Source organism: Denitratisoma sp. DHT3 (genome assembly GCF_007833355.1).
In the GTDB taxonomy this organism is placed as follows: domain Bacteria; phylum Pseudomonadota; class Gammaproteobacteria; order Burkholderiales; family Rhodocyclaceae; genus Denitratisoma.
Genome location: NZ_CP020914.1, coordinates 1,256,369 through 1,369,831, shown reverse-complemented (window position 1 = coordinate 1,369,831; position 113,463 = coordinate 1,256,369). Strand labels below are relative to the sequence as shown.

The 113,463-nt window shown below is 65.3% G+C and carries 104 protein-coding genes, 3 tRNA genes, 2 pseudogenes and 1 riboswitch (2 of these 110 only partly in view); of the genes and pseudogenes, 75 read left to right on the top strand and 34 right to left on the bottom strand.

Going from position 1 to position 113,463, the window contains the following annotated elements; all coding sequences use genetic code 11:
- The 25 genes from pstS to B9N43_RS06080 form a co-directional block, all read left to right on the top strand.
- Positions 1–44 carry the final stretch of a phosphate ABC transporter substrate-binding protein PstS gene (pstS, locus tag B9N43_RS06200; protein ID WP_145841441.1) on the top strand. It extends 988 nt beyond the left edge of the window, so 44 of the gene's 1,032 nt are visible here — the last part of the coding sequence; the start codon falls outside the window, past its left edge; the stop codon is at positions 42–44.
- A gap of 70 nt (positions 45–114) precedes the next feature.
- Positions 115–1,074 (top strand): phosphate ABC transporter permease PstC, encoded by a 960-nt coding sequence (pstC, locus tag B9N43_RS06195; RefSeq protein WP_222428824.1) that lies wholly within the window; start codon positions 115–117, stop codon positions 1,072–1,074.
- On the top strand, positions 1,071–1,919 hold the full coding sequence (gene pstA, locus B9N43_RS06190; RefSeq protein ID WP_145841439.1) for a phosphate ABC transporter permease PstA: 849 nt from the start codon (positions 1,071–1,073) through the stop codon (positions 1,917–1,919). Before pstC ends, pstA begins: the two co-directional genes overlap by 4 nt.
- Positions 1,916–2,704: a phosphate ABC transporter ATP-binding protein PstB gene (gene pstB / locus B9N43_RS06185; RefSeq protein WP_145841438.1), complete on the top strand. Its 789-nt coding sequence runs from the start codon at positions 1,916–1,918 to the stop codon at positions 2,702–2,704. Before pstA ends, pstB begins: the two co-directional genes overlap by 4 nt.
- 24 nt (positions 2,705–2,728) lie before the next feature.
- Positions 2,729–3,451 (top strand): phosphate signaling complex protein PhoU, encoded by a 723-nt coding sequence (gene phoU, locus B9N43_RS06180; protein ID WP_186454001.1) that lies wholly within the window; start codon positions 2,729–2,731, stop codon positions 3,449–3,451.
- Positions 3,452–3,457: 6 nt separating this feature from the next.
- Positions 3,458–4,159 (top strand): phosphate regulon transcriptional regulator PhoB, encoded by a 702-nt coding sequence (phoB, locus tag B9N43_RS06175; protein WP_145841437.1) that lies wholly within the window; start codon positions 3,458–3,460, stop codon positions 4,157–4,159.
- On the top strand, positions 4,156–5,445 hold the full coding sequence (phoR, locus tag B9N43_RS06170; RefSeq protein ID WP_145841436.1) for a phosphate regulon sensor histidine kinase PhoR: 1,290 nt from the start codon (positions 4,156–4,158) through the stop codon (positions 5,443–5,445). The genes phoB and phoR overlap by 4 nt, the downstream gene beginning before the upstream one ends.
- Positions 5,446–5,548: 103 nt before the next feature.
- Positions 5,549–6,295 carry a triose-phosphate isomerase gene (tpiA, locus tag B9N43_RS06165; RefSeq protein WP_145841435.1) on the top strand — a complete coding sequence of 249 codons (747 nt, stop codon included), beginning with the start codon at positions 5,549–5,551 and terminating at the stop codon, positions 6,293–6,295.
- Between the two features lie 18 nt (positions 6,296–6,313).
- Positions 6,314–6,664 (top strand): preprotein translocase subunit SecG, encoded by a 351-nt coding sequence (secG, locus tag B9N43_RS06160; protein WP_186454000.1) that lies wholly within the window; start codon positions 6,314–6,316, stop codon positions 6,662–6,664.
- A gap of 110 nt (positions 6,665–6,774) precedes the next feature.
- A tRNA-Leu gene (locus tag B9N43_RS06155) sits at positions 6,775–6,859 on the top strand.
- A 69-nt stretch (positions 6,860–6,928) separates the two neighbouring features.
- Entirely contained in the window at positions 6,929–7,303 is a 375-nt protein-coding gene (gene ndhC / locus B9N43_RS06150; RefSeq protein WP_145843464.1) for an NADH-quinone oxidoreductase subunit A, read from the top strand.
- Positions 7,304–7,306: 3 nt separating this feature from the next.
- Positions 7,307–7,783 (top strand): NuoB/complex I 20 kDa subunit family protein, encoded by a 477-nt coding sequence (locus B9N43_RS06145; protein ID WP_145841433.1) that lies wholly within the window; start codon positions 7,307–7,309, stop codon positions 7,781–7,783.
- 16 nt (positions 7,784–7,799) lie between these two features.
- Positions 7,800–8,390: an NADH-quinone oxidoreductase subunit C gene (locus B9N43_RS06140; RefSeq protein ID WP_145841432.1), complete on the top strand. Its 591-nt coding sequence runs from the start codon at positions 7,800–7,802 to the stop codon at positions 8,388–8,390.
- Positions 8,383–9,636: an NADH-quinone oxidoreductase subunit D gene (locus B9N43_RS06135; protein WP_145841431.1), complete on the top strand. Its 1,254-nt coding sequence runs from the start codon at positions 8,383–8,385 to the stop codon at positions 9,634–9,636. Before B9N43_RS06140 ends, B9N43_RS06135 begins: the two co-directional genes overlap by 8 nt.
- 2 nt (positions 9,637–9,638) lie before the next feature.
- Complete coding sequence (gene nuoE / locus B9N43_RS06130; RefSeq protein WP_145841430.1) at positions 9,639–10,112, top strand: NADH-quinone oxidoreductase subunit NuoE; 474 nt, start codon at positions 9,639–9,641, stop codon at positions 10,110–10,112.
- Entirely contained in the window at positions 10,113–11,459 is a 1,347-nt protein-coding gene (gene nuoF, locus B9N43_RS06125) for an NADH-quinone oxidoreductase subunit NuoF (RefSeq protein WP_145841429.1), read from the top strand.
- A complete protein-coding gene (gene nuoG / locus B9N43_RS06120; RefSeq protein WP_145841428.1) occupies positions 11,453–13,804 on the top strand; it encodes an NADH-quinone oxidoreductase subunit NuoG in 2,352 nt (783 codons plus the stop codon). The genes nuoF and nuoG overlap by 7 nt, the downstream gene beginning before the upstream one ends.
- The gene (nuoH, locus tag B9N43_RS06115) at positions 13,804–14,862 is read left to right on the top strand and encodes an NADH-quinone oxidoreductase subunit NuoH (RefSeq protein ID WP_145841427.1); all 1,059 of its coding nucleotides are present in this window, start codon (positions 13,804–13,806) and stop codon (positions 14,860–14,862) included. Before nuoG ends, nuoH begins: the two co-directional genes overlap by 1 nt.
- Before the next feature lie 4 nt (positions 14,863–14,866).
- Entirely contained in the window at positions 14,867–15,352 is a 486-nt protein-coding gene (nuoI, locus tag B9N43_RS06110) for an NADH-quinone oxidoreductase subunit NuoI (protein WP_145841426.1), read from the top strand.
- A 6-nt stretch (positions 15,353–15,358) separates the two neighbouring features.
- Complete coding sequence (locus tag B9N43_RS06105; RefSeq protein ID WP_145841425.1) at positions 15,359–15,976, top strand: NADH-quinone oxidoreductase subunit J; 618 nt, start codon at positions 15,359–15,361, stop codon at positions 15,974–15,976.
- A 1-nt stretch (position 15,977) separates the two neighbouring features.
- Positions 15,978–16,295, top strand: coding sequence for an NADH-quinone oxidoreductase subunit NuoK (gene nuoK / locus B9N43_RS06100; protein WP_145841424.1), 318 nt, complete (start codon positions 15,978–15,980; stop codon positions 16,293–16,295).
- Between the two features lie 9 nt (positions 16,296–16,304).
- Positions 16,305–18,320, top strand: a complete 2,016-nt coding sequence (gene nuoL / locus B9N43_RS06095) for an NADH-quinone oxidoreductase subunit L (RefSeq protein ID WP_145841423.1) — start codon at positions 16,305–16,307, stop codon at positions 18,318–18,320.
- Between the two features lie 16 nt (positions 18,321–18,336).
- Entirely contained in the window at positions 18,337–19,812 is a 1,476-nt protein-coding gene (locus B9N43_RS06090) for an NADH-quinone oxidoreductase subunit M (protein WP_145841422.1), read from the top strand.
- 17 nt (positions 19,813–19,829) lie between these two features.
- Positions 19,830–21,305, top strand: coding sequence for an NADH-quinone oxidoreductase subunit NuoN (gene nuoN, locus B9N43_RS06085; RefSeq protein WP_145841421.1), 1,476 nt, complete (start codon positions 19,830–19,832; stop codon positions 21,303–21,305).
- A gap of 72 nt (positions 21,306–21,377) precedes the next feature.
- Positions 21,378–21,953, top strand: a complete 576-nt coding sequence (locus B9N43_RS06080) for an NUDIX domain-containing protein (protein WP_145841420.1) — start codon at positions 21,378–21,380, stop codon at positions 21,951–21,953.
- Here the strand turns inward: B9N43_RS06080 and cobA are convergent.
- Positions 21,950–22,687 (bottom strand): annotated as a pseudogene (cobA, locus tag B9N43_RS06075) (uroporphyrinogen-III C-methyltransferase); the annotation flags it as partial. The gene B9N43_RS06080 and the pseudogene cobA sit on opposite strands and share 4 nt — an antisense overlap.
- 186 nt (positions 22,688–22,873) lie before the next feature.
- On the opposite strand from cobA, the gene B9N43_RS06070 reads away from it, so the two are divergent.
- The gene (locus B9N43_RS06070; RefSeq protein WP_261379401.1) at positions 22,874–23,707 is read left to right on the top strand and encodes an HDOD domain-containing protein; all 834 of its coding nucleotides are present in this window, start codon (positions 22,874–22,876) and stop codon (positions 23,705–23,707) included.
- Positions 23,704–24,594, top strand: a complete 891-nt coding sequence (locus B9N43_RS06065; protein ID WP_145841418.1) for an MBL fold metallo-hydrolase — start codon at positions 23,704–23,706, stop codon at positions 24,592–24,594. The genes B9N43_RS06070 and B9N43_RS06065 overlap by 4 nt, the downstream gene beginning before the upstream one ends.
- Positions 24,595–24,656: 62 nt before the next feature.
- On the opposite strand, the gene B9N43_RS06060 is transcribed toward B9N43_RS06065, so the two are convergent.
- The 6 genes from B9N43_RS06060 to B9N43_RS06035 all read right to left on the bottom strand — a co-directional run bounded on the left by B9N43_RS06060 (position 24,657) and on the right by B9N43_RS06035 (position 31,454).
- On the bottom strand, positions 24,657–25,829 hold the full coding sequence (locus B9N43_RS06060; RefSeq protein WP_145841417.1) for a sensor domain-containing diguanylate cyclase: 1,173 nt from the start codon (positions 25,827–25,829) through the stop codon (positions 24,657–24,659).
- Between the two features lie 82 nt (positions 25,830–25,911).
- A complete protein-coding gene (locus tag B9N43_RS06055) occupies positions 25,912–27,468 on the bottom strand; it encodes an MBL fold metallo-hydrolase (protein WP_145841416.1) in 1,557 nt (518 codons plus the stop codon).
- A 66-nt stretch (positions 27,469–27,534) separates the two neighbouring features.
- Complete coding sequence (gene folE2 / locus B9N43_RS06050) at positions 27,535–28,338, bottom strand: GTP cyclohydrolase FolE2 (protein WP_145841415.1); 804 nt, start codon at positions 28,336–28,338, stop codon at positions 27,535–27,537.
- 121 nt (positions 28,339–28,459) lie between these two features.
- Complete coding sequence (gene dxs, locus B9N43_RS06045; RefSeq protein ID WP_222428822.1) at positions 28,460–30,322, bottom strand: 1-deoxy-D-xylulose-5-phosphate synthase; 1,863 nt, start codon at positions 30,320–30,322, stop codon at positions 28,460–28,462.
- On the bottom strand, positions 30,322–31,200 hold the full coding sequence (locus tag B9N43_RS06040) for a polyprenyl synthetase family protein (RefSeq protein WP_145841413.1): 879 nt from the start codon (positions 31,198–31,200) through the stop codon (positions 30,322–30,324). The genes dxs and B9N43_RS06040 overlap by 1 nt, the downstream gene beginning before the upstream one ends.
- 5 nt (positions 31,201–31,205) lie before the next feature.
- Positions 31,206–31,454: an exodeoxyribonuclease VII small subunit gene (locus B9N43_RS06035; protein ID WP_145841412.1), complete on the bottom strand. Its 249-nt coding sequence runs from the start codon at positions 31,452–31,454 to the stop codon at positions 31,206–31,208.
- 141 nt (positions 31,455–31,595) lie between these two features.
- Between B9N43_RS06035 and B9N43_RS06030 the strand changes: the two genes are divergently transcribed.
- The 3 genes from B9N43_RS06030 to B9N43_RS06020 are packed head-to-tail and all read left to right on the top strand — an operon-like array spanning position 31,596 to position 33,999.
- On the top strand, positions 31,596–32,702 hold the full coding sequence (locus B9N43_RS06030) for an aromatic ring-hydroxylating oxygenase subunit alpha (RefSeq protein WP_145841411.1): 1,107 nt from the start codon (positions 31,596–31,598) through the stop codon (positions 32,700–32,702).
- 49 nt (positions 32,703–32,751) lie between these two features.
- Positions 32,752–33,609: a DMT family transporter gene (locus B9N43_RS06025; RefSeq protein WP_145841410.1), complete on the top strand. Its 858-nt coding sequence runs from the start codon at positions 32,752–32,754 to the stop codon at positions 33,607–33,609.
- 45 nt (positions 33,610–33,654) lie between these two features.
- Positions 33,655–33,999 (top strand): STAS/SEC14 domain-containing protein, encoded by a 345-nt coding sequence (locus tag B9N43_RS06020; protein WP_145841409.1) that lies wholly within the window; start codon positions 33,655–33,657, stop codon positions 33,997–33,999.
- Here B9N43_RS06020 and queG read toward each other — a convergent pair.
- A complete protein-coding gene (gene queG / locus B9N43_RS06015) occupies positions 33,996–35,081 on the bottom strand; it encodes a tRNA epoxyqueuosine(34) reductase QueG (RefSeq protein WP_261379399.1) in 1,086 nt (361 codons plus the stop codon). The two genes, B9N43_RS06020 and queG, sit on opposite strands and share 4 nt — an antisense overlap.
- Here queG and tsaE point away from each other — a divergent pair.
- The 7 genes from tsaE (at position 35,064) to ispH (ending at position 42,560) form a co-directional block, all read left to right on the top strand.
- Positions 35,064–35,606: a tRNA (adenosine(37)-N6)-threonylcarbamoyltransferase complex ATPase subunit type 1 TsaE gene (gene tsaE / locus B9N43_RS06010; protein ID WP_145841407.1), complete on the top strand. Its 543-nt coding sequence runs from the start codon at positions 35,064–35,066 to the stop codon at positions 35,604–35,606. The genes queG and tsaE overlap by 18 nt on opposite strands.
- Complete coding sequence (locus B9N43_RS06005) at positions 35,528–36,874, top strand: N-acetylmuramoyl-L-alanine amidase (RefSeq protein WP_145841406.1); 1,347 nt, start codon at positions 35,528–35,530, stop codon at positions 36,872–36,874. The genes tsaE and B9N43_RS06005 overlap by 79 nt, the downstream gene beginning before the upstream one ends.
- Positions 36,875–36,960: 86 nt before the next feature.
- Entirely contained in the window at positions 36,961–37,896 is a 936-nt protein-coding gene (locus tag B9N43_RS06000) for a bifunctional riboflavin kinase/FAD synthetase (protein ID WP_145841405.1), read from the top strand.
- Positions 37,889–40,690 carry an isoleucine--tRNA ligase gene (gene ileS, locus B9N43_RS05995; RefSeq protein WP_145841404.1) on the top strand — a complete coding sequence of 934 codons (2,802 nt, stop codon included), beginning with the start codon at positions 37,889–37,891 and terminating at the stop codon, positions 40,688–40,690. The genes B9N43_RS06000 and ileS overlap by 8 nt, the downstream gene beginning before the upstream one ends.
- Positions 40,683–41,192, top strand: coding sequence for a signal peptidase II (lspA, locus tag B9N43_RS05990; RefSeq protein ID WP_261379398.1), 510 nt, complete (start codon positions 40,683–40,685; stop codon positions 41,190–41,192). Before ileS ends, lspA begins: the two co-directional genes overlap by 8 nt.
- A complete protein-coding gene (locus B9N43_RS05985; RefSeq protein ID WP_145841402.1) occupies positions 41,185–41,625 on the top strand; it encodes a peptidylprolyl isomerase in 441 nt (146 codons plus the stop codon). The genes lspA and B9N43_RS05985 overlap by 8 nt, the downstream gene beginning before the upstream one ends.
- Positions 41,625–42,560, top strand: coding sequence for a 4-hydroxy-3-methylbut-2-enyl diphosphate reductase (gene ispH, locus B9N43_RS05980; protein ID WP_145841401.1), 936 nt, complete (start codon positions 41,625–41,627; stop codon positions 42,558–42,560). The genes B9N43_RS05985 and ispH overlap by 1 nt, the downstream gene beginning before the upstream one ends.
- Positions 42,561–42,765: 205 nt before the next feature.
- Here ispH and B9N43_RS05975 read toward each other — a convergent pair whose 3' ends face one another.
- The 6 genes from B9N43_RS05975 to B9N43_RS05950 form a co-directional block, all read right to left on the bottom strand.
- On the bottom strand, positions 42,766–43,431 hold the full coding sequence (locus tag B9N43_RS05975) for an energy transducer TonB (RefSeq protein ID WP_145841400.1): 666 nt from the start codon (positions 43,429–43,431) through the stop codon (positions 42,766–42,768).
- A 13-nt stretch (positions 43,432–43,444) separates the two neighbouring features.
- Positions 43,445–48,046: a pilus assembly protein gene (locus B9N43_RS05970; protein ID WP_145841399.1), complete on the bottom strand. Its 4,602-nt coding sequence runs from the start codon at positions 48,044–48,046 to the stop codon at positions 43,445–43,447.
- Positions 48,047–48,553: 507 nt separating this feature from the next.
- Positions 48,554–49,672 carry a PilW family protein gene (locus B9N43_RS05965; protein ID WP_145841398.1) on the bottom strand — a complete coding sequence of 373 codons (1,119 nt, stop codon included), beginning with the start codon at positions 49,670–49,672 and terminating at the stop codon, positions 48,554–48,556.
- 7 nt (positions 49,673–49,679) lie between these two features.
- Positions 49,680–50,159 carry a type IV pilus modification protein PilV gene (gene pilV, locus B9N43_RS05960; RefSeq protein WP_145841397.1) on the bottom strand — a complete coding sequence of 160 codons (480 nt, stop codon included), beginning with the start codon at positions 50,157–50,159 and terminating at the stop codon, positions 49,680–49,682.
- Positions 50,149–50,724 carry a Tfp pilus assembly protein FimT/FimU gene (locus B9N43_RS05955; RefSeq protein ID WP_145843462.1) on the bottom strand — a complete coding sequence of 192 codons (576 nt, stop codon included), beginning with the start codon at positions 50,722–50,724 and terminating at the stop codon, positions 50,149–50,151. The genes pilV and B9N43_RS05955 overlap by 11 nt, the downstream gene beginning before the upstream one ends.
- Before the next feature lie 18 nt (positions 50,725–50,742).
- Positions 50,743–51,186 (bottom strand): type IV pilin protein, encoded by a 444-nt coding sequence (locus B9N43_RS05950; RefSeq protein ID WP_145841396.1) that lies wholly within the window; start codon positions 51,184–51,186, stop codon positions 50,743–50,745.
- Between the two features lie 152 nt (positions 51,187–51,338).
- On the opposite strand from B9N43_RS05950, the gene B9N43_RS05945 reads away from it, so the two are divergent.
- From B9N43_RS05945 to ccoS, 3 genes are all read left to right on the top strand, one after another.
- Positions 51,339–51,414, top strand: a tRNA-Thr gene (locus B9N43_RS05945).
- An 84-nt stretch (positions 51,415–51,498) separates the two neighbouring features.
- Positions 51,499–53,961 (top strand): heavy metal translocating P-type ATPase, encoded by a 2,463-nt coding sequence (locus B9N43_RS05940; RefSeq protein WP_145841395.1) that lies wholly within the window; start codon positions 51,499–51,501, stop codon positions 53,959–53,961.
- Positions 53,961–54,158 carry a cbb3-type cytochrome oxidase assembly protein CcoS gene (ccoS, locus tag B9N43_RS05935; RefSeq protein ID WP_145841394.1) on the top strand — a complete coding sequence of 66 codons (198 nt, stop codon included), beginning with the start codon at positions 53,961–53,963 and terminating at the stop codon, positions 54,156–54,158. The genes B9N43_RS05940 and ccoS overlap by 1 nt, the downstream gene beginning before the upstream one ends.
- Before the next feature lie 309 nt (positions 54,159–54,467).
- On the opposite strand, the gene B9N43_RS17530 is transcribed toward ccoS, so the two are convergent.
- Complete coding sequence (locus B9N43_RS17530) at positions 54,468–54,956, bottom strand: methyl-accepting chemotaxis protein (protein WP_261379439.1); 489 nt, start codon at positions 54,954–54,956, stop codon at positions 54,468–54,470.
- Between the two features lie 379 nt (positions 54,957–55,335).
- Positions 55,336–56,166 (bottom strand): annotated as a pseudogene (locus tag B9N43_RS17525) (HAMP domain-containing protein); the annotation flags it as partial.
- A 300-nt stretch (positions 56,167–56,466) separates the two neighbouring features.
- On the opposite strand from B9N43_RS17525, the gene ccoN reads away from it, so the two are divergent.
- The 6 genes from ccoN to B9N43_RS05895 all read left to right on the top strand — a co-directional run bounded on the left by ccoN (position 56,467) and on the right by B9N43_RS05895 (position 61,722).
- Positions 56,467–57,891 carry a cytochrome-c oxidase, cbb3-type subunit I gene (gene ccoN, locus B9N43_RS05920; RefSeq protein WP_145841392.1) on the top strand — a complete coding sequence of 475 codons (1,425 nt, stop codon included), beginning with the start codon at positions 56,467–56,469 and terminating at the stop codon, positions 57,889–57,891.
- A gap of 22 nt (positions 57,892–57,913) precedes the next feature.
- A complete protein-coding gene (ccoO, locus tag B9N43_RS05915; protein WP_409994732.1) occupies positions 57,914–58,522 on the top strand; it encodes a cytochrome-c oxidase, cbb3-type subunit II in 609 nt (202 codons plus the stop codon).
- A 4-nt stretch (positions 58,523–58,526) separates the two neighbouring features.
- On the top strand, positions 58,527–58,712 hold the full coding sequence (locus tag B9N43_RS05910) for a cbb3-type cytochrome oxidase subunit 3 (protein ID WP_145841390.1): 186 nt from the start codon (positions 58,527–58,529) through the stop codon (positions 58,710–58,712).
- Between the two features lie 63 nt (positions 58,713–58,775).
- A complete protein-coding gene (ccoP, locus tag B9N43_RS05905) occupies positions 58,776–59,690 on the top strand; it encodes a cytochrome-c oxidase, cbb3-type subunit III (RefSeq protein ID WP_315904560.1) in 915 nt (304 codons plus the stop codon).
- 80 nt (positions 59,691–59,770) lie between these two features.
- A complete protein-coding gene (gene ccoG, locus B9N43_RS05900; RefSeq protein ID WP_145841388.1) occupies positions 59,771–61,189 on the top strand; it encodes a cytochrome c oxidase accessory protein CcoG in 1,419 nt (472 codons plus the stop codon).
- Complete coding sequence (locus B9N43_RS05895; protein ID WP_145841387.1) at positions 61,186–61,722, top strand: FixH family protein; 537 nt, start codon at positions 61,186–61,188, stop codon at positions 61,720–61,722. The genes ccoG and B9N43_RS05895 overlap by 4 nt, the downstream gene beginning before the upstream one ends.
- A gap of 35 nt (positions 61,723–61,757) precedes the next feature.
- Here the strand turns inward: B9N43_RS05895 and B9N43_RS05890 are convergent, their stop codons facing one another.
- Genes B9N43_RS05890 through B9N43_RS05870 form a run of 5 tightly spaced genes read right to left on the bottom strand, consistent with a single transcriptional unit; the run spans position 61,758 to position 65,341 of the window.
- Positions 61,758–62,765 (bottom strand): serine/threonine protein kinase, encoded by a 1,008-nt coding sequence (locus tag B9N43_RS05890; RefSeq protein ID WP_145841386.1) that lies wholly within the window; start codon positions 62,763–62,765, stop codon positions 61,758–61,760.
- Positions 62,766–62,821: 56 nt separating this feature from the next.
- The gene (locus B9N43_RS05885; RefSeq protein ID WP_145841385.1) at positions 62,822–63,283 is read right to left on the bottom strand and encodes a VOC family protein; all 462 of its coding nucleotides are present in this window, start codon (positions 63,281–63,283) and stop codon (positions 62,822–62,824) included.
- 43 nt (positions 63,284–63,326) lie between these two features.
- Entirely contained in the window at positions 63,327–63,848 is a 522-nt protein-coding gene (locus tag B9N43_RS05880) for a carboxymuconolactone decarboxylase family protein (RefSeq protein WP_145841384.1), read from the bottom strand.
- Between the two features lie 12 nt (positions 63,849–63,860).
- Positions 63,861–64,310, bottom strand: a complete 450-nt coding sequence (locus tag B9N43_RS05875) for a carboxymuconolactone decarboxylase family protein (RefSeq protein WP_145841383.1) — start codon at positions 64,308–64,310, stop codon at positions 63,861–63,863.
- Positions 64,307–65,341 (bottom strand): zinc-dependent alcohol dehydrogenase, encoded by a 1,035-nt coding sequence (locus B9N43_RS05870; protein ID WP_186453996.1) that lies wholly within the window; start codon positions 65,339–65,341, stop codon positions 64,307–64,309. Before B9N43_RS05870 ends, B9N43_RS05875 begins: the two co-directional genes overlap by 4 nt.
- Positions 65,342–65,480: 139 nt before the next feature.
- Here B9N43_RS05870 and B9N43_RS05865 point away from each other — a divergent pair, with 139 nt between their 5' ends.
- From B9N43_RS05865 to B9N43_RS05835, 7 genes are all read left to right on the top strand, one after another.
- Entirely contained in the window at positions 65,481–66,749 is a 1,269-nt protein-coding gene (locus B9N43_RS05865; RefSeq protein ID WP_145841381.1) for an alkyl sulfatase dimerization domain-containing protein, read from the top strand.
- 20 nt (positions 66,750–66,769) lie between these two features.
- On the top strand, positions 66,770–67,528 hold the full coding sequence (locus B9N43_RS05860; protein WP_145841380.1) for an SDR family NAD(P)-dependent oxidoreductase: 759 nt from the start codon (positions 66,770–66,772) through the stop codon (positions 67,526–67,528).
- A gap of 3 nt (positions 67,529–67,531) precedes the next feature.
- A complete protein-coding gene (locus B9N43_RS05855; protein ID WP_145841379.1) occupies positions 67,532–68,221 on the top strand; it encodes a TetR/AcrR family transcriptional regulator in 690 nt (229 codons plus the stop codon).
- 31 nt (positions 68,222–68,252) lie between these two features.
- Entirely contained in the window at positions 68,253–69,530 is a 1,278-nt protein-coding gene (locus B9N43_RS05850) for a sulfotransferase family protein (RefSeq protein ID WP_145841378.1), read from the top strand.
- A 218-nt stretch (positions 69,531–69,748) separates the two neighbouring features.
- Positions 69,749–69,825: transfer RNA gene (locus B9N43_RS05845), tRNA-Met, on the top strand.
- Positions 69,826–70,172: 347 nt separating this feature from the next.
- A complete protein-coding gene (locus B9N43_RS05840; protein WP_145841377.1) occupies positions 70,173–70,958 on the top strand; it encodes an SDR family NAD(P)-dependent oxidoreductase in 786 nt (261 codons plus the stop codon).
- A gap of 16 nt (positions 70,959–70,974) precedes the next feature.
- Positions 70,975–72,093, top strand: coding sequence for a phosphotransferase family protein (locus B9N43_RS05835; RefSeq protein WP_145841376.1), 1,119 nt, complete (start codon positions 70,975–70,977; stop codon positions 72,091–72,093).
- 162 nt (positions 72,094–72,255) lie between these two features.
- Here the strand turns inward: B9N43_RS05835 and B9N43_RS05830 are convergent, their stop codons facing one another.
- Entirely contained in the window at positions 72,256–74,694 is a 2,439-nt protein-coding gene (locus B9N43_RS05830; RefSeq protein WP_145841375.1) for a TonB-dependent receptor, read from the bottom strand.
- A 373-nt stretch (positions 74,695–75,067) separates the two neighbouring features.
- Between B9N43_RS05830 and B9N43_RS05825 the strand changes: the two genes are divergently transcribed.
- Both B9N43_RS05825 and B9N43_RS05820 read left to right on the top strand, forming a co-directional pair.
- The gene (locus B9N43_RS05825; RefSeq protein WP_222428821.1) at positions 75,068–76,558 is read left to right on the top strand and encodes an aldehyde dehydrogenase family protein; all 1,491 of its coding nucleotides are present in this window, start codon (positions 75,068–75,070) and stop codon (positions 76,556–76,558) included.
- A gap of 49 nt (positions 76,559–76,607) precedes the next feature.
- The gene (locus B9N43_RS05820; protein WP_145841373.1) at positions 76,608–76,979 is read left to right on the top strand and encodes a hypothetical protein; all 372 of its coding nucleotides are present in this window, start codon (positions 76,608–76,610) and stop codon (positions 76,977–76,979) included.
- Positions 76,980–77,033: 54 nt separating this feature from the next.
- Here the strand turns inward: B9N43_RS05820 and B9N43_RS05815 are convergent, their stop codons facing one another.
- The gene (locus B9N43_RS05815; protein WP_186453995.1) at positions 77,034–77,624 is read right to left on the bottom strand and encodes a TetR/AcrR family transcriptional regulator; all 591 of its coding nucleotides are present in this window, start codon (positions 77,622–77,624) and stop codon (positions 77,034–77,036) included.
- Between the two features lie 246 nt (positions 77,625–77,870).
- On the opposite strand from B9N43_RS05815, the gene B9N43_RS05810 reads away from it, so the two are divergent.
- From B9N43_RS05810 to B9N43_RS05800, 3 genes are all read left to right on the top strand, one after another.
- Positions 77,871–78,575: a TetR/AcrR family transcriptional regulator gene (locus B9N43_RS05810; protein ID WP_186453994.1), complete on the top strand. Its 705-nt coding sequence runs from the start codon at positions 77,871–77,873 to the stop codon at positions 78,573–78,575.
- Positions 78,576–78,650: 75 nt separating this feature from the next.
- Positions 78,651–79,349 (top strand): TetR/AcrR family transcriptional regulator, encoded by a 699-nt coding sequence (locus tag B9N43_RS05805; protein WP_145841370.1) that lies wholly within the window; start codon positions 78,651–78,653, stop codon positions 79,347–79,349.
- Between the two features lie 490 nt (positions 79,350–79,839).
- Entirely contained in the window at positions 79,840–81,165 is a 1,326-nt protein-coding gene (locus B9N43_RS05800) for a hemolysin family protein (protein ID WP_145841369.1), read from the top strand.
- Between the two features lie 23 nt (positions 81,166–81,188).
- Here B9N43_RS05800 and B9N43_RS05795 read toward each other — a convergent pair whose 3' ends face one another.
- The 5 genes from B9N43_RS05795 to B9N43_RS05775 all read right to left on the bottom strand — a co-directional run bounded on the left by B9N43_RS05795 (position 81,189) and on the right by B9N43_RS05775 (position 85,858).
- The gene (locus B9N43_RS05795; RefSeq protein WP_145841368.1) at positions 81,189–81,683 is read right to left on the bottom strand and encodes a carboxymuconolactone decarboxylase family protein; all 495 of its coding nucleotides are present in this window, start codon (positions 81,681–81,683) and stop codon (positions 81,189–81,191) included.
- Between the two features lie 13 nt (positions 81,684–81,696).
- Entirely contained in the window at positions 81,697–82,122 is a 426-nt protein-coding gene (locus B9N43_RS05790; protein ID WP_145841367.1) for a YbaN family protein, read from the bottom strand.
- Complete coding sequence (locus tag B9N43_RS05785) at positions 82,115–84,802, bottom strand: cation-translocating P-type ATPase (RefSeq protein ID WP_145841366.1); 2,688 nt, start codon at positions 84,800–84,802, stop codon at positions 82,115–82,117. Before B9N43_RS05785 ends, B9N43_RS05790 begins: the two co-directional genes overlap by 8 nt.
- 107 nt (positions 84,803–84,909) lie before the next feature.
- On the bottom strand, positions 84,910–85,389 hold the full coding sequence (locus B9N43_RS05780; RefSeq protein WP_222428820.1) for a hypothetical protein: 480 nt from the start codon (positions 85,387–85,389) through the stop codon (positions 84,910–84,912).
- Between the two features lie 10 nt (positions 85,390–85,399).
- A complete protein-coding gene (locus B9N43_RS05775) occupies positions 85,400–85,858 on the bottom strand; it encodes a hypothetical protein (RefSeq protein WP_145841365.1) in 459 nt (152 codons plus the stop codon).
- Between the two features lie 207 nt (positions 85,859–86,065).
- On the opposite strand from B9N43_RS05775, the gene B9N43_RS05770 reads away from it, so the two are divergent.
- Positions 86,066–86,623: a hypothetical protein gene (locus B9N43_RS05770; protein ID WP_145841364.1), complete on the top strand. Its 558-nt coding sequence runs from the start codon at positions 86,066–86,068 to the stop codon at positions 86,621–86,623.
- Positions 86,624–86,663: 40 nt separating this feature from the next.
- Here the strand turns inward: B9N43_RS05770 and queF are convergent, their stop codons facing one another.
- Positions 86,664–87,080 (bottom strand): preQ(1) synthase, encoded by a 417-nt coding sequence (gene queF / locus B9N43_RS05765; protein WP_145841363.1) that lies wholly within the window; start codon positions 87,078–87,080, stop codon positions 86,664–86,666.
- 97 nt (positions 87,081–87,177) lie between these two features.
- Between queF and smc the strand changes: the two genes are divergently transcribed.
- From smc to galU, 4 genes are read left to right on the top strand one after another with little or no spacing between them, the layout of a single operon-like run.
- A complete protein-coding gene (gene smc, locus B9N43_RS05760; protein WP_145843460.1) occupies positions 87,178–90,681 on the top strand; it encodes a chromosome segregation protein SMC in 3,504 nt (1,167 codons plus the stop codon).
- Between the two features lie 53 nt (positions 90,682–90,734).
- Complete coding sequence (locus tag B9N43_RS05755; RefSeq protein ID WP_145841362.1) at positions 90,735–91,967, top strand: cell division protein ZipA C-terminal FtsZ-binding domain-containing protein; 1,233 nt, start codon at positions 90,735–90,737, stop codon at positions 91,965–91,967.
- Positions 91,968–94,019, top strand: coding sequence for an NAD-dependent DNA ligase LigA (ligA, locus tag B9N43_RS05750; protein WP_145841361.1), 2,052 nt, complete (start codon positions 91,968–91,970; stop codon positions 94,017–94,019).
- Positions 94,016–94,879 (top strand): UTP--glucose-1-phosphate uridylyltransferase GalU, encoded by an 864-nt coding sequence (gene galU / locus B9N43_RS05745; RefSeq protein WP_145841360.1) that lies wholly within the window; start codon positions 94,016–94,018, stop codon positions 94,877–94,879. The genes ligA and galU overlap by 4 nt, the downstream gene beginning before the upstream one ends.
- Before the next feature lie 52 nt (positions 94,880–94,931).
- Here galU and B9N43_RS05740 read toward each other — a convergent pair whose 3' ends face one another.
- A complete protein-coding gene (locus tag B9N43_RS05740; protein ID WP_145841359.1) occupies positions 94,932–96,146 on the bottom strand; it encodes an HD-GYP domain-containing protein in 1,215 nt (404 codons plus the stop codon).
- A 162-nt stretch (positions 96,147–96,308) separates the two neighbouring features.
- Positions 96,309–98,129, bottom strand: coding sequence for a translational GTPase TypA (gene typA / locus B9N43_RS05735; RefSeq protein ID WP_145841358.1), 1,821 nt, complete (start codon positions 98,127–98,129; stop codon positions 96,309–96,311).
- A 105-nt stretch (positions 98,130–98,234) separates the two neighbouring features.
- On the opposite strand from typA, the gene B9N43_RS05730 reads away from it, so the two are divergent.
- Positions 98,235–98,987: an S-methyl-5'-thioinosine phosphorylase gene (locus tag B9N43_RS05730; protein ID WP_145841357.1), complete on the top strand. Its 753-nt coding sequence runs from the start codon at positions 98,235–98,237 to the stop codon at positions 98,985–98,987.
- A 98-nt stretch (positions 98,988–99,085) separates the two neighbouring features.
- Here B9N43_RS05730 and gcvP read toward each other — a convergent pair whose 3' ends face one another.
- The 3 genes from gcvP to gcvT are packed head-to-tail and all read right to left on the bottom strand — an operon-like array spanning position 99,086 to position 103,546.
- A complete protein-coding gene (gcvP, locus tag B9N43_RS05725) occupies positions 99,086–101,980 on the bottom strand; it encodes an aminomethyl-transferring glycine dehydrogenase (RefSeq protein WP_145841356.1) in 2,895 nt (964 codons plus the stop codon).
- Positions 101,981–102,009: 29 nt separating this feature from the next.
- A complete protein-coding gene (gene gcvH / locus B9N43_RS05720; protein ID WP_145841355.1) occupies positions 102,010–102,393 on the bottom strand; it encodes a glycine cleavage system protein GcvH in 384 nt (127 codons plus the stop codon).
- Positions 102,394–102,442: 49 nt separating this feature from the next.
- Positions 102,443–103,546: a glycine cleavage system aminomethyltransferase GcvT gene (gene gcvT / locus B9N43_RS05715; protein ID WP_145841354.1), complete on the bottom strand. Its 1,104-nt coding sequence runs from the start codon at positions 103,544–103,546 to the stop codon at positions 102,443–102,445.
- Positions 103,547–103,676: 130 nt separating this feature from the next.
- A riboswitch (glycine riboswitch) is annotated at positions 103,677–103,773 on the bottom strand.
- Between the two features lie 54 nt (positions 103,774–103,827).
- On the opposite strand from gcvT, the gene B9N43_RS05710 reads away from it, so the two are divergent.
- The 11 genes from B9N43_RS05710 to infB all read left to right on the top strand — a co-directional run.
- Positions 103,828–104,691 carry an alpha/beta fold hydrolase gene (locus B9N43_RS05710; protein ID WP_145841353.1) on the top strand — a complete coding sequence of 288 codons (864 nt, stop codon included), beginning with the start codon at positions 103,828–103,830 and terminating at the stop codon, positions 104,689–104,691.
- Positions 104,688–105,521, top strand: coding sequence for a 3',5'-nucleoside bisphosphate phosphatase (locus tag B9N43_RS05705; protein ID WP_145841352.1), 834 nt, complete (start codon positions 104,688–104,690; stop codon positions 105,519–105,521). The genes B9N43_RS05710 and B9N43_RS05705 overlap by 4 nt, the downstream gene beginning before the upstream one ends.
- 74 nt (positions 105,522–105,595) lie before the next feature.
- Entirely contained in the window at positions 105,596–106,222 is a 627-nt protein-coding gene (locus B9N43_RS05700) for an L-threonylcarbamoyladenylate synthase (RefSeq protein WP_145841351.1), read from the top strand.
- Positions 106,223–106,238: 16 nt separating this feature from the next.
- Entirely contained in the window at positions 106,239–106,886 is a 648-nt protein-coding gene (locus B9N43_RS05695) for a site-2 protease family protein (protein ID WP_145841350.1), read from the top strand.
- Between the two features lies 1 nt (position 106,887).
- Positions 106,888–108,090 (top strand): tryptophan--tRNA ligase, encoded by a 1,203-nt coding sequence (locus tag B9N43_RS05690; protein WP_145841349.1) that lies wholly within the window; start codon positions 106,888–106,890, stop codon positions 108,088–108,090.
- Positions 108,091–108,096: 6 nt separating this feature from the next.
- Complete coding sequence (locus tag B9N43_RS05685) at positions 108,097–108,927, top strand: segregation and condensation protein A (RefSeq protein ID WP_261379396.1); 831 nt, start codon at positions 108,097–108,099, stop codon at positions 108,925–108,927.
- Positions 108,905–109,522 carry an SMC-Scp complex subunit ScpB gene (gene scpB / locus B9N43_RS05680; protein ID WP_145841347.1) on the top strand — a complete coding sequence of 206 codons (618 nt, stop codon included), beginning with the start codon at positions 108,905–108,907 and terminating at the stop codon, positions 109,520–109,522. Before B9N43_RS05685 ends, scpB begins: the two co-directional genes overlap by 23 nt.
- A 181-nt stretch (positions 109,523–109,703) precedes the next feature.
- Positions 109,704–110,453, top strand: a complete 750-nt coding sequence (gene rluB, locus B9N43_RS05675) for a 23S rRNA pseudouridine(2605) synthase RluB (RefSeq protein WP_261379438.1) — start codon at positions 109,704–109,706, stop codon at positions 110,451–110,453.
- A gap of 129 nt (positions 110,454–110,582) precedes the next feature.
- Entirely contained in the window at positions 110,583–111,011 is a 429-nt protein-coding gene (gene rimP / locus B9N43_RS05670) for a ribosome maturation factor RimP (RefSeq protein ID WP_145841345.1), read from the top strand.
- A gap of 25 nt (positions 111,012–111,036) precedes the next feature.
- A complete protein-coding gene (nusA, locus tag B9N43_RS05665; protein WP_145841344.1) occupies positions 111,037–112,518 on the top strand; it encodes a transcription termination factor NusA in 1,482 nt (493 codons plus the stop codon).
- A 15-nt stretch (positions 112,519–112,533) separates the two neighbouring features.
- Positions 112,534–113,463, top strand: partial view of a translation initiation factor IF-2 gene (infB, locus tag B9N43_RS05660; protein ID WP_145841343.1) — the 5' end (the start) only. 1,872 nt of this gene lie beyond the right edge of the window; the window shows 930 of its 2,802 coding nt (coding positions 1–930); the start codon lies at positions 112,534–112,536; its stop codon lies off the right edge, out of view.

Here is a 113,463-nt window from a genome sequence, read left to right as displayed (position 1 = left end):
GCGTCAAGGACGGCGCCGGCAAGGCCGTGTATGGCGGGAAGTAGTCGGTAAACTGGGAGACCGTGCCGCGCCTTCGCGGCGCGGCTTTTTGCTTGCCGGATCGAGGACCTCGCATTGAGCAATGGCGCATCCCCGCCTGTTCGCCGCCGCATCGGCGACTGGGCCTTCTTCAACCTGACCCGGCTGTTCGCCCTGGGTACCCTGCTGTTGCTGGCGGGGATCATCGTTTCCCTGATCCATGGCGCGATGCCGGCGCTGGAGCGTTTCGGCTTCGCCTTCCTGTGGACCGGGGACTGGAATCCGCCGATGGAACGTTTCGGCGCCCTGATCCCGATCTACGGCACGCTCGCCACTTCGGCGGTGGCCCTGGTGATCGCTGTGCCGGTGAGCTTCGGCATCGCCCTGTTCCTGACCGAACTGGCGCCGCCCTGGCTGCGCCGCCCGCTGGGCATCGCCATCGAATTGCTGGCCGGCATCCCCAGCATCGTCTACGGCATGTGGGGCCTGCTGGTGTTCGCGCCGCTGTTTTCAACGCACGTGCAGCCGCTGCTGGCGGCCACGCTGGGCCGTCTGCCGGTCGTCGGCACCCTGTTCTCGGGCGCGCCGCTGGGCATCGGCATCCTCAGCGCGGGGGTGATCCTGGCGGTGATGACCATTCCCTTCATCGCCTCGGTGATGCGCGACGTGTTCGAGGTGACGCCGGTGATGCTGAAGGAGTCGGCCTACGGCCTGGGCTGCACCACCTGGGAAGTGGTGTGGAACGTGGTGCTGCCCTATACCAAGGTCGGCGTGGTGGGCGGCATCATGCTGGGCCTGGGGCGCGCGCTGGGCGAGACCATGGCCGTCACCTTCCTGATCGGCAACATGAATTTCTTCAACGGCTTTTCCCTGTTCCTGCCCGGCAACAGCATCGCCTCGGCCCTGGCCAACGAGTTCGCCGAGGCGGAATCGCCCGTGTATACGGCCTCGCTGATCGAACTCGGGTTGATCCTGTTCCTGATCACCCTGGTGGTACTGGCCTTGTCCAAGTTGCTGCTGCTGAAACTTTCGGCCCAGGAAGGAACCAAGTCATGAGGCCGTCCCTGGCGGCTTCGCGCCGGCTGAAGAACTACCTGGCCCTGGGCATTTCGATGCTGGCCATGGCCTTCGGCCTGTTCTGGCTGATCTGGATTCTCGCCACCACCCTGGAACTGGGCCTGGCGGGCCTGTCACCGCAGGTGTTCTACCAGATGACGCCGCCGCCGGGCTCGGCGGAGGGCGGCCTGGCCAACGCCATCATGGGCAGTCTGATGATGGTGGGGCTGGCCACCGCGATCGGCACGCCGGCCGGCATCCTCGCCGGCATCTATCTGGCGGAATATGGCCAGCACACCTTGCTCGGCAGCGTCACCCGCTTCGTGAACGACCTCCTGCTCTCGGCGCCGTCGATCATCGTCGGCCTGTTCATCTACGAGATCTACGTGGCGCGGATAGGCAGGTTTTCCGGCATGGCCGGCGTGCTGGCCCTGGCGCTGATCGTGATTCCGGTGGTGATCCGCACCACCGAGAACATGCTGCGCCTGGTGCCCAACGCCATGCGCGAGGCGGCCTTCGCCCTGGGGGCGCCCAAGTGGGTGGTGATCGGCCGGGTGACGCTGCGCGCTTCGCTGGCCGGGGTGATGACCGGAATCATGCTGGCCGTGGCCCGCATCGCCGGCGAGACCGCGCCGCTGCTGTTCACCGCCTTGTCCAACCAGTTCTGGAGCATGAGTCTGAACGATCCGCTGGCCAGCCTGCCGGTCACAATCTTCAAGTTCGCCATGAGTCCCTTCGAGGACTGGCAGCGGCTGGCCTGGGCCGGCGTCTTCCTGATCACCCTCGGCGTGCTCTGCCTCAACATCCTGGCGCGGGTGGTCTTCCGCGAAAAACACAAGTCATGAGCGATATCCCACGGACCGACGACCAGCCCCTGGAAACCCTGATCGCCCTGCGCGATTTCAATTTCTACTACGGCAAGTACCACGCCTTGCGCAACATCAACCTGGAGATATCCAAGCGCCGGGTCACCGCCTTCATCGGCCCCTCCGGCTGCGGCAAATCCACCCTGCTGCGCACCATGAACCGGATGTACGACCTCTACCCGGAGCAGCGGGCCGAGGGCGAGCTGCTGCTGGACGGCAGGAACATCCTGGCGCGCGGCGTGGACATCAACACCCTGCGCGCCAAGGTCGGCATGGTGTTTCAGAAGCCGACGCCTTTCCCGATGTCGATCTACGACAACATCGCCTTCGGCGTTCGGCTCCACGAGCGTCTCAACCGGGTGGAGATGGACGAGCGGGTGGAGTGGTCGCTGCGCAAGGCGGCGCTCTGGGGCGAGGTGAAGGACAAGCTGAACCAGAGCGGCATGAGCCTTTCCGGCGGCCAGCAGCAGCGCTTGTGCATCGCCCGCGGCATCGCGGTGAAACCCCAGGTGCTGCTGCTCGACGAACCGACCTCGGCGCTGGACCCGATCTCCACGATGCGCATCGAGGAGCTGGTGAGCGAGCTGAAGGACGAGTTCACCATCGTCATCGTCACCCACAACATGCAGCAGGCGGCGCGCGTCTCGGACTTCACCGCCTACATGTACCTGGGGGAGCTGATCGAGTTCGGCCGCACCGACGACATCTTCATCAAGCCTCGGGACAAGCGTACCGAGGATTACATCACCGGCCGCTTCGGCTGATGACATCAGGAGCGAGGAGCTGACATGCCCAATATCGCGAGCGACCATATCTCCCGCCAGTTCGACGCCGAGCTGGACGGCCTGCGTTCCCGCGTGACCCGGATGGGCGGGCTGGTGGAAAACCAGATCGCGCAGGCCATCGCCGCCTTCCTGAGCGGCGACCTGGACGCGATGGAGCAGGTGATCGCCGACGACCATCGCATCAACGGAATGGAAGTGAGCATCGACGACGAGTGCGCCCACATCATCGCCCGGCGCCAGCCGGCGGCCGGCGATCTGCGCCTGGTGATGGCGGTCAGCAAGATCGTCACCGACCTGGAGCGGATCGGCGACGAGGCGGCGAAGATCGCCCGCACCGCGCGCGAAATCTATCAGCGCGACCGGCTGCAGGTGCCGCGCCTGGCCGACGTGCGCAAGCTGGGCGATCTGGGGGTGACGATGCTGCGCGACGTGCTCAACGCCTTCGTTCGCCTCGATGTGGTGGAGGCGGCCCGCATCATCCGCTCCGACGCGCAGCTGGACGACAACTTCCGCGGCATCCTGCGCCAGCTGATCACCTACATGATGGAAGACCCGCGCACCATCAGCTCGGCGCTGGACATCACGTTCATCGCCAAGGCCATCGAGCGCATCGGCGACCATTCCAAGAACATCGCCGAGAACGTGATCTACGTGGTCAAGGGCAAGGACGTGCGCCACATCGCCATCGACATCATGGAACGCGAAGCCCTGGGCGGGGAGGGCTGATCCGTCATGGCCGCGCTGGTGTCGGTGATCGAGGACGACCCCGCGATCCGGGAGCTGCTGCGCTACGCCCTGGTGCAGGGCGGTTTCGAGGTGAGCCTGGCGGCGTCGGCCGAGGAGGGCCTCGCCGCCGCGCGCCAGGTGCTGCCCGACGTGTTCCTGGTCGATCTGATGCTGCCGGGAATGTCGGGCATCGGTTTCGCCCGGCAGGTCCGCCAGGACCCGCGCACGCGCGAGGTGCCTCTGATCATGGTCACCGCCCGCGCCGAGGAGGCCGACCGGGTGGCCGGGCTGGAGATCGGCGCCGACGACTACGTCACCAAGCCGTTCAGCGCCAAGGAACTGGTGGCCCGCATTCGCGCCGTGCTGCGGCGGCGCGCGCCGCGGCACGGGGGGCAGATCATCGATTACGGCCCCTTGCGGCTCGATCCCGGCGCCCACCAGGTGTCCTGCAATGGCGCGCCGCTGGAGCTGGGGCCGACCGAATTCAAATTGCTGCACTACCTGCTGTCGCAGCCGGGGCGGGTGTTCAGCCGCCAGCAACTGCTTGACGGCGTCTGGGGCGATCATCGTTTCATCGAGGAGCGCACCGTGGACGTCTATGTGCGGCGCCTGCGCGCCTGCCTGGGCGCCGAGGCCGAGGATCTGGTGGAAACCGTGCGCGGCGTCGGCTATCGGCTGGCGGCGCTGAATCCCGCGGCGCGCGGATGAAGGTCTTTGGGGGATTCCTGTTGCGCCTGCTGCTGCTGGCTTTGGCAGGGCTGGCGTTGGGCTGGTGGCTCGGCCCGGTCACGGCGCTGGCGCTGATGTGCGGCGTGCTGCTGATCGATCAGGCGCTGCATCTGTGGCACCTGCGGCGCCTGCGGCGCTGGCTGTGGGCTACCGACACCAGCCGTCTGCCCGAGGAGACGGGGCTGTGGGGCGATATCTTCGTGGACCTGTACCGGATGCAAAAGCGCCATGCACGGGACCGGGATCAACTGGCGGCGGCGCTGAACCATTTTCGCGAGGCGGCCAGCGCCCTGCCCGAAGGCGTGATGCTGCTGGACGGCGAAGGCCGCATCGAGTGGCTGAACGCGATGGCCCAGCGCCAGTTCGACCTCGACCCGCAACGCGACCAGGGCACCTTGGTCACCCATCTGATTCGCCAGCCCGACTTTGCCGAATACGTGAAGACGAAGGAGCGACGCGAGCCCCTGATGCTGCGCATGGGGACGAGTCCGGCGCGGGACCTGGCCTTGCAACTGTTTCCCTTCGACGGCGGGTGTCTGCTGTATTCGCGCGATGTGACCCAGTTGCAGCGGGTGGAGACGGTGCGCCGCGATTTCATCGCCAACGTGTCCCACGAGTTGCGCACGCCGCTGACCGTGATCCTCGGTTTTCTGGAACCCCTCACGGAGGACGAGGCTCTGGCGGCGGAAAGCCGTGTCCAGTACCTGGCGATGATTCAGGACCAGGCCCGGCGCATGAGCCGCCTGGTGGAGGATTTGCTGACGCTCTCGAAACTGGAGGCACAGGCCGATCCGCTGCAGGAGGAGGTGGTCGACATGCCGGCGCTGCTGAATGCCCTGCTCGACGAAGGACGGGCGCTTTCCGGCGGGCGCCACGAGTTCGCGGCGGAAATCGACGATCTGGCGCTGATGGGCAGCGCCAGTGAGCTGCGCAGCGCTTTCGGCAACCTGATCAGCAACGCGGTGCGCTATACGCCGGAGGGCGGACGCATTGCGTTGCGTTGGGGGCGCCAGGGGGCGGGCGCGCTGTTCGAGGTCAGCGACAACGGCATCGGCATCGCCGCCGAGCATGTTCCGCGCCTGACCGAGCGCTTCTACCGGGTGGACAAGGGACGCTCGGCCCGGACCGGCGGTACCGGCCTCGGGCTGGCCATCGTCAAATACGTGCTGCTGCGCCATCAGGCGCGGCTCGAAATACGGTCGGAACTGGGGCGGGGCAGTTGCTTCCAGGTGGTGTTCCCACCCGGCCGGGCGCTGGCGGCTTGAATCGGCGCGCTTGCGGCACATTCTCGGCGCATCCTCGAATTGACCTTGGACAGGGCGAGGCGATAAACTGCCAACCCTTTAAATTTCCTGTATTTCCAACGCCATGCGGACAAAATTCGTTGCCGGAAACTGGAAGATGCATGGCAGCCTGGCCGTGAATCTGGGGCTGCTCCATGCGGTACGCGATGGCGCCGCCGGGTTGGCGGCGCAGGTGGCCGTCTGCGTGCCCTATCCCTATCTGGCCCAGGCGCGTTCGGTGCTTGCCGGCAGCAAGGTGGCCTGGGGCGCCCAGGACGTTTCCGAGCACGCGCAGGGCGCATACACCGGCGAGGTGAGCGGCGCCATGTTGCAGGATTTCGGCTGCGGCTACGCGATCGTCGGCCATTCGGAGCGCCGATCCTATTACGGCGATACCGACGCCGTGGTGGCGGCCAAATACCAGGCGGCCCAGGCGGTCGGTTTGACGCCGATCCTCTGCGTGGGCGAGACGTTGGCCGAACGCGAGGCGGGCATCACCGCCGAGGTGGTGACCCGGCAGCTGGAGGCGGTGCTGGACCGTTGTGGCGTGGCGTCCCTGGCGCGCGCGGTGGTGGCTTACGAACCGGTCTGGGCGATCGGCACCGGCAAGACCGCGACGCCGGCGCAGGCTCAGGAGGTCCATGCCCTGATTCGCGTCCGGGTGGCCAGCGATAGCGCCGCGGTGGCCGAGGGCCTGCGGATTCTGTACGGCGGCAGCGTCAAGCCGGGCAATGCGAAGGAACTGTTTTCCCAGCCGGATATCGACGGCGGGTTGATTGGTGGCGCGGCCCTGGTGGCCTCGGATTTTCTGGCCATTTGCGCGGCCGGCTAACTTTTTAGGATTGGCATCATGGATTTTCTGTATTCGACCGCATTGACGGTGCACTTGCTGGTGGGGGCGGCGCTGATCGGCCTGGTGTTGCTGCAGCATGGCAAGGGCGCCGACATGGGAGCGGCATTCGGCAGCGGCGCTTCGGGCAGCTTGTTCGGCGCTTCCGGTTCGGCCAATTTCCTCTCGCGCGTCACGGCCGTTCTGGCGGCGGTGTTCTTCCTGACCAGCCTGGGACTGACCTATCTGGCGACGACGAAACCCAAGGCGGCGGCCAGCGTGATGGATCGCGCCGCGCCGACCCCGGCTCCGACGGCACCCGCCGTGCCGAGCGTGCCCGACGGCTCCAAGGCCAAGGACGTGCCCAAATAGCGTGGTGGTTTCAGGGCCTGGCGGACGAAAAAACTCGCACGCCAAGCCCAACGGCGGGCACTTCTGGTGGTATTATGCGCGCCGCTCATAAGGCACTCGGTGCCTGCCGGGCCGACGTGGTGAAATTGGTAGACACGCTATCTTGAGGGGGTAGTGGCGCGAGCCGTGCGAGTTCGAGTCTCGCCGTCGGCACCAAGCAAACGGTGGGGGCGTTGCCCCTGTGGGGTTGGAAGTCGAAAATTCGTGGCGCAGGCCATGCACGCTATGCTGGAAAACTACTTTCCCATCTTCGTCTTCGTTCTGGTGGGCCTGGTCTTCGGCTTTCTGCCAATCATCCTGGGCCGTGTTCTCGGCCCTTATCGCCCCGATAGCGAGAAAATCTCCGCCTACGAATGCGGCTTCGAGCCCTTCGAGGATGCGCGCATGCAGTTCGACGTGCGCTACTACCTGATTGCGATCATCTTCATCCTGTTCGATCTGGAAATCGCCTTCCTGGTTCCCTGGGCGGCGATCTTTCGCGAGATCGCCGATACGCCGGCGGTCCGGATGTTCGGTTTTGTCGAGATGCTGGTGTTTCTGGGCATTCTGGTGGTCGGCTACGTGTATGCCTGGGCCAAGGGCGCTCTCGACTGGGAATGAATCATGAGTATTGAGGGTATCTTGCAAGAAGGGTTCGTCACCACCACGCTGGACAAGGTGATCAACTGGACCCGCACCGGCTCCATCTGGCCCATGACTTTCGGTCTGGCGTGCTGCGCGGTGGAAATGATTCACGTGGGTTGCTCCCGCTACGACCTGGATCGTTTCGGTTCCTTCTTTCGTCCCAGCCCCCGTCAGTCCGATCTGATGATCGTGGCGGGGACCTTGACCAACAAGATGGCGCCGGCGCTGCGCAAGGTCTATGACCAGATGCCGGAGCCCCGCTGGGTGATGTCGATGGGGTCCTGCGCCAATGGCGGCGGCTATTACCACTATTCCTACTCGGTGGTGCGCGGCTGCGATCGAATCGTACCGGTGGATATCTATGTTCCCGGCTGTCCGCCAACCGCCGAGGCGCTGCTCTACAGCTTCATCCAGTTGCAGAACAAGGTGAAGCGCACCAATACCATCGCCCGTTGATTCCGGAATTCGACTCATGAGCGCCAAGCTGGAAAAGCTTTGTCAAAATCTCAAGCAGGTCCTTGGGGATCGTGTGGGCGAGCCCGTGCTGGCTTGCGGTGAGGTGACCGTCGAAGTGGCGGTCGGTGATTATCTGGATGTCGCACGGCAGTTGCGCGACCATGCCGATTTCCGCTTCGAACAGCTGATCGACCTCTGCGGGGTGGATTACTCGACCTACAGCGGCTGGACCGGCCGGCGCTACGCGGTGGTCGTGCATCTCAATTCGGTGGCGCTGAATCAGCAGCTGCGGATGCGGACCTTTGCCGAAAGCGAGGAGTTCCCGGTGGTGCCGTCGGTGAATGAGGTCTGGAACAGCGCCAACTGGTTCGAGCGCGAGGCCTTCGATCTCTACGGCGTGCATTTCGATGGTCATGCCGATCTGCGCCGCATCCTGACCGACTATGGTTTCGTGGGGCATCCTTTCCGCAAGGACTTCCCCGTTTCCGGATATGTGGAAATGCGCTACGACCCGGAGCAGCGGCGCGTGATTTACGAGCCCGTGTCCATCGAGCCGCGGGAAGTGACGCCGCGCATCGTGCGCGAAGGGGGCTACGGCCGTGGCTGATATCCGCAATTACACTCTGAACCTGGGGCCGCAGCATCCGGCCGCCCACGGCGTGCTGCGCCTGATCCTGGAGCTGGACGGCGAAGTGATCGTGCGCGCCGACCCGCACATCGGTCTGCTCCATCGGGCGACCGAGAAGCTGGCCGAGACCCGCACCTGGATCCAGTCGGTGCCCTACATGGACCGTCTCGACTACGTGTCGATGATGTGCAACGAGCACGCCTACTGCATGGCGATCGAGAAGCTGCTGGGCATCCAGGTGCCCGAGCGCGCCCAGTACATCCGGGTGCTGTTCGACGAGGTCACGCGGCTGCTGAATCATCAGCTCAACATCGGCACCCATGCCCTGGACATCGGTGCGATGGCGGTCTGTCTCTACACCTTCCGCGATCGGGAGGAGTTGATGGACGCCTACGAGGCGGTATCCGGCGCCCGGATGCATGCGGCCTATTACCGGCCGGGCGGCGTCTATCGGGATCTGCCCGATCGGATGCCGCAGTACAAGGTGTCCAAGTGGAAAAACGAGAAGGTGGTACGCGACCTCAACGAGGATCGCCAGGGCTCCCTGCTCGATTATCTGGAAGCATTCACCGAACGCTACGATGCGCGCTGCGACGAGTACGAGGACCTGCTGACCGACAACCGGATCTGGAAGCAGCGCACGGTCGGCGTCGGCGTGGTAACGCCGGAGCGCGCGCTCCAGCTGGGTTTCACCGGTCCCATGCTGCGCGGTTCCGGCATCGAATGGGACGTGCGCAAGAAGCGCCCCTACGGGGTGTATGACCGGATGGACTTCGATATTCCGGTCGGCGTCAATGGCGACTCCTACGATCGCTACCTGGTGCGCATGGAAGAGATGCGCCAGTCCAATCGCATCATCCGGCAGTGCATCGACTGGCTGCGCAAGAACCCGGGACCGGTGATTTCGGACAATCACAAGGTGGCGCCGCCGTCGCGCGAGAAGATGAAGTCCAACATGGAAGAGCTGATCCATCACTTCAAACTCTTCTCCGAAGGTATCCATGTGCCCGCCGGCGAAGCCTATGTCGGCATCGAGCATCCCAAGGGCGAGTTCGGCGTCTATCTGATATCCGACGGCGCCAACAAGCCGTACCGCCTGAAGTTGCGCGCGCCCGGCTTCCCCCATCTCGCGGCCATGGACGAAATGGCCAAGGGCCACATGATCGCCGATGCAGTGACCATCATCGGCACCATGGACGTTGTTTTCGGTGAGATCGACCGCTAATCATGCTGAGTCAAGATTCCCTGCAAAAGATCGATCGCGAGATCGCAAAGTACCCGGCGGACCAGAAACAGTCGGCAGTGATGGCGGCGCTGGCCATCGCCCAGGATGAAAAAGGCTGGTTGTCCAACGAGACCATCCGGTTCGTCGCCGAATATCTCGGCATGGCGCCGATGGCGGCCTACGAGGTGGCGAGCTTCTACAACATGTACGACCTGCAACCGGTCGGCAAGTACAAGCTGACCGTCTGCACCAATCTGCCCTGCGCCCTTTCCGGTGGCGTCCATGCCGCCGACTACCTGAAGGAAAAACTCGGCATCGACTTCAACGAGACCACGGCCGACGGCAAGTTCACCCTGAAGGAGGGCGAGTGCATGGGGGCCTGCGGCGATGCGCCGGTGATGCTGCTGAACAACAAGCGCATGTGCAGCCACATGCTGCCCGAGCAGATCGATGCGTTGCTGGCGGAGTGCAAATAAATGGCCCTGATCGACGCAATCAATCCCGTCCTGACCACCGGCTGGAGTCGCGGCGACGAGGGCTGGCACCTGAAGGACTACGAGGCGCGGGAGGGCTACGCCGCGCTGCGCAAGATCCTCGCCGACAAGACGCCGCCGGCCGAGGTGATCAACCAGGTCAAGGCGTCGGTGCTGCGCGGGCGGGGCGGCGCGGGCTTTCCCACCGGCTTGAAGTGGAGCTTCATGCCCGGCAACTTCCCCGGCGACAAGTACGTGGTCTGCAACTCCGACGAGGGCGAGCCCGGCACCTTCAAGGACCGCGACTTGATGCGCTACGACCCGCATTCGGTGATCGAGGGCATGATCATCGCCGGTTACGCGATGGGCGCGACCCGCGGCTACAACTACATCCACGGCGAGATATTCGAGATCTACCAGCGCTTCGAGGCGGCCCTCGACGAAGCCCGCGCCGCGGGCCTGCTGGGCAAGAACATCCTCGGCACCGATTTCAGTTTCGAGCTCTTCGCCCACCATGGCTTCGGCGCCTACATCTGCGGCGAGGAAACCGGACTGCTGGAGTCGCTGGAAGGCAAGAAGGGCCAACCCCGCTTCAAGCCGCCGTTCCCGGCCAGCTACGGCCTCTACGGCAAGCCCACCACCATCAACAACACCGAGACCTTCGCCGCCGTTCCCTTCGTGCTGCGGATGGGGTCGGAGAACTATCTCAACCTGGGCAAGCCGAACAACGGCGGCACCAAGCTGTTTTCCGTTTCCGGCCACGTGAATCGCCCCGGCAACTATGAGGTGCCGCTGGGCACACCTTTCGCCAAGCTGCTGGAAATGGCCGGCGGAATGCGCGGCGGGCGCAAGCTGAAGGCCGTGATCCCCGGCGGTTCCTCGGCCCCGGTGCTTCCCGCAGAGATCATGATGGATCTCACCATGGACTACGACGCCATCGCCAAGGCCGGCTCGATGCTGGGTTCCGGCGCTGTGATCGTGATGGACGAGACGGTCTGCATGGTCAAGGCGCTGGAGCGGCTGTCCTACTTCTACTACGAAGAGTCCTGCGGTCAATGCACGCCCTGCCGCGAGGGCACGGGCTGGATGCACAAGATCATCCACCGCATCGAGAACGGCGAGGGCCGCCCTGGCGACCTGGAGCTGCTCTCCAGCATCACTCCCAACATCATGGGGCGCACCATCTGCGCCCTGGGCGACGCGGCGGCGATGCCGGTCAATGGTTTCCTCAAACACTTCCATTCCGAGTTCGAATACCACATCGAGAACAAGCAATGCCTCGTGCCCAGGGATGTCCAGCGGGCCGGCAGCACGTTCCATCGGAATTCTTCCACGGTACCGTCATGCTAGAAATCGAGATCGACGGCAAGGCGCTGCAAGTCCAGGACGGCAGCACCATCATTGACGCCGCCCATCAGGCCGGCACCTACATTCCGCATTTCTGCTACCACAAGAAGCTGTCCATCGCGGCCAGCTGCCGCATGTGCCTGGTGGAAGTGGAAAAGGCCCCCAAGCCCATGCCCGCCTGCGCGACGCCTGTCACCAACGGCATGAAAGTGTTCACCCATTCCAGCATGGCGGTGAAGGCGCAGAAGGGGGTGATGGAGTTCCTGCTGATCAACCACCCCCTGGATTGCCCGATCTGCGACCAGGGCGGCGAATGCCAGTTGCAGGATCTGGCCGTCGGCTACGGCGGTGCCCAGGCCCGCTACGAGGAAGAGAAGCGGGTGGTGCCGAACAAGGATCTGGGGCCCCTGGTTTCCACCGACATGACCCGGTGCATCAACTGCACCCGCTGCGTGCGTTTCACTCAGGAAATCGCCGGCTTCCAGGAATTGGGCCAGGCCTTCCGCGGCGACCGGGCGGAGATCATGCCCTTTGTCGAGAACACGGTGAACTCGGAGCTGTCGGGAAACATCATCGACCTCTGTCCGGTGGGCGCCCTGACTTCCAAGCCCTTCCGCTTTTCCGCCCGCACCTGGGAATTGTCCCGCCGCAAGTCGGTGAGTCCCCACGACGGCGTCGGCGCCAACCTGATCGTCCAGACCAAGCTCGACCGCGTCTATCGGGTGCTGCCGCTGGAAAACGAGGACGTCAATGAGTGCTGGCTGGCCGACCGCGACCGTTTCTCCTATGAAGCGCTCAACTCCGACCAGCGCCTGACCAAACCGATGGTCAAGCAGGACGGCCAGTGGCGCGAAGTCGAGTGGAACGTCGCCCTCGACTATGTTTCCCATGCGCTGCGCGACGTGGCCAAGACCCACGGCGGCAGCGCCATCGGCGCCCTGATCAGCCCGCACGCGACGCTGGAGGAAATGTACCTCGCCCAGAAGCTGCTGCGCGGCATCGGCTGCGAGAACATCGACAGCCGCCTGCGGCAGAACGATTTCTCCGCCGACGGCAAGCAGCAGGGCACGCCCTGGCTGGGCCTGAAGATCGCCGAGCTTTCCGACCTCGACCGCGCCCTGGTGATCGGCTCCTTCCTGCGCAAGGACCAGCCCCTGCTGGCCCAGCGCCTGCGCCGGGCCGCCAGGCGGGGCGCCCAGGTCAGCGTCATCCATTCAGCCGACGATGACCTGTTGATGAAGGTCTTCGCCAAGGCGATCGCCGCGCCTTCGCGCCTGCCCGAGGTGCTGGCCCAGGTGCTCAAGGCGGCCGCGGAGCTCAAAGGCGTCGGCATCGACGCCAGCGTGGCTGCGGTGGAAGTCTCCGCCGAGGCCCGCCGGATCGCCGAGAGCCTGGCATCCGCCACCAACGGCGCGGTGTTGCTGGGCAACTTCGCCCAGCAGCATCCGCAGGCCGCGACCCTGGCGGCGCTGGCGCAGAAGCTGGCCGAGATCACCGGCGTCCGCTTCGGCTTCCTCGGCGCCGCCGCCAACAGCGTTGGCGCCTATGTCGCCCAGGCGATCACGGCGGCCAATGGTCCTAACACTGGCCTCAACGCCAGGACCATGCTGGAACAGCCGCGCCGCGCCTATCTGCTGCTCGGCGTCGAACCGGAACTGGATTGCGCCGACGGCGCCGCCGCGCTGGCGGCGATGCGCGAGGCGCAGACCGTGATCGTGATGTCGCCCTTCAAGTCGCAGGCCGCGCTGGACTACGCCGATGTGATGCTGCCGGTGTCGCCCTTCAGCGAGACCTCCGGCACCTTCGTCAATACCGAGGGGCGGGTGCAGAGCTTCCACGCCGTGGTGAAGCCGCAGGGTGAAACGCGCCCGGCCTGGAAGGTGCTGCGAGTACTGGGCAACCTGCTCAACCAGCCGGATTTCGAATACGACAGCAGCGAGGAAGTGCGCCAGGCGGTGCTGGGCGGCACGCCGGAATTCGTTTCCGGTCTGGGCAACAGCCAGAATGCGGTGCCGTCTCTTGCGGCGACCGGCGCTGCCGCGGCCACGCTGGAGCGGGTCGGCGAGGTGCCGCTGTACTTCGCCGACGCCCTGGTCCGGCGCGCGCCCAGCTTGCAGGCAACCGTGGATGGCGCCGCGCCGCGGGCGGCGATGAGCGGCGCCGCGCTGGACAGGATCGGCGTGGCGGAGGGTGCCACGGTGCGAGTCCGGAGTGGCGCTGGCGAGGTGACGCTGGTCGCATGCCTGGACGCCGGCCTGCCTGAGGGCTGCGTGCGGATTCCGGCGGCCCATGCCGCCACTGTCGCCCTGGGCGCCCAGTTCGGCGGCCTGGTCGTGGAGAAAGCCTGATGGACGCGCTGCTGAACCTGCTGCAACAGGTCCCCCCGTTGTTCGGGCCGCTCTGGCCGCTGGTCTGGGTGCTGCTCAAGATCTTCGGCATCATCGTCCCGCTGCTGGTGCTGGTGGCCTACACCACGATGGGCGAGCGCCGGGTGATGGGCGCCATGCACCTGCGGATCGGCCCCAACCGGGTCGGTCCCTGGGGTCTCCTGCAGCCCTTCGCCGACGGCATCAAGCTGATCATCAAGGAAGTCATCACGCCATCCCGCGCGGACAGATCGCTCTATTTCCTCGGCCCCGCGCTGGCCTTCGCCGTGGCGCTGGTGTCCTGGGCGGTGGTGCCGTTCGCCGATGGCTGGGTGCTGGCCGACATCGATGCCGGCATCCTGGCCTTCCTGGCCATCACCTCCTTCGGCGTGTATGGGGTCATCATCGCCGGATGGGCCTCCAATTCCAAGTATCCGTTCCTCGGGGCGATGCGCGCCGCGGCCCAGATGGTGTCGTATGAAGTGGCGATGGGACTGGCGCTGATCTGCGTGGTGATGGTGACCAACAGCCTGAACCTGAGCGAGGTCGTGCGGGTCCAGCAGAAGGGCATGTTCGCCAGCATGGGGCTCAACTTCCTGTCCTGGAACTGGCTGCCGCTGCTGCCGATGTTCGTGGTGTATCTGATCTCCGGTCTGGCGGAAACCAACCGTGCGCCGTTCGACGTGGTCGAAGGCGAGTCGGAGATCGTCGCCGGCCACATGATGGAATATTCCGGCATGGGCTTCGCGCTGTTCTTCCTCGCCGAATACGCCAACATGGCCCTGGTATCGGCCATGACCGCGATCTTCTTCCTCGGCGGCTGGTCCTCTCCGGTGGCCTTCCTGCCGGACGGTTTCGGCTGGCTGGCGCTGAAGATCCTCTTCGGCCTGTTTTTCTTCATCTGGGTGCGCTCGACCTTCCCCCGCTATCGCTATGACCAGATCATGCGCCTGGGCTGGAAAGTGTTCGTCCCGTTGTGCCTGGTGTGGATCCTCGTCATCGGCATCTGGATGATGTCGCCCTTCACTATCTGGAAATAAGGCCATGGGAGCCAGAGACTTTATCGGCAGCCTGTTGCTGAAGGAACTGCTCAAGGGCATGTCCATCACGGGCCGCTATTTCTTCGCCCGCAAGATCGTCGTGCAGTACCCCGAGGACCGCACGCCGCAGTCCAACCGGTTCCGCGGCCTGCACGCCCTGCGGCGCTATCCGAACGGGGAGGAGCGCTGTATCGCCTGCAAGTTGTGCGAGGCGGTGTGTCCGGCGATGGCCATCACCATCGAGTCGGCCCAGCGCGACGACGGCAGTCGCCGCACCACCCGCTACGACATCGACCTGACCAAGTGCATCTTCTGCGGCTTCTGCGAGGAAGCCTGCCCGGTGGACGCCATTGTCGAGACCCGCGTCTTCGAGTACCACGGCGAGGAGCGGGGCGACCTTTACTACACCAAGCAGATGCTGCTCGCCAACGGCGACCGCTATGAAGCCCAGATCGCCGCCGATCGGGAACAGGACGCCAAATACCGGTAAGCGACGATGGAATTCAAAACAGTCCTCTTCTATCTTTTCGGCGCCCTGATGTTGTTGGCGGCGCTGCGCGTGATCACGGCCCGCAACCCGGTCCATGCCGTGCTCTATCTGGTGCTGGCCTTCTTCAACGCCGCGGCGCTGTGGCTGCTGCTGGAGGCGGAGTTCCTGGCCATCGCCCTGCTGGTGGTGTACGTGGGCGCGGTGATGGTGCTGTTCCTGTTCGTCGTGATGATGCTGGACATCAACGTCGAGTCCCTGCGCAAGGGCTTCTGGAAGCACCTGCCGTTCGGCGCGGCGATCGGCGGCCTGATGGTGGCCGAGATGTCGGTGGTGCTGGGCGGTCGCTACTTCGGCCTCGACGTGATGCCGGGACACACCGCGCCGGCCGGCTACAGCAACACCAAGGAACTGGGCCGCGTGCTGTTCACCGAGTACGTCTACCCCTTCGAACTGGCTTCGGTGATCCTGCTGGTCGGCATCATCGCCGCCGTCCTGCTGACGCTGCGCAAGCGCAAGGATTCCAAGGCCATGCATCCGTCCGACCAGCTCGCCGTCAAGCGCGGCGATCGCATTCGTCTCGTCAAGATGGCGGCGGAAAAAGAAGCCCAAGGAGGGGAGCAATAACATGCTTGGACAAGCCGTACCCCTGACACACTACCTGATCCTGGGGGCCGCCCTGTTCGCGATCAGCATCGTCGGCATCTTCCTCAACAGGAAGAACCTGATCGTGCTGCTGATGGCGATCGAACTGATGCTGTTGGCGGTCAACCTCAACTTCGTCGCCTTTTCCCACTACCTGCACGACACCGCCGGTCAGATCTTCGTGTTTTTCATCCTGACCGTGGCGGCGGCCGAGTCCGCGATCGGCTTGGCGATTCTGGTGGTGCTGTTCCGCAACCTTTCCACCATCGACGTGGAAGATCTCGACAGCCTGAAGGGCTAGCGCACAACCATGGATATGCAGACGATCTACCTGCTCGTGCCCCTGGCGCCCCTGTTCGGCGCCATCGTCGCCGGACTGTTCGGCAAGACCATCGGCCGCGCCGGCGCGCACACCGTCACCATTCTCGGCGTGGCGGTGGCCTTCGTGCTTTCGCTGTTCGTCTATCAGGACGTGGAGGCCGGCCATACCTTCAACGGCGCGGTCTACACCTGGCTCCAGTCCGGCGGCCTCACCCTCCAGGTGGGCTTCCTGATCGACAAGCTGACCGTGATGATGATGCTGGTGGTCACCTTCGTGTCGCTGATGGTGCACATCTACACCATCGGCTACATGTCGGAAGACCCGGGCTACCAGCGCTTCTTCAGCTACATCTCGCTGTTCACCTTCTCGATGCTGATGCTGGTGATGAGCAACAACTTCGTCCAGCTGTTCTTCGGCTGGGAGGCGGTCGGCCTGGTGTCCTACCTGCTGATCGGCTTCTGGTACACCCGCCCGACGGCCATCTACGCCAACCTGAAGGCCTTCCTGGTCAACCGCGTGGGCGACTTCGGCTTCCTGCTGGGGATCGGTTTGATCGCCGCCTATGCCGGCTCGCTGGACTACGCGGAGGTGTTCGCCAAGAAGGAACAGCTGGCGCAACTGATGTTCCAGGGCACCGACTGGTCGCTGATCACCGTGATCTGCATCTGCCTGTTCATCGGTGCGATGGGCAAGTCGGCCCAGGTGCCGCTGCATGTCTGGCTGCCCGACTCGATGGAAGGTCCGACGCCGATCTCGGCGCTGATCCACGCCGCCACCATGGTGACCGCCGGCATCTTCATGGTCACCCGCATGTCCCCGCTGTTCGAACTGTCCGACACCGCCTTGTCCTTCGTGCTGGTGATCGGCGCCACCACGGCGCTGTTCATGGGCTTCCTGGGCATCGTGCAGAACGACATCAAGCGGGTGGTGGCCTATTCCACCCTGTCGCAGCTCGGCTACATGACCGTGGCGCTGGGCGCGTCGGCCTACTCGGTGGCGGTGTTCCACCTGATGACCCACGCCTTCTTCAAGGCGCTGCTGTTCCTCGGCGCCGGCTCGGTGATCATCGGCATGCACCACGACCAGGACATGCGCAACATGGGTGGCCTCGCCAAGTACATGCCCATCACCTGGATCACCTCCCTGCTCGGCTCCCTGGCGCTGATCGGCTTCCCCTTCCTGTCCGGCTTCTACTCGAAGGACTCGATCATCGAGGCGGTTCACGCCTCTCATCTGCCGGGCGCCGGCTATGCCTACGCCTGTGTGATCATCGGCGTGTTCGTCACCGCCTTCTACTCCTTCCGCATGTACTTCCTGGTATTCCACGGCGAGGAGCGTTTCGGCAAGAGTCATCACGACCACCACGGCGACCATGATGACGAGGAGGCCACCGCCGATCACCATCACGGCCTTGCACCAGGCCAGAAGCCCCACGAGACGCCCTGGGTGGTCTGGCTGCCGCTGGTGCTGCTGGCGATTCCGTCGGTGGCCATCGGTTTCCTGACCATCCAGCCGATGCTGCATGGCGACTGGTTCGGCGGCGCGGTGGTGGTCGATGCCGCGCGCCACCCGGCGATGGAGGAACTGACCCACGAATTCCACGGCGCCGTCGCGATGGCGCTGCACGGGCTCACTTCCCTGCCGTTCGTGCTGGCGATGTCCGGCGTGCTCCTGGCCTGGTATTTCTACCTGGTCAATCCCGCCGTTCCCGCCGCCATCGGCCGCGCCCTGCGCCCCGTCCATGTGCTGCTCGAAAACAAGTACTACTTCGACAAGTTCACCGAGGTGTTCTTCGCCGCCGGCGCCCGGCTGGTGGGCAAGGGCCTGTGGAAGGCCGGCGACCAGGTGCTGATCGACGGCATCGCGGTCAACGGCTCTGCCCGCCTGGTGGGCTGGATCGCCTCGGTGGTGCGCCTGTTCCAGAGCGGCCACCTGTATCAGTATGCTTTTTCCATGATCATCGGCGTCTTCGTGCTGCTGACGCTGTGGTTCAACCGCGCTTGAGGAAAGATAGGAAGCGATGAGTTCCCACCTGTTGAGTCTGGCCATTTGGGTGCCCATCCTCGGCGCGCTGGCGGTGTTCGCCGTCGGATCCGAGCGTCGGGCATTGGCCCGCTGGCTGGCGCTGTTCGTGGCCGTGGCCGGCTTCGTCGTCACACTTCCCCTGTATTTGGGCTTCGACTCGGCCCAGGCCGGGATGCAGTTCGTCGAACAGGCGCCGTGGATCCGGCCGTTCCGCATCCAGTATTTCCTCGGCGTGGATGGCATCTCGATGCTGTTCGTGCTGCTCAACAGCTTCATCACCGTGCTGGTGGTGCTGGCCGGCTGGGAGGTGATCGAGGAAAAACAGGCCCAGTACATGGGCGCCTTCCTCATCATGTCCGGCCTGATGAACGGCATCTTCTCGGCCCTCGACGCCGTGCTGTTCTACGTCTTCTTCGAGGCCAGCCTGATTCCGATGTATCTGATCATCGGCATCTGGGGCGGCCCCAACCGGGTCTACGCGGCGATCAAGTTCTTCCTCTACACGCTGCTGGGCTCGCTGCTGATGCTGCTGGCCTTCATCTACCTGTTCCTGCAGTCGGGCAGCTTCAGCATTCTCGACTGGCACGCGCTGCCGATCGACCGGGCGCCCCAGATCCTGATCTTCCTCGCCTTCCTGCTTTCCTTCGCCGTCAAGGTGCCGATGTGGCCGGTCCATACCTGGCTGCCCGACGCCCACGTCGAGGCGCCGACCGGCGGCTCCGTGGTTCTGGCGGCGATCGCCCTGAAGCTGGGCGCCTACGGTTTCGTCCGGTTCTCGCTGCCGATCGTCCCCGACGCCTCCCACATCCTGGCGCCGATGATGATCGGGCTGTCGCTGATCGCGGTGATCTACATCGGCTTCGTGGCGCTGGCCCAGTCCGACATGAAGAAGCTGGTGGCGTATTCCTCGATTTCCCACATGGGCTTCGTCACCCTGGGCTTCTTCATCTTCAACCAGCTCGGCGTCGAAGGCGCGCTGGTGCAGATGCTTTCCCACGGCTTCGTCTCCGCTGCGATGTTTCTTTGCATCGGCGTCATGTACGACCGCATGCACAGTCGGCAGATCGCCGACTACGGCGGCGTGGTGAATACCATGCCCAAGTTCGCCGCGTTGTTCATGCTCTTCGCCATGGCCAACTCGGGCCTGCCCGCCACCTCCGGCTTCGTCGGCGAGTTCATGGTGGCGCTGGGCGCGATCAAGTTCAACTTCTGGACCGGTTTCGCCGCCGCCACGACGCTGATCCTCGGCGCCGCCTACACGCTCTGGATGTACAAACGGGTGGTGTTCGGCGCGGTGGCCAACGACCACGTGGCCCATCTGGAAGACCTCAATTCCCGGGAGTTCCTGGTGCTGGGCATCCTGGCCGTCTGTGTGCTGGCCATGGGCCTCTATCCCTTCCCTTTCACCGACGTCATGCATGCCTCAGTGGATAATCTGCTGAAGCACGTGGCTGTCAGCAAACTGATGTAACGGCGCGCGAGAGATACATGTTGAACAATTTTGTCGCCCCTGATCTCTATCCGGCCGCGCCGGAAATTTTCCTGCTCATCATGGCGGGCATCATCCTCTTCGTCGACCTGGTTGCCGGCCAGCGCCGCTGGATCGTCGGCCTGCTGACCGTGCTGACGCTGGTGGGATGCGCCGCGATCACCGTGCTGACCGCCAACGACCAGACGGTGCTGACCTTCAGCAACATGTTCGTCGACGACACCCTGGGTGATCTGCTCAAGCTGTTCACCTACCTCGCCGTGATCGTGGTGCTGGTGTACAGCCGCAGCTACCTGGCGGTGCGCAACCTGGACAAGGGCGAGTTCTACCTGCTGGTGCTGCTCGCCACGCTGGGGATGATGGTGATGATCTCGGCGTCCCACTTCCTCACCATGTACCTGGGGATCGAGCTGCTGTCGCTGTCGCTCTACGCACTGGTGGCCATCGATCGGGATTCGGTGCGCGCCACCGAGGCGGCGATGAAGTACTTCGTTCTTGGCGCCCTGGCTTCCGGGCTGCTGCTCTACGGCATGTCCATGATCTATGGCGCCACCGGCTCGCTGGAGGTCGGCGTCGTCGCCCAGTCGATCTACAACGGCGCGGGCAACAAGACGGTGCTGGTGTTCGGCCTGGTGTTCCTGGTCGCCGGCATCGGCTTCAAGCTCGGCGTGGTGCCGTTCCATATGTGGATTCCGGACGTCTATCACGGCGCACCCACCGCGATCACGCTGTTCATCGGTTCCGCACCCAAGTTCGCCGCCTACGCGCTGGCCATGCGGTTGCTGGTCTATGGCCTGTTCGAGCTGGCGCAGCAGTGGCAGTCGATGCTGCTGATCATGGCGGTGCTGTCCATCGCCCTGGGCAACCTGGCCGCCATCGCCCAGACCAACCTGAAGCGCATGCTGGCCTATTCGGCGATCTCCCACATGGGCTTCATGCTGCTGGCGCTGGTCAGCGGCGTGGTCGGCGACAACCGCGCGCCGGCCTTCGCCGCCTACACCACCGCCATGTACTACACCACCGCCTACGTGCTGATGTCCCTGGCCACCTTCGGCATGATCCTGCTGCTGTCGCGCAACGGTTTCGAGTCCGAGGAACTGGAGGACTTCAAGGGGCTCAACAAGCGCAGTCCCTGGTTCGCCGCGATGATGCTGGTGTTGATGTTCTCGATGGCCGGGATTCCGTTCTTCATCGGTTTCTTCGCCAAGTTCTCGGTGCTGGCGATCGTGATCGCCACCGGCCACATGAGCATCGCGGTGTTCGCCGTGCTGCTCTCCCTGGTGGGTGCGTTCTACTACCTGCGGGTGGTCAAATACATGTATTTCGACGCGCCGCCGGCCAATGCGATGCCGATCCAGGCGGGGATGGACGTGCGCCTGCTGCTTTCCGCCAACGGTCTGGCGGTGGCCTTGCTGGGCATCTTCCCGCAGTCCCTGATCGGCATCTGCCAATACGCACTGGCGCGGTCGCTCTGATCTTCGGCGGGACATGACGGGCGGCACCGGGACGCGCATCCCGGTTGCCGCCCGAGTTATTTTGGTGAGGCGATGATGAAGGACGCGGACCTGATCGAAACCGAACTGTCGAGCGAGGAAGTCTTTTCCGGGCGGCTATTGCGGGTGCACCGCGATCGCGTGCGCCTGCCGGACGGTCATGAAGCCACGCGCGAATGGGTCGCCCATCCCGGCGCGGTGGTCATCGTGGCACTGCTGGACAATGGCAAGCTGCTCTTCGAGCGCCAATTCCGCTACCCCCTGCGGCGCATCTTCCTGGAACTGCCGGCGGGCAAGATCGATACCGCCGAGCATCCCCTGGATACCGCGCGCCGCGAACTGCGCGAGGAAACCGGCTACAAGGCCCGCAGTTGGCATCATCTGGGCACCATGCATCCCTGCATCGGCTACTCGGACGAACGCATCGAGATTTTCCTCGCCCACGGCCTCAGCTATGTCGGCCACGAACGCGACCACGGCGAACATCTGGAGGTGACCGAACTGAACCTGGGCGACGCGCTGCTCGCGGTGCGGGACGGCGAGATCACCGATGCCAAGACCATCACCGCGCTGCTCTGGGCCGACAAGACGTTTTCCGGCGAGTGGCCGCTACCGGGCCAGCCGGGCTAGCGCTTCTCGAACCAGGCCAGCTTGTCGCGCAGTTTCACCACTTCGCCGACGATGATCAGGGTCGGCGCCCGCAGGCCGGAGTCGACGGCCAGGCGAGGCAGAGTGCCGAGCGTGCCGCAGACCGTGCGCTGATGGCTGGTGGTCCCCTGCTGCACGATCGCCGCGGGCCACTCCGGGGGCAGGCCGTGGGCGATCATCTGTGCGCAAAGAACCGGCAGGCCCTGCAGACCCATGTAGATCACCACCGTCTGGCCGGGGCGGGCCAGGGCCTTCCAGTCCAGATTCATGGTGCCGTCGCGCAGATGGCCGGTGACGAAGACGCAGGCGTGGGAGTAGTCGCGGTGGGTGAGGGGGATTCCGGCATAGGAGGCCACGCCGGCGGCGGCGGTCACGCCGGGCACGACTTCGAACGGGATGCCATGTTCGACCAGCGTTTCGGCCTCCTCGCCGCCCCGGCCGAAGATGTAGGGGTCGCCACCCTTGAGGCGCACCACCCGCTTGCCGGTTTTGGCCAGGGAGACCAGCAGCAGATTCAGCTCATCCTGGGGCAGGGCATGGTTGCCTCGTTGCTTGCCGGCATATATCCGTTCCGCCTCGGGGCGGGCCATCTCGAGAACCGCGGTGGATACCAGATTGTCATAAACCACCACGTCGGCCGTCTGCAACAAATTGGCGCCGCGCAACGTGAGCAGGTCCGGGTTGCCGGGGCCTGCGCCGATCAGGTATACGGTACCCGGCTTGGCAGGTGCGGCAACGGAAACAGTATTGGACATGGTTGAATCATTGCAAGTGACGGACCGGGTTCGGACAGTGTGCAGCGCTACCGGTCATGACTTCTGCACAGGGCATATAATCGCACAGAATTACCACGTCCCTTTTGATCTGTGAGCCAGATAAGTCCAGAACTCGAACGGCGGCTGATGGTCGCGGTCGACAAGATGCCGGCCTTTCCGCGCAGTGTGCAGAAAGTGCTTGAGTTGACGCGCAACATCAACTGTCTGCCGCGAGAACTTGTCGCCGTCATCGAGAAGGATCCGGTGATGACCATGAAAATTCTCAAGGTCATCAATTCGGCCTATTACAGCTTGCCCAGCAAGATCACTTCGATCAACCAATCGGTGGTTTACCTGGGCATCAACACGATCAAGAACCTCTCCCTGTCTTTCGCGGCGGTGGGCATTCTGCCCCTGACCAACACCGCGGGCTTCGACACCCAGCGCTATCTGGTGCATTCCCTGGCCACGGCGGCGACGGCGCGCCAGCTTTGCGCCATCTATGCCAAGGGAGAGGCCGATCCCGGCGACTGCTACGTGGCCGGCCTTCTTCACGATTTCGGCAAGGTGGTTTTCGCCCAGTTCCTGGCGGACGAGTTTCGCGAGGCCCTGGAGGCGTCGATGGCCGGCCGGTTCCCCCTGTACCAGGCGGAACGGCAAATCATCGGCGCCGATCATGGCGTGGTCGGCGCGATGCTGGCCAAGCGCTGGCAGTTTCCCGAGCACCTGGTGGGCTGCATCCACGACCATCATCAGGAGGAGGCGGAGCCTTCGGCGATGATGGATTGCCTGCGCGTCGCCGACCAGATCTGCCGGGGCAACGAACTGGGCGACGATATTCCGGTGGATCGGAAGAATCAGATGCCGGCGGCGCCCCGGCGTTTCGGCGACGATCTGGCGAAGGTCGTGGCGGCGCTCGGCGATTTCGAGAAAATCATCGCCGAGGCTCGCACCTTCGTGGCGGTGGACGGCGAGAAGTGAAGGTTCGATTCTGGGGCGTGCGTGGTTCGATCCCGGTACCGGGCGCCTCCACCTTGCGCTACGGGGGAAACACCACCTGCATCGAGGTGCGCACCGATGATGACGAGCTGATCATCCTCGACGCCGGCAGCGGCATCTTCCCCCTCGCTCAGTCGCTGTTGAGCCGCTTGCCGGTATCGCCGCATATTTTCATCACCCATACCCATTGGGACCACATCCACGGCCTGCCGTTCTTCACGCCATTCTTCATTCCGGGGAACCAGATTCGCATCTACGGCGCCTTCGACATCGTCAGCGGCCAGGGGATCGACCAGGCGATGGATGTGCAGATGCAGTACAGCTACTTCCCGATCCGCGAAGCCGAGCTCAAGGCCGGCATTGAATACCGCACGCTGGGTATCGGTGAGACCGTCGTGGTGGGCGACGCCCGGGTGACCAGCACTCTGCTCAACCACCCGGTCATCGATTTCGGCTACCGCATCGACTGCAACGGCAAGTCGTTCTTCTTCAGCGGCGACCATGAGCCGTGGTACAACATCTATGAGCCGGGCGACGAAGGTTACGCCGAGTATCAGGCCATGGTGGACGAGAAGCAGCAGGCGATGGACGACGTCATTCGCGGGGTGGATGTGCTGGTGCTCGACTGTTCCTACACCGAGAGCGAGTACCGGACATCCAAGCGTGGCTGGGGACATTCCACTTTCGACTATGCGATCGCGCTGGCGCGGCGCACGGGAGTCAAGCGGCTGGTATGTACCCACCACGAGCCGACGCGCTCCGACGACAGCCTGGAACAGGTGTTTGGCGAGTTCCTTGACCGCCATCCGGCCCAAGCCGATGACCCCGAGATCCTGCTGGCCTACGAGGGCCTGGAAATCGATCCGTAGCGGGCGCCGGATGCAATTCAACCTCGCCCATGCGGAGGCCGAGACTGGATATGGAGGCGAGCTCAGTGGGTTTCCATGGCTGTGGGACCAACCACACGGTTCCTTCCGCCATGCTTGGCTTCATACATGCGCGAGTCCGCTTTTTCCACCAGCTCCCGCCATTGCCCGACGGTGTCGGTCGTGCGCTCGGCAATCCCGATGCTGGCCGTGACCGGCGTCCCGTCCGGGCGGTCGCCCAGGCCGATACCGCGTACCCGCTCCATGGCGATGGTGGCCTGAACCGCATCGGTATTGGGCATGATCAGCACGAACTCTTCGCCTCCCCAGCGCACCAGAATGTCTCCGGTGCGCAGGCAACCGCGGATGGACTCCGCCGCTTTGGTCAGGATCCGGTCGCCGGCTTCATGGCCATACTGGTCGTTGATCTGCTTGAAATGGTCAAGGTCGATGAACACCAGGGAAAGAGGCGTTCCGCTGCGGGTGGAGATGATGAATTGCAGCTCCAGCAGCTCCTCGCCGCTGGTGTGGGAGAAGCAGCCCGTCATCCTGTCGCGCATGGCTTCCCGCACCAGCACGATCATGAAGGCCAGTTGGGAAAGCCCGGCCAGCACGGAAACCGCGGTGATCAGCATCAGCAGCCAGAAGGAGGCGGCAAAGGTGGGCCAATGCAGGATGGGCAGGTTGAAGCCGGCCGCGGCGATTTGCGCCAGCAGCATCGGTGCGGCGAATCCCAGGCTCTCGGCGGCCGTCAATGGGAAGACCGAAAGGCCCGCCAGCATGACGAAAGGGAGGTAGGCGTAGCCGACGGCGAACGCTTCCTGCAACCCGCTCAGATTGAACTGGGCCATGTGCAGATAGGAAAACAGGAAGAAGGTCGTCGGGACCGCGAGCAGGAAACCCATCGCCCGATAGGCATGGACCATGCCGTTGGAACGACGCAGGGCGATTACCAGCGCGGCAAAGGCGATGGTCGAGAATAGCCGCATCGCCACCAGGCCGTGCCATGTTTCGGGCGGAAAGGCCCAGATGTCGAGCAGGCTCCAAAGTGGCGTGAGGACGGCGAACAGCAGGGCGATCAGTCGCACCCGCGAGATGATCATGCCGCTGCGGCGGGAGGACAGCAGCGAGATATGCCCCCCTGGGCGCAGCAGCCAGGATATCTCCTGGCTACTCATCTCCGTGAAGGCAACGGCCCAGACCTTGAGCCAGAGGCGGGATAACTGCGAATTCAGCATGATGCGGGCGCGCTTACCGGTTCGGCTGCATCATAGCCGAAAAGTATCATGACAACATGGTTATTAATCTAAATCGGAAAACTCAGGTCAGCACCCATTCGGCTGCGGTCGATTCCCTGGCCCGTCCCTCGGCCGCGAGTTTCTGCAGGTGGGCCAGCAACGATTGACGGGCCTGACCATGGAGCACCGCCGGTACGTCATCGTAGACCCGCGGCAGCAACTGATCGAGCGTGGCGCCGCCGGCCTCCAGGGCGCCAAGCACCTTGGCTTCGCGCTGCAGGCGGTGGGTGATCAGGCCGCGAATGGCCGCCGCGGGGTCCTCGATCACCAGCCCGTGGGCCGGCAGGATGCGGCGGAGATCCTCCTGCAGCAGCAGATTCAGGGAAGCCAGGTAATCCCCCATGTCGCCGTCCGGGGGGGAGATCACCACCGTCGAGCCTTGCATGATGTGGTCGCCGGTGAACAGGGCGCCTTCCTCTTCCAGCAGATAGCAGAGGTGATTGGACGCATGTCCCGGCGTGTGGATCACCCGCAGCGTGGCGTCGCCGACGGGGATGCGCTCGCCATGGCGCAGCAGCCGGTCGGGCTGGAAGGTCCGGTCCTGATAGCCGCCCGCCGGCGCCGCCATGCCCAGCACTTCGGCTCCCGTCCGGGCCTTGAGGCGCGCCGCGGCAGGGGAGTGATCGGGGTGGGTATGGGTCACCAGGATGCGGCGGATCGTGCCACCGGCACGGGTCACGATGTTGTCGACATGAAAGTCGATGTCCGGGCCCGGATCGATCACTGTGATGTCGTCGTTGCCACCGACCAGGTAGGTGTTGGTGCCCGGCCCGGTCATGACGCCCGCGTTGTTGGCGGTGAGGCGGCGTATGCGGCACGAGAGCGGGTGGGGGACGAAATAGGAAATGTCGCTGGTACGCTCGGCGCCGCCATTGGCGCGGACGTAGGCCATCAGCGCGTCGGTATTGGGGAAGAGCGCCAGCATCTGGAGGGTGGCGATGGTGGGATAGACCATCATCATCTTGCCCTGGCCTTGGCCGATCAGCGCCTCATGGGGCGAGATCCACAGGTGATCCACGGTTTCCTGATTGTCATGCGAGGCGGTCTGCGCCGTGGGGCCGACCGCGACAAAAAAGCGCGTGTCGAAACGGCGTGGCGCATCGGGAGGGGTGACCCAGCGGCTCAGGTAGGCCAGATGGTCGAGGGCCGGATGCAACTGGCGCTGCTGGCACAGATCGATGAATTTCAGGTCGCCGCCATTGAGGCGCTGGCGCAGACCATCGTATTCGGCGGCCAGGGCGGGCGTATCCAGGTCGAGCATCCGCCCGCCGCTGTCGCGCGCCAACAGCAGACCCGATTCCTCGAAACATTCCCTGATCGCCGCAATCCAGTAGCCCAGGCCTCCGCCATCGACCTTCAGGATGCGGTTCGCCTCCGCGCTGTCCAGGCCGTATTCCGGCTGGTTCCAGAATGGATCGTGATCCTCCGCGTCGAGGGCGCCGCCCGGAAAAACGTAGGCATCGGCGGCAAATGCCGCTTTCTGGGTCCGCCGCATCATGAACACTTCCAGCCCGTGCTCGGTGTCGCGGGCGAGGATCACGGTGGCGGCCGGCTTGATGACGGGAGCGGGCTGATTCATGACGGGCGTGCCTGGCTGTGGAATCAGATGACGGCCCCCGTCGCTGCGGGGGCCCGTCCGGTGGGTTTATTGCTGCTTGTCGTGCTCGATCAGCGCATAGGCCGAATGGTTGTGGATCGACTCGAAGTTCTCCGCCTCGATCACATAGGCGTCGATGCGGGGTTCCGCATTGAGGGCCGCCGCCACGTCCCGTACCAGGTCCTCGACGAACTTGGGATTGTCATAGGCACGCTCGGTGACGTACTTTTCGTCGGGACGCTTCAACAGTCCGAACAATTCGCAGGAGGCCTGATCCTCGGCCATGCGCACCAGTTCCTCGATCCAGACCAGGGCATTGGTGGTGGCGGTGATGGTGACGTGGGAGCGCTGGTTGTGGGCGCCGCGCTCGGAAATCTTCTTCGAGCAGGGGCACAGGCTGGTGGTCGGCACCAGCACCTTGATGGATTGCCGATAGCGGCCCTCGGCCAGGATTTCGCCGATGAAGGTGACTTCGTAGTCCATCAGGCTGGCGACGCCGGAAATCGGCGCCTCCTTGCGGATGAAGTAGGGGAAGGTCATTTCGACGTGGCCGGTTTCCGCTTCCAGTTTCTGCACCATGTCGCGCAGCATCGACTCGAAGTTCTCGACCGAAATCTCCCGTTCCTGGGAGTTCAGAATCTCCACGAAGCGCGACATGTGGGTGCCCTTGAAGTTATGGGGCAGGCCGACGTACATGTTGAAGGTGGCCACCGTGTGCTGGATGCCCTCGCTCTTGTCGAGCACCTTGACGGGGTGGCGGATGGATTTGATCCCCACCTTGTTGATGGGGAGTTCCCGCGAATCCGCGAAATTCTGGACGTCCGGTATGGCGTGGGTGTTGCGGCTGTGCATGAAGATGTCTTCCTAGTCCGATGCTGGGGGGTGTTTGGCGCGCCGTCCCGCGGCACACTCTGTTTTCAGCCAGCAGCTTATTATATCCAACAAAAACACTCAACTATTATCGGCGATGGGTCTACCCGCCATGGGCACGCACCTGGCGCACGATGCCCGCCGCGTCGAGGCCCAGTTCCGCCAGCAGCAGCGCCGAGTCGCCGTGATCGATGAACTGGTCGGGCAGGCCCAGCCGCAGCAGCCGGGGCGATGTTGGCAGCGCCTCCAGGCAGCGCGCCACTTCCGCGCCGGCGCCGCCTATGATGGTGTTTTCCTCGATGGTCGCCAAGAGGTCGTGGCTCGCCGCCAGTTCCCGCACCAGGGCTTCGTCCAGGGGCTTGATGAAGCGCATGTTGACCACCGTCGCATCCAGTTCCTCGGCGGCCCGCAGCGCCGGCCCCAGCATCGCGCCGAAGGCCAGCAGCGCCACCCCCTTGCCGCGGCGGCGGATTTCCCCCTTGCCGACGGGCAGGGGCGTCAATGCGGTCTCCAGCGCGGCGCCGGGGCCGCTGCCGCGGGGATAGCGCACGGCGCTGGGACCCTCGTGGCGATAGGCGGTGGTCAGCATCCGGCGGCATTCGTTTTCGTCGCTGGGCGCCATCACCAGCATGTTCGGAATGCAGGTCAGGAACGACAGATCGAAGGCGCCGTTGTGGGTGGCGCCGTCGGCGCCCACCAGGCCGCCGCGGTCGATCGCCAGCATCACCGGCAGGTCCTGCAGGGCGACGTCATGCACCAGCTGGTCGTAGGCGCGCTGCAGGAAGGTCGAATAGATCGCCACCACGGGCTTCAGCCCCTCGCAGGCGAGGCCGGCGGCGAAGGTCAGGGCATGCTGCTCGGCGATGCCGACGTCGAAATACCGGTCCGGATACTCCTCGGCGAAGCGCACCAGACCCGAGCCTTCGCGCATCGCGGGGGTGACGCCCATGAGCCGGCCGTCTTCCCGCGCCATGTCGCACAGCCAGTCGCCGAAGACCTGGGTGTAGGTCTGCTTGCTGCCACCCTTGCCGCTGCCGCCGCCCGTGGCGCCCTGAATGCCGTTGGCGGTGTCGAACTTGGAGACGCCGTGATACAGCACCGGGTCGTCCTCGGCCAGCTTGTAGCCCTGGCCCTTCTTGGTCACCACGTGGAGGAACTGCGGGCCCTTCAGATTGCGCAGGTTCTGCAGCGTCGGCACCAGGGCGTCCAGGTCGTGGCCGTCGATTGGACCGATGTAGTTGAAGCCCATTTCCTCGAACAGCGTGCCCGGCGTGATCAGGCCCTTGACGTGCTCCTCGACCCGGTTGGCGAATTCGAGCACCGAGGGGATGTTCTTCAGCACCCGCTCCCCGGCCCGGCGCGCGGCGTTGAAGGTGCGCCCCGAGAGCAGCCGCGCCAGGTGCTTGTTGAGCGCGCCCACCGGAGGCGAGATGGACATGTCGTTGTCGTTGAGGATGACCAGCAGGTTGGCGTCGATCACCCCGGCGTTGTTGAGCGCCTCGAAGGCCTGGCCGGCGGACATCGCGCCGTCGCCGATGATCGCCACCACGTGCCGGTCATCGCCCTTGGCCCGGGCCGCCACCGCCATGCCCAGGGCGGCGGAGATGGAGGTGGATGAATGGCCGACGCCGAAGGTGTCGTATTCGCTCTCGCAGCGGCGCGGAAAGCCGGAAATGCCGTCCTTCATGCGCAGCCGCGCCATGCCCGCGCGGCGGCCGGTGAGGATCTTGTGGGCGTAGGTCTGGTGGCCCACGTCCCAGACCAGGCGGTCCTCCGGCGTATCGAAGACATGGTGCAGGGCGATGGTCAGTTCCACCGTGCCCAGGTTGGAAGAGAGATGGCCGCCGGTCTTGGACACCGATTCCAGCAGGAATGCGCGGATTTCCCCGGCCAGCGTGTGGAGTTGGGCCTGCTCCAGCTGGCGCAGATCGGCGGGCGAGTTGATGGATTCGAGCAGGGGAAACATCAGAATGTGCGTTCGACGATGTAGTCGGTCAGTTCGTGGAGGCGTCGGGCCCGATCACCAAAGGGGGACAGGTGGTGATGAGCCTCGGCGCGCAGTTCGGCGGCCTTTTGCTTGGCCTGGACGATTCCCAGCAGGCTGACGTAGGTGGGTTTGTTGTTGGCGGCATCCTTGCCGGCGGTCTTGCCCAGGGTGGCGGTGCTGGCCTCGGCATCCAGGATGTCGTCCACCACCTGGAACAGCAGGCCCACCCGGTTGGCGAACTGGGTCAGTCCCTGCTGCGCCGCTTCGTCGGCATTGCCGCAGCGGGCGCCCAGCAGCACCGCCGCGCGGATCAGCGCGCCGGTCTTGTGGATGTGCATGAACTCAAGTTCTTCCAGGCTCAGGGCACGGCCGGTGGCCGCCAGGTCGATCGCCTGTCCGCCCGCCATGCCGCGGGAGCCGGCGGCATGGGCCAGCAACCGCAGCATGTCCGCCAGCCGCGGAGCGGGCAGCGCGGCTTCGGCCAGCGTCTGGAAGGCCAGGGACTGCAGGGCGTCCCCCACCAGCAGCGCCGTGGCCTCGTCGAACTCAACGTGGCAGGTGGGCTTGCCCCGGCGCAGCACGTCGTCGTCCATGCAGGGCATGTCGTCGTGCACCAGCGAGTAGACATGGATCATTTCCACCGCGCAGGCCGCCGCATCGAGCAGGTCCGGCGCCGCGCCGGCGATCTCTCCCGCGCCGTGGCAGAGCAGGGGGCGCACGCGCTTGCCGCCGCCCAGCGTGGAATAGCGCATGGCTTCATGGAGCCGGGCCGGTTCCAGGGACGCGGCGGGCAACAGTCGCTCCAGCGCGGACTCGGTCCGCTGCTGGACGGCGGACATCCAGGCAGAAAAATCCATCGAAATTACCGATCTTCCGTGGGCGCGGAAAAACTCGCCAACTCGCCGTTGTCGAGAATTTGGATTCTCTGTTCCGCGGCGGCCAACTGATTCTGGCAGTATTTGAGCAAGTCCATGCCTCGCTGATAGGCGGCGAGAGAGGCTTCCAGAGCCATGTCGCCATGTTCCATGGACTGGACCAGACCTTCCAGTTCGGACAGGGCGGCTTCAAAACTGGCGGGGGAGGGGGCGCTTGCGGAGGATGGGGCAGCCACGTTATTCGACCGGCGTCGGGCTAAAGGGTGCAAAAATAGCTCAAGGTGCGCCCTCCGGTCAAATTGGCTATACTTCGCGCCCCCTTTTGCAGGGGTAAACCCACCCCGTTTCCGGGTTCTTCTCTTGGAGGTTGGGAGTCCATGTCCAACATCGCGGTCAAGAGGCAGCTCGACCCTGCCGTTTCCCAGTTGCCCGTCGCCTGGTATTTCGACGAAAAGATCTTCGAACTGGAGAAAAAACTGATCTTCGATGCCGGTCCCGGCTACGCGGGGCATGAACTGATGGTGCCCAACGTCCATGACTACCGCAGTGCGGAGTGGCTGGACCACGGCCGCATGCTGGTGCGCCAGCCCGACGGCATCTACGACATGTCGAATGTCTGCCGCCATCGGCAGGCCATCATGCTGCAAGGCAGCGGCAATGCGCAGAACATCGTCTGCCCGGTCCACCGCTGGACCTACGACACCGCCGGGGAACTGATCGGCGCGCCGCACTTTCCGGCCAATCCCTGCCTGAACCTGCACAAGCAGAAGCTGGAGAACTGGCACGGCCTGCTCTTCAAGGGATCCCGCTCGGCCAACGCCGATCTGGCCGGGATGCGGGTGGCCGCGGAGTTCGATTTTTCCGGCTACAAGCTGGACCGGGTCGAACTGCACGAGTGCAACTACAACTGGAAGACCTTCATCGAGGTCTATCTGGAGGACTACCACGTGGCGCCCTACCACCCGGGGCTGGGCAACTTCGTCACCTGCGATGATCTGACCTGGCAGTTCGGCGACTGGTATTCGGTGCAGAAGGTGGGCATCACCTCCCTGCTCAAGGCGGGTTCGCCGGTCTACGGCCGCTGGCAGACGGCCGTGCGGGAGTTCTACGCCGCCCGGGGCGAGACGCCGCGACAGGGCGCCGTGTGGCTGACCTACTACCCCAACATCATGGTCGAGTGGTATCCCCATGTATTGGTGGTATCCACGCTGATTCCGCAGGACGTGAACAAGACCCTGAACGTGGTCGAGTTCTACTACCCGGAGGAGATCGCCGAATTCGAGCGCGAATTCATCGAGGCCGAGCAGGCCGCCTACATGGAGACCGCCATCGAGGACGACGACATCGGCGAACGCATGGACCGGGGACGCCATGCCCTGCTGCGGCAGGGGCGCAACGAAGTGGGACCCTACCAGTCGCCCATGGAGGACGGCATGCAGCACTTCCACGAGTTCTACCGCCGCCTGATGGCGCCGCACCTCTAACCGTTTCCCCGATATTCGCACCGGCCCGGCGCCGGTGCCGCTTTCCGCCATGCAATCACTCTGGATTCTGCTTGCCAGCCTGTGGTTTTCCTGCATGGGGGTCTGCGTCAAGCTCGGCGCCCCTTTCTTTTCCACGGCGGAGCTGGTGTTCTATCGCAGCTTCATCGCCCTGCTGCTGCTGGCGGCCTATGTCCGGCTGCGGCGCCTGCCCCTGGCGACGCCCCACGGCCGCGCGCACCTGAACCGCGGCGTGGTGGGCGTGGTGTCGATGATGCTGCTGTTCGAGGCGATCGCCGTGCTGCCGCTGGCCACGGCGATGACCCTGAATTACACCTCGCCCCTGTTCCTGGCCCTGATGCTGATGTTGTGGAGCCGGGAACCGGTGCGCCCGGCCCTGGTGCTGACCCTCCTGCTGGGCTTCGTCGGCGTGGTGCTGCTGTTGCGGCCGACCTTCGCGGGCGAGCAATGGCTGGGTGCGCTGATCGGCCTGGGATCGGGTATCGGCGCCGGCGCCGCGTTCTTCAATCTGCGCCATCTGGGGCAATTGGGCGAACCCGAATGGCGCACGGTGTTCTACTTCCTGCTGATCTCCAGCGTCGTCGGCCTGCTCTGGGTGCTGTCGGGCGAACGGTTCCATGCCGTCGACGGCGTCGGTGGCCTGATCCTGCTCGGCGTCGGCGTCTTCGGCGCGGGCGGCCAACTATGCCTGACCGTGGCCTATCGGCGCGGCAAGACCCTGATGACCGCCAACCTGGCCTACAGCGCGGTGGTCTTCTCCAGCCTGTTCGGGCTCCTGCTCTGGGACGAGGTGCTGCCCACGCTGTCCTGGCTCGGCATGGCGACGGTGATCGCGAGCGGCGTCGGCGCCACCCTGCTGGCCCACGGCCGCCCCGTGGAACCCGACTAGAATGAGTGCCGAATCCATACACCGAAAACATAGGAAGGACGCAGGATGATCACCATCGACCATCAGGACAATCGGGTCTCCATCGCCGTGCTGGGCGAGTTTTCCCTGGCCGATTTCAAGGAGCTGGAGGAACTGGTTGAGTACAAGATCAAGTTCGGTGGCCACGTCGACCTGCTGCTGGACTTCAGCCAGATGGTCGATTTCACCATCGACATGGCCTGGGAGGACATCAAGTTTTCCCGCGCCCACGCCGGCGACTTCAACCGCATCGCGGTGGTCACCGACAGCCAGTGGGTCACCTGGAGCGCCTGGATCAACCAGGCCTTCGTCAAAGCCGATCTGCGGGTGTTCGACAACCTGGCGGAAGCGCAGGCCTGGCTGGCCGCCTAAGCCGGCTCAGTCGATGCCTGCCGCGCCAGCGCCCAGGCGACGTGCTCGCGCACCAGCGGCGAGGGATCGTCGGCGCGGGTGCGGAGAGCGGCTTGCAGGACAGCGTCCGGCGGGGCGTTGCCGAGGGCGACGGCGATGTTGCGCAGCCAGCGCTCGTGGCCGATGCGGCGGATCGGCGAACCGGCCAGGCGTTCGTTGAATTCCGCCTCGCTCCAGGCGAAGAGCTCCACCAGGGTGGCCTGGTCCAGGCCGTGGCGCACGGCGAAGTCCTGTTCGTGGGTGAGGGGGGCGAAGCGATTCCAGGGGCAATACAGCTGGCAGTCGTCGCAGCCGTAGATCCGGTTGCCGATCAGGGGCCGCAGCTCGATGGGGATGGCGCCCTTGAGTTCGATGGTCAGGTAGGAAATGCAGCGCCGCGCATCCAGGCGGTAGGGGGCGACGATGGCGCCGGTGGGGCAGGCGTCGATGCAGGCGCGGCAGGTGCCGCAGTGCGCTGCGGCGGTGGTGCCCGCCGGCGGGGCCGTGGGCGGCAGCGGCAGGTCGGTGAAGATTTCGCCCAGGAAGAAGTGCGAGCCGGCTTCGCGGTTCAGCAGCAGGGTGTGCTTGCCGCGCCAGCCCAGGCCGCTGCGGATCGCCAGTTCGACTTCCAGCACCGGCGCCGAGTCGGTGAAGGCGCGATAGCCGAAGGGGCCGACCCGGTCGGCGATCCGGTCGGCCAGCTTTTGCAGGCGGTTGCGCAGCAGCTTGTGGTAGTCGCGCCCCAGGGCGTAGCGGGAAACGTAGGCGCGGCGGCCATCGGCCAGGTTGGCGGCGGCATCGGCGGCGGCGGGCAGGTAGTCCATCCGCGCGGTGATCACGCTGCGGGTGCCGGGCAGCAGTTCCGCCGGCCGAGCCCGTTTCAGACCGTGGCTGGCCATATAATCCATTTCGCCGTGGCAGCCGGCGTCGAGCCAGGCGGACAGCCCCGCCTCGGCCGTGCCGAGGTCCGCGCTGCTGACGCCGATCGCCGCGAAACCCAGCTCCCGTGCCCAGGTGCCGATCTCCTCTATCAATGAGTTCCAGTCATGCATGATGCCGATCATAACTGTCTCGAACTGGATCTTCCCGACGAAAACGCCACTCTCGCGCTTGGCGCGGCGCTGGCGTCCGTGCTGACGTCCGCCCTCGCCGCGGGGTTGCTGATCTATCTGGAGGGCGACCTGGGCGCCGGCAAGACCACGCTGGTGCGCGGCCTGCTGCGTGCACTGGGCTATCCGGGGCGGGTGAAAAGTCCCACCTATACCCTGGTTGAAGTTCATGAGGTTTCTGGATTAAACTTGTATCACTTTGATTTTTATCGACTCAATCAGCCTGAAGAGTATCTGGATGCGGGGCTTGACGAATACTTCGCCGGCAATGGGGTCTGTCTGGTCGAATGGCCGGACAAGGCCGGCCCATATCTGCCCGCTGCCGACCTGCGCGTCATGCTGGATCTGGCAGGGGAGGGGCGTCGCGCCTGTCTCGCGGCGGGCTCGGAGCGGGGGCGCCAATGTCTGGCCGGCCTGACGAATTCGCCACTCGCGGGCTCTCGCGCCGCGACGTCCTCCAGTTCGCCGCCGCCAGCCTGACCCTGCTGGTCACGCCCCTGGGGCGGGCCGCCGTGAATGGCTCGGCCAGCGCCATGGGCGTGCGGGTCTGGCCGGCGCGGGACTACACCCGCATCACGCTGGAATACGATCGGCCGATCAAATTCAACCATCTGCTGGTGAAGAGTCCCGAGCGACTGGTGGTGGATCTGGAAGACGTGGAGTTCAACGCCATCCTGCAGGGCCTGCCGGGCAAGATTTCCGAAACCGACCCCTACATCCGGCTGATCCGCGCCGGTCGCAACAAGCCGGGCGTGGTGCGGCTGGTGATCGAACTCAAGACCGAGGTCAAGCCCCAGGTGTTCACCCTGAAGCCGGTGGGCGAATACGGCCATCGGCTGGTGCTCGACCTGTATCCCGCCGTCGAGGTGGACGATCCCTTGATGGCGCTGCTGGAGAAGCCGCGCAGCGAGCAATCGCTGAAGTCCGAGACTCAGTTGTCCACCGCGCCGCTGGATGGCAAGGCCGAAGCGCCGGCGCGTCTGGCGCCCGCGCCGGAAAAATCGGGACGCGGCGGCAAGGCGGAGATTTCCCGCCTGGTCACCATCATGCTCGACCCCGGCCACGGCGGCGAGGACCCCGGCGCCGTGGGACGGGGCGGCAGTTATGAAAAGAACGTCACCCTGTCGGTGGCCAGGCGCCTGAAGGCCAGGATCGACGCCGAGGCGAACATGCGTTCGGCGCTGACCCGCGACGGCGACTACTTCATTCCGCTGCACCAGCGGGTCAACAAGGCGCGGCGGGTGCAGGCCGACCTGTTCGTCTCCATCCACGCCGACGCCTTCATCAACCCCACCGCGCGGGGCTCCAGCGTGTTCGTGCTGTCCGACCACGGCGCCTCTTCCTCCGCGGCGCGCTGGCTGGCGAAAAAGGAAAACGACGCCGATCTGATCGGCGGGGTGAACATCGACGTGCGCGATCCCTTCCTGGCCCGCACGCTGCTGGACCTGTCGCAGACCGCCACCATCAACGACAGCCTCAAGCTGGGCAAGGACGTGCTGGGCGAGCTGGGGCGCATCAACACCCTGCACAAGGGCCAGGTGGAGCAGGCCGGTTTCGCGGTGCTGAAGGCGCCGGACATTCCCTCCATCCTGGTGGAAACGGCCTTCATCTCCAATCCGGAAGAGGAAAAGCGCCTGGTGGACGACGCCTACCAGGACCAGATGGCCGACGCCATCCTGCGCGGCATCAAGCGCTACTTCGCGAAGAATCCGCCCCTGGCCAAGTCCAAGCTGGCGCGGCTGGACTGAGGCGCAGAATGGTGTTCCCCGGTCGCCCCCGCTGAAGACCCGGCGGGCCGGCTTGCTATAATCGCCGCTTTTTCCGGCATCCAGCGATGCGCGTATTCCTCGGCCTTTCCGGGCAGCAACTGCCACCCACGGTGCTCACCATCGGCAACTTCGATGGCATCCACCGCGGGCACGTGGCCATGCTGGAGCGGCTGACCGCGAAGGCCCGGGAACTGGGTCTGCCCTCGACGGTGATGACCTTCGAGCCCCACCCCCGCGAAGTGTTCACGCCGGACCAGGCGCCGGCGCGGCTGACCAGCCTGCGGGAGAAGCTGGTGCTGCTGGAGGGGTTCGGCGTGGATCACGTCTACCTCTGCCATTTCGACCGGCAACTGGCCGCCCTGACGGCGGAGGACTTCATCCGGAGAATCGTGGTGGAGGGCCTCCAGGCCCGGCACGTGATCATCGGCGACGATTTCCGCTTCGGCCGGGGCCGCGCCGGCAATTTCGAGATGCTGCGGGCGGCGGGGCGGGACGCGGGTTTCGGCGTCGAGGCGATGAACACCGTGGATCACGACGGGCTGCGCGTGTCCAGTTCCGCGGTGCGCGACGCCCTGGCGGCCGGGCAACTGGAACTGGCGGCCCACTTGCTGGGGCGGCCCTACGGCATCGCCGGGCGGGTCTGCCACGGCGACAAGATCGGCCGCACCCTGGGTTTTCCCACCGCCAACGTGCAGTTGAAGCGCAAGCGCGTGCCGCTCACCGGCGTCTATGCCGCCATGGTCGCCGGGCTGGACAAGCGCCATCTGCCCGGCGCGGCCAGCATCGGCGTGCGCCCGACGCTGCGCGACGGTCTGCGGCCGACCCTGGAGGTGTATCTGCTGGATTTCGACCAGGACATCTACGGCGCCCATGTGACCGTGTATTTCATGCACAAGCTGCGGGAAGAGGCGAAGTTCGAGTCGCTGGACGCCCTGCAGGCCCAGATCGCGCTCGACGTGGAAGCAACCAAGCAATATTTCGCAGGCAACTCAAATGGCTGATTACCGCAAGACCCTCAACATGCCCGACACGCCCTTTCCGATGCGGGGCGACCTCGCCAAGCGCGAACCGGCCTGGGTGCAGCAATGGCAGGAAAAGCAGCTCTACCGGCGGATCCGCGAGGCGAGCCGGGGGCGGCCCCGCTTCCTGCTCCACGACGGCCCGCCCTACGCCAACGGCGACATCCACATCGGCCATGCGGTGAACAAGATCCTCAAGGACATCATCATCCGCTCGAAGACCCTGGCCGGCTTCGACGCGCCCTACGTGCCGGGCTGGGATTGCCACGGCCTGCCGATCGAGCACCAGATCGAAAAGCAGCACGGCCGCAACCTGCCGGGCGACAAGGTGCGCAGCCTGTGCCGGGACTACGCCCAGGAGCAGGTGGCGCGGCAGAAGAAGGACTTCATCCGTCTGGGCGTGCTGGGCGAGTGGGACAACCCCTACCTGACCATGAACTTCAAGGCCGAGGCCGACGAGATTCGCGCCCTGGGCAAGGTTCTGGAGCAGGGCTATCTCTACCAGGGCCTGAAGCCCGTGAACTGGTGCCTGGATTGCGGTTCCGCCCTGGCCGAAGCCGAGGTCGAGTACGAGGACAAGACCTCGCCGGCCATCGACGTGGCCTTCGAGGTGCACCCGAACCACGCCGACAAGCTGGCCCAGGCCTTCGGCCTCAAGCATTCCCCCGGCCCGGCTTTCGCGGTGATCTGGACCACCACGCCCTGGACGCTGCCGGCGAACGAGGCGGTCAGCGTCCATCCGGAGATGCGCTACGACCTGATCGAGACCGCCCGGGGCTGCCTGATCCTGGTCCATGAACTGGCCGAGTCCTGCCTGGCCCGTTACGAACTGGCAGGCAAGACGCTCGGCTCCGCCCCCGGCGCGGCCCTGGAGCATCTGCTGCTCAGGCATCCGTTCCAGGAGCGGGACGTCACGGTGATTTGCGGCACCCACGTCACCACCGAGGCCGGTACCGGCCTGGTGCACACCGCGCCGGCCCATGGCGTGGACGACTACAACGTCGGACGCCGCTACGGCCTGCCGGTGAACAACCCGGTCGGCGACGACGGCAAGTTCCTCGCCAACACGCCGGCCCTGTCCGTCGGCGAACTGGCGGGCAAGAGCGTCTGGGACGCCAATCCGCTGGTGTTGCAGGAACTGGAGGCGCGGCAGCGGCTCCTGAAGCAGGAGAAGATCCGCCACAGCTATCCGCACTGCTGGCGCCACAAGTCGCCGATCATCTTCCGCGCCACCACCCAGTGGTTCATCGGCATGGACCAGCGCCGCGACGAGAGCGCGCCCACGCTGCGCCTGGCGGCCGAGAAGGCGGTGGACGAGACCCGGTTCTTCCCCGCCTGGGGCCGCGCCCGGCTCGAAGCGATGATGAAGACGCGACCCGACTGGTGCGTCTCGCGCCAGCGCAACTGGGGAGTGCCGATCCCCTTTTTCCTGCACAAGGAAACGGCCCAGCTCCATCCCCGCACCGCCGAACTGGTGGAGGCCGTGGCCCAGCGCGTCGAAGAGGCCGGCATCGAGGCCTGGTTCGCGCTCGACCCCAAGGAACTGCTCGGCGACGAGGCGGAGCAGTACCGCAAGATGCGGGACACCCTGGACGTCTGGTTCGACTCCGGGGTCACCCACTGGAGCGTGCTGCGCGGTTCCCACCGCGAGCAGAGCGCCTTCCCCGCCGATCTCTACCTGGAGGGCTCCGACCAGCACCGCGGCTGGTTCCAGAGTTCGCTCCTGACCGGTTGCGCGATCGACGGCCGGGCGCCCTACCAGGCGCTGCTCACCCACGGCTTCGTGGTGGACGGCAAGGGCATGAAGATGTCCAAGTCCAAGGGCAACGTGATCGCGCCGCAGGAGGTCTCCGACAAGATGGGCGCCGAGATCCTGCGGCTCTGGGTGGCCTCCACCGACTACTCGGGGGAGCTGTCGATCTCCAAGGAGATCCTCGACCGCGTGGTGGAGACCTATCGCCGCCTGCGCAACACTCTGCGCTTCCTGCTGGCCAACACCGCCGATTTCGACGCCACGACCCGGATGCTGCCGCCGGCGCAGTGGCTGGAGATCGACCGCTACGCGCTGGCCCTGACCCGGCAGTTGCAGGATCAGGTGCAGGCCGACTACGGCCGCTATGAATTCCACAAGATCGTCCAGGCCCTGCAGGGCTTCTGCGCCGAGGACCTGGGCGCCTTCTACCTGGACATCCTGAAGGACCGCCTGTACACCACGGCGGCCGACTCCCTGCCGCGCCGCGCCGCGCAGAGCGCCCTGTGGCACATCCTGCAGGCCGTGACCCGGCTGATGGCGCCGATCCTGGCGTTCACCGCCGAGGAAATCTGGCAACTGGTCGGCACGGATGAGAGCGTGATGCTGCAGACCTGGCACGAGTTGCCCGCGCAGGACGGCGAGGCGGCCTTGCTGGAGCGCTGGGCGCGCATCCGCGAAGTGAAGGCCGAGGCCAGCAAGGTGCTGGAGGATCTGCGCGGCGCCGGCGGCATCGGTTCCTCGCTCCAGGCCGAAGTGGAGATTCGCGCCAGCGGCGCCAAGCACGGCCTCCTGGCGTCCCTGGAGGACGATCTGCGCTTCGTCCTGATCTGCTCCAGGACCACTCTGGTCGAAGTGGCGGACGCCTCCGCCGAGGCGGTGCTCGCCGTTCCCAGCGGTCACGCCAAGTGCGGCCGCTGCTGGCACTGGCGCGCCGACGTGGGCGGCGATGCGGAACATCCCGAACTCTGTGGCCGTTGCGTCGACAACCTGTTCGGCGCCGGCGAGGCGCGCCAGCGTGCCTAGTTTGTTGCCTCGACTGTGGCCCTGGTATGTCCTGGCCGGCGTCGTGATGGCGGCCGATCAGGTGAGCAAGCTCTGGGTGCTGTCGGTCCTGCGGCTGGGGGAAGGGGTGGAATTGACGCCCTTTTTCAACCTGGTGCTGGTGTTCAACCGCGGCGCCGCCTTCAGTTTCCTGGCCTGGGCCGAAGGTTGGCAGCGCTGGTTTTTCGTGGCGCTGGCGCTGGCGATCTCGGTCGGCATCGTGATCGCCATGCGCCGCGCCGCGGCCAAGGCGGCCAGCCGCTGGCTGATCGGCGCCCTGACCCTGGTGCTGGGCGGCGCCCTGGGCAATGTGATCGACCGCCTGATCCATGGCGCGGTGGTGGATTTCCTCGATTTCCACGCCGCCGGCTGGCACTGGCCGGCCTTCAATCTGGCCGACAGCGCCATCTGCGTCGGCATCGCGCTTCTGCTCTGGCAGGAGTTCAAGCACCAGGATTCACATAGGGATTCGCGCCATGGCTGAAATCGTCCGCGCAGACAGCTTCGTCACCTTGCACTACCGCCTCAGCGCCGACGACGGCCTGGAGCTGATGAACACCTTTCGCAACGCGCCGGGCACCCTGCAGATGGGCAGCGGCCAGTTGGCGCCATCCCTGGAACAGCGCCTGATCGGCGTGGCCGAGGGGGAGCGGCGGGTGTTCGAGCTGGCGGCGGGCGAGGCCTTCGGCGAACGGGTGGCGGCGATGGTGATGTGGGTTCCGCGAAGCCAGTTGCCCCAGTTGCCGTCGGGAACCGAACTCGAACTCCACGCCCAGATCGACTTCGTCGCCGAGAACGGCCAGGCCTATTCCGGCCTGGTGCGGGAAATCCGCGGCGACAAGGTGCTGATGGACTTCAACCATCCGCTGGCGGGCAAGCCGGTCCGCTTCGAGGTGGAAGTGATCGGAGTCCTGTGATGGAAATCTATCTCGCCAATCCCCGTGGTTTCTGCGCGGGCGTGGAACGGGCCATCGCCATCGTCGAGCGGGCCCTGGAGAAGTTCGGCGCGCCCATCTACGTGCGGCACGAGGTCGTCCATAATCGCCACGTGGTGGAGGAACTGCGGGCCAAGGGGGCGATCTTCATCGAGGATCTGGACGAGGTGCCGGCCGGCGCCACGCTGATCTTCAGCGCCCACGGCGTGCCCAGGGCGGTGCGCGAGGCGGCCGAGCGCCGTGGCTTGCGGGTGTTCGACGCCACCTGTCCGCTGGTCACCAAGGTCCATATCGAAGTGGCGCGGATGCGCGAGCAGGGCCGGGAGATCGTGATGATCGGTCACAAGGGGCATCCGGAAGTCGAAGGCACGATGGGCCAGTCGCAAGGCGGCATGTATCTGGTGGAAAGCGTCGATGACGCGGCACGGCTTCAGGTCGCGGACCCCGACATGCTTTCCTACGTGACGCAGACCACCCTCTCGGTGGACGATGCCAGTGCGATCGTTGCCGCGCTGCGCGCGCGCTTTCCAAAAATCACCGGACCGAAGAAGGACGACATCTGCTACGCCACGCAAAACCGCCAGGATGCGGTGAAGCAGATGACACCCCAGGTCGACCTGGTGCTGGTGGTGGGCTCCCGCACCAGCTCCAATTCCAATCGCCTGCGCGAGGTGGCGCAGAATCTGGGCGTGCCGGCCTATCTGATCGACGATGCGACGGCCATCGATCCGGCCTGGCTGGGCTCGGCGGCCCGCGTCGGCCTGACCGCCGGCGCTTCCGCGCCCGAGGTGCTGGTGGCCGATGTCATCCTGCGCTTGCGGCAATTGGGCGCCGGCGAGGTTACCCAACTGCCCGGCAAGGAGGAAGGGGTGCAGTTTCCCCTGCCCAAGGAATTGGTTCCAAAATCGCAACAATAAAAAGCTGAAATCTGGGCTTGAAAAGTCAAGCCCAGTTGCCATGCGGCACTTGTTTTTTTGATGCTCGATGAATGGTTCGATTGTATCCAATAGGGATACAATCGCCGCGCATCGCCGCGCATCGCCGCCGGAAGCGCGGCATTTTTTGTGTGCGCCCGGCAAGGAGGAGGGGGGGAATTTCCCCCGCCCAAGGATCTGGCGTTGATTACCGGCTAAGCGCTTCCTGGAGCCCTGGGGGGAGATCCTCCGGCAAACCGACGCTTGGAGTCTGGCCGGGCTCGAAAGTCACATCCACCAGCAACTGACTGCGCACGACATGGCCGGTAATCATTCCCGGCGCGTAGCGTGCCGCGCTGAAAGCCCTGATGGCGCTGGCGGCGAAGGCATCTTCCTGGGTCGGCGAGAGGAGCTGGTGGCGATCGACGGTGCCTTCTTCATTGATGAAGAGCAGCAGCAGGACGCGCCCCGACGCCTCTGAAAAACCGACCGGGTATTCCGGTTGGATCGGTTTGAGCGGACTGGGCCGTCGATGCAGCCATTTGGCCGGATAGTACCAGGGGCCGAAGACAAGACCGGGCGCCTGCCCCGGGGTAGCCGACCGGGATGCCGGCGGCTCCTCCGCATCGGGGCCGGGCTCCTTTCGATGGGACTCCGGTGGAGGCGTGGATACCTCACTCTCCCGCGGCCGGACGGTGCTTCGCTCTGGTGGACGCGGGGTCAGATGGAGAAGGAGAACCTCGGGTTTCTGCCGATCCGGCCCGGAATGGCGGGCGGAAGGCGGCCAGCCGGGCTTGCTGATCAGGAAGCCATGGGCCAGGGCGGAGAGCGCCAGGGCGAGGGCGAGCCTGGCGCGCGGATTCCGGGGAATCAACCGCTTCGCCCGCCTATTCGATGATCTCCCGCCAACTCACGCGTTTCCCGGAAGAGGGGGGAATGTCGACCGGGACATCGATGGTCACCACCGCGCCGGTGGACATCGTCGCGAGCACGGCGATTTTTCCGGTTGGCAAACGGACCACCGCCAACCCCACCACCTGGGCCTGGGAGCCTTCCCTGTCCTTGATGAGAATCCCGCCGGCACCGCAACCCGAGGCGGTGTTGAAGTAGGTCAGCCATGAATAGCCGCCGATCGTGCAGGCGTTGTTCGTGGGGATGTTGCTGCCCACCAGCAAACTGCCGAGTACGATCTGCATGTCGATATTCACGCGCTCGCCGGTATCCGGCAAATCCGCGTACCAGCCGTTGGGGGAGCTGCATTGGCTGCTGTCGTTGCTGATGGAGCGGGTGGCGGAAGTGCCGCTGCCGGTCTGGGTGATGTGGATGGGATTCAACGTGGCGCGCAGGTTGGTGACCGTCGCGCCCGCATCCTTGATGGCCCAGACGGTCTGGGTCTGCGTGGTGCTGCCGTCCGTGCTGCCCAGATATCGCCCGGTACCGACATAGACGAAGATATCGTTGTTGACCGTGCTCAGCCGCGGACGGGTCGTGATCGACTGGGGCGTCCCCGTTTCATCGACCGCCTGGGCCAGCAGGCTGGCCTCCCGCCCGGCTGTGCCAAAGGTATCGTTGATGTCGAAACGCCAGAGGTTGCCCAGCAGATCGACACCATAGACGCGGTCGATCTGGTTGTTCTTCATGGCGTTGTTGCCGGTGACGCTGGCGGAGACGTGGTTGAGGCCGCTGGGACTGGCGGCGGAGCCGACGCCGGTGCCGATCTTGTAAAGAATCTTGCCCGTCGTGGCTTCCAGGACATAGAGGTAGCCTTGGCCATCGCCGCTGACCGCCGGGGAATTGACGTTGTTGTATCCGGAGGTCACGATCACCACCCATCGTCCATCGGCCAACTTGCCGATCACCGGGTTGTTGTAGGTGTAGCCCAGATGGCAGTCCGCATACCAGGTGCCGCTGCTGGCGCTGTCGTAGCAGGTGCCGCTCCATTTGAATTCCCAGAGGCCCTTGGGGTGGGCGGGGTCGGTGATGTCCAGCGCGTAGTAGCCCTTGCCTCCTTTGTTCAAGCCGGCCACCAGGATCGTTTTCCAGCAGTTCTCGGGATGGATGGGGTCGCTTGCGCAGCCGGCCACGGTGGTGTCGAAGACATCGCCGGAGACGGGGGTGCCGTCCACCAGGTAGATGTGCTGACTGGCATAGTTCTCACTGGCGAGCTTGTAGAGGTTCGGCAGGACCATCGTCGGGATGAAGGCCCAGGCCTCATCGCCGCCCTGGCTGTCCACGATGGACGTGCCGGCATGGAAGGCGTGCAGCATGCCGTCGTTGGTGGCGGCGAAGACGATGGGGGTCCGGCTGGCGTGATCGCTCTTGAAGGTGCTGTAGCCGCTGTCGTTGTAGCTGGCGGAGGGGGCCTTCACGAAAACGGGCTGGGAATTGACGATGTCCCCCATGATCTTTTCCCGCGCCCGGAACAGTTTGTTCAAGTCATTGGCCTCGAAGGGCGTTTTGCCGCCCTGGCCGCGCAGGTAATTCACCAGATTGGCCCCGGCGGCGGCTGAACGCTGATTGACCGTGCCGCTTGTGCCGTCGGTCATCGAGGGGTATTGGCTCAACAGAGCGATCTGGGATGCCCCGAAATTGGCCTGCTCCGCGGCGTCGAGCCCCGTCGACGCGGTTCCGGCGGGGTTGCCGCTCGCATCGCAGGCATAGGTGTCCCATGTGAAATCCGCCAGATTGTCGGCGGCGCCGCTGCGGAACAGCTTGATGGTGCGGTTGTCGCAGGCGGCCTTGGCCTTGGCTTCCAGTTTTGCCTGAGCGGACCAGATGCTGGTGCCGCTGATCGCGCCTGTATTCAGGTCGATTTCACGGGCCGTCAGCTCCCCGATCCACTTCTGGGTGACGAATTGGGCCGTGTAGGCAAAATTGTCTCCCGCCACGGGCTCCAGGTTTGAGGTGGCCGCCGCCGCGGCGGAAGCGACCCGGGCATTGATGCCGGAGAGGGCGGAAGACAATGCGTTGACCACGCTGTCCGGATCGCGGGCGCTGAAATATTGACCCCGGCCGTTGACCGCTGCATGCCATAGATCGTCCAGTGCGGTTGGGTCGTCGGCTTTCGGGATCGGCCAGTTTTTGGTACCCCCCTTGATGTCCTTGAAATCACCGGAATCCGCGGTTTTGTAGTCGGAGCGGTAATTCAAGGTGCCTGAAAGCCCAAGTCCCATGGTAAAGGTGGTCATGTGCTGCCAGTTGGCCCTGTCGGCCTCGTTGTCGGTATCGAGACCGCTGTGCGGGACGTTGTTGTCGCAGACGGTGACGCCGGTACCCAGGGCGCCGGTGCAGTTGCCCAGGGCCGAAGTACGGAGATCGGTCTTGTAATAGTGCTGGGCAACGTCCGCCAGGGTATTGCTGCTGCCACCGCTGGTGCTGGTGGTTTCGCACGGCCAGGCGGAACATCCCGACGGCGGTGTCGGAGGACCGCCGCCGGTAATCGCATCGTCGGCGGGAAGCGCGGGCACTGATCCGGCTGCATAGCAGACGCCGGTGAGATCGGTCCAGATCCCCTGCGTTATCGTGGGTGAACCGACGATGCTGCCGCTCTGGTCGGGGCCTTCATAACGGGTGGCCGTCGTGGTGGTTTGATTCTGAATCTTCTTGCCGTTGGAGTCGGTGCCGGTTTGGCACACCACGGAGGTGCCGTTCACGTCCGGCCCCGAGGGGGTGCAGGAGTCCACGAAAGCCCAGCTCGTGACATCTGCGGTTCGGCAGGTGACGGTGGGGCTGCTGCCGGGATTGGAGGCTGTGCAGGTGCCGGAGTTCACAAAACCCGTGTCGCTGGATACGCGGCAGAGGGTTGTCGTGGGGTCTGAGTATCCGGCGGTACAAGTGCCAATATTGTTCCATCCCGAATCAGAGGTGACCCGGCAAACTGAGCGGTAGCTATCGCCTGTACCCGATACGGTGCAATCGAAATTGATGGCTTGGCAGTTTGATGGCCCCGGCCGACACTTCGAAAAATTTGCCGTGCGGCGTTGGTTTTGCACCGTACGTTTCTGGAGCTGCCTTGTTTTGGCTTGAGGGCGCGTCAGGGAACAACTTGTGTACTGATAGGCGTTGGAAGCGGTGTTCCAGACATAATTGGCCGAACCACCGTCATAGATCGGCCGAGGCGAAACCGGAAAACGGCTGGTTCCTGAGTTGTAGGCATCCAGTTCGGCCAGGGCACCGTCCTGATTATCCATGAGGGTACTGCCATTGATCTTGCGGCCATTCCCGTCGTTCCAATAACCATCCGTCGTCAGAATCGCAAAATTCTGTTGGCAGGAGTACTGGACGGGATCATCGGCTTGGTTAGGCACCATGCCCTTGTTGATGGAGTCGTTCTTGCCGGTGAAGTAGCGGCCTGCAATGGAAAGTGCGGTACGTAGGGGTGTTCCTGAATCTCCTTTTTGCGAGTACAGCTTCGAATACCAGCTAGAACGCTGGGTTGTATCGAAGTCAGCGATCTTCAAGAATTTTGAACTTGAGACGGAACTACCATTGGCTCCGCCAGCATCATTCACCGTACCAGGGTGAATTGTGATGAATCCGACGCGGTAACTGTCTGTCAGGGGAGCAAGTGCCCGACCTGCCGAGGACTTCATCATCTGAATGCGCGAGCGGTAATAGCTGTACCAGTTGGCGAAATTCTGCCGTTCATCACCGCCGGAAATGCCCGATGTGCTGCTGACAAGGGTTTTTTCCCAGACCAGGGTTCTACCGCCGCTGCACGTGGGGGGGCTGTTGGTGGGGTATGTGGCATTGGAACAAGTGCCGCTGGAGATCGATGGGCCGCTACAGCAAATACCGGTCGTGGAACTGGTCACCGAGCCCGTGGAGTAATTGCAAATGCCAGTGTCGGGAACCGGCGTGCCCAGGTCCGTGGCCGCCAGGGTCCAGTAATAGGCTGCGCGCCCGCTTTCGCTGCCATTGGCGGAAAACGAAGTGCCGAGGTTGGTTCGGCTGGTGCCGGCGCCCGACATGTAATCGTGAAAGCCTTCGTCCCATGCGCTGGTGAAGCTGGTCTGACTGCCGCTGTTCAGGTCGACGCCTGCTGAGTCCTTGGGGATTTCGTAACTGGTTGCCGGGTTGTAGAAAACCGTGTTGCATTGGTGATTCCGGTAGCCTATGGCGCTGCTGCCGACGCCGTCTGGCATATAGGTCCAATTCATGGACCCCGAATCATCCAGAATGAAAAGAATGTTGGGCTTGACCTGGGTGGAGGATGAGCTGGCCAAGGGAACGTCAGCCAGATCCGTCAGGGCCTGGGCGTTCTGGATGAAGCCCTGCAGCATCAGGGCGAGCATCAAGGCGGTCGTCGAGCGGTGTCCAGGGAACATGGCGATGCTCCTCAATACAGGATGGCCTGGGTATAGGAGGTGGTGCCCAGGGGCCCTCGGGCGCGGGCCGTGATTCGATAGTAGGGTTGCGCGGTTGCCGTGATGCAGGTGGCGTTGGCCTCGGGACAGTTGGCGTTGTCGGCCGAGGCCTTGGTGGCACATTGCTGCCCGGCGCTATTGACGGAACCGGGAATCCGGCAAAGGCGATGAATGACATAGCGAATTTCGTTGCCGGCACCGTCATCGGCAACCGCCTGCACGGCATTGGCCCAGTTGAAACTGGCGGGCGTGAATTTCGGGAGGGGGCTGGTGCCGGGGGGGGGGGGCCGCAGTCGTCGGTGTTGCCATCGTTGTTGGCGTCGGGGCGATTGCTGGCATTGATGGAAATGTTGCACCAGGCAGGGAAGTAGGCCGCGCCCACGTTGGCTTGCTCCAGCGCGGACTGTGCCTGCCCCATGATCCAGGCGCGCCCCGCCTCGATACCGCGGTCCGCACCGATGGTGGCCCCCTGGCGAAAGGTCAGGTTGCGGGCAATGATGACCCCCGAGCCGATTTGTCGAAAGAGGATGATGCCGGCCAGGGTCATGGCCACCAGCATGACCAGGGCGACGATCAGGATGATCCCCTGTTCTCGTTTGGGGATGGCCGTCCGGTACGTCATGGAGGCGTTCATGGCGAATTCCCCCAGACCGCGTTGCGCAAGGGCACCACGGTTTCATAGACCCGATAGCGGTAGCGGCGCCAATCGTTTGGCGTGCCGGGGTTCGAGTCGGGCGTTCCGTCAAGATTGGTCATGACGAAGGCGCCGGCGGCCCAGGATGGCGCCACGGTGGTGACGGCCTGTTTTTCGTATTGCTGGCTGCGCGCCAGGAGCGCGACCCGGATGGCGCGAACGGTCCGGAAGTCCGCCGGCGCGGCGGATTGCCATGTGTCGACGATGTTGTCCGCGTCGCTGTCCAAGCCATATTCGGCTTGCAGGTCGATGATGCCGTCGGCGACTTCGGTCCAGTCATTCATGCCGTCGGGGGTGTTCTGTCCGGCGGCGTCGTGTTGATCGGAGTAGTGCAGGTCGTCGGTGCTGACAAGGGTGCGATCGTTGACGATCCGCCAGACATTGCGCCGGGGCTGGGGGCCCAGGTTGAAAATATTGCCGGCGCTCAGTGCGACGGCCAGACCCGCGGCGGGGTTGTAACGGGCAGTGACGGCCGTGTTGTCGGGGTCGTTGTAATTGCCCGAGGCGTGGGTGATCGTGAGGCCGTCGGCATGGGTGTTCAGGGTGGTTTCCACAAGCCCGCAGGCACCGGCCTGGGCCGCTACCAGCAAATCTCCGCGCTGGATGCTGCTCGGGTCGTTCAAGCGTTTTGTCGTTGCGCTGGATGCGCTGTAGGTGGTGCTGTCGGACGTCAGCGCAGAGTTGCCGAACAACACTGTGATCGTGTCCGGTGAGCCCCCCGCGCCATCGGTGATCTGGACGGGTACAAGGGGAAATGTGAAATTGTTGCCGGGTCTCAGGCGGTCGTAGGCCGTGACGGTACACCCCATGGCGCCGGCGTTGCCGAAGCCGTAGCCTGCATTGCGAAGCTCCCGCTCCAGGCTGTAGAGCGCGATAGAGCCGGAGATCTGGGCATCGCTACCCGAGGCGGCGGTGCGCTTTCGTTCGTTCCAGTTCAACAGCATCTGAAACATGACGAGGATGCCCAGTAGTCCGATGATCATGCCGATCATGACTTCCACAAGGGAAAAGCCTTGGGCGGCACGTCGTCCGGGTAAGGAAAGGCGCTCGGGCATGGCGGGCTCAGTTGACGTAGGCGACCAGGGTGTGCCGACGTGGAACCGAATCGGCACTGTTTTGCCAGCACAGGGTGATCGACACCTGGTTGAAATTTCCAGTATCGACGATGATTTGCTGCATGGCGGCGCTGGTCCCGGGCAACTGGGCCGTCGCGTCGTTCAGCCAGGCAGCGACTTGGGCATTGTCGGAGGCCGTGCCTGAGAAATCGCAATTGGCGCCGTTGGGTTGGTGGCTGAAGGCGGCCAGGGAGTTTTGCAGGTTGGTCGCGTTGGATCGGTCAACATTGAGATTGATTTCGCCCATCATGCGATCCACGAGATTCGAGGCTTCGATCCGGTACTGGGCATCCGATTGGGCGGAAATGGCCGAGGCTTGCATGGCGATGACGGCCAGCACGCCGATCGAAAAGATGAGGATGCCGATCATCGCCTCGATGAGCACGATGCCTTGTTCCCGCGCGCCCGGCCAATGCCTAGCAGCCACGGGTATCTCCCGTTCCGGTGGCGGCGGGGTCGCACAGGCGGATTTGCCCGCCTACCGATACCAGCACGTTGAGGCAGCGCATGGCGCCAGCCGGTGCGCATGCGCCGCCCGCGGGATTGGTGAAACCGAAGGTGGCGGTGGCTGCGAGATTGGTGCGGCCCAATCCGTTGAAAACGATGGATGCGATGCCGTTGCCGGTGACCGCCACGTTCGAGGCGGACGTTTGGCCGCTGCCTTCGATACCGGCATGTCCTTCGATGAAGTCGCTCATGTCGGCGGTTCGTATGACCCAGTTTCCACCGGTCTCGTTTGGATTGAACGCCGCCACGTTGGCGGCAATCGGTGCATCGTCCGTCAGCAGGAATTCGACGTCGCTGTTGTTCTGCAAGGCTTCGGCTCGCGCTCTTTGCAATCCGGCCAGGCAATTTTCGGCGGCACTGCGCAATTTCGAGTTTTGGATCATGGTGGTAAATGATGGAATGCCCATGACCAGGAGCAAGGCGGCAATGGCGATGGCGATCATCAATTCGACCAGCGAGAAGCCCTGCGACCGAGGTATTTTCATGTGGCGTTCCTCGTCTCTTCAACAGGAACCGTCCCGCTTGAGTACCCAGCAGGGGTTGTTCGTGCCGGCCCACCCAGCGGGAAGGGCAACGGTGGTACGGGTGTTGGACTGATCGATGGTGTAGGCAAAGCCAGTCATGGGGCCAATGCCGTCGGCGCGAACGACGTAGCCGGTCGCGGTGAGATTCGCGGCAGGGCAGCTGTACTGGAAATTTCCGGTGTTGGCGGGAAGCGGGGCGACCGTGCCGTTGCTGCAGGCCCCGGCGTAGGACCGATTGTCCTGAAAGTACTGCTCCATCTTCACGCGCATTTCGGACAAGTTGGCGACCGCCTCGGTGATGCGGCTACGGGCCACATAATCCAGATACGACGGCACGGCGACCGTCGCCAGGATGGCGACGATGACAACGACGATCATGAGTTCGATCAGGGTAAAGCCACGGTCCGTTTTGCTTTTCATCATCTTCTCCTCCTCCTCGTATTTTCTTTCTGTTTCATCCGGGATCGCCAGTACCAATGGTGTCAGCGGTCAATTATTTCTGACGAATGGCTGTCACTGTGTGTTGTTGGCGTCTGTTGCCGTCAAATCGGGGGATCGTTATAATCCGCCGCCTTGCTGCTGTAGCTCAGTCGGTAGAGCAACTGATTCGTAATCAGTAGGTCACCAGTTCGATTCCGGTCAGCAGCACCATGAAATCAACGGGTTAGCATTGCGCTAACCCGTTTTTTCTTCCGAATTGCCGACAGTTGCCAGTAATTCGTCTTTGGGGTCCCAGTGTCCGATTCCGCCTGCTATCACTGCGGTCTGCCGATACCGGCGGAAGCCGATTTCCCCGTCGAGATCGGCGGCAGTTGCCGGGCAATGTGCTGTGCTGGATGCCAAGCCGTCGCCCAGGCGATCGTGACCAACGGCCTGGACGATTATTACCGGCATCGGGATGCGATGCCGGAGAGCCCGCGCGAGGCAATGCCCGAGGCGTTGAAGGATCTGGGGCTGTTCGATCATCCGGAAGTGCAGAAGAATTTCGTTCGCCCCGTCGGCGAGTACGAGCGGGAGGCCGCGCTGATTCTGGAAGGCATCACCTGTGCCGCCTGCGTCTGGCTCAACGAGGCCCATGTCGGCCGGCAGCCCGGGGTGACGGCGGTGGAGATCAATTACGCCACGCGGCGGGCGCGGGTGCGCTGGGATTCGCGGCTGACGCAACTTTCCCGGATTCTCGAAGCGGTCGCCGCCATCGGCTACCGGGCACATCCCTACGATGTCGCGAAATCGGAGCAACTGGCCCAGGCGGAGCGCAAGTCGGCGCTGTGGCGGCTGTTCGTGGCCGGCTTCGGCATGATGCAGGTGATGATGTATGCCGTGCCGGTGTATTTGGCCGACGATGGGACGATGACGCCCGACATCGAGCTCCTGATGCGCTGGGCCAGCCTGATCCTGACCTTGCCGGTGGTGCTGTATTCGGCCGCTCCCTTTTTCCGCAGTGCCTGGCGCGATCTGGCCCTGCGCCGGGTCGGCATGGACGTGCCGGTGGCATTGGGCATCGGCGCCGCCTTTGCCGCCAGTCTTTGGGCGACCCTGGTCGGGCGGGGCGAGGTGTATTTCGACTCGGTGACGATGTTCGTGTTCTTCCTGCTGGGCGGTCGCTATCTGGAGTTGATGGCGCGCCAAAAAGCCGTGCGTGGCGTCGAGGCCCTGGCCAGGGCGGTGCCCGCCTTCGCGGCGCGTCTGGGGAACTACCCGGCGTTGGATACGGAACGCGTGGCGGTGGCGGAACTGCGGGTCGGCGACCTGCTGCTGGTCAAGCCGGGGGAAACCCTGCCGGCCGATGGGGCCGTGGTGCAGGGCGAGGGTTCGGTGGATGAATCCTTGCTGACCGGCGAGAGCCGGCCGGTGCCCAAGCAAGTCGACGATCAGGTCACCGGCGGCAGCGTGAATCTGGGCAGCGCCCTGGTCGTGCGGGTGCTCCGGACCGGCGAGCAAACGCGTCTGGCGTCCATCCAGCGCCTGATGGAGCGGGCCGAGGCCGAGCGGCCGGAGATGGTGCGCACGGCGGACCGGGTGGCGGCCTGGTTCGTGGCCGCCTTGCTGGTGCTGGCGGCGGCGACGGCGGTTGCCTGGTATTTCATCGATGCCGCACGGATGCTGGAGGTGTTCGTCGCGGTGCTGGTGGTGAGCTGCCCCTGCGCGCTTTCCCTGGCGACTCCGGCGGCGATGACGGTTTCCATCGGCACGCTGGCGTCGCGCGGCTTGCTGGTGACGCGGGGTCATGCCATCGAGACCCTGGCGCGGGTGACGCGCTTCGTCTTCGACAAGACCGGGACCCTCACCCAGGGGCGGATGACGCTGAAAGCGGTGCATTGCTGCCGGGATTGGCCGGAAACGCGTCTGCGCCAGTTGGCGGCCGCCCTCGAGCAGTCGTCCGAGCATCCGATCGCGGCGGGCCTGTGCGCGGGCATTTCAACTGCGGGGTTGCCGGCGGTGACTGAATTGCGGATCCGTACTGGCGCCGGCGTCGAGGCGGTTTTTTGCGGTGAGGCGGTGCGCCTGGGCAGCCCATCTTTTGTCGCGGGGCTTCATGGACAGCCGGTACCCGCTGAAATCCAGGACATCCAGGCGGAGGGGGATACGGTGGTGGCGCTGGCCGATGGCAACGGCTGGCTGGGTTTCTTTCGACTGGCCGATGCCTTGCGGGATGGCGCCTTGCCGATGGTGTCGCGCCTGAAGGCGCTGGGGCTCCGCCTGGGCGTGTTGAGCGGAGACGGTGGGGCGGTGGTGCGTCGCGTCGCCGATGAATTGGGAATCGAGGCGGCGGAAGGCGATCTGTCGCCCGAGGCCAAGCATCAGCGGATTCAGGCCCTGCAGCAGGCGGGCGAGTCCATGGCGATGGTGGGCGATGGCGTCAACGATGCGCCGGTGCTGGCGCAGGCCCAGGTGTCGATCGCGATGGGGCAGGGCACGGACCTGGCCAGAACCCAGGCCGACGTGGTGCTGCTGGGGCAGAGCCTGGAGGCCATTGCGGACGGCGTGGCGCTTTCACGACGCACGATGGCGATCGTGCGGCAGAACCTGATCTGGTCCTTCGGCTATAACCTGACCGCCATTCCGCTGGCGATGGCCGGCTGGATCACGCCCTGGATGGCGGGTATCGGGATGTCGGCAAGCTCGCTATTGGTCGTGCTCAACGCCTTGCGTCTGCAGCGTGCGAATTTTCCGGGTGCCGGTGGAACGGAGGTCTGATGGAGATCATGTACTTGTTGGTGCCTGTGTCGCTGCTGCTGGTATTCGTCATTGCGGCGATTTTCTGGTGGTCGCTGCGCAATGGCCAGTTCGAGGACCTGGAAGGTCCGGCCTATCGGATGCTGATGGATGACGACCGGCCGATTGTCGACGGCGAATCCAATAAATCCAGCCAAAGGGTTGATGTAAATCAATGAGTAACATCGAAGAAAAGGCCATACTCTTGCCGAGGGTTTGGTGGCGGTTCGCCGCCGGACCCTGTTGTCTCTCTGTTGGGGTTGGGGGTGCGCACTGCGCACCCTTTTTTTTGGTTCTTCACCGCCGAGCTTCGGGGAAATCGGCACGGATTTTGAGGAAGAACTAGGCTTCGTCGCGGCCGACGGGATCGTTTCTCCGAGGACGACGGAAGGCACGCCGCAAGGTGGGCTCAGGATGGGCCTTGAGTCCGCAGCTATCGAACCGGCATTGTTGTCGCCCGCCACTCAGGCTTGGACCATGTCGGGCAATTACGCGATGGTGTACGGCGTCACCTCATGTTCCAGCATGCCGGCAAGATTCTCCAACTGCTTGGTGACGGTTGCGTTCGCCTCCACTGCCGCCGCATTCTTTTCGGCCAACTCGGCGATGTTCTCGACGTTCTTGGTAATGCTGGCGCTGGACACGCTTTGCTCGTGCAGGGCAGTCGAAATATCGCTGACCATGTCGACCACCTGACGAGCGCCGGCCTGGATCTGCTGCATGACATCGCCGGCCTGCCGCGCCAACCCAACGCCTTCACCCACCCGTGCAACACCTGTCTGCATGCTCGCGACGGCGCTTTGCGTGCCGTCTTGGATGGTACAGATCATTTCCGAGATTTCTTGTGTCGACTTGGTGGTGCGCTCGGCGAGCTTGCGCACCTCGTCGGCCACCACGGCGAAGCCCCGCCCCGACTCTCCTGCCCGCGCCGCTTCGATCGCTGCGTTGAGCGCCAACAGGTTGGTCTGGTCGGCAATTTCCTTGATGACGTCGACAATCGCGGAGATGCGATTGGAATGCTCGCCGAGGTGCAGACACTACCTCTGCCGATTGATTGACGGCTTCAGCGATCTGCTCGATGCTCGTCACGACGACGGCGACGATCTCGCCGCCGCACTCCGACACACTTTCGGCCTCGGACGACACCTCATGCGCGCTGTGGGCGTTCTGGCTGATGGTTTCCACGCCAGCACTCATTTGTTCCATCGTGGCCGCCATGCTCGATGCCGCGTCGCTTTGGGCGCCGGTGCTGGCCGAAATCTGCGACGACGAAGCCGCGATCTGTGTCGCCGTTTCCAGCATCTGGTGCGTCCCCTGCCGCACCTTGCGCAGAAGGGCGGAAAAGTTGTCGGCCAGTTCGTTGAAGCGCGTTCCGACGAGTTCGAATTCGTCCCGCGTTTTGATGCTTACCCGTGCAGTGAGATCGCCTTGGGCGATTCTGTGCGTGCTCGTCGCCAGGGCTTCCAGCGGCCGCGTCACCGCGCGGACGACGACGAAGGCGAACGCGGCGCCCAGCACCGCACTCACGCACGCAAGCGCCAGCATCAACGTCAGCAGGCGCTCGATGTCGTTCACGCTAGCCGTCCGGCTCCGTTCCATCTCGGCCGAGACGGCCTTCATCTGGTCGAGCAGGACTGTCCGCAGTTCGCGCCAAAGTGGCGTTTCACGTTCCTTGATGAGTCGGATGGCCGCGGCCTGGTCGCCTGCGGAAGCCTTCGCCACGACGTCGGCAATGGCAGCCGACCGCTTGCTGAACATGTCGGCAATCTTTTCCAGCACGGCCTGACGAGCTACATCGTCCGCAGCAAGCGCCTTCGCCTTCTTGAACTGCTGCTCGAACCCCTCTTGTGCCTTGACCAGGTTCTCATGGCCAGTCTGGTTGGCCGGATCGAGGGTGATGTTGCGCAGCGCCTGGCCGCCTTGCAGCCCCTGGGCATACATGCCGCTCAACGCGCGCTCGAAGGCGACCTTTGCATCCAGGTGGCGAATGAACACCTGTTTGCTCTGGTGCAGACCATAGATGCCAAATCCAGTCACCAAGGAAAACAGGGCCAGCACGAGGCCCATACTGCCGGTGATGCGTGTTTTGATTTTCACAATCGGCTTGCCTGGCTTCGGAAAGAAATTACAAGAACAACAATATCCCCATGGCCAACCGCGGAACACAGACGCTTGCACGGGGAACATAGGCGTCTCTGAGATTGTACGCTTCGCAAACGCTGCCCCACTTGGACATGGATCGTAAGCAATGCTTGCGTAATTGATAGCCGGCGAGTGGAATTCTCTTTTTACCTATGCCGGTCCGGGACAAAAGCCCCTTTTTCCTCGCTGCTTCCTGGCAAGATTGATCCTATATTGCACTTTTGTTGTGCCATTCGCGTTGCTGCTTTGCAGTAGAATTTGACGGAAATCAAAAACTGTTGCCCTCAGTAACGTATCCTTGTTGCTGGTGTGGTTTCTTTCTTCTTGTTCTAAGGGGTATCCATCATGCAGTCGCAATCGACTTACAACTATAAAGTCGTGCGCCAGTTCGCTGTGATGACCGTAATTTGGGGCATCGTCGGCATGCTGGTGGGGGTGGTCATCGCTGCCCAGTTGGTCTGGCCTGAATTGAACGTCGTGGAGTGGCTGAGTTACGGTCGCCTGCGGCCCCTGCACACGAATGCCGTGATTTTTGCGTTTGGCGGCTGTGCCTTGTTTGCGACTTCCTATTATTGCGTTCAACGCACTTCCCATGCGCCGCTTTTCGCTCCCGCGCTCGCATCGCTGACTTTCTGGGGGTGGCAATTGGTCATCGTGCTCGCGGCGGTGTCGCTTCCCATGGGCTTCACCAGCGGCAAGGAGTATGCGGAACTGGAATGGCCGATCGATATCCTGATCACCGTGGTCTGGGTCTCCTACGCCGTCGTGTTCTTCGGCACGATCGTCAAGCGCCAGACCCCGCATATCTATGTGGCCAACTGGTTCTTCGGTGGCTTCATCCTGACGGTGGCCTTGCTGCATCTGGTCAATAGCGCCGAAATCCCCGTGACGCTGACCAAGTCCTATTCCGCCTACGCCGGCGTCCAGGATGCGATGGTGCAATGGTGGTATGGCCACAATGCGGTGGGCTTCTTCCTGACCGCCGGCTTCCTGGGCATGATGTACTACTTCGTGCCGAAGCAGGCCGGCCGCCCGGTGTATTCCTACCGTCTGTCGGTGGTGCACTTCTGGGCGCTGATCTTCACCTACATGTGGGCGGGTCCGCACCATCTGCACTACACCGCGCTGCCTGACTGGACTCAGTCGGTCGGTATGGTCTTCTCGCTGATCCTGCTGGCGCCTTCGTGGGGCGGCATGATCAACGGCATCATGACGCTCTCCGGGGCCTGGGACAAGCTGCGTGACGACCCGATCCTGAAGTTCATGATCACTTCCCTGTCGTTCTATGGCATGTCGACCTTCGAAGGTCCGATGATGTCGATCAAGACGGTGAATGCGCTTTCCCACTACACCGACTGGACCGTCGGCCACGTGCACTCCGGCGCATTGGGCTGGGTGGCGATGATTTCGATCGGTTCCATCTACTACCTGCTGCCGCGCATGTTCGGTCGCAAGGAGATGTACTCCACCAGCCTGGTCAATGTTCACTTCTGGGTGGCGACCATCGGCGTGGTGCTCTACATCGCCTCGATGTGGATCGCCGGTGTGATGCAGGGCCTGATGTGGCGCGCGACCAACGCCGATGGCACGCTGACCTATTCCTTCGTGGAGAGCGTCAAGGCGTCCTATCCCTTCTGGACGATCCGCCTGGTGGGTGGCCTGATGTTCCTCTCCGGCATGGTGATCATGGCTTACAACATGTTCCTGACCATGGCTGGCGGCAAGGCCGTCAATGCGCCCGTGGTGCAACCGGCCGGCCATCACGCCTGATTAGCAAGGAGTTGAAACTATGTTGACCCATGAAAAGATTGAAAAGAACGTAGGTTGGCTGATCGTCCTGTCCATCCTGGTGGTGAGCGTGGGCGGTCTGGTGGAGATCGTTCCGTTGTTCTTCCAGAAGTCCACCACGACGCCCCTCAATGAACTGGTCAAGCCTTACGATCCGGTCCGGCTGGTGGGGCGCGACATCTACGTCCGCGAGGGCTGCTACAACTGCCATTCCCAGATGATCCGCCCATTCCGTGCCGAGACCGAACGCTATGGCCACTATTCCGTGGCGGGCGAGTTCGTCTATGACCATCCGTTCCAGTGGGGCTCCAAGCGTACCGGCCCCGATCTGGCGCGGGTCGGCGGCCGCTATTCGGATCTCTGGCATCGCACCCATCTGCTGAATCCCCGCGATGTGGTGCCGGAGTCGAACATGCCGGCCTACTACTGGCTGGACCGCCCGGCAAAGACCGATGACATCGAGCTCAAGATGAAGGCGCTGCGCAAGGTCGGCGTTCCCTACAGCGACGAGGAAATCGCCGGCGCCAGGCAGGCTGTGGAGGGCAAGACCGAGATCGAGTGCGTGATCGCCTATTTGCAAGGGCTGGGCGTCGCGCTCAAGCAAACGAGGTAATCAGGTGGATATCAACGACCTGCGTTCGGTGTTTACGGTACTGGCCTTCGTCATCTTTATCGGCATTGTGATGTGGGCCTATTCGGGCCGTCGCAAGCAGGCATTCGACGAGGCGGCGCATCTGCCTTTGGACGACGATTCTCCTTATGTCGCGGGCGGCAGCACCGACGCAGGCTCCACGGATAAGTGAAGGAAGCGAAAAATGGACTTCAAAAATACGAGCGATTTCATCAGTGGGTTTTGGAATATTTATGTGACCGTTCTGGTCCTGGTCAGCGTGCTTGGTTGCGCGGCGCTGCTTTGGGTTCAGAGCTCCGCCAAGCATTCTGTCGGCCAGACCACGGGGCATGTGTGGGATGAGGATCTTGAGGAGTACAACAATCCGCTCCCCTCCTGGTGGCGCTGTATGTTCTACCTGACCGTGGTGTTTGCCCTGGTCTATCTGGCGCTGTACCCTGGTTTGGGTACCTATGGCGGTTCGTTCGGCTGGAGCATGCGCGGCCAGTACGAGAAGGAAAGCGCCGCCGCCGATCAGCAATTCATCCAGGCCTACGGCCCCTTGCTGAAGATGGATCTGGCAGCCGTGGCCGCCGATCCCAAGGCCAAGGAAGCCGGCCAGCGCCTGTTCCTGACCTATTGCGCGCAGTGTCACGGCGCCGATGCGAAGGGTGCCAGCGGCTTTCCCAACCTGACCGACGGCGACTGGCTGTGGGGCGGCACGTCCGACAAGATCAAGGAAACGATCGCCAGCGGCCGTGACGCGATGATGCCGGCCAAGGGCCTGAAGCCCGACATGGATGCCGAGCAAGCACGGGATGTCGCCCACTACGTGCGTTCCCTGTCCGGCCTGACCGCGGATTCGGTACGTGTGCAGCGTGGCCATGAGCTGTTCGGCCAGGCCTGCGCCGCCTGTCATGGCCCGGAGGGCAAGGGCAATGTGGGCGTGGCGCCGAACCTGACCGACAAGGTCTGGCTCTACGGCAGTTCCGAGGCGACCGTGATCCAGACCATCACCCATGGCCGGACCAACCGCATGCCGGCATTCGGCGATTTCCTCGGCGAAGCCAAGGTCCATCTGCTGGCGGCCTATGTGTATGGCCTCGGCGGTGGCGTGAAGGACGGCGAGCCGGCGCCGGTTGCTCCCGCTGCCGCATCCGAGGCAAAATGAGTCCGAGTCGAACGACTCCCCGGCGCAAGACCGGGGAGTTTTTTTAAAGCCTGTACATCAGGATTTACTGATATAGCATCATGAGCAGCCCACATCCCAGGCCGCAGGCCGATACCGCCGAGGAAACCGACGGTTCTCTCTACGAAGTGCACAAGAAGATCTATGCGCGTTCGGTAACCGGCGTGTTCGCGAGCTGGCGCTGGGTTCTGGTGTGGCTGACGCAACTGGTGTTTTACGGACTCTGCTGGGTACCCTGGAACGGCCGCCAGGCGGTCCTGTTCGACCTGGTGGAACGCAAGTTCTACCTCTTCGGCCTGGTGCTGTGGCCGCAGGACGTCTTCCTGCTGGCGATCCTGCTGATCATCTGCGCCTACGCCTTGTTCCTCTTTACCGCGGTGGCCGGCCGTTTATGGTGCGGCTACGCGTGTCCCCAGACGGTCTACACGGAAATCTTCATGTGGATCGAAAAGCTGTTCGAGGGCGACCGGAACGCCCGGATGCGCCTGGACCGGGCGCCGATGAACGGGGCCAAGGCGGCCCGCAAGCTTGGCAAAGGCACTGTCTGGGTGCTGCTTTCGTTGTGGACCGGCTTTACCCTGGTCGGCTACTTCACGCCGATCAAGACGCTGTGGAGTTCGTTCTGGTCTTTCGATCTGGGGCCATGGGAAGCGTTCTGGATCTTTTTCTACGGCGGCTTCACCTACCTCATGGCCGGGCATCTGCGGGAGCAGGTGTGCAAGTACATGTGTCCCTACGCGCGCTTCCAGGGCGTGATGTTCGATCCGGATACCCTGGTGATCACCTACGACGCGGAGCGCGGGGAGCCGCGCGGCGCCCGCTCAAAGAAGACCGACCATCGTCAGCAGGGGTTCGGCGACTGCGTGGATTGCGGCTTGTGCGTCGTGGTCTGCCCCACCGGCATCGACATCCGCAACGGCCTGCAGTCCGAGTGCATCGGTTGCGCCGCCTGCATCGATGCCTGTGACCAGGTGATGGACAAGATGGGCTATCCGAAGGGCCTGATCCGCTATTCGACGGAGAATGCGCTGGCACGGCACTGGGGCTGGAAGGACATCCTCGGCCATGTGGTGCGCCCCCGCGTGGTCATCTACAGCTCTGTGCTCGCGGCGATCTGCGTGGCCTTCGTCTGGGGCCTGGCCACCAAACCGGACCTGCGCGTCAATGTGATCCGCGACCGGGCCACGCTGTCGCGCGAAGTGGAGGACGGCCTGATCGAAAACGTCTATCGCCTGCAGATCATGAATGTCTCCGAGCAACCTCAGCGCTACTCGATCGCGGCCGAGGGGCTGCCGGGCATCCAGATCGTGGGAGAGCGCGAACTGGACGTGGCGCCGGCCAGCACCACGCCGATGACGATCCAGGTCCGGGTGCCGCCGGAATCCGGGAAGCGCGGCGCCAACACGATTTACATCAACGTCGCGTCCCTGAGCGACCCCAAGGCTCAGGCGCACGAGAAAGCGAAATTCATCCTGCCATGACTACGATTCAATCGATACAGCCCGCTTTGCCCTGGTATCGCCATCGCTGGCCCTGGCTGTTGATCATGGGCCCGGCCATCGTCGTGGTCGCCAGTTTGATCACGGCCTGGATCGCGGCGACCACCAGCGATGGCCTGGTGACCGAGGACTACTATAAAAAAGGACTGGCCGCCAACCAGACCATCGCCCGCAGCAACCAGGCCGCCGCCTTCGGCCTGCAGGCGGGATTGCGGGTGAGTGGCGGACGCATGGAGATCCGGCTGTCGGCCGAAAATCCGTCCTTCCCCCCGCCGGCGGCGCTGCATGTCTCGATCTCCCATCCGACCCGCGCCGGGTTGGACCAGAGCCAGGTGTTTCCCGTCCAGGACGGACGCTATGTCGGGCATTTCCAACTGCCCGCCGCCGGCCACTGGATCGTGCTGCTGGAGGACGATCTTCAGACCTGGCGCCTGATGGGCAACGTGGTGCTGCCGGCGACCGAGGAAATCATGCTCGGCGGGGCGACGCGGCCGGCCGACATCCGCAGCCAGTGATTTCAGCAATTCCTTGATGCCCTTGCGCCGCCTGCCTATGGCGGCCCCAGGCGCAGGGGCGGTTCGTCCATGAGGGCGATCTGTTCCTTCAGTTCGAGAATCCGGTCCTGCCAGTAACGGGGGCTGTCGAACCACGGAAATGCGGCCGGAAAGGCCGGGTCGTCCCAGCGCCGCGCCAGCCAGGCCGAGAAATGCAGCAGGCGCAGGGTACGCAAGGCCTCCACCAGATGCAGTTCGCGGGGATCGAAGTCCATGAAATCCTCGTAGCCGTCCACCACGTTCAGCAACTGGCGCTGCATCTCGTCCCGCTCGCCCGAGAGCAGCATCCATAGATCCTGGATCGCCGGCCCCATGCGGCTGTCGTCGAAATCGACGAAATGGGGGCCGGGCATGTCGCCATCCTCGTTCCACAGCACATTGCCCATATGGCAATCGCCGTGCAGACGCAAGCGGGTCATGGCGCCCGCTCGCTCGAAGCAGTAGCCGACGCCCGCCAGCGCCTGGTCGACGGTCGTCCGCCAGGCATCGCGTAGCTCGACGGGAATGAAATCGTGGGCCAGCAGCCAGTCGCGGGACGCCGTGCCGAATGTGTCGGGGGTCAGCGCCGGCCGTTGCCGGTAGGGCGCGATGGTGCCCACGGCGTGAATCCGTCCCAGGAAGCGCCCCAGCCATTCCAGGGTCGCCGGATCGCCCAATTCCGGCGCCCGGCCGCCACACCGGGGAAACAGGGCGAAGCGGAAGGCGCCGAACCGATGCAGGGTGCGACCGTTCATCGAGAGCGGCGGCACCACGGGAATTTCGCGGGCTGCGAGTTCCGCGACGAAGTCATGTTCTTCCTGTATCTGTTCGTCCGACCAGCGCTCCGGCCGGTAGAACTTGGCGATCAGGGGCGGCCCGTCTTCCATCCCCACCTGGTAGACCCGGTTCTCGTAGCTGTTCAGGGCCAGTTGGCGTCCGTCCGGCAGCAGCCCCAGGCTCTCCAGGGCGTCCAGCACGCAATCCGGGGTCAGGGAGGAAAAGGGATGGCGGGCGGTGTTTGGCATCGGCAATGACAGGCGTTCCGGAAAACCCGTCCATTGTAGGCGCCCGGCCCGGGCAATCAGACCCCGGGTGTCAGGAACTCGATGATCAGCGGATCGCCTTCGCGCTCCAGATAGGCGAAGGTGATCGTTTCGCTGTAGCGTTTGTACCAGATCGGACGATAGCCGATGGGCGCCACCCTGGCGATCCAGGCATCGACGTCGGCGACGCGGAAACGCAGGTGATGCATGCCTTCGCGGCCGCGCTGGATGAATTCGCTGTGCGGGCTTTCGCCGGAGACCCACTGGATCAGCTCGATCTCCAGGTCGCCGCTTTTGCCGAAGGCGAGCTGAAGGTCGACGTCGGCGATGCGGCCGCGGAACTCGCAGGCCGAGACGGCGCCGTCCATGCGCCAGAAGGGGCCGAATACCGGCTCGTAGAGGGCGACGGCGGCGTCCAGGTCGCGTACCACGAAACCGATCTGGTCGACTGGAGGCAGACCGAGGTTTTGCAGGGTCTGGGGCAGGGGGGACGTGTTCATGGCTGTGTTCCCGGGGTGGACGAGAAGGGAAGGGGCAAAGGAGTCAGGCCGGGGGCACCGACATGCTGAAGACTGGCAGGCTTTCCGGCATTCCGCCGAGGCTGACGGCGCAGCGTGACATCGCGTGGAAGGTGGTCAGGGCGACCGCCATGTCGCCGATCTGGCGATCGCTGAAATGGCCCCGCAATCGCGTCAGCAGTTCCGGGCCGGCGCCGGCCGGGGCTTTCAGGTATGTGTCGACGAATTCGAGGGCCAGCTTTTCGCGTTCGCTGAGGTCGCTGTCCTGGTAGCCGTCGGCCACCTGGGCCAGCTTTTCCTCCGTCATGCCGTCGCGGCGCGCTTCCTCATAGCGCGTGGCCTTGCAGACCGTGCAATTGACGGTGCGGGCGTTGCGCAGGCGCAGCATCTCGATCAGCGCCGGATTGACGCTGCTCGCCGACCAGATCCGGTTGGTGAGCGCCACCACCGGGTCCAGCAGATCGGATGCCAGGCCGAAGGCGCTGTCGCGCACCACATGGCCGGTCTTCTGGCCGGCGGGGGCGGTGACACGGGCTTTGCGGGTCATGATCGTCTCCTTTCAGCGCGTCGCGCCAAGATGGTTGAACAGCAGCGTCAGGCGCAGCCTGCCGTCGATGAAGCCGAGTGCTTCCACCAGGCAGACCAGCCCGGCCTCGCCGAAATGGGCCTTGACGTCGGCGGCCAGTTCGTCGCCGATGGACTCCGGATCCTGCGCATAGACCTCGGCGAACGCCAGGACCGCGCGCTCGGCGGCGCCGAATGCCGGATCGCGGGGCCAGCGCCCGGCCAGGGTCGCGGCGATTTTTGCCTCGTCCAGTTCGGCGGCCCATGGCGGGCGCAGCGCCATTTCCTCTCGCGCCTGGTGCAGCGCGGCTAGCCGCAGCCGGGCCAGTTCCAGGACTGCGGGCGGCAGGTGGCCCTGCCGCCAGAGCGCTTCCCAGACGGCGCGGTAGGCGGCGCCGATTTCCGGACTGGCGCCGGGGTCGAGTGTGATGCTGGTGAACGTCATGGTGCCTCCTCAGTGTCGATCTCGACCATCACCTTCAGCGCGCGGGTGGCGTCCCGGGCCTGCTCGAAGGCCGCCAATGCCGCGCTGAACGTGAAACGATGGGTGATCAGCGGGTCGACATCCACCTCGCCCTGCGCCAGCATGCCGATCACTTCCTGAAATTCGTCGCCCGGATAGGCGATGGAGCCGGCGAGTTCGATTTCTTTGGCCATCACCATCACCAGATCCAGGGCCACGGGCTGGCGATAGACGGCGACCACCACGATGCGGGCGCCGCTGGCGCACATGGCCACCGTCTGTTGCAGCAGGCCGCCGGCGCCGGCGGCGTCGATGAAGACATCGGTAGCGACCGATGCAAAACCGTATTTCTGACGGGTGCCGTGCAACCGCCCCAAGGCGGCTTGCAGATCCTCCCGCGCCGGATTGACGGTGGCGCTGGCGCCCAGGCGCCGCGCCGTTTCCAGCCGCGCATCCTGCAGGTCCACCACGACGATGTCGCGCACGCCGCGCCGGCGCAGTCCGACGACGACGCCCAGTCCGATCACGCCGGCGCCGTAGACGACCACCTTGCTCTCCGGTTTCACCCGGGCCCGGTTCACGCCGTGGAGTGAAACGGACAACGGCTCGACCAGCGCCGCCCGCTCGAAGGACAGCGCATCCGGCAGCGGATGGATGTTGCCGCCCAGCCGTGCGTTCTTCACCAGCACCCATTCCGAGAAACCGCCTTCCGGGCCGCCGTTGCCGATGCCGTCGTCGTCCGGATTGACCACTACGCGCATGCCCGGACACAGGTCGGCGACGTGTGCGCCGACCTCGTCGATCACCCCGGAGAACTCGTGCCCGAGGGGCATCGGCGTTCCGGTCGGACCGCGCGTGCCGCCTTTGGCCAGATAGCCCAGATCGCTGCCGCAGATGCCGCAGACCGCCACCCGCACCAGGACATCGCCCGCGCCGACGTTCGGCAGCGGTACGGTATCCAGCCGCAGATCGTCGAGGCTATGTATTCTGAGTTGTTGTCTGTGGCGGGTCACCAGCATTCCTCCAGTCGCTATTTCGACAAGCCTGATTCAAAGACGGCGTAAGGATTTTGACAATGAACTTTTAAAATAATAACATTAAAAAGTTTCGAGGCTGCAACTTTGAATGCTTTTGGGGATCAGTGGGGGATCAATGGATATTGTCAAGAAACTGGTGGCCGAGCGCCCCGATTTTTTCTCGAATCGGCCTGCACAGCAGGAAAGCGCGACCCGCATCAACGATTTCATCTACATGTCCCAGGGGCTGTCCAATGCCTACATGGTGGTCACTCCGGCGGGGCGCGTTGTCATTAATACCGGCATGGGCTTCGAGTCGCCGGTGCATAGGAAAGTATTCGACGCGGTCTGTCCCGGCCCCACGCCGTACATCCTGCTGACCCAGGGGCACGTGGACCATGTCGGCGGCGTCAGCCTGTTCCGCGAGCCGGGCACCCAACTGGTCGCCCAGCGCAACCTGGCGGCTTGCCAGCAGGATGACCGGCGCATCAAGGCGGTGCGTGAATCCCATTCCTCGATCTGGTTCAAGAGCGCGCTGTCCCGCGCCGCCGAAGGGGAGGCCGCGCCGCGGCCGACTTTCGTCCAGGATGTGCCGACCGCCGACATCAGCTTCGACGACCGCTACGCGCTGGAAGTGGGGGGCACCCGTTTCGAGCTGTACTCGACGCCCGGCGGCGAAACCGTGGATAGCTGCGTGGTCTGGCTGCCCCAGCACCGCATCCTGTTCTCGGGCAACGTCTTCGGCCCCCTGTTCCCCCATTTTCCCAACTTCAACACCGTCCGCGGCGACAAGTACCGCTGGTTCGAGCCCTACTTGGAATCCCTGCGCCGCATCCGCGCCCTGGAGCCGGAACTGCTGATCACCGGCCATTTCGAACCCATCGTCGGCAAGGAACTGATCCGCGCCTGCCTGGACCGCCTGGAGGGCGCCGTCGACTACGTGCACCGGGAAACCCTGAAGGGCATGAATACCGGCAAGGACATCTGGACCCTGATGCGGGAGGTGCAGTTGCCGCCCGAGCTCTATGTCGGCCAGGGCTACGGCAAGGTCAGCTGGGCCGTGCGCACCATCTGGGAAAGCTATATGGGCTGGTTCAAGGCCCAGGCCACCAGCGAGTTGTATCCGACCCAGCCGCGCGAGGTCTATCCGGATCTTGTCGAATTGGCCGGCATCGACGCCGTGGTGGCGCGCGGTCGGCGGAAGCTCGCGGCTGCCGACGCCGAGGGCGCGTTGCTGCTGGCCGAGGCGGCGCTGGCGGCGGACGGCGCCGATGCCGGGGCGCTGCAACTGGCGCTGGACTGTCATCGCGCCATTCTCGATCGTTCGGGGTCGGTGAATTTCTGGGAAACTGGGTGGCTCAAGACCCGGATCGAAAAACTCGAAGCCGCCCTGCGGCGGTCGTGAAACCTGTCGGAGGCATTTCCATGAGCGGCACCTGGCCCAATCTTCAGTTCGACTATCGGGGCGCCCACGTCCTGGTGACCGGCGGCAGCAACGGCATCGGCGCCGGCATCGCCGCCGCCTACCGGGCGGCCGGCGCCGAGGTCGTCATCACCGGCACCCGGCCCCGCGCGGCCGATTACGAAGGCGATCTGTCCGCCTACCGCTACCTGCAACTGGAACTCACCGACGATGCGCAGATCCAGGCGGTGGCCGACGCCCTGCCGCGACTGGACATCCTGATCAACAACGCCGGCTGCAATTTCGCCGTACGGGGCGAGTCGATCCCCGAATGGTTCGACAAGTCGGTGCAGGCGAATCTGCTGTCGCCCTACCATCTGGCCCATGCCTGTCACGACAAGCTGGCCAGGAGCGCCCTGCCGGGCGGGGCCAGCGTCATCGGCATGGCCTCGATGACCTCGTATTTCGGCGTGGAATCGGTGCCCGGCTACGGCGCGGCCAAGGCCGGCATCGTGCAGATGACCAAGACCCTGGCGCTGGCCTGGGCCAGGGACGGCATCCGGGTGAATGCGGTGGCCCCCGGCTTCATCCGCAGCAACATGATGCAGCACTTCGAGGCCACGCCGGAGATGCGCGACCCGGTGCTGGCGCGCACCCCGCTGAAGCGCATGGGCGACCCGGCGGACATCGCCGGCGCGGTGCTGTTCCTGACCAGCGCCGCCGCGAGTTTCGTCACCGGCCAGACCCTGCCGGTGGACGGCGGCTATTCGGTGGTGGGCTGAATCATGGCGCAGGTGATGTCCTTCAACGCCCCCGTCCAGGAGCGCCTGACGCCGCGCAGCGCCGCCACCCGGGCCAAGCTGATCGCCGTGGCCGAGCGCCTGTTCGCCGAGCGCGGCGTCGACGGCGTGACCCTCAATGAAATCGGCAAGGCCGCGGGGCAGCGCAACGCGGCGGTATGCCAGTATCACTTCGGCAACAAGGAGGCCCTGCTGCAGGCCATCATCGACAAGCACGTGCCGGGCATCGCCGCCCGGCGCCATGCCCTGCTCGACCAGTTGGAGCAGGCGGGCCGCCTGGGGCTGCGCGACGTGGTCAAGGCGCTGATCTACCCGGTGGCGGAAAAACTGCTCGATGCCGACGGCGGCCGGGACTTCATCCGCATCAATGCCCAACTGGTCGCCACCCACACCCTGGCCTCCCAGCAGCTGGCCGCCTCGCCGTTCAAGGTGCCGCTCTCCGATCGTCTGACGCGGGTCATCGAGAATGCGATGGCCGAATACCCGCTGCCGCCTGCCGTGTTGAAACAGCGCACCATGCTGGCGGGGGTGCTGCTGTTCCATGGCCTGGCCGATCACTCGCGGATGCTCGATGCCGTGGAACATCCGGAGGCGGTGGTGGACACCGAACTCTTCGTGCACACCCTGGAGGACGCGACCGTGGCCATGCTGTCCGGACCGGTCTCGACTTGGTGAGCCCCTCCGATAACCGCTTCTCAAGACGATCATGAGCAACGAAATCCGCATCGACGACCTCGTCCGGCCCCGGCTCTCCCAGGCACAGCGCGAGGCGCTGGCCTGGGGCGAGAGCGTGCGGGTCGATTTCAGCGAAGAAAACATTTTGCGCGCGGCGATGGAGCGCACCGGCCTGTCCGATTTCGGCGCCGACGATTTCCGCGCGCGGCTCAAGGTGCTGCGCGAGGAATGGGACGGCGACCCCGAAATCACCGCCCTCTCGCGGATCACCCTGCACGGCTATCTGGCGCGTTATGCCAGCAACCGGCTGCTGATCCATGACACCCTGAAGCGGCATCCGGAAATCCTGCGGCAGAAGATCGAGCGTCCGGTCATCGTGCTGGGGCTGCCGCGCTCGGGCACCACCCACCTGGTCAATCTGCTGGCCGCCGACGACCGTTTTCATTCCCTGCCGCTGTGGGAGTCCTACGAACCCGTACCGCTGCCCGGCGAGGGCCCGCTGGCCGACGGCACCGATCCCCGCTACCAACGCTGCGCCGCGGCGTGGGCCAGGATGCAGGCCACCACGCCCTTCATCGCCGCGATGCATCCGATGGAACCGGACCACATCCACGAGGAACTGGAGCTGATGGGACCGGACTTCGCCTCCTACAATTTCGAGTGGCTGACCATGTCGCCGCGCTGGCGCGACCACTACTACGCCAGCGACCAGACGCCCCATTACGAATACATGAAGAACGTGCTCAAACTGCTCCAGTGGCGGCGCAGCCGGGCGGGGCAGTCCGGCGAACCCGAAAAGCGCTGGGTGCTGAAATGCCCGCAGCACCTGGAGCAGTTGCCGGTGCTGAAAAAGGTATTCCCCGACGCCACCGTGGTCATCACCCATCGCGACCCGGTGGCGGTGATCCAGTCCTCCGTCACCATGCAGGCCTACAGCCAGCGCATCAACCGCCGCCATGTCGCCACCGGTGCGCTGATCCGCTACTGGACCGACCGCATCGAGCATCTGCTGCGCGCCTGCGTGCGCGACCGGCACCTGTTCGCGCCCGAGCACAGCTTCGATTCCTTCTTCCATACCTTCATGGCCGACGAAATGGGCACCGTGGCGCAGGTGTATGCCACGGCCGGCCTGGAGCTGACGCCCGTCGCCCAGGCGCGGCTGGATCGCTATGTCGCCGACCATCCGCGCGGCAAGGAGGGCAAGGTGATCTACAACCTGAAGCGGGATTTCGGCGTGGCCCCGGATGAACTGCGGGAGCGTTTCCGTTTTTACTTCGACCGTTTTCCGGTGCGGGCCGAAGTGAAGTAAACACAATGACCGACCTCCCCTTGGCGTTCCCACGAGAGGAAAAGCGGTCCGCGGCGCCACCGCAACCCCTCGGCGCCACCACGAACACGAACCTCCCGAAGGGCGCGCGAGCCTTTAGCTATTCGTCCTGATCCGGCCTGGCGGAGACGAAGTGCGCAACATTTTCAGGGGACGTTCGATCTGCCCGGAAAACTTATGTATAATGCGCAGCTTCCAGACGCGGGGTGGAGCAGTCTGGCAGCTCGTCGGGCTCATAACCCGAAGGTCGCAGGTTCAAATCCTGCCCCCGCAACCAGATCCAGCGAAAAAGCCAAGAACTCAGCGGTTCTTGGCTTTTTCGCTTTAAGGGCCTTGGAATCGCTATGGTCCCAATTTGGCCAACGGCTGGCCTGCGAACGGTTTCCCGCCTTCCGGCGCCACGTGCCGGCCATGAAGACCTCTGCCCGATTTGGCCGTCTGTTCCATGCCTCGAAGCCATGGGATTCCCCTCCGCCAGCGGAGTCCGGAGTTAATCCGGGTTTTCGATAAAAACATATAAGAATCATGTTGCTATATCCGCGTGATTGGATCGCGGGCAATGGCGGGCATATCGAATAAGATGCGCTGGCAAAAAATTTTGTAATTGGCGATCGAGGACATGGCATGGCTTTTATGGGCAAGGTGGCGCTAGTCACGGGAGGGGCGAGTGGCATGGGGCGGGTGACGGCCCTCCGCTTGGCAAGGCAAGGGGCGCGGGTGGCGATCCTGGATTTGAATGACAAGGCGCTGGCGGAGACCGCGGCCGAATCGGAAAACATCCATGCATTTCACTGCGACGTGAGCGATCTGGAGCAAGTGCGCCGCGTGGTCGCCGACGTCGAACAGACCCTCGGCCCCGTTGACCGGCTGGTGCATTGCGCCGCCATCATGCCGGGGCAGTCGCTGCGCGACATGAGCGCCGAGACCATTGTCAAGATCATGACGGTCAATTATGGCGGCACGGTTAATCTGACCAAGACCCTGATGCCGCTGATGGAGGCGCGCGGCCACGGCGACATCGTCCTGTATGGGTCCATGGCCGGTGACGTCCTGACCCATAATCTCGGGGCCTATTGCGCCACCAAGTCGGCGACCAACACTTTCGCGGAGGTGCTGGTCCGCGAGAATCGCAACAGCCCGATTCGCTTCCTCCTGGTCTGTCCGCCGCTGGTGGATACGCCCTTGATTGACCAGGCGCTCGCTACGGGGCCGGAGAGCCTGAAGCAGGCCAAGAGTTCCCGGCGCATGGCCAGTCCGGAAATGGTGATCGACGCCGTCGAGGCCGCGCTCGAAAAAAGGCAGTGGGTGGTTCGTCCCGGAGAGGCGGCATTCATGGTGCGCATGCGCCGTTTCTTTCCCGGCCTGCTTTGGTGGATCATGGAAAAGGCCAACGGGCGGGGCAATCACTGAATAGGCGGTCTTCCTCATGGAGCACAACTTCGTTGCGGCGGAAGGCTCGTTGACGCCATGGCGCCGGAATCCGGAATCCATCCGTACCGGACTCATCGCGTGGTGCGCCGAGAAATTGAAGGGAGCCACGCTCGTCGCGCTTGACATTCCGCAGGGCGGAATGGCGAACGAGACCGCCTTGTTTTCCCTTGATCGGGGCCAGGGGGCGGAGCGTTTCGTGGCGCGCATGGCGCCGCTTCCGGCTTCCCCCTATCAAACATTCCCTGTCTATGATCTCGAACTCCAGCGCCGCTGCATCGACCTGCTGAGCCGCGAGACCGATGCGCCGGTCCCCCGCGTTCTTCAGGTCGAGCAGGACCCGGCGTGGGTGGGCTCCCCCTTCATGGTCATGTCGTTCATCGAAGGCCGCGCGCCACTGGACAATCCGCCCTACATATTTACCGGCTGGTTGCTGGAGGCCTCGGCCGCTGAGCGGCGGCACCTTCAGGAGCGGAGCGTCGAGATGCTGGCGCGCATCCATCGCATCACGGCCGACCGTCACGACCTCGGTTTTTTCAACCAGGAGCGTTGGGGCGCCTCGCCCCTCGAACAGGCGTTCGCCTATCAGCGCTGGCTCTATGACTGGGCGCGGGAGGGCGGTCGCTATCCGCTGGTCGAGCGCATGCTGGATGCCCTGGCGCGCACGCTTCCCGAGAATCGCGATGCGGTCCTGACCTGGGGGGATGCGCGCATTGGCAACATCCTTTACCGGGGTTTCGACCCCGTGGCGATCCTCGACTGGGAAATGGCCGGGGTCGGTCCGGCCGAAGTCGATGTCGGCTGGATGGTGTTCTTCCATCGCATGTTCCAGGACATGGCGGAGCGCTTCGGCTATCCAGGCCTGCCCGATTTCATGCGACCCGAGGACGTGGTGCGCGTCTATGAGCAGACTTCGGGGCGCACGCTCCAGGATCTCGGCTGGTACCAGCTCTTCGCCGCGGCACGCTTTTCCATCCTGAGCATCCGCACCGGACTGCGTTCGATCGCCTACGGCGAAGCCCAGCGCCCCGACGATCCCGACGACCTGCTCATATCGCGAAGCCTTTTCGAGCGGATGCTCGCGGATCACGAGCGCCAGGGCTGCGGCCAGGCGTAGATCGCCCCGTCCACGTCCACGCTGGTGGCGGCCATGCCGCCTCCGGTGCCTGGATGCCGGGTAAAAACTGCCCCACAGTGTGGGGCAGTGCAAGAAACCCGGAGTCGAATCGCGCCGAGGAGGGAGACTGGCTGCGAAGGGACGACCCCGGGCTGATCCGACTCAGTACTGGTAGATCACGTCCAGGCCGATGGTGCGGCGCGGACCCCAGTTGGACGCGAAGGAGATGGCGTTCATCGAGAGGAAGGACATGTATTTCTTGTCGGCCAGGTTCTTGCCCCACACAGCCACCGTCAGGTCGCCCTTGCCGCCGGGGCCCACCTTGATGTGGGACAGCGCGAGGCGTCCATTCCAGAGCGTATAGCCCGGCGAGGTCATGGATGTCGGGTCGAACGGTCCGCCGATCGTCTCGGCCACCTTGGACGAGGTGAACGGCGTGGACGATTTGTCCTGATGGGTCACGCTGAGATTGCCGCTCAACTGTCCGGGCAGTCCCATGGACGGGAACCGGTAGTCCAGGCTGGCGGAGTAGCTCAGCTTGGGAACGATCGAACGGGTTTCGTAGGCGTAATCGACGCCGGCGATTTCATAGCTGGTGTATTTGTGGTGCAACGTCGACGCATCGAATGAAACGCGCAGATTGTTGGTGAGCGCGGCCGTGATGTCGAGGTCGATCCCGTGATATTCCGATCCGCCGGCATTCTGCACCATCCAATTCGGTGCCATGCCCGGAGCGGTCGGCATCGGCACGGTTTTCTGCTCGTTGGTGAACTTGGTCTGGAACACGGCGACGTTGGTCCGCAGCCGCCTGTCCAGGAATTCGGCCTTCATCCCCAGTTCGATGCTCTTGACCTTCTCCGGCTCGAAACCCCTGGAAAAGTTGGCCTGGCCGTCCGCCATGGGATCGAAGCCCCCCGTCGTGTAGGCCCTGCTGTACTTCAGGTAACCCATCAGGTCCTGGGCGAAGAAGTAGTTGAAGGCCAGGCTGGGCGAGGTGTTCGAGAAGCTGTGGCTTCCGCTCATGTTGCGCGCGTCGATGATGGCTGGCAGGACATTGACGAGAACATTGTTGCCGACGAACGGAATGTCCATGATGCTGTAGAAGGGACCGATCTGGTTGTTCGCCGTCGCTTCGCGGTGGTCGCGGGTATAGCGAATGCCGGGAACGATCTCCAGCTTGTTGTCGAACATGTCGGGCCGCCAGGAAATCTGGCCGAAGACCGCCTTGGAGGTGTTCTTCACGGTGAAGTCGTTGCCCGAGGCAAGAATCAGATCGGTCCCGGAGTTGCTCACGTTGGGGACGTACCAGCTCGCGGTGATGCCGACGTTTTGTTTTCCCTTGTCCTCGGAAAAATAGAGTCCCGCGACGTATTTCAGGTTCTTGCTCGCTTCGCCGAGAAGCTGGAATTCCTGGGACCAGGCTTTTTGATCCGTTCGGCTCAGATTCACGCCACCGTTGAACGGCGTACTGGTGACGCCCGCCGGCGAGATGCCCGGAACGATGAGGATGTTCAGCGGGAACGACGCGGCGTAGTAGCCGATCGCATCCACCCCGGCGCCGCGTTGGACGTTTTCGGCCGCGTCCAGCTTGCGATAGCCGGTGATCGAGCGGAGGGTCATCGTCGGAGAGACGGTCCACTCCAGGTTCAGGGTATGGCTATCGGCCTTGATGTCGGTTTTCGGCAAGGCGTAGGGGGCATACAGAGCGGACTTGTAGCTGGTGCCGCATTCGGTGGCCGGATTCGCCACCGAGTAGTAGCTGAGTGCCGGCCACGGGTAGATGCACTGCAACTGCGTCGGCAGAGCCTTGGTGGTGGCGTTCTCGTAGCCGTAATCGACGGTCAGATTGTTGGTGGGCTTCCAGCGCAGGTCCAGGCGCCAGGTTTCGCTGTCGCGCTCGCCGAATTTGTAGCCGCCGGGCGCCGAGTTGCGAACGCCGGAGGGGTCGCGGTCCTGCGAGCTGTTCACATAGGCGATCTTGGCGGCGAAGGTGTCCGAGAAGGGCACGTTGACGACCGTCTTGGAAAAGAATTTCCCCCATTGCGCCCAGGTGAGCTGCTGGCGGAACATGAAGTCGTTGAGGTCGGGCTTGGCGGTCGTGATGTTGATTGCGCCGCCGGTTGCGTTCCGGCCGGCCATCACGCCCTGGGGGCCTTTCAGGATTTCGATGCGCTCGATGTCGGAGGCCGCCGTGTTGAGTCCGGTCAGGCTGGCGGCGGCAACGCCGTCGATCTGGACCACGAGCGGGGTGGGGACGGAGATCACCGCCTGGTTGGGCAGAATGCCCCGGATCGACGGATACATCGTGTCTTCCTGGCCCGGATAGCGGCGAATGACCATGCCGGGAACCATGTCCTTCATGTCGAGGAGGCTGACGACGGCATTTTTCTCCAGCATGGAGGCACTGACCACCTGGAGGGAAATGGGAACTTCCTGTAGATTCTCGGCCCGTTTCTGGGCGGTGACGATGACTTCCTCCAGCTGCGTCTTTTCGGCGCCTTGCGCCGTCGTCGCCGCGCCCGCCACCATGATGCCCGCCAGCGCCAGATACAGCGGCGTCCTGCGGGCCTTGCAAACGAGAGTATTTCCGGTCATATGCATCGAGCTTTCCTCCTTTGTTATGCGTTTTTGCAATCAACTCATTCGGCGCTGCAATTGCGAACCGTCGTCTGTCGGCGGTGTCGCAGAAAACCCGCGTGAAGACTAAGCCCAAGCGAATGCCCGAATCAAACCCCAAATGGCGCCGCAAACCCCGACAGGAGGGCGGATATTCGTGGCGCGGCAAAAATACGGATTTAATTCATTGATTTCTTTTACTAGTCGGCAGCGGTTCCAGCTTTCCCGGTTCGTATTCTTGATGCCGGTTTTGTGTTGGTAATCTGCAACATTGACCCTGAGAAACCCAAGCGGAGCAATCGATATGGCAATCGTGGAATTCTTGAACACCCCTGCCGGCGCCCGGAGACGCTTTTCCGTGAAAAGCCCGGCGGATTTCACGCCCCTCGGAGAATACGAATGCGCCGACGCGGACGACATCGCCCGCGCGCTGGCCAAGGCGCGGGCCGCGCAACGGAAATGGGCGGAGGTTCCCGTCGCCGAGCGGGCCAAGGCGATGCTGAAGGTCCGCGACCAGATACTGAAGGCCCAGGACGAGATCGTCGCGGTGGTGATCCGGGAAACGGGGAAATGCCTGGCCGAAGCCTTGGGCATGGAGGTCTATTCCACGCTGGACTCGATGAGCTATTACAGCCGCCGGGCGGAGAAGGTCATGAAGCCGCGGCGCGTGCCGCTGCATGGGCCGATGGCGCTGATGAAGAAAGTGACCCTGGTGCCCCGCCCCTTGGGCGTCATCGGCGTCATCACGCCCTGGAACGGTCCCTTCGTGCTGTCGATGGGCTATACCGTCCAGGCGTTGCTGGCGGGCAATGCCGTCCTGCTCAAGGGCTCCGAAGTCACGCCGGCGTCCACCCTGATGGTGGAAAAGGTGTTCCGCGACGGCGGCTTTCCCGACGGCCTGCTCCAGGTCGTCACCGGCGACGGGCTGACCGGCGCGGCCCTGGTGGAGTCCGGGGTCGACAAGATTTCCTTCACCGGCAGCACCGCCACGGGCCGCAAGATCGGGGAAATGTGCGGGCGCCTGCTGATTCCGTGCGCCCTGGAGCTGGGCGGCACGGACGCGATGATCGTCTGCGACGACGCCGACGTGGACCACGCCGCCGCCGGCGCCCTGATGGGGTCGTGCATGAACGCCGGCCAGGTCTGCATCGGCACCCAGCGGATCCTGGCCACGCCCGGCATCTACGACGCCCTGACCGAGCGCGTCGCCGCGCAATGCCGGACGCTGCGGCAAGGGGCGGCGTTCGGAGCGGAAGAGGACGTGGGACCGATCATCATGGACCGGCAGCTGACCATCGTCGAACGCCACGTCGAGGACGCCATCGCCAAGGGCGCCCGGCTCCTTGCCGGCGGTCGCCGCAATCCCAACCTGCCGGGGCTGTACTTCGAACCGACGGTGCTGGCCGACTGCACGGCCGACATGCTGGTCATGCGCGAGGAGACCTTCGGACCCGTCGTCGCGATCCGCAAGGTGGCGGACGAGGAGGAGGCGCTGGCCGTCGCCAACGACTCCCCCAACGGCCTGGCCGGCAACGTCTGGTCGCGGAACGAACGAAAGGCCTTCGATCTGGCCTGCCGCATGGAAACCGGCTCGGTCAGCGTGAACGACATGGCGCTCACCTACGGCTTGCAGGAGGCGCCCTTCGGCGGGCGCAAGGCCAGCGGCATCGGCCGCGGCAACGGCGCCGACGGCCTGCTGAACTACTGCCACATGATGCCGGTGGTCGCCAACCGCTTCGGCAACGCCAAACCGAGCGGCGCCTATCCCTACACGGCGAAGCACGTCGACGGTCTGCGCAAGGCCATCAAGTTTTTCTGGGGCTCCGCCCTCGGCCGCTACTTCCAGTAGTGCTCATCGCCCATCGCAGCCGATTCGTGTTTCCAACCTGGAGCAAACCATGGCATATGCATTGACAACGATTGCGCCGCTGGTCGGCGCGGTGGCGGCCGTCGCGCTTGGCGTATTCGGCTTTCTGCGGCCGCGCGTGATGGGGGAGCAGACCGGCCTGTCCCCTCAGGGCGGGCTGGGCGTCATGGAACTGCGGGCGCTTTTCGGCGGCCTCTGGCTGACCCTGGGCACGGCGGCCCTCGTCCTGCGGACGCCGGAAGCCTATCTCATGGCGGGCCTGGCGTTCGGCGGCATCACGCTGGGCAAGATCGTCGGCCTGATCATCGACAGGCCGCAAGGCCGGCAGGCCCTGGGGGGCACGGTGGTGGACGGCGTTTTTTCCCTGCTGCTGCTGTCGGGCTATTGCGCGGCCGGCGCCTGACCTTCGCGGGGGCCGGGCAAGGGTTGGGGGCCTGGTCCGCGGCGCCGAGTGGATTCAGCGCTCGGCCCGGTTCGGTGCGCGCAGCGTCGCCAGCCAGACGTTGGTCATGGTCCGGATCAATGACGCGCGATCGATTTTCCAGCGCCCGGCGCACCACTCCATGAAGGCGGTCTCGAGCTGAAGGATCAGCAGCAGCGCCCGCCGTTCGGCCTCGCCCGCCGACAGATGGCCCCACCGCTCGGGCGCGCCCATCAGGGCGGCGATGTTGCGCTTCTTGCGCAATTCGTTCTGCGAGATCAGATCGTCGTGCAGCGTGGCCATCAATACCTCGATGATGCGCAGGTGGCGGGTGAATCGGTCCAGCACCCAGTCCAGCCACTTGCCGATGCTGGCTTCGGACCAGTCGGGCAATTTGGCAAATTCTGCATAGCTGGTGGCACTGTTGTCCCAGACGTTGACTGCAAGCTCTCTGAGCACTGCGTGTTTACTGGCAAAATTTGCATAGAACGTGACCCGCGACAGACCGGAGGCCTGGACGATGTCCACCACCGTCGTGGCTTCGTAGCCCCGGTCGAGAAACAACGTTTCCGCCACGTCGAGCAGAAGCTGGTGCGTGAGTCGTCCCTTTTTTTTGTGCTGCGCCAACTTCGCTCCTCCGGATCGGGGCACGGGGTCGAATGCCATGCCCCGTGTCGCGGGGCGATTATCTTTACATTCCCACCAAAGTTGTAAATATATCCGATCGTCCTCACGGGGCGCCGCCGTTATTCCTACTTAAACTCGATCCGCTTCATCCGGGGTGGGGTGGTGGTGGGTGGTCTTGGCCGCTGGGCCTTCCCGGTTGATTGCGGCGTCCCCGCTTCCCGACAGAACCCAGACAGGAGGACTCCCTTGCACACTCAGAAATTGCGGCCGGCCGGCGCTCGCCTCGGCCGGCCGCCGAACCAGAAGAAGCTGCCCCGCCAGTCGAGGTCCAAATTCACGCTCGACGTCATCCTGGAGGCGGCCGAGCAGTTGCTGCGTGACGGCGGCGTCGCCGCCGTCACCACGCGGCGCGTGGCGCTGCGTGCCGGCGTGGGACTCAGCACGCTCTACGACTATTTTCCCAATCGCGACGCCATCATCATCCAGTTGGCCAACCGCCTCATGCAGCGGCGCCAGGAGGAGATGGCGCCCGAGTTGGTGGCGTCCCAGGAAAAGTCGATGCCGGAATTGTTCAAGGCGATCGCGGAGTATGCCGTCGCCAACGACCGGATCCTGCTGCAATTCGGGGATGGCTTCCATTCCCGCTATGCGCGCTTCTTCCATTGCGGCGCCTATGATCCGCAGGTCAACGGAGCGGCCAGCAAGGAGCGGCTCACGGGATTCGAAAGCGTCCTCCACTCGATGCTCGCCGATCATCCGGCGCAGGTCGGCGAGGCGGATGTCGAACTCGCGGCGTTCTTGCTGTCGCGGGTGATTCGCAACACCATCAACACCGTGGTCGAGGAACGGCCGGAACTGGTCCAGTCGCCATCGTTTACCGCCGTCATCGAGCGGATGATGCTGGCGATCGTCGACTGCACGTTGCCGGAGGCGGCGACCGACCGGTCTTGATCCAGCCCCGCCGCATGCCGCAAGGGGACGGAAGCGTCCCCGCGGCGCAGATGATTTCCGAGCGAGATTTCCGCAATGCCCAGCTCTTCCGGCCTTCCGCCGCCCCAGCCCAGAAAGATCCCCAGCCAGAAGCGCTCCCATGCGACGGTGGCGTACATCGTCGGTGCGGCCAGGAAAATCCTCCATGAAGAAGGCATCGCGGCGATCACCACGCGCCGGGTGGCCGATCGTTCCGGTGTCGGCGTGGGATCCCTCTATCAATACTTCCCCAATCGGGAAGCCATCATCGCCCGGCTGGTGGAGGAAGAAGTGCGCAACGAGTCCGCGGCGATGCAAGGATTCTTCAATGAGATTCGGGGCTTGCCGTTGCCGGACTTCCTCGCCGAGGCCAATGCCCGCCTGATCCAGAGCGAGCGGCGCATGCTGGCCTTGGGCGGCGATTTCTATCGCCGCTATGTGGAGCATTTCCAGGTGCTGCGGCATGTCGGCGACCCGTCCGCCGACGACCGGGGGCCGGACGTCGAAACTCCGGTGCTCGATACGCGGCACTCCCTGGAGAAGCGCGCCGCCGACGTGAAGGAAGCGGATCTGAATCTGGCCGCCTACCTGCTGGCGCGGGGCGTGCCGGCCATGCTGCGCCGCATGACGGCCGAGCAGCCCGAACTGCTTGATTCCCCGCGCCTGCCCCAGGTGATGATGCGGCTCCTCATGGCCATTGTCGATGGCAAGGACATGGGGCCGGGCGGCAACGAGGCGACCGACCCGCGACGCTGAATGGGGAGCCGATTTCGGCCGTCCAAGCAAACCACGGCGACACGCCGGGCACGGCGAAAATCCTCCTCGTCTTGGCAGAACCTCCGCGCTCCCTCGACAAAGCTTTTCCGCCGCGCCGCCGCAAGGAAAAGCGGCACGCGGCGAAGCCGCAACGCATCGATGCCCCCACGAAGCCCCCCCAAACACCCGAGCGCAGCGAGCCATATCGAACCCCCCGGCGGGGGGCGAAGGGGGTGAGTCCACGATACCGACAGAGCTTTTCCGCCGGGCCGCCCCAAGGAAAAGCGGCACGCGGCGGCAGCCGCAACCTATCGGTGCCCCCACAACGCTCCCCCAAACACCCGAGCGCAGCGAGCCATATCGAACCCCCCGGAGGGGGGCGAAGGGGGGGCGAGCCTTCTTTTCCCCATGAAAGTTGGGATAATCCCGGCATTACCCCAAGCAACGGCGGGCTGCCTGATCGCTTCAGGCAGCGCCGGCCCGGACACCCATGGAAATCCTGTTACTGATCGCCCTGATTTTTCTCAACGGCCTTTTCGCCATGTCGGAGATCGCGCTGGTGACCGCGCGCCGCGCACGGCTGATGAAGCGGGCCGAGGAGGGCGACAAGGGCGCGGAAGTGGCGATCCGGCTCGGCGAGCAGCCGACCCGTTTCCTGTCCACCATCCAGATCGGCATCACCTCGATCGGCATCCTGAACGGCATCGTCGGCGAGGCGGTGCTGGCCAAACCCCTGTCCCACTGGCTGCTGTCCCTGAACCTGGGGCTGGACCAGGAGGCTAGTGGTCTGGTCGCCACCGGCCTGGTGGTGGTGGTGATCACCTACATTTCCATCGTCATCGGCGAGCTGGTGCCCAAGCGCCTGGGGCAGTTCAATCCCGAGGACACCGCCCGGCTGGTGGCGCGGCCGATGCAGGCGCTGGCGACGGCCACGCGGCCTTTCGTGCGCCTGCTGTCGGTGTCCACCGACACCATCCTGCGCCTGCTGGGCAAGCATCAGCAGGACAACGCCGGCGTGACCGAGGAGGAAATCCACGCCATGCTGGAAGAAGGCTCCGAATCCGGCGTGATCGAGCAGGAGGAGCACCAGATGGTGCGCAACGTGTTCCGCCTGGACGAGCGGCAGATCACCTCCTTGATGATTCCCCGTGCCGACATCGTCTATCTGGACCTGGATCTGCCGCTGGAGGAAAACCTGAAGCGCATTTCGACGACCGAGCATTCCCGTTTTCCGGTCTGCCGCGGCGGCCTCGACGACGTGCTGGGGGTGATCAACGCCAAGCAGTTGCTGAATCAGACGCTGCGCGACGGCAAGGTCGATCTGGCCACCCGCCTGCATCCGGGGGTGTTCGTGCCGGAGTCGCTGACCGGCATGGATCTGCTGGCGCATTTCCGCGCGTCCGGCACCCAGCTGGTGCTGGTGATCGACGAATATGGCGAGGTCCAGGGCCTGGTGACGCTGCAGGATTTGCTGGAGGCGGTGACCGGCGAGTTCAAGCCGCGCAACCAGGAGGACTCCTGGGCCGTGCAGCGGGCCGACGGCTCCTGGCTGCTCGACGGTCTGATTCCGATCCCCGAATTCAAGGACCGGCTCGGCCTGAAGACGGTGCCGGACGAGGACAAGGGCCGCTATCACACCCTGAGCGGATTGATCATGTGGCTCCTGGGGCGGCTGCCGCAGACCGCCGACGTGGCGATCTGGGACAACTGGCGCCTGGAGGTGGTGGACCTGGACGGCAAGCGCATCGACAAAGTGCTGGCGAGCCGTATTTCGGAAGCCGCGCCCGAAGCCGACGCGGACACACGGCCCGGTTAGCGTGAAACAGCCAACTGAACCGATCAGCAGGGTGTCACGGACTCCAGGGTGAGCTGACAAGTCTGCCCCACATCCAGGACCCGCGCCGTACGGCCCGCGCCCAGCCAGAGGGAACAACATACCGCCAGACTGCTGATTTCCACGTCAGTGAACTGGCGGCGCAGCCTTTGCCAGAAATCATCATCGCCGGCCAGACCGAGGTGATCTTGGGTGAAACGCTCGGCATATTCGATGGCCAGTCTCTCCCGTGCGTTGAAGCCGGGCCAGCTGCGCCATTCCAGAATATGGGCGTAGAAATCCTGGTCGAGTCCGCATTCGGTGGCCCGTGCCTGGCGGGCATTGCGGCAGGTATGGCAGTCATTGGCGATGGCGATGCGCATACGGGCGGCCTCGAGGATGCGCAGGGGCAGTCCGCTGGCGGTGTAGACCGCCTGGCCCAGGACAGAGAGACCCTTTCCCAGGGCGGGATTCAACATGAGCCAGTCGTCGACGGTGTCTTCCACTTCGATTCTTGGCATCCGGATTCCTCCTTCAAGTGTCTTGTCGCTTCGGGGCTTCGGGCTGCTCCAGAGGGCGCACCGGCACCCGCCACAGGGTGATGCCGGCCACGATGGCCAGGCCCAACAGCATCAGGCGATGCCAGGACGAGGGCATCATCAGGATGGAGCCCGTGAAGGATACTCCCATCAGCAGGAAGGCCCAGCGCTTGACGCGCCGGTCCATGGCGCGGTATTCCTGCCACTCGCGGATGATGGGCCCGGCCAGGCGATTGCGCAGCAGCCAGTCGTGGATATGGATCGAGCCGCGGGCGAAGCAGGCCGCCGCCAGCAGCACGAAAGGCGTGGTGGGCAGCACCGGCAGCAAGGCGCCGATCAGGCCCAGCAGCAGGGCGACGGTGCCGGCGCCCAGGTAGAGCCAGCGCACCAGCCGCGAATCGTGAAGTTGGGGGCTATCCATCGCGGCGCAGCGCCTTTCCCGCCAGTTTGCGCGCCTCTTCCAGCAGCAGCACGCTGGCGGCGACGGCCAGCGCCAGCAGCCAGTCCTGCGGACGCAGCGCGACGGTGTCGAAAACTGCCTGGGCCGGCGGCCAATGGACCGCCATGGCCTGTGAAAGCAGTATCCCGGCCAGCGCCAGCCAGAGCTTGCCGTTGCTGAAGAACTGGCGATTGAAGGCGCTGCCGTCCTCGGCGCGGGCGTTGAAGATGTTGAAGAACTGGAACAGCACGAAGGTGGTGAAGGCCAGCGTCGCGGCGTAGGCGTGGCCGTCCTGGCGCAGGCCCCAGGCATAGGCCGCCAGGGTGCCGGCCGCCATCGCCAGGCCGAACAGGCCCAGCAGCAGCAGGCGCCGGCCGGTCAGGATCGCGGTCCCGGTCGGGCGCGGCGGCCGCGTCATGATGTCCGGCCGGGCCGGCTCGATGCCCAGGGTCATCGCCGGCGGACCGTCCATGATGATGTTCACCCAGAGGATCTGGATCGCGGTGAACGGCGTGGGCAGGCCGAACAGGGGCGCGCCCAGCACCGTCAGGATCGCGCCGATGTTGGTGGAAAGCTGGAAGCGCACGAACTTGACGATGTTGTCGTAAATCGCCCGGCCGTCGCGCACCGCGCCGACGATGCTGGCGAAGTTGTCGTCGGTGAGCACCAGGGTCGCGGCCTCCTGGGCGACGGCGGTGCCGGTGACGCCCATCGCCACGCCGATGTCGGCCGCCTTCAGGGCCGGCGCGTCGTTGACGCCGTCGCCGGTCATCGCCACCACGTGGCCCCGCGCCTTGAGGGCGGCGACGATGCGCATCTTGTGCTCCGGCGCGACCCGCGCCAGCGCGGCGCTCTCCAGCACCAGATCGGCCAGTTCGGCGTCGTTCAGCGCATCCAGTTCGCGGCCCTCGTGGATTTCGCCCGCCAGGCCCAGGTCGCGCGCGATGGCGGCGGCGGTGGCCGGATGGTCGCCGGTGATCATCTTCACCGCGATGCCGGCGGCCTGGCAGCTGCGGATGGCGTCGCGGACCTCGGGCCGGGGCGGGTCGATGATGCCGACCAGGCCGAGCAGCGTCAGGTCGTCGGTCCAGGCCATCAGGTCGCCTTCCGGTCCGCCAGCCGCGTCGAACTCCCGCGCCGGGATCTCGCGTCCGGCCAGGGCCAGCACCCGCATCGCCTGCCCGGCCAGCGCCGCGTTGGCGGCCTCGAAGCGGTTCCTCGCGGCCGGGTCCAGCGGCGCCGCGCCGCCGGCGTCCAGGTAGCGGCCGGCGCGGGCCAGCAGCACGTCCGGCGCGCCCTTGAGCCAGACCCGCACCCGCTCGCCGTCGCGGTGGAAGGTGGCCATGAACTTGTGGGCGGCGTCGAAGGGAATCTCGGCGATGCGTACGCTCCGGGCGGCGGCTTCACCGGCGGCGATTCCGCCCTTGGCCGCCAGGGCGAGCAGGGCGCCCTCGGTGGGGTCGCCGATCAGTTGGCCGTCGCGCAGCCGGGCATCGGCGCAGAGGGCGGCGGGGACGAGCAGCGGACGGAAGTCCGGATCGGCGCCACCGTCGGCCGCGCCGATCGCGCCTTCGGTCCGGTAACCCTCGCCGGTGACGGCGAAGTCGCGGCCCTGGTAGAACAGGCGCCGGGCGGTCATCTGGTTGACGGTCAGGGTGCCGGTCTTGTCCGAGCAGATCACCGTGGTGCAGCCCAGGGTCTCCACCGCGGCGAGTTTCTTGACCACCGCGTGGCGCTGGGCCATGCGGCGCATTCCCAGCGCCAGGGTGACGGTGACCACCGCCGGCAGGCCCTCGGGAATGGCGGCCACGGCGAGGGCGATGGCGGTCATCGTCGTCGCCACCAGGTCGTCGCCCCGGGCCAGGCCGAGCAGGAAGATCAGGCCCACCACGCCGCCGGCGATGGCGGCCAGGCGCTTGCCCAGGTGGTCGAGCTGGCGTTGCAGGGGCGTGGCGGATTCGGCGGTGGCGGTCAAAAGGCCCGCCAGGCGCCCCATCTCGGTGTCCATGCCGGTGGCGACGACCACGGCCTCGATGCGGCCGCGGGTGAGCACCGTGTTCATGTAGAGCATGTTGCCGCGTTCGGCCAGGGGTGTGTCGGCGGCCGCGATATCGGCGGTCTTGGCGACGGTCTGCGATTCGCCGGTGAGGGCCGCTTCCGCCGCCTCGGCGCCGTGGGCGGCGAGCACCCGGGCGTCGGCCGGAATCCGGTCGCCGGCCTCCAGCAGCAGCAGGTCGCCGGGCACCAGGCTCGCCGCATCCACTTCCCGGGTTCCGCCGCCGCGCCGCACCCGGGCCACCGGCGCCAGCATGTTCTTCAGCGCCGCCAGGGCGGCTTCGGCGCGGTACTCCTGGACGAAGCCGAGGGCGGCGTTCAGCAGCACCACGCTGGCGATGACCAGCGTGTCCTTCAGGTCGCCCACCGCGCCGGCCAGGACCGCCGCGCCGAGCAGCAGCAGGATCAGCAGGCTCTTGAACTGGTCGAGGAACCTCAGCCAGGCCGGGCGCGGCGCGGTCTCGGCGAGGCGGTTGGGGCCGTGGCGCAGGAGACGGGCGGCGGCTTCAGCGGCATCGAGCCCCTGTTTGCCGTCCGTGGCCAGGCGCTGCAGCACCTCGGTCGTGGACAGGGCGAACGCCGGTATGTCGGAACGGGAGGATGTCATTGGGCGGGCGGAATTCTCGCGTACCCCACGACGCGCGGGGCAGCACGCATGATACGCCGGCCCCGCTCCGTACCCGCCTCAGCGGGCCGCCATCCGCGCCCGCGCCTTCAACGGGGCGGCGGTGGAGGCGGCGGAGGCGCGGCGGTACCCGCCGCCGGCTGGGTGCGGTAGCCGGGTATCTGGTTGCCCTTGGCGTACATGCATTGCTGATAGGCGATGTCGTAGCGCCGCTGCAGATCGTAGGAGGTCGCCGCCGAGCGGTCCGAACCGGCGGCGGCGCCCATCACCGTGCCCATCGCCGCGCCGGCGCCGGCGCTGTCGCGGCCGCCGACGGCCGCGCCCGCCACCGCGCCGACGGCCGTGCCGACCGCGGTCGTGCCCACCCAGGCCCGGTTGGCCGCGTCGGTGGCGTCCACGCCCAGGGATTGATCCGCCCATTGGCGGCAGATGCGGTCTTCCTCGACGAAGACCTCGAAGGGCTTGCCCGGCGCCGGCATCACCGCGACGCGCGGTCCGACGGGCGCCGTGGCGCAGGCGGCGAGAAGGAGCGCCAGGCTCGCCAGCGCGACGTGCTTCATGGGGTCCATGATTCGGCTCCTAGCGCTGCGGCGGAACGTCCGCCACGCCCGGCGGTGTCGCCGGCACCGCCTTCCAGCCGGTCGGGCAACTGGCGACGTAGGGGTAATACGCCCGCGCCGACTCGCAGTAGTACCAGACCTGCGGCACCGGCTGGGTGGTCGCCACGGGCGGAACCTCGGGCTCGGCGGGTACCAGGACCACCGGGGGACGGTAGGGGTCGGGATAGGGCCTGATCGGCTGAGGATAGAAATACCAGGCGCCCGCCACCACCCACCACCAGCCCAGATGGCCGTCATGCCAGCCATGGCGCCAATTTCCGCCGCGCCAGTGCTGCAGGTCGTGGCGCGGGAAATGGGCGATGTCGCCGCGCCAGCCGCCGCCGCGTCCGCCACCGTGGTGCCTGTCGGCCTGGGCCGGCAGCGCCAGGCCGAGGAGTGCCGCCGCCAGGGCGAGCGGAATCGCTCTGCTCGCTTTCATGATCCACCTCCGCTGAATTGGAAAAACCATGTCGCGAATATTGAACCGATTGCCCGCTCCGCTGCGCGTCGCTTTGTAAGCTCACGTTGCCGATGTAACCGTGGTGGCGGCCGTCCGCGGCGGCTTCTTGTCCCGTCCCGGTGGGCTGGTATGCTGTGGAGACGCGCCGGCGTTCGGCGTCTGCCCATGCCTCCAGGGGGTGGATCGATGAAAAGACTGTGCCTGCTCCTGCTGTTACTGACCGGTTGCCGCAGCCTGTTGCCCGAGGGCGGCAGGCAGGTGGACGACGTCTGGGGAGGGTTCAACGAAGCCAAGGCGGCGTTCGATCGGATCGAGCCCTATCGGAGCGGGGCGGAGGATCTGCAAGGGCTCGGCTTCGACCCCGGCAAGAAGGCCAATGTGCAGATTCTCAACTATTCCCAGGTGGCCCACGCGGTGCTGCCCAGCGCGAGCCTGCCGTTGGATGCGCAGCCCAGGGGCGTCCGGGAATGCATCCTGGCCCAGGACCGCTGCATCGGCTACCAGATCGAGCAAAGCCGGGTCAAGCGCAAGCGTATCGGTGGTTTCTGGGCGGATTTCCTGAATTTCAGCCGGGAGACCGAGATTGTCGGTTGGCGCTTCGTCGCCCTGGTCATCCTGGTGGATGGGCTGGTGGTGTTCAAGCAATGGAGCGGCCAGCCCGCGCTGCATGAGATGGAACGGAGCCACAATCCCCTGGGCCCCTTGCAGGGGCTGGGCGAAGGGATTGGCGGCGCGCTGAGGTAGTGCTCGGGGGCGCGGGCGAAGCCGCCGGTCCGGCGGGTATTCAGCGGGTGTTGGACTGGCCGTCGAATTCCGCCAGTTCCACGCGGGGGGCGGGTTTCCAGCCTTTCTTGCGGTGTTCGGCCACCACGTTGGTGAAGATTCCGCCGCGCACGTAGAAGCGGGCGGTGAGGCGCATGAAGCGCGGCTTCAGGGTTTTCGCCAGGTCGTCGAGGATGCGGTTGGTGACGTCCTCGTGGAAGTGGCCCTCGTCGCGGAAACTCCATGTGTAGAGCTTGAGGCTCTTCAGTTCGACGCAGAGCTTGTCGGCGATGTAGTCCAGGGTCAGCACGGCGAAGTCCGGTTGCCCGGTTTTGGGGCACAGGCAGGTGAATTCCGGAATTTCCATGTGGATCTGATAATCCCGGTGGGGCGCGGGGTTGGGGAAGGTTTCCAGGGTTTTGCCGGGCTGGGTGGACATGATGGCGGAGTGAGGGGTTGGAAAAGCAGTAGCGATTATAATCGCCGCTCTTCGGGGATTGCCCGACCATTCCACCATCGAGACCGCCAGCTTCGTCGTGCGCCTGACCAAACTCAAACTCGCCGGATTCAAGTCCTTCGTCGATCCCACCACGGTGCTCTTCCCCGGGCAGCTGGCCGGAGTCGTCGGGCCCAACGGCTGCGGCAAGTCCAACATCATCGACGCGGTGCGCTGGGTGCTGGGGGAGTCCAAGGCCTCCGAGTTGCGCGGCGAGTCGATCCAGGACGTGATCTTCAAGGGCTCCGGCACCCGCAAGGAGGTGAGCCGGGCCAGCGTCGAGCTGTTCTTCGACAACAACCTGGGCAAGGCCGCCGGCCAGTGGAGCCAGTACGCCGAGATCACGGTCAAGCGCGTGCTCGACCGCGAGGGCAACTCCAGCTACTACATCAACAACCTCCACGTCCGCCGCCGCGACGTGATCGACCTGTTCCTCGGCACCGGCCTCGGTCCCCGCGCCTACGCCATCATCGGCCAGGGCATGATCTCCCGCATCGTCGAGGCCAGGCCCGACGACCTGCGCGGTTTCCTGGAGGAGGCGGCCGGCGTCACCAAATACAAGGAGCGGCGCAAGGAGACCGAGCACCGCCTGGAGGATGCGCGCGAGAACCTGTCGCGGGTGGAGGACATCCGCAACGAACTGGACGGTCAGATCGGCCGTCTCGAATCCCAGGCCGAGGTGGCGCGTCAGTACAAGGACCTCAACGCCCGGCTGAGCCACAAGCAGCAGCTGCTCTGGCTCAAGAAGCGCAACGACGCGCGCCAGGACGCCGCGCGCCTGGCCACCACCGTGGCCGAGTCGGCGACCCGCCTGGAGGCGGAAACCGCCCAGTTGCGCGAGATCGAGGCGCGGGTGGAGCACGCACGGGAAGCGCATTTCGCCGCGTCCGACGCGCTGCACGGCACCCAGGCCGAGATGTACGCCGCCAACGCCGAAGTCACCCGCCTGGAGAGCGAAATCGGCCGCATGCGGGAGACCACCCTGCGCCTGGAACAGCGCTTGCAGCAACTGTCGGTGGAGGACGGCCACTGGCGCGGCCAGTCCGCCCAGTTGCAGCAGGACGCGGCGCGCTGGAACTCGCTGCTGGACAACGCCCGGCTGCGCGCCGAGACCGCCGGCGCCCGCCATGAGGAGGCCGCCGAGCGCCTGCCGCAGGCCGAGGAGGCGGTGCAGGCCGCCGGCAGCGCGCTGTCCGAAGCACGGATGTTGCTGGGCGAAGCCGAGCAGGGCCTGCGCCTGGCCGAGGCCGACCGGGGCCATGCCGCCCGCGCCCTGGAGGGCCTGGGCCAGCGCGCGGCGCGGCTGGAGCAGGAGCGGAACGCCCTGGGCGCGCCGGACCCGGTGCAACTGGCGGCGACCCAGGAAGCCCAGGCCCGGGCCGAGGATGAACTGGCCATGCAGCAGGAGCGCCTGGCGCAGTTGCAGGCCCGGCTGCCGGAACTGGAAGCGGCGCTGCGCATGGCGCGGGAACGCCTCCAGGCCGCGCACCGCGAGGCCACCGCGACCGTGGCCCGGCGCGACGCCCTGGTGCAACTGCAAAAGCGCGTCCAGCAGAACGGCGACATCGGCGCATGGCTGAAGGCGCGCGGCCTGGATCAGGCCAAGCCCCTGTGGCAGGGCCTGCAAGTCGAGGCCGGCTGGGAAACCGCGGTCGAGGCGGTGCTGCGCGAGCGGCTTTCCGCCCTGGTCGCCGATGGCGCCACGGCCGCCGCCGCCCTGGCGGAGCCGCCGCCGACGATTTTCGCCCTGGCCCTGCCCGACGGCGCCGCCGCTCCTGCCGTCCCGGTGCTCGCCGACGGCCTGCGCGCCAAGGTGAGGAGCGACGACCCGCGCTGGACCGCCGTGCTCGACGAATGGCTGGGCCAGGTGCGGGTGGCCGAGGACTTGGCGTCCTGTCCGCCGCCGGCTTCGCAGACGCAATACGTGAACCGCGCCGGCCACCTGCGCGGCGCCCACGGCCTGACGCTGTACGTGCCGGACGCCAGGACCCACGGCGTGATCGAGCGGCAGCGCGAGATCGACGAACTGGAGGCGCTGCTCGAAGCGCGCCAGCAGGACGAGGAGGCCGCGCGCGAAGTCCAGCAGGACGCGGAACGGCAACTGGCCGAGACCCAGGCCGAACTGGCCCAGGCGCGCCGCGGCGAGCAGGAGGCGCGCCAGCGCGCCCACGCCGCCCAGGTCGAGGCCCTCAAGCTGGCCCAGGCCCAGGCCCGCTTCGAGGAGCGGGCGGGGCAGATATCCCGCGACCTGGAGGACGTCCGCCGCCACGAAGAGACCGAACGCGCCGCCCAGTTGCGGGCCGAGGAGGGCGCGGCGCGCTGGACCGAGCAACTGGAAGTGGCGCAGGAACGCCTGGCCCGCGCCGGCGAGATCCAGCGCCAGAAGGAAACCGCCCTGCGCGAGACCCGCGCGCTGGAGCAACAGCTCTCCCGCGAGGCCCAGGAGGCGGGCTTCTCCGAGCGCGAGTGCCTGTCCAAGCTGGAAGACAACGCGCGCAACGCCGAGATCGCCCAGGCGCAACTGGAGCGGGTGGCGGACGAAACGCTGCGGGCGCGGGAGGAACTGGCCGGCCTCAGCGACGACGTGCTGCTGGACCAGTTGCAGGCGGCGCTGGCCGACAAGCAAAGCCGCGAGGGCCTGCTCGCCGAGCGGCGCAACGCGATGGAAACCGTGGCCGCCGAACTGCGCGCGATGGACGAGCAGCGCCTGCGCCTGGAGCAGGGGCTGACGCCGCTGCGCGACCGGATCAACGAGCTGAAGCTCAAGCAGCAGGCGGCGCAGCTCAACGAGGAGCAGTACCAGCAGCGCCTGGTCGAGGCCAATGCCGACGAGGGCGCGCTGATCCCCGATCTGCTGCCGGGCCTGCGCGACAACGTGATGCAGGCGGAAATCACCCGCCTGGGAACGGAGATCGAGGCCCTGGGGCCGGTGAACCTGGCGGCCCTGGAGGAGCTGAACTCCGCCCGCGAACGCAAGGGCTTCCTCGATGCCCAGTCCGGCGATCTGCTGGAGGCGATCAACACCCTGGAGGACGCGATCCGCCGCATCGACCGGGAGACCCGCGAACAGCTGCAGGAGACCTACGACACGGTGAACCGCCACTTCGGCACCCTGTTCCCCCAGTTGTTCGGCGGCGGCGAGGCGCGGCTGATCCTGACCGGCGACGAGATCCTCGACGCCGGCGTGCAGATCATGGCCCAGCCGCCGGGAAAGAAGAATTCCACGATCCATCTGCTCTCCGGCGGCGAGAAGGCGCTCACCGCGATCGCCCTGGTGTTCGCGATGTTCCAGTTGAACCCGGCGCCGTTCTGCCTGCTGGACGAGGTGGACGCGCCGCTGGACGACTCCAACACCGCGCGCTTCGCCGAGATGGTGAAGCGCATGTCGGCGGTCACCCAGTTCATTTTCATTTCCCACAACAAGATCGCGATGGAAATGGCCCAGCAATTGATCGGGGTTACCATGCAGGAGCGGGGCGTTTCCCGCGTGGTCGAGGTGGACATGGAAGAAGCGTTGCGCATGACCGAGGAAAAGGCAGCCTGAGATGAATGACCCCCACGCTCACTTCGTTCGCTGCCCCCGAGGGGAGGCTTGAAATGATGCTTACCGATTTCCAGTTGAGTCTGATCGCCGCCGGCGCGGCCGTCGTGATCGGCGTCTGGGTGTTCAATCTGCTGCAGGAGCGGCGCCATCGCAAGGCCGCCGAGCGCGTCTTCCGCGGCGGTCAGCCCGACGTGCTGCTGGGCGACGCGCAGGCCGCCGACGCGGAGCCGGCGGATGCCGTCCAGGAGAGCGTCGCGCCCGATGCGCCGGACGAGCGGCTGGAGCCGGCGCTCGGCGACCTGCCGGACGTGGAGGCGGTCGCGGTGGAGAGCGCGGTGGAGGATGCGGCGCCACGGCTGGAGCCGGCGGTGCTGGAAGTGGATGAAGTGCTGGCGGTGTCGGAGTCCGTCGCGCCCGTCCGGCAAGCGCAGGAACCGGTGCCGGTGTCGGCGGATGGCGAGCCGGACGAATCCCTGCACGATCCGGTGGTGGAAATCGGTGTGAATCTCGATTTCGCGCAGCCACAGCCGGCCGAGCGCCTCTGGCAGGCCCTGCACAGCCTGAGCGGACGGGTGTCCAAGCGCCTGCGGCTGATCGTGCGCGGCGATCGCGGCTGGCATGAAGTGGCGCCTCACGAGTCGGGCAGCTACGCCGAGGCGCGCGCGCTGCTGCAATTGGCCGACCGCCAGGGCGCGCTGGCCGAGAGCGAACTGGCCTTGTTCGTGGAAACCCTGGAACAGGCGGTGCGCGACCTGGGCGGACACGCCGCCAAGCCGCCGCTGGCCGAGGTGCACAAGCACGCCGTGGCCCTGGACGAATTCTGCGCCAGCGTCGACGTCCAGATCGCGGTCCACGTGGTGAACCGCAACGGCGCCGGGATCGCCGGCAGCAAGCTGCGCGGCCTGCTCGAATCGGCCGGCTTCCAGTGGCGTCCGGACGGAATGTTCCACCTGGTGGACGATCACGGCCGGACCCTGATCACCCTGTCCAACTTTGACGCCGCTCCCTTCGTGCTGGAGGAGATGCGCGGCATGACGACGCCGGGCGTCACCTTCTGGCTGGACGTGCCGCGCGTGGCCGCCGGTCCGGCGGTGTTCGACCAGTTGCTGGCGGCGGCGCGGCGTCTGTCGGTCGCCGTCGACGGCATACTGGTGGACGACCAGCGCCGACTCCTGGCGGACAACGTGTTGACCAGCATCCGTGGCAAGATCGCCGAGATCCAGAAGCGCATGGCGGCCAGCGAACTGCCCGCCGGCGGCCCGCGCGCGCTGCGCCTATTCGTCTGAATGAGCGTCGCCGCACGCGTCGAGGCGCTGCGCGAGGAGATCGAGCGCCACAACCGCGCTTATTACGTCCTCGACGCGCCGATCATTCCTGATGCCGAGTACGACCGTCTGTTCCGCGAATTGCAGGAACTGGAGGCGGCTCATCCCGAACTGCGCAGCGCCGATTCGCCCACCCTGCGCGTGGGGGGGGCGCCCCTGCCGGCCTTCGGTCAGGTGCGGCACCGCGTGCCGATGCTGTCGATCCGCACCGAGACCGACACCGAGGCCAGTGGCGCCGAGGGCTTCGATGCCCGCGTGCGGCGCGAGCTGGGGCTGGGCGAGGGCGAGCCGCCGCTGGAGTACGCGGCCGAACTGAAGTTCGACGGCCTGGCGATCAGCCTGCGCTACGAGCATGGCCTGCTGATCCAGGCCGCCACCCGCGGCGATGGCGAGGTGGGCGAGGACGTCACCCAGAACGTCCGCACCCTGCGCCAGATCCCGCTGCGCCTGCGCGATGACGGCGCGATGCGGGCGCCGGTGCTGGAAGTGCGGGGTGAGATCTACCTGCGCCGCGACGACTTCGAACGCATGAACCAGCGTCAGCGCGAGCGCGGGGAGAAGACTTTCGTCAATCCCCGCAACGCCGCCGCCGGCAGTATCCGCCAGCTCGATCCGGCCATCGCCGCGCGGCGGCCGCTGAGCTTCTTCGCCTATGGCCTGGGGGAGGTCCAGGGCTGGCCGCTGCCGGCGACCCACGGCGAACTGCTGGAGGCATTCGTCGCCATGGGCCTGCCGGTGTGCGAACACCGCGCGGTGGTGCTCGGCGCGTCGGGACTGGTCGCCTTCCATCGGGAAATCGCGGCGCGGCGCGACCAGCTGCCGTTCGACATCGACGGCGTGGTGTACAAGGTGAATCGTTTCGAGCTCCAGGCGCGGCTGGGCTTCGTCAGCCGAGAGCCGCGCTGGGCCGTGGCCCACAAGTATCCGGCGCAGGAGATGCTGACCACGGTGGAGGCCATCGAGGTGCAGGTCGGGCGCACCGGCGCGATCACGCCGGTGGCGCGCCTGGCGCCGGTCTTCGTCGGCGGCGTGACGGTGACCAACGCCACCCTGCACAACTTCGAGGAGGTGGAGCGCAAGGACGTGCGGGTGGGCGACACGGTGATCGTGCGCCGCGCCGGCGACGTGATTCCGGAAGTGGTGGCGGTGGTCGCCGAGAAGCGGCCGACGCGGGACCTGTTCGGCGGCGAGCCGCTGCATCCGCCCGTCGTCATGCCGACGCATTGCCCCGAATGTGGCTCCGCCATCGAAAAGCCCGAGGGCGAGGCCATCGCCCGCTGCACCGGCGGTCTCTATTGCCCGGCCCAGCGCAAGCAGGCGCTGCTGCACTTCGCCGGACGCCGCGCGATGGACATCGAGGGCCTCGGCGACAAGTTGGTGGACCAGTTGGTCGATGGCGGTCTGGTCCATACCGCCGCCGATCTCTACGGACTCACCCTGGAACAGTTGGCCGGGCTCGAGCGCATGGCCGAGAAGTCGGCGCGGAACCTGCTGGCCGCCATCGACAAGAGTCGGCGGACGACCCTGGCCCGCTTCATTTTCGCGCTCGGCATCCGCAACGTGGGCGAGGCCACGGCGAAGGATCTGGCCCGCTATTTCGGTGGCCTGGACGCCCTGCTGGCGGCCAGCGAGGAACGATTGCAGCAGGTGCCCGAGGTGGGGCCGGTGGTGGCGGCCTCGCTGGCCCATTTCTTCGCCCAGCCCCACAACCGCGAGGTGATCGCGGCCCTGCGCGCCGCCGGCCTGAACTGGACCGAGGGAGAGGCCGCCGCCGCAGTGGCGGCGCCGCTGGCCGGCAAGACTTTCGTCCTCACCGGCGCCCTGCCCACCCTGTCCCGCGACGAAGCCAAGGATTTGATAGAGTCCCGGGGCGGCAAGGTGGCCGGCTCGGTGTCGAAGAAAACCCATTACGTGGTGGCCGGCGCCGAGGCCGGCTCCAAGCTCGTCCGTGCCCAGGAGCTGGGCGTGCCGGTGCTCGATGAATCGCAGTTGATGGAGTTGCTGGAACAATGAAAAAAGTCACCAAGGCCGTCTTCCCCGTGGCCGGGCTGGGCACCCGCTTCCTGCCCGCCACCAAGGCCAGCCCCAAGGAAATGATGCCCATCGTGGACAAGCCGCTGATCCAGTACGCGGTGGAGGAGGCGGTGGCGGCGGGGGTCACCGACATGATCTTCGTCACCGGCCGCAGCAAGCGCGCCATCGAGGATCATTTCGACAAGGCCTACGAACTCGAGAACGAGCTCGAGGTGCGGGGCAAGACCGAATTGCTGGAATTCGTGCGGCAGATGATGCCCAAGAACATCAACTGCATCTACATCCGCCAGCCCGAGGCGCTCGGCCTCGGCCACGCGGTGCTCTGCGCCAGGCCGGTGGTCAACGACGAGCCCTTCGCCGTGCTGCTGGCCGACGATCTGCTCGACGGCAACCCGCCGGTGCTGCGCCAGATGGTGGATGCCTACGACTACTACCACTGCTCGGTGCTGGGCGTGCAGGACGTGCCCAGGGCCGAGACCAAGAGCTACGGCATCGTCGCCAGCCGCCCGCTGGCGGAACGCATCGAGCAGATTTCCGCGATCGTCGAGAAGCCCCGGCCCGAGGATGCGCCGTCGACCCTGGCGGTGGTCGGCCGCTACATCCTGACGCCGCGCATCTTCCACCACCTGGCGCGGGTGCGGCCCGGCTCCGGCGGCGAGATCCAGCTGACCGACGGCATCGCCGCCCTGCTCGACGAGGAGCAGGTGCTGGCCCATCGCTACCAGGGCACCCGCTACGACTGCGGCTCCAAGCTCGGCTATCTCCAGGCGACGGTGGAATTCGGCCTGCGCCATCCGGAGGTCGGGGAGGCTTTCGGGGAGTATCTGGACATCCGCTGACGACGCACAAATTGAGGTTTTAAGGATAAGCCTGGCGCAACCCGCCGGCCCGCTATGCGGGCATCATCCACATCCGTTCGACGTTCTTGATTCCCCATTTCTCGGCGTCTTCGCGCCCGACGATCTTGTCCCTGGCGGCCGGCCTTGAAAGGTCGATCAGTTCCGGCTTGATGTATACGCCCGACCTGGTGGAAAAAAACGTACGTACCTTGGGTGTCAGCAAGGAGTTCTCTCCCTGATCCACCACGACCCCCAAACGGCCGGATTCCAGGCGGACCAGCGAGCCTATGGGATAGATGCCGACGCTTTTGACGAAGGTCTGGAAGATCGGTTCGTCAAAATGGCCCTTGGCCCATTCGGCCATTTTGCGCAGCGATTCGGCCGGATCCCAGCCGGCCTTGTACGGGCGGTTGGAGGTAATGGCGTCATAGACGTCGCAAACCGCGCCCATCTTGGCGAACAGCGTGATTTCCTCGCTCTTGAGATGGTGCGGATAACCGCTGCCATCGACTTTTTCGTGGTGATGCAGGCAGACGTCCAGCGTCGAATGGCTGATGTTCCTGCCTTCGAGGAGGAGCTTGTGCCCCTCTTCCGGATGGCTCTTGATCAGGGTGAACTCGTCGTCCGTCAGCTTTCCCGGCTTGTTCAGCACTGCGTCGGGAATCATCATCTTTCCCACGTCATGGAGCAGTCCCGCCAGGCCGGCCTCCCGGGTATCGGTTTCGTTGAGTCCGAGTTGTCGGGCCAGTGCCACCATCAGGGCACAGACGGCCACTGAATGCATGTAGGTGTACTCGTCCTTGTTCTTGAGCCTGACCAGGCTGACGATTGCGCCGGGATTGCGGTATACCGAGGACGAGATTTCCTCCACGAGGGGGATGGCGTCGTCGGCATTCAAGGCCTTGCCCATTCGGGCTTCCTGGAACATGGAGCTGACGGCCGCCTTGGACCGGGCCACGATGCGGGCGGCGACGCGGACTTCGTCGGCCAAGGGGACTTGCGCCTGGACCGGACCGTCATCCGCCCGATCGAGTTCGAGATTGATCTCCTGCTCGGCCTCCTCCTTGGCCTGACCCGCCGCGACGTCGAGGCCCTTCTCGGTATCGATCCAGACCTCGGTGATGCCGCAGGTCCGGAGAATCTGCAGATCCTTGTGGTCCTTGAGCAAAAAGGACGCGCGCCAGAAAGGGTGTTCCATCCAGGAGCCGCAGAGTTCGTGGATGAACATGTTCCGCCGCAGGTCGGCAACATTGATCTTCTTTAACATTCGTCAAACTATACGGTCGTCGTCATCCGACGACAACCGCCTTGAGTCGGCGCGCCAGTCACGGCGCCACGGGCCATATGCCTGGCGCACCGAAAGAAAAAGCCTCCTGGGTACAGGAGGCTTCGGATGGGGCCGGGTTTCAGCGCGATGCGCGCGGCGGCGTCAGCCGGCATCGCTCTCCCGCACCGCGCGGCGGCGCTCGTGTTCCTTCAGATGGCGCTTGCGCAGGCGGATCGATTTCGGGGTGATTTCCACCAGTTCGTCGTCGTCGATGAACTCCACGGCGGATTCGAGCGTGAGCTTGATCGGCGTGGTCAGGCGCACGGCCTCGTCGGTGCCGGAGGCGCGGACGTTGGTGAGCTTCTTGCCCTTGATCGGGTTCACCACCAGGTCGTTGTCGCGGCTGTGGATGCCGATGATCATGCCCTCGTAGAGCTTGTCGCCGGGGCTGACGAACATGCGGCCGCGGTCCTCCAGGTTCCACAGGGCGTAGGCCACGGCCTCGCCGTCTTCCTGCGACACCAGCACGCCGTTGTGGCGGCCGGGCAGGTCGGGCTTGACCGGCTTGTAGTCGTCGAAGATGTGGCTCATCAGGCCGGTGCCGCGGGTCATGGTCATGAAGTCGGACTGGAAGCCGATCAGGCCGCGCGCGGGAATGTGGTATTCGAGGCGGGTGCGGCCCTGGCCGTCGGACTCCATGTTGGTGAGTTCGCCGCGGCGTCGGCCCAGCTCCTCCATCACGGCGCCCTGGTTGCTGTCCTCCAGATCGATGGTGAGGTTCTCGTAGGGCTCGCACTTCTCGCCGTCGATCTCCTTGTACACCACGCGCGGCTTTGCCACCGCGATCTCGAAGCCTTCGCGGCGCATGTTCTCCAGCAGGATGGTGAGGTGCAGTTCGCCGCGGCCGGAGACGCGGAACACGTCGGAGTCGGCGGTGTCCTCGACGCGCAGCGCGACGTTGGTCAGCAACTCCTTGGTCAGGCGGTCGCGGATCTGGCGGCTGGTGATGAACTTGCCCTCGGTGCCGGCGAGCGGCGAGGAGTTGACCATGAAGTCCATGGTCAGGGTGGGTTCGTCCACGGTCAGCATGGGCAGGCCGATGGGATTGTCGCGGTCGGCGATGGTGAGGCCGATGCCGATGTCCTCGATGCCGGAGATGATCACGATGTCGCCGGCCTCGGCCTCCTCCACGGGCACCCGCTCCAGGCCCTGGAAGCCCAGCACCTGGTTGATGCGGCCGGAAGCGACCTGGACCTCGTGGTTCATCACGGCGACGAACTGGCCCGGCTTGATGCGGCCGTTGAGGATGCGGCCGACGCCCAGGCGGCCGGTGTAGGTGGAATAGTCCAGCGCCGCGAGCTGCAACTGCAGGGGCTCGCCCGGGTCGCCGGCGGGCGGCCGCACGTGGGACAGCACGGTCTCGAACAGGGGGCGCATGTCGCTGGATTCCGCCTTGAGGTCCAGCTTGGCGAAGCCGTTGAGGCCCGAGGCGTAGACGATGGGGAAATCCAGCTGTTCGTCGGTGGCGCCGAGCTTGTCGAAGAGGTCGAAGGTCTGGTCCACCACCCAGTTGGCGCGGGCGCCGGGGCGGTCGATCTTGTTGATCACGACGATGGGCTTCAAGCCCAGGGCCAGGGCCTTCTTGGTGACGAAGCGGGTCTGCGGCATCGGGCCTTCGACCGCATCCACCAGCAGCAGCACGCCGTCCACCATGCCCAGCACCCGTTCCACCTCGCCGCCGAAGTCGGCGTGGCCGGGGGTGTCGACGATGTTGATGTGGGTGCCTTCGTAGTCGATGGCGGTGTTCTTGGCGAGGATGGTGATACCCCGTTCCCTTTCCAGGTCGTTGCTGTCCATGACCCGCTCGTCCACCTGCTGGTTTTCACGGAAAGTGCCGGATTGGCGGAGCAATTGGTCCACCAGCGTGGTCTTGCCGTGGTCCACGTGGGCGATAATGGCGATGTTTCGGAGAGCGCGGCTCATGAGGGAGGGATCCTGGGAGGAATGTTGCGGTGCGAAAAAACGGGCGCGCATTCTAACACGGCGCATGTCCGGCTCTGACTTCAGCAGCGACGGGAGGATGGACAAATGTTGGCAATCATCGGCGGCAGCGGTCTGACCCAGCTCGCCAACCTGGACGTGTCGCACCGGGAAGTGGTGCGCACGCCGTTCGGCGATCCATCGGGGGCGCTGACCTTCGGCCGGATCGGTGGTCAATCGGTGGTCTTCCTCGCCCGTCACGGCTATGGTCACACCATTCCGCCGCACATGGTGAATTATCGGGCCAACCTCTGGGCGCTCAAGGAAGCGAAGGCCGGACGCATCGTCTCGGTGGCCTCGGTCGGCGGCATCCGGCAGGACCTGGTACCGGGCAGCCTGGTGATCCCCCATCAGATCATCGATTACACTTGGGGCCGCTCCTCCACGTTTTTCGAAAGCGGCGTCAGTCAGGTGGTCCACGTGGATTTCACCTATCCCTATGACGAGGCCCTGCGTGCCGAGCTGCTGCGGGCGGCGGAGGCGGCGGGAGAAACCATTCTGGAGGGAGCGGTGTATGCCGCCACCCAGGGACCGCGCCTGGAGACCGCCGCCGAGGTGGATCGGCTGGAGCGGGACGGGGCGGACATCGTCGGCATGACCGGGATGCCCGAGGCCGTCCTGGCCAGGGAACTGGAGTTGCCCTACGCCGCCATTTGCGTGGTGGCGAACTGGGCCGCGGGCCGCGCCGACAGCCGCGACGGCATCCGTTTCGATCACATCGAGGCCATCCTGCAGGCGGCCATGATCCGCACCCGCAACGTGATCGCCGGTTTGTGTTCCGAGGAGTTCTGCCCGTCGTGACGTCCGGGAACGAACCCGGATTTGCCGGGAAGCCCAGGGAGTCGATTGGCGACGGCCTGCCCGAATAGCCGGCACGGGTTCCGGCCCCGGCGCCGGGGTCAGCCCCCGGCCAGTTCCTCCATCGGCACGCAGGCGCAGAACAGGTTGCGGTCGCCATAGACGTCGTCGATGCGATTCACCGTCGGCCAGAACTTGTTCTCGGCCACCCAGGGCAGCGGGAACACCGCCTCCTGACGGCTGTAGGGACGGCTCCAGTCGGCGGCGGCGATGTCGGCCTGGGTGTGGGGGGCGTGCTTCAGGGGATTGTCGTCCCCCGGCCAGACGCCCTGTTCCACTTTGCGGATCTCCTCGCGGATGGCGATCATCGCGGCGATGAAGCGGTCCAGCTCGGCCTTGGATTCCGATTCCGTCGGTTCCACCATCAGGGTGCCGGCCACGGGGAAGCTCACCGTCGGCGCGTGGAAACCGTAGTCCATCAGACGCTTGGCGATGTCGGTCTCGGCGATGCCGGTATTGGCCTTGATGGCGCGCACGTCGAGGATGCACTCGTGCGCCACCCGGCCCCGGCTGCCCACGTAGAGCACCGGGTAGTGGTCCTGGAGGCGGCTCGCCACGTAGTTGGCGTTGAGGATGGCCGTCTCGGTGGCGCGCCGAAGACCGCTGCCGCCCAGCATCGCGATGTACATCCAGGAGATCGGCAGGATCGAGGCCGAGCCCCAGGGCGCGGCCGAGACCGAGCCCTGGCCGGCGTGGGGGCCGTCGATGGGCTGCACCGGGTGATTGGCCATGTAGGGTGCCAGATGGGCTTTCAGGCCGATCGGACCCATGCCCGGCCCGCCGCCGCCGTGAGGGATGGCGAAGGTCTTGTGCAGGTTCATGTGGGAAACGTCGGCGCCGATCCGGCCAGGGCTGGTCAGGCCCACTTGGGCATTGAGGTTGGCGCCGTCCATGTAAACCTGGCCGCCATGGGCGTGGATGGCGGCGCAGATGTCCATCACCGCCTCCTCGAACACGCCGTGGGTGGAGGGGTAGGTCAGCATCAGGCAGGACAGGCGCTCGGCGTGCTGCGCGGCCTTGGCCTTGAGATCGGCCACATCGACGTTGCCGTTGTCGTCGCAATCCACCACCACCACCGTGAGGCCGCACATCTGGGCCGTGGCCGGATTGGTGCCGTGGGCGGACCTGGGGATCAGGCAGACGTCGCGCGGGCCCTGGCCCGTCTTTTCACTTTGCGCTTCCTGGTAGCGGCGGATCGCCACCAGGCCGGCGTACTCGCCCTGGGCGCCGGAATTGGGCTGCATGCAGACGGCGTCGAAGCCGGTGATGGCGGCCAGCCATTGCTCCAGCTGGCCGATCATCTGGCGGTAGCCGGCGGCCTGGGCGATGGGGGCGAACGGGTGCAGGTTGGCGAATTCCGGCCAGGTGACCGGGATCATCTCGCTGGTGGCGTTGAGTTTCATGGTGCATGAGCCCAGCGAGATCATCGCGTGGTCCAGCGCCAGATCCTTGTTCTGCAGCTTCTTCAGGTAGCGCAGCATCTCGTGCTCGGTGTGGTGGCTGTTGAACACGGGATGGCCGAGGATGGCGTCGTCGCGCAGCAGGCCGGCCAGGCAGTCGTCGGCCATGGCCTTGGCGTCCAGTGCGTCGAGGGCGTCGCTGTCCGCCGCCTGGCCGGTGATCAGTCGCAGCAGGGCGGCGATGTCGGTCCGGGTGGTCTTTTCGTCGACGGCGATGCCCAGTGCGGTCGCGGAAACCCGGCGCAGGTTGTAGCCGGCCGCTTCGGCCGCGTCGCACAGGCGGGCGGCCTCGGGGTGCGCCACCAGCACGGTGTCGAAATAGCGCGCCGTCGTCACCTCGATGCCGGCGGTTTCAAGGCCGGCGGCGAGGATGGCGGCCAGGCGGTGGATGCGGCCGGCGATGGCCGCGAGGCCGCGCGGGCCGTGATAGACCGCGTACATGCCGGCCATGTTGGCCAGCAGCACCTGCGAGGTGCAGATGTTGGAGTTGGCCTTCTCGCGGCGGATGTGCTGCTCCCGTGTTTGCAGGGCCATGCGCAGCGCCTTCTTGCCGCGGGCGTCGATCGAGACGCCGATGATGCGGCCTGCCACTTGCCGCTTGTGTTCGTCGCGGGTGGCGAAGAAGGCGGCGTGGGGGCCGCCGAAACCCATCGGCACGCCGAAGCGCTGGCTGGAACCCAGCGCGATGTCGGCGCCCATGGCGCCGGGGGACTTGAGCAGCACCAGCGCCATCAGGTCGGTGGCCACGGCGCTGACCGCGCCCTTGGCCTTGAGGGCGGCGATCGTCGGGGCGAGGTCGGCGACTTCGCCCTTGACGTTGGGGTATTGGAGCAGGGCGCCGAACACCTCATGCTCGGCGGCCTGGCCGGCGGGGCCGAGGATCAGCTCGAAGCCGAAATACTTGGCCCGGGTCTGCACCACGGCGATGGTCTGGGGGAAGCAGTCCGCGTCGATGAAAAAGGCGTTGGCCTTGGACTTGGAGATGCGCCGCGCCATGGTCATCGCCTCGGCGGCGGCGGTGGCCTCGTCGAGCAGCGAGGCGTTGGCGAGTTCCAACCCGGTGAGGTCGATCACCATCTGCTGGTAGTTGAGCAGGGCTTCCAGCCGGCCCTGGGCAATCTCGGCCTGGTAGGGCGTGTAGGCGGTGTACCAGCCGGGATTCTCCATCACGTTGCGCAGGATCACCGCCGGCGTCAGGGTATCGTGGTAGCCCATGCCGATCAGCGACTTGTTCACCCGGTTCTGCGCCGCGATGGCCTTCAGGTCGGCCAGCGCCTCGTGCTCGCGGCGCGGGCCGGGCAGCGCCAGCGGCGTCGGCAGGCGGATCGCCGCGGGCACGGTCTGGGCGATCAGCTCGTCCAGGCTGGCGGCGCCGATGGCGGCGAGCATCGCGGCCTGGTCGGCTTCCGAAGGGCCAATGTGGCGGGCGAGGAATTCGTCCTGCTGTTCCAGGGCGGAAAGGGGCAGTGTCGGCATGGGGAAAACCTAAGGGTTTTTAGGCGGGGTCAGTCGTTCTCGGCGACGGCGGTGTAGCCGGCGGCGTCGAGCAGGGCGTCCAGTTCGGCGGGGTTGCTGGGCTTGATCTTGAACAGCCAGGTGCCGTAGGCGTCGCCATTGACGCTCTCGGGCGCATCCACCGCGGCCTGGTTGGCGGCGATGATCTCGCCGGAGATCGGCGCGTAGATGTCGGATGCGGCCTTCACCGACTCCACTACCGCCACCTCCTCGCCGACCTTGACGACGCGTCCCGCGTCGGGCAGTTCGAGGAAGACGATGTCGCCCAGGGCTTCCTGCGCGTGGTCGGTGATGCCGACGGTGACGGTGCCGTCGGCTTCCAGCCGGGCCCACTCGTGGGACTTGGCGTACTTCAATTCTGCGGGGACATTCATGGCGGGCTCCTGGATCGGTTGTGGTTATGCGTGGAGTTGCGGGGTTTTGTCAGACCAATGCGCTGCCGTTGCGGACGAAGGGCGGCTTGACCACTTTCGCCCTGAGGCGCTTGTCGCGGATTTCGACTTCGACCTCGGCGCCATTCTCGACATGGGCGGGAATGCGGGCCAGGGCGATGGAGCGCTCAAGCGTCGGGGAGAAGGTGCCGCTGGTGGTCTCGCCATCGCCGGCGGCGGTATGGACCTTCTGGTGGGCGCGCAGCACGCCCCGGTCGAGCAGCACGAGCCCGGCCAGGCGGCGGCCGGGAGTCAGCGCCGCCAGGGCGCGGCGACCGATGAAGTCGCGGTCCGCGTCCTTGAAATCCACGGTCCAGGCGAGACCGGATTCCAATGGGTTCTGGCTTTCGTCCATGTCCTGGCCGTAGAGGTTCATGCCGGCTTCCAGGCGCAGGGTGTCGCGGGCGCCGAGGCCGCAGGGGGCGACGCCGGCGGCGGCCAGCGCGGCCCAGGCGGCGGCGGCCTGGGTGGCGGGCAGGGCGATCTCGAAGCCGTCCTCGCCGGTGTAGCCGGTGCGGCCGATGAACCAGGCGCCCTCTGCGTTTTGGGGCGCGGCGGACCATTCGGCGCCCTGGAAGGGCGCCAGGGCTTCCGCCACGGGCCGGGCGGCCGGGTAGGCGGCGAAAAACTTCTCGCGCGCCTGCGGCCCCTGCACCGCGATCATCGCCAGATCGCGGCGCGGCGTCAGGGTGACGGCGAATCCGTCGGCCTGGGCCTGCATCCAGGCCACGTCCTTGTCGGCCGTCCCGGCGTTGACGACGATGCGATAGCGGTCGGGGGCGAGGAAATACACGATCAGGTCGTCGATGACGCCGCCGTCCTCCCGCAGCATGCAGGAGTAGAGCGCCTTGCCCGGCTGGGCCTGGAGCTTGGCGCAGTCGTTGGCGAGCAGGCGGCGCAGATAGGGCGTGGCGTCGGCGCCGGCGAGGTCGATCGACAGCATGTGGGAGACGTCGAACATGCCGGCGGCGCGGCGCACCGCGTGGTGCTCCTCGATCTGGGAGCCGTAGTGGATGGGCATGTCCCAGCCGGCGAAATCGACGATCCTGGCGCCGGCGTCGAGATGGGTCTGGTGGAGGGCGGTGCGTTGGCTCATGGGCGGACCGAAAATAAAAAAGGGCGCGAACCGGTCGGTTCGTGCCCCATCTGTCCTTGTACCTGAGAGATTGACTCCTTCGGTGGGCACGATTCGGAGGATGTTCCGAGCTGCCGCTCTCCAGATTTTTGCTGCGTCGTCGGCCCTTTTGCCTGAGCGGTTCCTGGGGGTTGCGCCTTCGGCGGCATCTCGCATGATAGGGAGAGGCTCTCTCCCGACGACCGGGGCGGATTATGCCGGCCGGACCGGGGTCCGCGCAAGCTCCCTGATAGAATTTCGCAATGCAACAATCGACTTCGGAATTCATCGAACTGCGCGGCGGTCGCCACCACGTGCGTGTCTGGGGCGAGCCGGACGCTCCCGTGCTGTTCCTGCTGCACGGCTGGTGCGAGGTCTCGGCTTCGTTCCAGTTCGTCGTTGAGGCCCTGCGGCATTCCTGGCGGGTGGTGGCGCCGGACTGGCGCGGCTTCGGCCTGTCCCAATGGAACCACGGTCATTACTGGTTCGCCGATTATTTCGCCGACCTGGACCAGCTGCTGCTGCATTATTCGCCGGCGGCGCCGGCGCGGATCGTCGGCCACAGCATGGGCGCGGTGGTCTCCAGCCTCTATGGCGGCATCCGTCCCGAGCGGGTGGCGGCGCTGGTGAATATGGAAGGCATCGGCCTGCATGTCTCCACGGCCGAGGAAATGCCCGGCCGCGTCGCCCAGTGGCTGCGGCAGATGGGGGAGGAGGCCGCGTTCCGCACCTATCCGGACCGGGCATCGTTCGCCGCCCGCCTGCGGCGCGACAATCCGCGCCTGACGCCGGCGCGGGCCGAATATCTGGCGCGGCATCTGGCGCGCGAGGTGGAGGGCGGCGTCAGTTGGGCGGCCGATCCCCGCCATCTCTGGGTCAATCCGACACGGATCCATCTGGACGAGGCCAAGGCCTGCTGGCGCCGGATCCAGGCGCCGGTGCTGTTCATCCACGGCGACGATTCCGACTACATCCGGCGCGCCTTCGCCGACCAGCCGGGCGACATGGAAAGCCGCATGGCCTGCTTCGCCCGCCATCGGCTGGAGGTGGTGGCCGACTGCGGCCACAATCTGCATCATGACCAGCCCGAGACGGTTGCGGCGCTGGTCGAGGAGTTTCTGTCATGAACGCCGATCTGCATTGCCATTCCACGGTTTCCGACGGCCGCCTGTCGCCGGCGGAACTGGTGCGGCGGGCCAAGGCCAACGGCGTCGAGCTGCTGGCGCTGACCGACCACGATGAAACCGGCGGCCTGGCCGAGGCCCGCGCCGAGGCCGCGGCGCAGGGCCTGCGCTTCGTCGATGGCGTGGAGGTTTCCTCCACCTGGGGCGACGACCAGACCCTGCACATCGTCGGGCTGGGCATCGACGAGCGGCATCCGGACCTGGTCGCGGGGCTGGCCCACGTGCGCAGCGGCCGCGACCTCCGGGCGCGCCGCATCGCCGAGGAACTGGACAAGGTGGCGATCCACGGCGCCTACGAGGGCGCGCTGCGCCATGCGGGCAATCCGGCCCTGGTGGGGCGTTCCCACTTCGCCCGCTACATCGTCGAATGCGGCCGCGCCAAGGACGTGAAGTCGGTGTTCGATCACTGGCTGGCCAAGGGCAAGCCCGGCTATGTGCCCCATTTCTGGGCGACGCTGGAAGAGGCGCTGGGCTGGATCCGCGGCGCCGGCGGCATCGCGGTGCTGGCGCACCCGCAGCGCTACAAGGTGACGAAGAAGGCGTTGCGCCGCGTCTTCGCCGATTTCAAGGATCTGGGCGGACGCGGAATCGAAGTGCTGTCCGGCTCCCAGAGCGAGAGCGAAGTGCTGGAAATGGCCCGGGTGGCGCGGGAATTCGGTTTCCTGGCGTCCCGTGCCTCGGATTTCCACGGTCCCGGCGAGAGCTGGAACGACCTCGGCAAGCTGCCGCCCCTGCCCGAGGATTTGACGCCGGTCTGGAATGAGTTGATTTGAGCCTATCATGGCGTCCCTTCGCCCTTTTCAGCCCAACGCGATTCGACGACCGACCGAGAACAGACCCTGGAACCATGTCGCAATTCTTTTCCCTGCACCCCGACCATCCCCAGCCGCGCCTGATCCGGCAGGCCGCGGAGATCGTGAGGAGGGGCGGCCTGGTCGCCTTTCCGACGGATGCCGCCTACGCCCTGGGCGGGCACACCGGCGACGCGGCGCTGCTGGATCGGATCCGCCGCATCCGCGGCGTGGATGAGCGGCATCACTTCACCCTGATGTGCCGCGATCTGTCCCAGATCGCCACCTATGCCCGGGTGGACAACGCGCAGTACCGGCTGCTGAAGACCGCGACGCCGGGACCGTACACCTTCATTCTCGAGGGCACCAAGGAATTGCCGCGCCGGGTGCTGCACCCCAAGCGCAAGACCATCGGCCTCAGGGTGCCGGACCATCCGCTGGCGACGGCACTGCTGGAGGAACTGGGCGAGCCGCTGCTGATCTCCACCTTGCTGTTGCCGGGGGAGGAGGTGCCGTTGAGCGATGCGGAGGACATCCGCGAACGCATGGAGCGGCAACTGGACCTGGTGATCGAGTGCGGTACCTGCGGTGCCGAGATGACCACCGTGGTCAATCTGGCGGATGGCGCGCCGGCGCTGGTGCGGGCCGGCCTGGGGCCGCTGGCGCCGCTGGGGCTCTGCTAGAATCCGCGCCCATCCCATGGACAATCTGATCCAGACACTGGCGATCTCCGCCATTCCCATTCTTTTCGCCATCACGCTGCACGAAGCGGCCCATGGCTACGTGGCGCGCCATTTCGGCGACCCGACCGCCTGGCAGCTGGGCCGCATCAGCCTCAACCCGCTGCGCCATATCGATCCGGTGGGCACGATCCTGGTGCCGGCGATGATCCTGCTGTTTTCCGGCGGCGGCCTGATGTTCGGCTGGGCCAAGCCGGTGCCGGTGAATTTCGGACGGTTGCGGCGGCCCAAGCAGGACATGTTCTGGGTGGCGGCGGCGGGGCCGGCGGCCAACCTGTTCATGGCCCTGTGCTGGGCGCTGGTGCTGAAGATCGTGACGGGACCGGGCGAGGAGGGCTACGCTTTGGCGCTGGCGGAAATGGCCCGGGTCGGCATCAGCGTGAATGGGGTGCTGATGATCCTGAATCTGCTGCCGTTGCCGCCGCTGGACGGCGGGCGGATCATGGTGAGCCTGCTGCCGCTCAAGGCATCGATGAAATTCGCCGAATTGGAGCGTTATGGCATGATCATCCTGCTGGCGCTGCTCTTCACGCACGTATTGGACCTGCTGCTGCGGCCGCCCCTGGCGCTGTACCTGGCATTGATCAAGACTCTGTTTGGCTTCTGACATGTACGCTGAAAAAGTTCTCTCCGGCATGCGCCCCACCGGGCGTCTCCATCTTGGCCACTACCATGGGGTGCTGGCCAACTGGGTCAAGCTGCAGGACCGCTATCCCTGCCTGTTCTTCGTCGCCGACTGGCACGCCCTGACCACCGCCTACGACGAGCCGGGCACCATCACCGACAACGCCCGCGACATGGTGGTCGACTGGCTGGCCGCCGGGGTCGATCCGGCCAAGGCGACGCTGTTCGTCCAGTCCCAGGTGCCGGAGCATGCGGAGCTGCACCTGCTGCTGTCGATGATGACGCCGCTGGGCTGGCTGGAGCGGGTGCCGACCTACAAGGACCAGCAGGAAAAGCTGACCCACAAGGACCTGACCACCTACGGCTTCCTCGGCTATCCCTTGCTGATGAGTTCCGACATCCTGATCTACCGGGCCGACAAGGTGCCGGTGGGGGAGGACCAGATTCCCCACGTCGAGTTCACCCGCGAACTGGCGCGGCGCTTCAACCATCTTTACGGCCGCGAGCCCGGCTTCGAGGACAAGGCGCGGGAGACGATGAAAAAGCTCGGCGGCAAGGGCGCCAAGCTGTACGGCGAACTGCGCACCCGCTACCAGGAAAAGGGCGACGGCGAGGCGCTGGAACAGGCGCGGGCCCTGCTGCACGAGGCCCAGAGCCTGTCCATGCTGGACCGGGAACGCCTGTTCGGCTACCTGGAGGGCGGTGGCAAGATGATCCTGGTGGAGCCGGAGGCGCTGCTCACCGAGGCTTCGCGGATGCCGGGCCTGGACGGCCAGAAGATGTCCAAGTCCTATGGCAACACCATCTCCCTGCGCGAGGACGAGGAGTCGATCCGGAAGAAGATCCGCACCATGCAGACCGATCCCCAGCGCGTGCGCCGCACCGATCCGGGCGATCCGGACAAGTGCCCGGTCTGGCAGTTCCACCTGATTTATTCCGACGCCGGCGTCAAGCAGTGGGTGCAGGAAGGATGCCGCTCCGCCGGCATCGGCTGCCTGGACTGCAAGCAGCCGGTGATCGAGGGCGTGCTGAAGGAGCAGGAGCCGATGCGCGAGCGGGCGCGGCAGTACGAGGAGAACCCGCGACTGGTGAAGGACATCCTCGCCGCGGGGCGCGAGAAGGCCAGCGCGCTGGCGCAGGAAACGATGCGCGACGTGCGCGCGGCGATCGGCGTGAGCTACGACTGAATGCCCATGAGCGAGGTCGCCAGCATCGAGGCCGCCGCCCCCCCGCCTGGTCATCAGATCAAGGTCTACGGGGAGCTGCTGGCCGAGTTGCCGCGCGATCTGTACATCCCGCCCGACGCCCTGGAGGTGATCCTCGAGTCCTTCGAGGGGCCGCTGGATCTGCTGCTGTATCTGATCCGCAAGGCCAACGTCAATGTCCTCGACATCCCCATGGCGCCCTTGACGTCGCAGTACCTGAAGTACGTCGATGCGATGCAGCAGCGGCGCAACCTGGAGCTGGCGGCCGAATACCTGCTGATGGCGGCGATGCTGATCGAGATCAAGTCGCGGATGCTGCTGCCCCGCCCGCCCCGGCCCGAGGCCGGCGAGCCGGAGGATCCGCGTGCCGAACTGGTGCGCCGGCTGCTGGAGTACGAGCAGATGAAGGGGGCGGCCGCCCGTCTGGACGCGATGCCCCAGGCCGGCCGCAATTTCGAATGGGTGACGGTGTGGATCGCCGACAAGGTGATCGAGCGCCAGCCCGACGTCAGCCTGCACGATCTCCAGGTGGCCTGGCTGGGCTTGATGAAGCAGGCCCGGGTCACCCAGCACCACAAGATCCAGCGCGAGGAACTGTCGGTGCGCGAGTTCATGATCGACATCCTGCGCCGCCTGCAAGGGCGGGGCTTCGTGGTGTTCGAGGATCTGTTCGATGTGTCCCTGGGGCGTCAGGCCTTGGTGGTGAGCTTTCTTGCCATGCTGGAATTGGCACGGGAAAGCCTGGTCGACATCACCCAGGCCGAGGCCCTGGCTCCGATTTATGTGAGAACTGCCGATGCTCCAGCTCTACAAACCTGAAGACTACAAACGGGTGCTGGAAGCCGCCCTGCTGGTGGCGATGGAGCCGGTGCCGCTGGCCGACCTGAAGCGCCTGTTCGACCAGGAGTTCGACGACGACACGTGGCGCACCCTACTCGACGATCTGCGGCGGGACTGGGCCGAGCGCGGCGTGGAACTGGTGCAGCTAGCCACCGGCTGGCGCTTCCAGACCCGGCCCGAATACCAGTTCTACCTCGACCGCCTGAAAAACGAGAAGCCGCCGAAATATTCCCGCGCGGTGATGGAAACCCTGGCGATCATCGCCTACCGTCAGCCGGTGACCCGGGGCGACATCGAGGATATCCGCGGCGTCGCGGTTTCCCCCAACGTGCTGAAGGTGCTGGAGGGGCGCGGCTGGGTTGACACGGTGGGCCATCGCGACGCGCCGGGCCGCCCCGCCCTTCATGCCACGACCCGTAAATTTCTTGACGACCTTGGGTTGCGCAGCCTTTCCGAGCTGCCGCCGCTCACCGAAATCGAAAAGGTGATGGACCTTGCAGAAAACCCGCTCCCCCAAGAAACGCAGCCCCCTCCGCCCCCCCCAATCGAAGGCCAGGGCTCCTTCCGGCTCTAGGGCTCCCACAAAAGAGCGCGAGCCTTCCAGCCCGATGCTGGAAGATGGGGCGTGTGGGGAGTGGTCCGCCGCGGATTCGCCGTCGACCTCTCCTCGTCAGCCGGGCGGAAGCCGGCCATCGCCCGCGGGCCGCGGCCGTCCACGGGGAGGGCGTTCGGCCGCCGGAGACGATGAGGTCTCGATCAAGCTGCAAAAGGCCCTGGCGGATGCCGGCCAAGGGTCGCGGCGGGAAGTGGAGCAGTGGATCAGCGAAGGACGGGTCATCGTCAACGGCGAGGCCGCCCATCTGGGGCAGCGCATCGGCCCGCATGACAAGGTCCGCGTCAATGGCCGCCTGGTGCAGCTGCATCTGGGCTGGTCGCGTCTGCCGCGGGTGTTGCTGTACCACAAGCCGGAAGGGGAGATCGTCTCCCGCGACGACCCGGAAGGCCGGGTCAGCGTCTTCGAGCGCTTTCCCCGCATCCGCGGCGGGCGCTGGATCACGGTCGGCCGCCTGGATCTGAACTCCTGCGGCTTGCTGGTGGCCACCAACAGCGGCGAGTTGGCCAACAAGCTGATGCATCCCCGCTATGGCATCGATCGGGAATACGCGGTGCGCATCCTTGGCGAATTGTCGGATGAGGCCATGCAGAAGCTGAAGGACGGCGTCGAACTGGAGGACGGTCTGGCCCGCTTCACCCGCCTCGAGGAGGCGGGCGGAGAAGGGGCCAATCGCTGGCTGCGGGTCACCCTGGGCGAAGGCCGCAATCGGGAGGTGCGTCGCATGTTCGAGGCCGTCGGCGTCACCGTCAGCCGACTGATGCGGGTCCGCTACGGCCCCCTGGTGTTGCCGCCGCAGCTCAAGCGCGGCCAATGCCGGGAACTTGGCGAGCAGGAAACCAAGGCCCTGCTTGCCAGCCTGAAGCCGCAAAAAAACCCGAGAAATCCGTAGTCTGCTTGCGCCTGGTCGGGCCTGACTGGTAGAATCCACCCGTTTATTTGGTACCGTTTTCCTCGGGTCGGGGAGCCGGGCGTACGAAAAATGGGCAGTTTGCCCATTTTTTATTTGTGGCGCGGGAATATGCAGGTCGTAGAACTGATCGAACAGGCTGTGTCGGGTCTCGGATATGAGCTCGTGGACGTCGAAATGAGTCCGCGAGGTCGTCTGTTGCGCGTTTTCATCGACAAGGCCGCCGGCGTGACGGTGGATGACTGCGTGACGGTCAGCAACCATCTGACGCGGTTGTTCGCGGTCGAGAACGTCGATTACGACCGGCTCGAGGTGTCGTCCCCCGGCCTTGATCGCCCCCTCAAGAAGCAGGCGGACTATGAGCGTTTCGCCGGTCGGGAGGTGCAGTTGAAGCTGCGTGTTCCGCTGGGGAATCAGCGCAATTTCAGCGGTGTCATCGTCGGCATGCGCGAGGGTCTGGTGGTGGTGCAGACGGAGGAGGGCGCGCGGGAGTTCGCCTTCGACGACGTCGAGAAGGCCCGCCTGGTGCCGAAGTTCTGAATTTGGGATTGTGGGAGAGTAAGGAATGAGCCGCGAAATGTTGTTGCTGGTGGATGCCCTGGCGCGGGAGAAGAACGTTGACCGGAATACCGTGTTCGACGCTTTGGAACAGGCCCTGGCTTCCGCAACGAAGAAACGTATCAACGACGATGCCGACGTGCGCGTCGAGATCGATCGCAATACCGGCGAGTTCGAGGCCTTCCGCCGCTGGCTGGTGGTGACCGACGAGGACTACGTGAATTCGGAAAACCAGATCATCCTCGAGGACGCTCAGGAGCAGATTGCCGACGTCGTCCTGGGCGACTACGTCGAGGAGGCGCTGGAGCCCATCGACTTCGGCCGCATCGGCGCCCAGGCCGCGAAGCAGGTGATCCTGCAGAAGATTCGCGACGCCGAGCGGGAGCAGGTGCTGAACGATTTCCTGGAGCGCAAGGAACACCTGGTGACGGGTACCGTGAAGCGCATGGAGAAGGGCAACGCCATCATCGAGGCCGGTCGGGTCGAGGCCCTCCTGCCCCGCGATCAGATGATTCCCAAGGAGAACCTGCGGCCCGGCGATCGGGTGCGGGCCTGGCTGAAGAAGATCGATCGGGCCGCCCGCGGCCCGCAATTGATCCTGTCGCGGACGGCGCCCGAGTTCATCGTCAAGCTGTTCGAACTGGAAGTACCGGAAATCGAGGAAGGTTTGCTGGAGATCAAGTCCGCGGCGCGCGACGCCGGCGTGCGGGCCAAGATCGCCGTCAAGTCCAATGACCCCCGCGTCGATCCGATCGGCACCTGCGTCGGGATGCGCGGCTCCCGCGTCACGGCGGTGACCAACGAACTGTCCGGCGAGCGGGTGGATATCGTGCTCTGGGCGGCGGACCCGGCGCAGTTCGTGATCGGCGCGCTGGCGCCGGCCGAGGTGACGTCGATCGTCGTGGATGAGGAAAAGCACGCGATGGACGTGGTGGTCAGCGAGGACAACCTGGCCATCGCCATCGGCCGTGGCGGCCAGAATGTCCGCCTGGCCTCGGAACTGACCGGCTGGACCATCAACCTGATGACCGTCGAGGAGTCCGTGGAGAAGCAGGAGCTCGAGAGCTCCACGATTCGCGCCCTGTTCATGGAAAAGCTCGACGTCGATGCGGAAGTCGCCAACATCCTGATCCAGGAGGGGTTCTCCACCCTGGAGGAAGTCGCGTACGTTCCCTTGGCGGAGATGCTGGAAATCGAAGCCTTCGACGAGGCGACGGTCAACGAACTGCGCGACCGGGCCCGCAACGTACTGCTCACCGAAGCCATCGTGGACGAGGAGCAGTTGGAGAACGTCGAGGAAGCGCTGGTCAATCTCGACGGGATGGACAAGTCCCTGGCCGCCAAGCTGGCTCGCCACGACGTCAGGACGCTGGACGATCTGGCGGATCTGGCGGTGGATGAACTGGTCGAAATGACCGGCATCGAGAACGACAGGGCCACCATGTTAATTACCAATGCACGAGCCCACTGGTTCGCGGATGAAGCATAAGTAGAGGGAACGACCATGGCACAAATGAGCGTTGCCCAATTCGCGACGGAACTGAAAATGCCGGCAGCCGCACTGCTGGAACAACTGGAGAAGGCCGGCGTGGCCAAGGCCGCTGCCGGCGATCTGTTGACCGAGCAGGACAAGACACGCCTGCTCGAATATCTGCGCCGTTCGCATGGCGAAACGGCGCCCAAGGCCAAGATCACGCTGACGCGCAAGCAGACCAGCGAGATCAAGTCGGCGGATTCCACCGGCAAGGCCCGCACCATCCAGGTGGAGGTGCGCAAGAAGCGGGTGCTGGTGAAGCGCGATGCCCCAGAAGCGGCGGCTCCCGCCGGCGCTGCCGAGTTGCCTGCGGCAGCCCCTGCGCCGGAGGTCGAAGCGCCGGTCGCCGCCGCGCCCGAGGCGCCGGCCATGCCGGAGCCCGTGGCGCCCGAGCCTGTCGCGCCCGCAGTCGTCGAGGCCGAGGCTGCACCGGAGCCTGTTCCCGCGCCGGAACCCGAGCCCGTGCCTGCACCGGAACCCGAGCCCGTCGCGGCAGCGCCGGCTCCAACCCCGACCCCTGCACCTGCGTCTGCTCCGGAGCGGCGTCTGGTGAAGGCGGCCGCGCCGGCACGGGCACCGGTGATCGATGATGCCCAGCGGGCGATCCGCGAAGCCGAGGCCGTCCGGCATGCCAAGCTTTCCGCTATCCAGGCGGCCGAACTGAAGGAAAAGCAGGAGCGCGAGGCCCGCGCCCGGGCCGAGGCCGAGAAACGGCTGGCCCAGCAGCAGGCCGAGTTGGCCAAGAAGGCGGCAGCCCAGGCGGCGCCCGGTGTGTCCGGTACCTTGCACAAGCCGGCAGCCAGGCCCGAGAGCGAGAAGAAACCGGAAAAGAAAGCCAAGGAACAGCCTGCCTCCAGCTGGAAGGATGATGCCGCCAAGCGGCGCGGCGGGCTCAAGACC

What these genes read in the sequence shown, in the direction of transcription:
- pstA (WP_145841439.1), top strand. Translation starts at nt 1,071, where the DNA reads ATGAGGCCGTCCCTGGCGGCTTCGCGCCGGCTGAAGAACTACCTGGCC.
- pstB (WP_145841438.1), top strand. Translation starts at nt 1,916, where the DNA reads ATGAGCGATATCCCACGGACCGACGACCAGCCCCTGGAAACCCTGATC.
- phoU (WP_186454001.1), top strand. Translation starts at nt 2,729, where the DNA reads ATGCCCAATATCGCGAGCGACCATATCTCCCGCCAGTTCGACGCCGAG.
- phoB (WP_145841437.1), top strand. Translation starts at nt 3,458, where the DNA reads ATGGCCGCGCTGGTGTCGGTGATCGAGGACGACCCCGCGATCCGGGAG.
- phoR (WP_145841436.1), top strand. Translation starts at nt 4,156, where the DNA reads ATGAAGGTCTTTGGGGGATTCCTGTTGCGCCTGCTGCTGCTGGCTTTG.
- tpiA (WP_145841435.1), top strand. Translation starts at nt 5,549, where the DNA reads ATGCGGACAAAATTCGTTGCCGGAAACTGGAAGATGCATGGCAGCCTG.
- secG (WP_186454000.1), top strand. Translation starts at nt 6,314, where the DNA reads ATGGATTTTCTGTATTCGACCGCATTGACGGTGCACTTGCTGGTGGGG.
- ndhC (WP_145843464.1), top strand. Translation starts at nt 6,929, where the DNA reads ATGCTGGAAAACTACTTTCCCATCTTCGTCTTCGTTCTGGTGGGCCTG.
- B9N43_RS06145 (WP_145841433.1), top strand. Translation starts at nt 7,307, where the DNA reads ATGAGTATTGAGGGTATCTTGCAAGAAGGGTTCGTCACCACCACGCTG.
- B9N43_RS06140 (WP_145841432.1), top strand. Translation starts at nt 7,800, where the DNA reads ATGAGCGCCAAGCTGGAAAAGCTTTGTCAAAATCTCAAGCAGGTCCTT.
- nuoE (WP_145841430.1), top strand. Translation starts at nt 9,639, where the DNA reads ATGCTGAGTCAAGATTCCCTGCAAAAGATCGATCGCGAGATCGCAAAG.
- nuoF (WP_145841429.1), top strand. Translation starts at nt 10,113, where the DNA reads ATGGCCCTGATCGACGCAATCAATCCCGTCCTGACCACCGGCTGGAGT.
- nuoG (WP_145841428.1), top strand. Translation starts at nt 11,453, where the DNA reads ATGCTAGAAATCGAGATCGACGGCAAGGCGCTGCAAGTCCAGGACGGC.
- nuoH (WP_145841427.1), top strand. Translation starts at nt 13,804, where the DNA reads ATGGACGCGCTGCTGAACCTGCTGCAACAGGTCCCCCCGTTGTTCGGG.
- nuoI (WP_145841426.1), top strand. Translation starts at nt 14,867, where the DNA reads ATGGGAGCCAGAGACTTTATCGGCAGCCTGTTGCTGAAGGAACTGCTC.
- B9N43_RS06105 (WP_145841425.1), top strand. Translation starts at nt 15,359, where the DNA reads ATGGAATTCAAAACAGTCCTCTTCTATCTTTTCGGCGCCCTGATGTTG.
- nuoK (WP_145841424.1), top strand. Translation starts at nt 15,978, where the DNA reads ATGCTTGGACAAGCCGTACCCCTGACACACTACCTGATCCTGGGGGCC.
- nuoL (WP_145841423.1), top strand. Translation starts at nt 16,305, where the DNA reads ATGGATATGCAGACGATCTACCTGCTCGTGCCCCTGGCGCCCCTGTTC.
- B9N43_RS06090 (WP_145841422.1), top strand. Translation starts at nt 18,337, where the DNA reads ATGAGTTCCCACCTGTTGAGTCTGGCCATTTGGGTGCCCATCCTCGGC.
- nuoN (WP_145841421.1), top strand. Translation starts at nt 19,830, where the DNA reads ATGTTGAACAATTTTGTCGCCCCTGATCTCTATCCGGCCGCGCCGGAA.
- B9N43_RS06080 (WP_145841420.1), top strand. Translation starts at nt 21,378, where the DNA reads ATGATGAAGGACGCGGACCTGATCGAAACCGAACTGTCGAGCGAGGAA.
- B9N43_RS06070 (WP_261379401.1), top strand. Translation starts at nt 22,874, where the DNA reads ATGGTCGCGGTCGACAAGATGCCGGCCTTTCCGCGCAGTGTGCAGAAA.
- B9N43_RS06060 (WP_145841417.1), bottom strand. Translation starts at nt 25,829, where the DNA reads ATGCTGAATTCGCAGTTATCCCGCCTCTGGCTCAAGGTCTGGGCCGTT.
- B9N43_RS06055 (WP_145841416.1), bottom strand. Translation starts at nt 27,468, where the DNA reads ATGAATCAGCCCGCTCCCGTCATCAAGCCGGCCGCCACCGTGATCCTC.
- folE2 (WP_145841415.1), bottom strand. Translation starts at nt 28,338, where the DNA reads ATGCACAGCCGCAACACCCACGCCATACCGGACGTCCAGAATTTCGCG.
- dxs (WP_222428822.1), bottom strand. Translation starts at nt 30,322, where the DNA reads ATGTTTCCCCTGCTCGAATCCATCAACTCGCCCGCCGATCTGCGCCAG.
- B9N43_RS06040 (WP_145841413.1), bottom strand. Translation starts at nt 31,200, where the DNA reads ATGGATTTTTCTGCCTGGATGTCCGCCGTCCAGCAGCGGACCGAGTCC.
- B9N43_RS06030 (WP_145841411.1), top strand. Translation starts at nt 31,596, where the DNA reads ATGTCCAACATCGCGGTCAAGAGGCAGCTCGACCCTGCCGTTTCCCAG.
- B9N43_RS06025 (WP_145841410.1), top strand. Translation starts at nt 32,752, where the DNA reads ATGCAATCACTCTGGATTCTGCTTGCCAGCCTGTGGTTTTCCTGCATG.
- B9N43_RS06020 (WP_145841409.1), top strand. Translation starts at nt 33,655, where the DNA reads ATGATCACCATCGACCATCAGGACAATCGGGTCTCCATCGCCGTGCTG.
- tsaE (WP_145841407.1), top strand. Translation starts at nt 35,064, where the DNA reads ATGCATGATGCCGATCATAACTGTCTCGAACTGGATCTTCCCGACGAA.
- queG (WP_261379399.1), bottom strand. Translation starts at nt 35,081, where the DNA reads ATGATCGGCATCATGCATGACTGGAACTCATTGATAGAGGAGATCGGC.
- B9N43_RS06005 (WP_145841406.1), top strand. Translation starts at nt 35,528, where the DNA reads ATGTCTGGCCGGCCTGACGAATTCGCCACTCGCGGGCTCTCGCGCCGC.
- B9N43_RS06000 (WP_145841405.1), top strand. Translation starts at nt 36,961, where the DNA reads ATGCGCGTATTCCTCGGCCTTTCCGGGCAGCAACTGCCACCCACGGTG.
- ileS (WP_145841404.1), top strand. Translation starts at nt 37,889, where the DNA reads ATGGCTGATTACCGCAAGACCCTCAACATGCCCGACACGCCCTTTCCG.
- B9N43_RS05985 (WP_145841402.1), top strand. Translation starts at nt 41,185, where the DNA reads ATGGCTGAAATCGTCCGCGCAGACAGCTTCGTCACCTTGCACTACCGC.
- ispH (WP_145841401.1), top strand. Translation starts at nt 41,625, where the DNA reads ATGGAAATCTATCTCGCCAATCCCCGTGGTTTCTGCGCGGGCGTGGAA.
- B9N43_RS05970 (WP_145841399.1), bottom strand. Translation starts at nt 48,046, where the DNA reads ATGTGCCACCAAGGCCTCGGCCGACAACGCCAACTGTCCCGAGGCCAA.
- B9N43_RS05965 (WP_145841398.1), bottom strand. Translation starts at nt 49,672, where the DNA reads ATGCCCGAGCGCCTTTCCTTACCCGGACGACGTGCCGCCCAAGGCTTT.
- B9N43_RS05955 (WP_145843462.1), bottom strand. Translation starts at nt 50,724, where the DNA reads ATGAAAATACCTCGGTCGCAGGGCTTCTCGCTGGTCGAATTGATGATC.
- B9N43_RS05950 (WP_145841396.1), bottom strand. Translation starts at nt 51,186, where the DNA reads ATGATGAAAAGCAAAACGGACCGTGGCTTTACCCTGATCGAACTCATG.
- ccoS (WP_145841394.1), top strand. Translation starts at nt 53,961, where the DNA reads ATGGAGATCATGTACTTGTTGGTGCCTGTGTCGCTGCTGCTGGTATTC.
- ccoN (WP_145841392.1), top strand. Translation starts at nt 56,467, where the DNA reads ATGCAGTCGCAATCGACTTACAACTATAAAGTCGTGCGCCAGTTCGCT.
- ccoG (WP_145841388.1), top strand. Translation starts at nt 59,771, where the DNA reads ATGAGCAGCCCACATCCCAGGCCGCAGGCCGATACCGCCGAGGAAACC.
- B9N43_RS05895 (WP_145841387.1), top strand. Translation starts at nt 61,186, where the DNA reads ATGACTACGATTCAATCGATACAGCCCGCTTTGCCCTGGTATCGCCAT.
- B9N43_RS05890 (WP_145841386.1), bottom strand. Translation starts at nt 62,765, where the DNA reads ATGCCAAACACCGCCCGCCATCCCTTTTCCTCCCTGACCCCGGATTGC.
- B9N43_RS05885 (WP_145841385.1), bottom strand. Translation starts at nt 63,283, where the DNA reads ATGAACACGTCCCCCCTGCCCCAGACCCTGCAAAACCTCGGTCTGCCT.
- B9N43_RS05880 (WP_145841384.1), bottom strand. Translation starts at nt 63,848, where the DNA reads ATGACCCGCAAAGCCCGTGTCACCGCCCCCGCCGGCCAGAAGACCGGC.
- B9N43_RS05875 (WP_145841383.1), bottom strand. Translation starts at nt 64,310, where the DNA reads ATGACGTTCACCAGCATCACACTCGACCCCGGCGCCAGTCCGGAAATC.
- B9N43_RS05865 (WP_145841381.1), top strand. Translation starts at nt 65,481, where the DNA reads ATGGATATTGTCAAGAAACTGGTGGCCGAGCGCCCCGATTTTTTCTCG.
- B9N43_RS05860 (WP_145841380.1), top strand. Translation starts at nt 66,770, where the DNA reads ATGAGCGGCACCTGGCCCAATCTTCAGTTCGACTATCGGGGCGCCCAC.
- B9N43_RS05855 (WP_145841379.1), top strand. Translation starts at nt 67,532, where the DNA reads ATGGCGCAGGTGATGTCCTTCAACGCCCCCGTCCAGGAGCGCCTGACG.
- B9N43_RS05850 (WP_145841378.1), top strand. Translation starts at nt 68,253, where the DNA reads ATGAGCAACGAAATCCGCATCGACGACCTCGTCCGGCCCCGGCTCTCC.
- B9N43_RS05840 (WP_145841377.1), top strand. Translation starts at nt 70,173, where the DNA reads ATGGCTTTTATGGGCAAGGTGGCGCTAGTCACGGGAGGGGCGAGTGGC.
- B9N43_RS05835 (WP_145841376.1), top strand. Translation starts at nt 70,975, where the DNA reads ATGGAGCACAACTTCGTTGCGGCGGAAGGCTCGTTGACGCCATGGCGC.
- B9N43_RS05830 (WP_145841375.1), bottom strand. Translation starts at nt 74,694, where the DNA reads ATGCATATGACCGGAAATACTCTCGTTTGCAAGGCCCGCAGGACGCCG.
- B9N43_RS05820 (WP_145841373.1), top strand. Translation starts at nt 76,608, where the DNA reads ATGGCATATGCATTGACAACGATTGCGCCGCTGGTCGGCGCGGTGGCG.
- B9N43_RS05805 (WP_145841370.1), top strand. Translation starts at nt 78,651, where the DNA reads ATGCCCAGCTCTTCCGGCCTTCCGCCGCCCCAGCCCAGAAAGATCCCC.
- B9N43_RS05800 (WP_145841369.1), top strand. Translation starts at nt 79,840, where the DNA reads ATGGAAATCCTGTTACTGATCGCCCTGATTTTTCTCAACGGCCTTTTC.
- B9N43_RS05795 (WP_145841368.1), bottom strand. Translation starts at nt 81,683, where the DNA reads ATGCCAAGAATCGAAGTGGAAGACACCGTCGACGACTGGCTCATGTTG.
- B9N43_RS05790 (WP_145841367.1), bottom strand. Translation starts at nt 82,122, where the DNA reads ATGGATAGCCCCCAACTTCACGATTCGCGGCTGGTGCGCTGGCTCTAC.
- B9N43_RS05785 (WP_145841366.1), bottom strand. Translation starts at nt 84,802, where the DNA reads ATGACATCCTCCCGTTCCGACATACCGGCGTTCGCCCTGTCCACGACC.
- B9N43_RS05780 (WP_222428820.1), bottom strand. Translation starts at nt 85,389, where the DNA reads ATGGACCCCATGAAGCACGTCGCGCTGGCGAGCCTGGCGCTCCTTCTC.
- B9N43_RS05775 (WP_145841365.1), bottom strand. Translation starts at nt 85,858, where the DNA reads ATGAAAGCGAGCAGAGCGATTCCGCTCGCCCTGGCGGCGGCACTCCTC.
- B9N43_RS05770 (WP_145841364.1), top strand. Translation starts at nt 86,066, where the DNA reads ATGAAAAGACTGTGCCTGCTCCTGCTGTTACTGACCGGTTGCCGCAGC.
- queF (WP_145841363.1), bottom strand. Translation starts at nt 87,080, where the DNA reads ATGTCCACCCAGCCCGGCAAAACCCTGGAAACCTTCCCCAACCCCGCG.
- B9N43_RS05755 (WP_145841362.1), top strand. Translation starts at nt 90,735, where the DNA reads ATGATGCTTACCGATTTCCAGTTGAGTCTGATCGCCGCCGGCGCGGCC.
- ligA (WP_145841361.1), top strand. Translation starts at nt 91,968, where the DNA reads ATGAGCGTCGCCGCACGCGTCGAGGCGCTGCGCGAGGAGATCGAGCGC.
- galU (WP_145841360.1), top strand. Translation starts at nt 94,016, where the DNA reads ATGAAAAAAGTCACCAAGGCCGTCTTCCCCGTGGCCGGGCTGGGCACC.
- B9N43_RS05740 (WP_145841359.1), bottom strand. Translation starts at nt 96,146, where the DNA reads ATGTTAAAGAAGATCAATGTTGCCGACCTGCGGCGGAACATGTTCATC.
- typA (WP_145841358.1), bottom strand. Translation starts at nt 98,129, where the DNA reads ATGAGCCGCGCTCTCCGAAACATCGCCATTATCGCCCACGTGGACCAC.
- B9N43_RS05730 (WP_145841357.1), top strand. Translation starts at nt 98,235, where the DNA reads ATGTTGGCAATCATCGGCGGCAGCGGTCTGACCCAGCTCGCCAACCTG.
- gcvP (WP_145841356.1), bottom strand. Translation starts at nt 101,980, where the DNA reads ATGCCGACACTGCCCCTTTCCGCCCTGGAACAGCAGGACGAATTCCTC.
- gcvH (WP_145841355.1), bottom strand. Translation starts at nt 102,393, where the DNA reads ATGAATGTCCCCGCAGAATTGAAGTACGCCAAGTCCCACGAGTGGGCC.
- gcvT (WP_145841354.1), bottom strand. Translation starts at nt 103,546, where the DNA reads ATGAGCCAACGCACCGCCCTCCACCAGACCCATCTCGACGCCGGCGCC.
- B9N43_RS05710 (WP_145841353.1), top strand. Translation starts at nt 103,828, where the DNA reads ATGCAACAATCGACTTCGGAATTCATCGAACTGCGCGGCGGTCGCCAC.
- B9N43_RS05705 (WP_145841352.1), top strand. Translation starts at nt 104,688, where the DNA reads ATGAACGCCGATCTGCATTGCCATTCCACGGTTTCCGACGGCCGCCTG.
- B9N43_RS05700 (WP_145841351.1), top strand. Translation starts at nt 105,596, where the DNA reads ATGTCGCAATTCTTTTCCCTGCACCCCGACCATCCCCAGCCGCGCCTG.
- B9N43_RS05695 (WP_145841350.1), top strand. Translation starts at nt 106,239, where the DNA reads ATGGACAATCTGATCCAGACACTGGCGATCTCCGCCATTCCCATTCTT.
- B9N43_RS05690 (WP_145841349.1), top strand. Translation starts at nt 106,888, where the DNA reads ATGTACGCTGAAAAAGTTCTCTCCGGCATGCGCCCCACCGGGCGTCTC.
- B9N43_RS05685 (WP_261379396.1), top strand. Translation starts at nt 108,097, where the DNA reads ATGAGCGAGGTCGCCAGCATCGAGGCCGCCGCCCCCCCGCCTGGTCAT.
- scpB (WP_145841347.1), top strand. Translation starts at nt 108,905, where the DNA reads ATGCTCCAGCTCTACAAACCTGAAGACTACAAACGGGTGCTGGAAGCC.
- rimP (WP_145841345.1), top strand. Translation starts at nt 110,583, where the DNA reads ATGCAGGTCGTAGAACTGATCGAACAGGCTGTGTCGGGTCTCGGATAT.
- nusA (WP_145841344.1), top strand. Translation starts at nt 111,037, where the DNA reads ATGAGCCGCGAAATGTTGTTGCTGGTGGATGCCCTGGCGCGGGAGAAG.